Annotated in this window: 90 protein-coding genes (2 of these 90 only partly in view); 17 read left to right on the forward strand and 73 right to left on the reverse strand. The window is 49.8% G+C overall.

Going from position 1 to position 115,343, the window contains the following annotated elements; all coding sequences use genetic code 11:
• On the reverse strand, window positions 1-90 hold the start of the coding sequence (locus ACR9FF_RS20510; protein ID WP_435164307.1) for a glycoside hydrolase family 88/105 protein. The gene continues 948 nt to the left of window position 1, outside the view; 90 of the gene's 1,038 nt are visible here — the first part of the coding sequence; it begins with the start codon at window positions 88-90; its stop codon lies off the left edge, out of view.
• A gap of 151 nt (window positions 91-241) precedes the next feature.
• Here ACR9FF_RS20510 and ACR9FF_RS20515 point away from each other — a divergent pair, with 151 nt between their 5' ends.
• Complete coding sequence (locus ACR9FF_RS20515; protein ID WP_435164309.1) at window positions 242-1,123, forward strand: helix-turn-helix domain-containing protein; 882 nt, start codon at window positions 242-244, stop codon at window positions 1,121-1,123.
• A 15-nt stretch (window positions 1,124-1,138) separates the two neighbouring features.
• Here ACR9FF_RS20515 and ACR9FF_RS20520 read toward each other — a convergent pair whose 3' ends face one another.
• The 10 genes from ACR9FF_RS20520 to ACR9FF_RS20565 all read right to left on the reverse strand — a co-directional run bounded on the left by ACR9FF_RS20520 (window position 1,139) and on the right by ACR9FF_RS20565 (window position 13,439).
• Window positions 1,139-1,918 carry an AraC family ligand binding domain-containing protein gene (locus ACR9FF_RS20520; RefSeq protein WP_435164311.1) on the reverse strand — a complete coding sequence of 260 codons (780 nt, stop codon included), beginning with the start codon at window positions 1,916-1,918 and terminating at the stop codon, window positions 1,139-1,141.
• An 18-nt stretch (window positions 1,919-1,936) separates the two neighbouring features.
• Window positions 1,937-2,512 carry a LysE family translocator gene (locus tag ACR9FF_RS20525; RefSeq protein WP_127490609.1) on the reverse strand — a complete coding sequence of 192 codons (576 nt, stop codon included), beginning with the start codon at window positions 2,510-2,512 and terminating at the stop codon, window positions 1,937-1,939.
• 74 nt (window positions 2,513-2,586) lie between these two features.
• On the reverse strand, window positions 2,587-3,468 hold the full coding sequence (locus ACR9FF_RS20530) for a nicotianamine synthase family protein (RefSeq protein ID WP_435164313.1): 882 nt from the start codon (window positions 3,466-3,468) through the stop codon (window positions 2,587-2,589).
• A 153-nt stretch (window positions 3,469-3,621) separates the two neighbouring features.
• Window positions 3,622-5,631: a discoidin domain-containing protein gene (locus tag ACR9FF_RS20535; protein WP_435164315.1), complete on the reverse strand. Its 2,010-nt coding sequence runs from the start codon at window positions 5,629-5,631 to the stop codon at window positions 3,622-3,624.
• A 26-nt stretch (window positions 5,632-5,657) separates the two neighbouring features.
• Entirely contained in the window at window positions 5,658-7,643 is a 1,986-nt protein-coding gene (locus ACR9FF_RS20540) for a galactose-binding domain-containing protein (protein ID WP_435164317.1), read from the reverse strand.
• Between the two features lie 150 nt (window positions 7,644-7,793).
• Window positions 7,794-8,561, reverse strand: coding sequence for a sugar phosphate isomerase/epimerase family protein (locus ACR9FF_RS20545; RefSeq protein ID WP_435164319.1), 768 nt, complete (start codon window positions 8,559-8,561; stop codon window positions 7,794-7,796).
• 35 nt (window positions 8,562-8,596) lie between these two features.
• Window positions 8,597-10,252 (reverse strand): extracellular solute-binding protein, encoded by a 1,656-nt coding sequence (locus ACR9FF_RS20550; protein WP_127490614.1) that lies wholly within the window; start codon window positions 10,250-10,252, stop codon window positions 8,597-8,599.
• Window positions 10,253-10,347: 95 nt separating this feature from the next.
• On the reverse strand, window positions 10,348-11,244 hold the full coding sequence (locus ACR9FF_RS20555) for a carbohydrate ABC transporter permease (protein WP_201002069.1): 897 nt from the start codon (window positions 11,242-11,244) through the stop codon (window positions 10,348-10,350).
• Between the two features lie 13 nt (window positions 11,245-11,257).
• Window positions 11,258-12,172, reverse strand: coding sequence for an ABC transporter permease (locus ACR9FF_RS20560; RefSeq protein ID WP_127490616.1), 915 nt, complete (start codon window positions 12,170-12,172; stop codon window positions 11,258-11,260).
• A gap of 397 nt (window positions 12,173-12,569) precedes the next feature.
• The gene (locus ACR9FF_RS20565) at window positions 12,570-13,439 is read right to left on the reverse strand and encodes a helix-turn-helix domain-containing protein (RefSeq protein WP_435164322.1); all 870 of its coding nucleotides are present in this window, start codon (window positions 13,437-13,439) and stop codon (window positions 12,570-12,572) included.
• A gap of 141 nt (window positions 13,440-13,580) precedes the next feature.
• Here ACR9FF_RS20565 and ACR9FF_RS20570 point away from each other — a divergent pair, with 141 nt between their 5' ends.
• Window positions 13,581-14,546, forward strand: coding sequence for an MTP-1 family protein (locus tag ACR9FF_RS20570; RefSeq protein WP_435164324.1), 966 nt, complete (start codon window positions 13,581-13,583; stop codon window positions 14,544-14,546).
• Between the two features lie 48 nt (window positions 14,547-14,594).
• Here ACR9FF_RS20570 and ACR9FF_RS20575 read toward each other — a convergent pair whose 3' ends face one another.
• From ACR9FF_RS20575 to ACR9FF_RS20590, 4 genes are read right to left on the reverse strand one after another with little or no spacing between them, the layout of a single operon-like run.
• Entirely contained in the window at window positions 14,595-15,257 is a 663-nt protein-coding gene (locus ACR9FF_RS20575) for an SGNH/GDSL hydrolase family protein (RefSeq protein WP_435164326.1), read from the reverse strand.
• A gap of 15 nt (window positions 15,258-15,272) precedes the next feature.
• Entirely contained in the window at window positions 15,273-18,311 is a 3,039-nt protein-coding gene (locus ACR9FF_RS20580; protein ID WP_435164328.1) for an alpha-mannosidase, read from the reverse strand.
• Entirely contained in the window at window positions 18,277-20,889 is a 2,613-nt protein-coding gene (locus tag ACR9FF_RS20585) for a hypothetical protein (RefSeq protein WP_435164330.1), read from the reverse strand. The genes ACR9FF_RS20580 and ACR9FF_RS20585 overlap by 35 nt, the downstream gene beginning before the upstream one ends.
• 19 nt (window positions 20,890-20,908) lie before the next feature.
• Window positions 20,909-21,826 (reverse strand): glycoside hydrolase family 43 protein, encoded by a 918-nt coding sequence (locus ACR9FF_RS20590; protein ID WP_435164332.1) that lies wholly within the window; start codon window positions 21,824-21,826, stop codon window positions 20,909-20,911.
• Window positions 21,827-22,261: 435 nt separating this feature from the next.
• Here ACR9FF_RS20590 and ACR9FF_RS20595 point away from each other — a divergent pair, with 435 nt between their 5' ends.
• Together ACR9FF_RS20595 and ACR9FF_RS20600 are read left to right on the forward strand one after the other, a co-directional pair.
• Window positions 22,262-23,338: a GntR family transcriptional regulator gene (locus tag ACR9FF_RS20595; RefSeq protein WP_435164334.1), complete on the forward strand. Its 1,077-nt coding sequence runs from the start codon at window positions 22,262-22,264 to the stop codon at window positions 23,336-23,338.
• A gap of 156 nt (window positions 23,339-23,494) precedes the next feature.
• Window positions 23,495-24,028, forward strand: coding sequence for a hypothetical protein (locus ACR9FF_RS20600; RefSeq protein WP_435164336.1), 534 nt, complete (start codon window positions 23,495-23,497; stop codon window positions 24,026-24,028).
• Here the strand turns inward: ACR9FF_RS20600 and ACR9FF_RS20605 are convergent.
• The 6 genes from ACR9FF_RS20605 to ACR9FF_RS20630 all read right to left on the reverse strand — a co-directional run bounded on the left by ACR9FF_RS20605 (window position 24,015) and on the right by ACR9FF_RS20630 (window position 31,750).
• Window positions 24,015-25,202: a Ger(x)C family spore germination protein gene (locus tag ACR9FF_RS20605; protein WP_435164338.1), complete on the reverse strand. Its 1,188-nt coding sequence runs from the start codon at window positions 25,200-25,202 to the stop codon at window positions 24,015-24,017. The two genes, ACR9FF_RS20600 and ACR9FF_RS20605, sit on opposite strands and share 14 nt — an antisense overlap.
• Window positions 25,189-26,313, reverse strand: coding sequence for a GerAB/ArcD/ProY family transporter (locus tag ACR9FF_RS20610; protein ID WP_435164340.1), 1,125 nt, complete (start codon window positions 26,311-26,313; stop codon window positions 25,189-25,191). Before ACR9FF_RS20610 ends, ACR9FF_RS20605 begins: the two co-directional genes overlap by 14 nt.
• Window positions 26,314-26,328: 15 nt before the next feature.
• Window positions 26,329-27,939, reverse strand: coding sequence for a spore germination protein (locus ACR9FF_RS20615; protein WP_435164342.1), 1,611 nt, complete (start codon window positions 27,937-27,939; stop codon window positions 26,329-26,331).
• A gap of 198 nt (window positions 27,940-28,137) precedes the next feature.
• Window positions 28,138-28,830: an L-ribulose-5-phosphate 4-epimerase gene (araD, locus tag ACR9FF_RS20620; RefSeq protein ID WP_127490761.1), complete on the reverse strand. Its 693-nt coding sequence runs from the start codon at window positions 28,828-28,830 to the stop codon at window positions 28,138-28,140.
• Window positions 28,831-28,927: 97 nt separating this feature from the next.
• Complete coding sequence (locus ACR9FF_RS20625; RefSeq protein WP_127490628.1) at window positions 28,928-30,025, reverse strand: GntR family transcriptional regulator; 1,098 nt, start codon at window positions 30,023-30,025, stop codon at window positions 28,928-28,930.
• 126 nt (window positions 30,026-30,151) lie between these two features.
• The gene (locus ACR9FF_RS20630) at window positions 30,152-31,750 is read right to left on the reverse strand and encodes a xylulokinase (RefSeq protein ID WP_435164344.1); all 1,599 of its coding nucleotides are present in this window, start codon (window positions 31,748-31,750) and stop codon (window positions 30,152-30,154) included.
• A gap of 264 nt (window positions 31,751-32,014) precedes the next feature.
• On the opposite strand from ACR9FF_RS20630, the gene ACR9FF_RS20635 reads away from it, so the two are divergent.
• The gene (locus tag ACR9FF_RS20635; protein WP_127490630.1) at window positions 32,015-32,947 is read left to right on the forward strand and encodes a cation diffusion facilitator family transporter; all 933 of its coding nucleotides are present in this window, start codon (window positions 32,015-32,017) and stop codon (window positions 32,945-32,947) included.
• Between the two features lie 109 nt (window positions 32,948-33,056).
• Window positions 33,057-33,773, forward strand: coding sequence for a DUF421 domain-containing protein (locus ACR9FF_RS20640; protein ID WP_127490631.1), 717 nt, complete (start codon window positions 33,057-33,059; stop codon window positions 33,771-33,773).
• Between the two features lie 47 nt (window positions 33,774-33,820).
• On the opposite strand, the gene ACR9FF_RS20645 is transcribed toward ACR9FF_RS20640, so the two are convergent.
• The 8 genes from ACR9FF_RS20645 to ACR9FF_RS20680 form a co-directional block, all read right to left on the reverse strand.
• Window positions 33,821-34,420, reverse strand: coding sequence for a hypothetical protein (locus ACR9FF_RS20645; RefSeq protein ID WP_435164347.1), 600 nt, complete (start codon window positions 34,418-34,420; stop codon window positions 33,821-33,823).
• 168 nt (window positions 34,421-34,588) lie between these two features.
• A complete protein-coding gene (locus tag ACR9FF_RS20650) occupies window positions 34,589-35,158 on the reverse strand; it encodes an SF0329 family protein (protein ID WP_201002103.1) in 570 nt (189 codons plus the stop codon).
• Between the two features lie 132 nt (window positions 35,159-35,290).
• The gene (locus ACR9FF_RS20655; RefSeq protein ID WP_127490634.1) at window positions 35,291-36,613 is read right to left on the reverse strand and encodes an ABC transporter substrate-binding protein; all 1,323 of its coding nucleotides are present in this window, start codon (window positions 36,611-36,613) and stop codon (window positions 35,291-35,293) included.
• 48 nt (window positions 36,614-36,661) lie between these two features.
• Complete coding sequence (locus ACR9FF_RS20660; protein ID WP_201002108.1) at window positions 36,662-37,498, reverse strand: carbohydrate ABC transporter permease; 837 nt, start codon at window positions 37,496-37,498, stop codon at window positions 36,662-36,664.
• A complete protein-coding gene (locus tag ACR9FF_RS20665) occupies window positions 37,495-38,451 on the reverse strand; it encodes a carbohydrate ABC transporter permease (protein ID WP_127490636.1) in 957 nt (318 codons plus the stop codon). Before ACR9FF_RS20665 ends, ACR9FF_RS20660 begins: the two co-directional genes overlap by 4 nt.
• 186 nt (window positions 38,452-38,637) lie before the next feature.
• On the reverse strand, window positions 38,638-39,630 hold the full coding sequence (locus ACR9FF_RS20670) for a mannonate dehydratase (protein ID WP_127490637.1): 993 nt from the start codon (window positions 39,628-39,630) through the stop codon (window positions 38,638-38,640).
• Between the two features lie 59 nt (window positions 39,631-39,689).
• Window positions 39,690-40,838 carry a helix-turn-helix domain-containing protein gene (locus ACR9FF_RS20675; protein WP_435164351.1) on the reverse strand — a complete coding sequence of 383 codons (1,149 nt, stop codon included), beginning with the start codon at window positions 40,836-40,838 and terminating at the stop codon, window positions 39,690-39,692.
• A gap of 52 nt (window positions 40,839-40,890) precedes the next feature.
• The gene (locus ACR9FF_RS20680) at window positions 40,891-41,544 is read right to left on the reverse strand and encodes a GntR family transcriptional regulator (RefSeq protein ID WP_317980150.1); all 654 of its coding nucleotides are present in this window, start codon (window positions 41,542-41,544) and stop codon (window positions 40,891-40,893) included.
• 244 nt (window positions 41,545-41,788) lie between these two features.
• On the opposite strand from ACR9FF_RS20680, the gene ACR9FF_RS20685 reads away from it, so the two are divergent.
• Genes ACR9FF_RS20685 through ACR9FF_RS20705 form a run of 5 tightly spaced genes read left to right on the forward strand, consistent with a single transcriptional unit; the run spans window position 41,789 to window position 46,631 of the window.
• Complete coding sequence (locus ACR9FF_RS20685; RefSeq protein ID WP_317980151.1) at window positions 41,789-42,586, forward strand: SDR family NAD(P)-dependent oxidoreductase; 798 nt, start codon at window positions 41,789-41,791, stop codon at window positions 42,584-42,586.
• Window positions 42,583-43,326: an SDR family NAD(P)-dependent oxidoreductase gene (locus ACR9FF_RS20690; RefSeq protein ID WP_127490641.1), complete on the forward strand. Its 744-nt coding sequence runs from the start codon at window positions 42,583-42,585 to the stop codon at window positions 43,324-43,326. Before ACR9FF_RS20685 ends, ACR9FF_RS20690 begins: the two co-directional genes overlap by 4 nt.
• Window positions 43,327-43,365: 39 nt before the next feature.
• Window positions 43,366-44,751: a mandelate racemase/muconate lactonizing enzyme family protein gene (locus ACR9FF_RS20695; protein WP_127490642.1), complete on the forward strand. Its 1,386-nt coding sequence runs from the start codon at window positions 43,366-43,368 to the stop codon at window positions 44,749-44,751.
• Window positions 44,752-44,785: 34 nt separating this feature from the next.
• Window positions 44,786-45,691 (forward strand): RraA family protein, encoded by a 906-nt coding sequence (locus ACR9FF_RS20700; RefSeq protein WP_127490643.1) that lies wholly within the window; start codon window positions 44,786-44,788, stop codon window positions 45,689-45,691.
• A 31-nt stretch (window positions 45,692-45,722) separates the two neighbouring features.
• Window positions 45,723-46,631 carry an aldo/keto reductase gene (locus ACR9FF_RS20705; RefSeq protein ID WP_435164355.1) on the forward strand — a complete coding sequence of 303 codons (909 nt, stop codon included), beginning with the start codon at window positions 45,723-45,725 and terminating at the stop codon, window positions 46,629-46,631.
• Window positions 46,632-46,687: 56 nt separating this feature from the next.
• Here ACR9FF_RS20705 and ACR9FF_RS20710 read toward each other — a convergent pair whose 3' ends face one another.
• From ACR9FF_RS20710 to ACR9FF_RS20720, 3 genes are all read right to left on the reverse strand, one after another.
• On the reverse strand, window positions 46,688-47,506 hold the full coding sequence (locus ACR9FF_RS20710) for a carbohydrate ABC transporter permease (RefSeq protein ID WP_127490645.1): 819 nt from the start codon (window positions 47,504-47,506) through the stop codon (window positions 46,688-46,690).
• Window positions 47,507-48,418 (reverse strand): carbohydrate ABC transporter permease, encoded by a 912-nt coding sequence (locus ACR9FF_RS20715; RefSeq protein WP_127490646.1) that lies wholly within the window; start codon window positions 48,416-48,418, stop codon window positions 47,507-47,509.
• A 90-nt stretch (window positions 48,419-48,508) separates the two neighbouring features.
• The gene (locus ACR9FF_RS20720; protein ID WP_435164357.1) at window positions 48,509-49,876 is read right to left on the reverse strand and encodes an ABC transporter substrate-binding protein; all 1,368 of its coding nucleotides are present in this window, start codon (window positions 49,874-49,876) and stop codon (window positions 48,509-48,511) included.
• A gap of 168 nt (window positions 49,877-50,044) precedes the next feature.
• On the opposite strand from ACR9FF_RS20720, the gene ACR9FF_RS20725 reads away from it, so the two are divergent.
• The gene (locus tag ACR9FF_RS20725; RefSeq protein ID WP_435164359.1) at window positions 50,045-51,595 is read left to right on the forward strand and encodes a response regulator transcription factor; all 1,551 of its coding nucleotides are present in this window, start codon (window positions 50,045-50,047) and stop codon (window positions 51,593-51,595) included.
• Entirely contained in the window at window positions 51,592-53,337 is a 1,746-nt protein-coding gene (locus ACR9FF_RS20730; protein ID WP_435164361.1) for a sensor histidine kinase, read from the forward strand. Before ACR9FF_RS20725 ends, ACR9FF_RS20730 begins: the two co-directional genes overlap by 4 nt.
• 96 nt (window positions 53,338-53,433) lie before the next feature.
• Here the strand turns inward: ACR9FF_RS20730 and ACR9FF_RS20735 are convergent, their stop codons facing one another.
• The 20 genes from ACR9FF_RS20735 to ACR9FF_RS20830 form a co-directional block, all read right to left on the reverse strand.
• Window positions 53,434-54,912 carry an Lsa family ABC-F type ribosomal protection protein gene (locus tag ACR9FF_RS20735; protein ID WP_435164363.1) on the reverse strand — a complete coding sequence of 493 codons (1,479 nt, stop codon included), beginning with the start codon at window positions 54,910-54,912 and terminating at the stop codon, window positions 53,434-53,436.
• Between the two features lie 283 nt (window positions 54,913-55,195).
• Complete coding sequence (locus tag ACR9FF_RS20740) at window positions 55,196-56,854, reverse strand: GTP-binding protein (RefSeq protein ID WP_435164365.1); 1,659 nt, start codon at window positions 56,852-56,854, stop codon at window positions 55,196-55,198.
• A 1-nt stretch (window position 56,855) separates the two neighbouring features.
• The gene (cysD, locus tag ACR9FF_RS20745; protein WP_201002135.1) at window positions 56,856-57,779 is read right to left on the reverse strand and encodes a sulfate adenylyltransferase subunit CysD; all 924 of its coding nucleotides are present in this window, start codon (window positions 57,777-57,779) and stop codon (window positions 56,856-56,858) included.
• A gap of 259 nt (window positions 57,780-58,038) precedes the next feature.
• Entirely contained in the window at window positions 58,039-58,791 is a 753-nt protein-coding gene (locus ACR9FF_RS20750; protein ID WP_435164367.1) for a methyltransferase domain-containing protein, read from the reverse strand.
• 49 nt (window positions 58,792-58,840) lie between these two features.
• On the reverse strand, window positions 58,841-59,584 hold the full coding sequence (locus tag ACR9FF_RS20755) for an alpha/beta hydrolase (protein ID WP_435164369.1): 744 nt from the start codon (window positions 59,582-59,584) through the stop codon (window positions 58,841-58,843).
• Complete coding sequence (gene bioF, locus ACR9FF_RS20760; protein WP_317980160.1) at window positions 59,584-60,759, reverse strand: 8-amino-7-oxononanoate synthase; 1,176 nt, start codon at window positions 60,757-60,759, stop codon at window positions 59,584-59,586. Before bioF ends, ACR9FF_RS20755 begins: the two co-directional genes overlap by 1 nt.
• Window positions 60,760-60,771: 12 nt before the next feature.
• Complete coding sequence (bioB, locus tag ACR9FF_RS20765; RefSeq protein WP_435164372.1) at window positions 60,772-61,761, reverse strand: biotin synthase BioB; 990 nt, start codon at window positions 61,759-61,761, stop codon at window positions 60,772-60,774.
• Complete coding sequence (bioD, locus tag ACR9FF_RS20770) at window positions 61,751-62,506, reverse strand: dethiobiotin synthase (RefSeq protein ID WP_435164374.1); 756 nt, start codon at window positions 62,504-62,506, stop codon at window positions 61,751-61,753. Before bioD ends, bioB begins: the two co-directional genes overlap by 11 nt.
• Window positions 62,503-63,864, reverse strand: a complete 1,362-nt coding sequence (bioA, locus tag ACR9FF_RS20775) for an adenosylmethionine--8-amino-7-oxononanoate transaminase (protein WP_201002146.1) — start codon at window positions 63,862-63,864, stop codon at window positions 62,503-62,505. The genes bioD and bioA overlap by 4 nt, the downstream gene beginning before the upstream one ends.
• Before the next feature lie 208 nt (window positions 63,865-64,072).
• Window positions 64,073-65,281, reverse strand: coding sequence for an SGNH/GDSL hydrolase family protein (locus tag ACR9FF_RS20780; protein ID WP_435164376.1), 1,209 nt, complete (start codon window positions 65,279-65,281; stop codon window positions 64,073-64,075).
• Between the two features lie 43 nt (window positions 65,282-65,324).
• The gene (locus tag ACR9FF_RS20785) at window positions 65,325-66,578 is read right to left on the reverse strand and encodes an endo-1,4-beta-xylanase (RefSeq protein WP_435164378.1); all 1,254 of its coding nucleotides are present in this window, start codon (window positions 66,576-66,578) and stop codon (window positions 65,325-65,327) included.
• 127 nt (window positions 66,579-66,705) lie between these two features.
• Window positions 66,706-67,644, reverse strand: coding sequence for a carbohydrate ABC transporter permease (locus tag ACR9FF_RS20790; RefSeq protein WP_435164380.1), 939 nt, complete (start codon window positions 67,642-67,644; stop codon window positions 66,706-66,708).
• Window positions 67,645-67,666: 22 nt separating this feature from the next.
• Complete coding sequence (locus tag ACR9FF_RS20795) at window positions 67,667-68,581, reverse strand: carbohydrate ABC transporter permease (protein ID WP_201002155.1); 915 nt, start codon at window positions 68,579-68,581, stop codon at window positions 67,667-67,669.
• On the reverse strand, window positions 68,578-71,130 hold the full coding sequence (locus ACR9FF_RS20800; RefSeq protein ID WP_435164383.1) for a DUF5696 domain-containing protein: 2,553 nt from the start codon (window positions 71,128-71,130) through the stop codon (window positions 68,578-68,580). The genes ACR9FF_RS20795 and ACR9FF_RS20800 overlap by 4 nt, the downstream gene beginning before the upstream one ends.
• A 16-nt stretch (window positions 71,131-71,146) precedes the next feature.
• The gene (locus tag ACR9FF_RS20805) at window positions 71,147-71,782 is read right to left on the reverse strand and encodes a YIP1 family protein (RefSeq protein WP_041613544.1); all 636 of its coding nucleotides are present in this window, start codon (window positions 71,780-71,782) and stop codon (window positions 71,147-71,149) included.
• Complete coding sequence (locus ACR9FF_RS20810) at window positions 71,754-73,220, reverse strand: hypothetical protein (protein WP_435164385.1); 1,467 nt, start codon at window positions 73,218-73,220, stop codon at window positions 71,754-71,756. The genes ACR9FF_RS20805 and ACR9FF_RS20810 overlap by 29 nt, the downstream gene beginning before the upstream one ends.
• A gap of 14 nt (window positions 73,221-73,234) precedes the next feature.
• Window positions 73,235-74,080, reverse strand: coding sequence for a carbohydrate ABC transporter permease (locus tag ACR9FF_RS20815; protein WP_127490658.1), 846 nt, complete (start codon window positions 74,078-74,080; stop codon window positions 73,235-73,237).
• Window positions 74,081-74,109: 29 nt separating this feature from the next.
• Complete coding sequence (locus ACR9FF_RS20820) at window positions 74,110-75,075, reverse strand: carbohydrate ABC transporter permease (RefSeq protein WP_435164387.1); 966 nt, start codon at window positions 75,073-75,075, stop codon at window positions 74,110-74,112.
• A 16-nt stretch (window positions 75,076-75,091) separates the two neighbouring features.
• Window positions 75,092-77,983: an extracellular solute-binding protein gene (locus ACR9FF_RS20825; protein ID WP_435164389.1), complete on the reverse strand. Its 2,892-nt coding sequence runs from the start codon at window positions 77,981-77,983 to the stop codon at window positions 75,092-75,094.
• A 92-nt stretch (window positions 77,984-78,075) separates the two neighbouring features.
• Window positions 78,076-79,482, reverse strand: a complete 1,407-nt coding sequence (locus tag ACR9FF_RS20830; protein ID WP_435164391.1) for an extracellular solute-binding protein — start codon at window positions 79,480-79,482, stop codon at window positions 78,076-78,078.
• A 260-nt stretch (window positions 79,483-79,742) separates the two neighbouring features.
• Between ACR9FF_RS20830 and ACR9FF_RS20835 the strand changes: the two genes are divergently transcribed.
• Window positions 79,743-80,498, forward strand: coding sequence for a response regulator transcription factor (locus ACR9FF_RS20835; RefSeq protein ID WP_127490660.1), 756 nt, complete (start codon window positions 79,743-79,745; stop codon window positions 80,496-80,498).
• A 174-nt stretch (window positions 80,499-80,672) separates the two neighbouring features.
• On the opposite strand, the gene ACR9FF_RS20840 is transcribed toward ACR9FF_RS20835, so the two are convergent.
• The 9 genes from ACR9FF_RS20840 to ACR9FF_RS20880 form a co-directional block, all read right to left on the reverse strand.
• A complete protein-coding gene (locus tag ACR9FF_RS20840; RefSeq protein WP_435164394.1) occupies window positions 80,673-83,351 on the reverse strand; it encodes an endo-1,4-beta-xylanase in 2,679 nt (892 codons plus the stop codon).
• A 58-nt stretch (window positions 83,352-83,409) separates the two neighbouring features.
• On the reverse strand, window positions 83,410-84,297 hold the full coding sequence (locus tag ACR9FF_RS20845; RefSeq protein ID WP_127490662.1) for an ABC transporter ATP-binding protein: 888 nt from the start codon (window positions 84,295-84,297) through the stop codon (window positions 83,410-83,412).
• A 3-nt stretch (window positions 84,298-84,300) separates the two neighbouring features.
• Window positions 84,301-87,171: an FtsX-like permease family protein gene (locus tag ACR9FF_RS20850; RefSeq protein ID WP_435164396.1), complete on the reverse strand. Its 2,871-nt coding sequence runs from the start codon at window positions 87,169-87,171 to the stop codon at window positions 84,301-84,303.
• 47 nt (window positions 87,172-87,218) lie between these two features.
• Entirely contained in the window at window positions 87,219-88,271 is a 1,053-nt protein-coding gene (locus tag ACR9FF_RS20855) for an efflux RND transporter periplasmic adaptor subunit (protein ID WP_317980174.1), read from the reverse strand.
• The gene (locus tag ACR9FF_RS20860) at window positions 88,234-88,971 is read right to left on the reverse strand and encodes an ABC transporter ATP-binding protein (protein WP_127490665.1); all 738 of its coding nucleotides are present in this window, start codon (window positions 88,969-88,971) and stop codon (window positions 88,234-88,236) included. Before ACR9FF_RS20860 ends, ACR9FF_RS20855 begins: the two co-directional genes overlap by 38 nt.
• Window positions 88,972-89,159: 188 nt before the next feature.
• Window positions 89,160-90,170 carry an endo-1,4-beta-xylanase gene (locus ACR9FF_RS20865; protein WP_435164399.1) on the reverse strand — a complete coding sequence of 337 codons (1,011 nt, stop codon included), beginning with the start codon at window positions 90,168-90,170 and terminating at the stop codon, window positions 89,160-89,162.
• A gap of 48 nt (window positions 90,171-90,218) precedes the next feature.
• A complete protein-coding gene (locus ACR9FF_RS20870) occupies window positions 90,219-91,730 on the reverse strand; it encodes a glycoside hydrolase family 43 protein (RefSeq protein WP_435164401.1) in 1,512 nt (503 codons plus the stop codon).
• Between the two features lie 33 nt (window positions 91,731-91,763).
• On the reverse strand, window positions 91,764-92,261 hold the full coding sequence (locus tag ACR9FF_RS20875) for a DUF1854 domain-containing protein (RefSeq protein WP_435164403.1): 498 nt from the start codon (window positions 92,259-92,261) through the stop codon (window positions 91,764-91,766).
• Window positions 92,261-94,444 carry an ABC transporter ATP-binding protein gene (locus tag ACR9FF_RS20880; RefSeq protein ID WP_435164405.1) on the reverse strand — a complete coding sequence of 728 codons (2,184 nt, stop codon included), beginning with the start codon at window positions 94,442-94,444 and terminating at the stop codon, window positions 92,261-92,263. The genes ACR9FF_RS20875 and ACR9FF_RS20880 overlap by 1 nt, the downstream gene beginning before the upstream one ends.
• Window positions 94,445-94,755: 311 nt before the next feature.
• Between ACR9FF_RS20880 and ACR9FF_RS20885 the strand changes: the two genes are divergently transcribed.
• Complete coding sequence (locus ACR9FF_RS20885) at window positions 94,756-95,916, forward strand: glycoside hydrolase family 27 protein (RefSeq protein ID WP_435164407.1); 1,161 nt, start codon at window positions 94,756-94,758, stop codon at window positions 95,914-95,916.
• 196 nt (window positions 95,917-96,112) lie between these two features.
• Here ACR9FF_RS20885 and ACR9FF_RS20890 read toward each other — a convergent pair whose 3' ends face one another.
• From ACR9FF_RS20890 to ACR9FF_RS20910, 5 genes are all read right to left on the reverse strand, one after another.
• A complete protein-coding gene (locus ACR9FF_RS20890) occupies window positions 96,113-96,916 on the reverse strand; it encodes an AraC family transcriptional regulator (protein WP_435164409.1) in 804 nt (267 codons plus the stop codon).
• A 55-nt stretch (window positions 96,917-96,971) separates the two neighbouring features.
• Entirely contained in the window at window positions 96,972-98,402 is a 1,431-nt protein-coding gene (locus ACR9FF_RS20895) for a glycoside hydrolase family 43 protein (protein ID WP_435164411.1), read from the reverse strand.
• A 121-nt stretch (window positions 98,403-98,523) separates the two neighbouring features.
• Window positions 98,524-100,167, reverse strand: coding sequence for a response regulator transcription factor (locus ACR9FF_RS20900; protein WP_435164413.1), 1,644 nt, complete (start codon window positions 100,165-100,167; stop codon window positions 98,524-98,526).
• Window positions 100,160-101,908: a sensor histidine kinase gene (locus tag ACR9FF_RS20905; protein WP_435164415.1), complete on the reverse strand. Its 1,749-nt coding sequence runs from the start codon at window positions 101,906-101,908 to the stop codon at window positions 100,160-100,162. Before ACR9FF_RS20905 ends, ACR9FF_RS20900 begins: the two co-directional genes overlap by 8 nt.
• Entirely contained in the window at window positions 101,889-103,562 is a 1,674-nt protein-coding gene (locus tag ACR9FF_RS20910) for an extracellular solute-binding protein (RefSeq protein ID WP_435164417.1), read from the reverse strand. The genes ACR9FF_RS20905 and ACR9FF_RS20910 overlap by 20 nt, the downstream gene beginning before the upstream one ends.
• Before the next feature lie 340 nt (window positions 103,563-103,902).
• Between ACR9FF_RS20910 and ACR9FF_RS20915 the strand changes: the two genes are divergently transcribed.
• Complete coding sequence (locus ACR9FF_RS20915; RefSeq protein ID WP_435164419.1) at window positions 103,903-105,609, forward strand: RICIN domain-containing protein; 1,707 nt, start codon at window positions 103,903-103,905, stop codon at window positions 105,607-105,609.
• A gap of 219 nt (window positions 105,610-105,828) precedes the next feature.
• On the forward strand, window positions 105,829-106,620 hold the full coding sequence (locus ACR9FF_RS20920; RefSeq protein WP_201002196.1) for a helix-turn-helix transcriptional regulator: 792 nt from the start codon (window positions 105,829-105,831) through the stop codon (window positions 106,618-106,620).
• On the opposite strand, the gene ACR9FF_RS20925 is transcribed toward ACR9FF_RS20920, so the two are convergent.
• The 7 genes from ACR9FF_RS20925 to ACR9FF_RS20955 form a co-directional block, all read right to left on the reverse strand.
• Window positions 106,613-108,151, reverse strand: coding sequence for a carboxylesterase/lipase family protein (locus ACR9FF_RS20925; RefSeq protein WP_435164422.1), 1,539 nt, complete (start codon window positions 108,149-108,151; stop codon window positions 106,613-106,615). The two genes, ACR9FF_RS20920 and ACR9FF_RS20925, sit on opposite strands and share 8 nt — an antisense overlap.
• Window positions 108,152-108,179: 28 nt before the next feature.
• Entirely contained in the window at window positions 108,180-109,961 is a 1,782-nt protein-coding gene (locus ACR9FF_RS20930; protein ID WP_435164424.1) for a hypothetical protein, read from the reverse strand.
• 42 nt (window positions 109,962-110,003) lie between these two features.
• The gene (locus tag ACR9FF_RS20935; RefSeq protein ID WP_435164426.1) at window positions 110,004-110,915 is read right to left on the reverse strand and encodes a carbohydrate ABC transporter permease; all 912 of its coding nucleotides are present in this window, start codon (window positions 110,913-110,915) and stop codon (window positions 110,004-110,006) included.
• Window positions 110,912-111,865, reverse strand: a complete 954-nt coding sequence (locus ACR9FF_RS20940) for an ABC transporter permease subunit (RefSeq protein WP_435164428.1) — start codon at window positions 111,863-111,865, stop codon at window positions 110,912-110,914. The genes ACR9FF_RS20935 and ACR9FF_RS20940 overlap by 4 nt, the downstream gene beginning before the upstream one ends.
• A gap of 197 nt (window positions 111,866-112,062) precedes the next feature.
• Window positions 112,063-114,366: a glycoside hydrolase family 95 protein gene (locus ACR9FF_RS20945; RefSeq protein WP_435164430.1), complete on the reverse strand. Its 2,304-nt coding sequence runs from the start codon at window positions 114,364-114,366 to the stop codon at window positions 112,063-112,065.
• Between the two features lie 6 nt (window positions 114,367-114,372).
• A complete protein-coding gene (locus ACR9FF_RS20950; RefSeq protein ID WP_317980188.1) occupies window positions 114,373-115,119 on the reverse strand; it encodes a response regulator transcription factor in 747 nt (248 codons plus the stop codon).
• On the reverse strand, window positions 115,067-115,343 hold the end of the coding sequence (locus tag ACR9FF_RS20955) for a cache domain-containing sensor histidine kinase (RefSeq protein ID WP_317980218.1). It continues 1,496 nt past the right edge of the window; the window shows 277 of its 1,773 coding nt (coding positions 1,497-1,773); its start codon lies off the right edge, out of view; the stop codon is at window positions 115,067-115,069. The genes ACR9FF_RS20950 and ACR9FF_RS20955 overlap by 53 nt, the downstream gene beginning before the upstream one ends.

A 115,343-nucleotide genomic window follows, 5' to 3' on the forward strand; every position in this document is an offset into this window, starting at 1 on the left:
GTTCCACGTAAAATCCATATTCATCGTTCGGCGTACGACAAGGTCGATCAGCTCTAATACTTCCTCTTGGTTCACTTCAAATTTTTTCATCGTCCAAACCTCCGTCTGAAATCGCTCTCATACCCCAAGAGTAGCATGAATTTTGCATGGATTTCTCCGCATTTATACATAATTACTGCTTAAACCCCGCAAATATTGATATAATGAGATGCGAATGTCCTTGAAAGGAGTTCATCTCAATATGACGATAACGTCGCTTCCCAATATCCTCCGGTTCGGTTCAATCAGCGAGCCTTTATGGATTGAATTCGACCGGAGAATCGGCTACCATTCCATGGACACTACCCATTATCATCGTTCGTACGAATTCTTTTATTTGTACAGCGGTGAAAGAAAGTTTTTTATACGCGATTCCGTTTATCCTATTCAGTCGGGTGATCTTATCCTCGTCAACACCAATGACGTCCATCGGACTTCCGAGCTAAGCCAGCCCAATCACGAGCGGATTGTCCTGCATTACGACCTGCCGTTCTTTGACGGTTTATCGCAGGAGGAGACCGAACTGCTGCTGTCCCCTTTTGCTTCCGCGCATCCCATCATCAAGCTTAACCTGCAGGAACGCATGCAATTGGAGGCTTTGTTCGAATCCTTGCTTCGCGAGCTGCATGAATGTCCGCTTGGCTACCAGCTGCATGTCCGGAACACGGCCGTCGAATTGCTGCTGTTTACAGCCCGTCACGTTCAGAGACGCAAGGTGCAGCCTGGCATCGAGCTTGAGCTTACCCCGGTTCAGCAGAAAATAACGGATATTGTCCGCTATATCAACCAGCATTTCAGAGAGCCATTGCTTCTAGATGACCTCGCCAAGCGGTTCTTCATCAGCAAGGGACATCTTAGCCGCGTCTTTAAGGAGGTTACCGGCTTTGGCTTTAGCCAATACATCAACATTACCCGGATCAAGGAAGCCGAGCTGCTGCTGAAGGAAACCGACTGGAGCATCACTCAAATATCCGAGCATTGCGGCTTCGAGAACTTTTCCCACTTCGGCAAGATGTTCAAGGAGCTGTCCGGACTTCCCCCCCGCGCTTACCGGAAGCTGGAGCAGCATAAAAATAACGGTTAAGCAGCTGCTTAACCGTTAATGGAAATGCGAGATATAATCAAACGCCGTTGTGCCGTAAACGCTCTTGAAATGTTTATTCAGATGAGTCAAATCCACGAACCCGCATGCGGCTACCGCAGAATAAATATCCTTGCTGCTCTCGATCAGCTGCTTAGCCCTTTCGATCTTGCTGTTAAGGAAATATTGATACGGCGATATTCCGGTATGCGCCTTAAATAATCGGATAAGCTGATATTTCGATAATCCAAGCTCCATGCAAATCTCATCCAGCTTCAGAACATGATCCAGGTTATCGTGAATCCTGTCCTTCGCTCTTCGGATCAAGGCATGATCCGTTCTGCTTCCGTATTGCGAAAGACCGGAATCGGCAAGGCGATCCGTCAGCGCAAGCAATAATTCGCTGCATAACGCTTCATCCTTTTCGCCTAAGATGGCATTCGTCAAATTAAGCACCCTATGCTCCAGCTCCCGGTCATACACGATAGGATTCGAGAAACGCAAAATCTCCTTCTTCTCCATAACCTCCAGCAGCAGCTGCGGTTCAATATACAGCATGACGTAATCAAGACCCGTCTCGTCATGCGCCATTCCGTCATGCGTCTGCTCCGGATGAAACAGCATGATGCCGTTCTTATGGGATAATTGCAGGCTGCCGTCCAGGTTATAACGCTGAATGCCGCGCAAGGTAACGCCGATGGCATACTCCTGATGGGCATGCTTCTTATATTTAAACTCCGTCATTGTAGCCGATAATGCGGTAATGCCGGCCGACTTTTTATAAATAAACCTCTCCATCTTACTCACCTCGCAAAGCTATACCCAAATCATAACGGCAGCGTAAGCTAAAAATAAAGCCATAATCAGATTAGCAGCCGTATGATGCTTCTGCAAAAACGTTTTAAAGACCGTCCCGAAAAGAACCCATGTAAAAAAGGCCGCAAATCCGATTAAGGTGATCGCCGCAATACCAACGGACAATCCCGTAAACCCTCTGTAAGTGGGCAAAATAAACGCCGGAATGACGGTTAAGGCAAACAGCACGGTCTTGGGATTCAAGAACTGCAGCAGGACGCCAAATCGAAAGGTAGCCTTTTGGTTTACATCGGACTCCGAATGCCGGCTTCGGACCATCCGGTACGCGAGGTAAACCATATAGGCGCTTCCGATCACCTGCAGGACCGTAATAAACTTAGGCATTACCGACAGGAGCACCGAGCTTAACGCGGCCGAACAGACAAGCAGCAAACCAAAGCCAATCGTCGACCCGTAAGAAAAGATCATCGCCTTTTTGGTACCCGCGTTTGTGACGGTAGACAAAATCAGAATATTCGTTGGCCCGGGTGTAAACGTTGCAATCAAACAATAAACAAAAAAAGATGTAGTATCCATGAGAAGCCGCTCCTTTCACGCTCTTCTCCTATCCTACATCCGAATGGAAATTGCCTATAGTATATTATTGCAGCTTATTCTAAGCCTTTGTGCTTCAAAAATAAAGTGGAATTGATGACCAGCCCCTCGTCAGGCTGCGTCCGCCCCAGAATATGCCACCCTTCGTTTTCAAGAACCTCCTCATCAATCGCTTCATACATAATTTGTTTCATTCCCTCGGCCGTACGCATGGCGACCAGGGGGTCCGAGGCGGTGCGGCTTATCTGTTCCAGTACGGCCTGCTTGTTTCTCACAAGGCTTGCGACGAAAATCCGCTTGTATGGGCCGTAATCGTAGTTGGCGCCATTTTCCAACACGACCTTCACTTTGGATCCGAGGCCAATATGCTCGAGCAGCAAGCAGGACGCCTCGTAAGCCACCGCATCCTTCTCCAGGCAGACAACCTCCACATCGCCCAGCAGATAAAAAATAATCGGGCTTAACGGCATCGGCCCGCTGCCGACAAACACAACGGGAGCTTGCTCCAGCCGGCTATCCGGATCAGTGAAGCCGCGAAGGGTGTCCAGCTCCTTCCTCACCAACGCTATGTAAACCGACCAATTCGGGAGATTTCTAACGGCATCCAATCCGGAATCTTGAGCTTCGCGGGCTTGCCTGGAATCGGTGAGCTCCGTCAGAAACTCGGCTTCCGAGAGCTTATCCTGCAGCTGCCGCTTATGCGTCTGAATATATTCGTTGCTCAGAACGGCTTGTACCTCCTCCGGCAAATAACGGGAACGCAGCTGGGCGAAAATACGGCTAATGACGCTCGTTACCAATTGATTAGCCGGAGACAAATCTATTTCCTTCTGAAGAAGCTCGTTGGCTTCGCGGATAAAAGCAATAAAGTCGTCAACGACCTGCCATCTTGGCAGGCTGCCCGCAGATGCGGCCGTCCCCGTAGAATAACCCTCCATTTTACGCAACTCTCCTTCATCCCGCATATAATCGAAATATATTCATATCGCACGGGATGTAGAAGGGAATGGGGACAAATCGGTTTATTCCGACAAGAGAACAAGGCATCCTAATTCCCGATAAACGGTAACAGGATGCCTTGCTATTAGCCGCTAGTTACGTCCGAACACCTTGAACTCCCATAACGAGTAGCCGTACATCGTCCCCCTTTGCGTTCCGTACATCCGCACGTAACGGGCTGTCGTCTCGTCAAAGTTAACGATGTCGGTGCCTCCGTCACCGGAGGTTGTACTGTAGACATCGGTCCAACTCTGGCCGTCATCCGATACTTGAATCTTGTAGGCTTTACCGTAAGCGACCTCCCAATCCAGCTTGACTCGGCTGATCGGGCTTGGAGTTCCAAGATCGACCTGAATCCACTGCGGATCGGATGAGTCGGAAGCCCAGCGGGTCTGCCCGTTTCCGTCATTGGCATCCGCTGCCGGATGCGAGCTCTCCGAAGAGGAAGCGGTGATTGCTTTGCCTTGGGCCAGCTCGGTCAGCTCCGGTCCCTCCGGCGGCGCAAGGTTCAGCTCCGGATTGGCAAGGTCCAGCTTATACATCATCTGATTATAGTTGTAACGCGGCATGGCAGGCGCATTCGTAAACGTATTGGTGAAGGTCGCTTCGAAATAGAGATAACGTCCGCCGTCCTTAATGAAATACTCATGCTGGGAAGGGTTATAGAAGGAGTATTCGTCATGGGTAATAATCTTCTTGGCCGATTTCCATGGCCCGTTAGGCGCGGGCGCTTCCGCGAACCAAATTTCGCCCAGCAGCGACGTTTTGCCGAATTTCTCCTGACCGATCATGACGTAGCTATGGCGATACTCATTCCATTCGACGGAGCTTTGGGCAATTTGAACCTCATCGCCCGAATCGACATCCTTCAATTGGAAATAACGTTCATCATCCGCCTTGATCAAGCCTAATCCAATCAGCTCTTTCTCCTTTTCCTGCGTAAGCATTTGCGTGTTTTTCTTCCAACCCCAGACCAGCTTGCCTTCAGCGTCGCGCTCAAGCTGCGTGTTCGCCCCGGCATATGTCGTTCCTGGCGCAAGCGGAGTAAAATACTCGAATTGGGTATAATCCACGATCGCATCCATCTTCGCCTCTACCCGAATATTCGGATACTCGTATTGCGTGAAAATATAATAGCCTTTGCCGCCATCCTCGTAATACGTTCCTTGACCGCCCATTCCCGCGTAACGCCAGTCGCTGGTACCCGGAAATTGGACCAGCTGCTCGAACTCTTGCTTTTCGTCATTAAAGATCAGAATGCCGAAAGAACGAGGGTTAGGATCATGCGTACTATAAGCGGCAAGCAGCCGTTCCTCCCCACTATTGTCCTTGACGGTCATCAGGCCGAATATCCAAGCGATATTCGCACCGTCCGGAAGCGGCGGTACAAGACTTTTGGCGAAGCCGTCCTCGCGCGTAATATAGTCGAGGTCGACGCCAACGTCGAGATCCAGCCCTTGCTCCGGCAGCTTTGACGTAGCTCCGGTCACGCGGAAGTTCCCGAGCGGATAGGAGGGCCGATCCGTATCGCCCCAGAACCAATAAAGCTTATTCTTGTATTTAATGGTCTGCACGGAGTCCTGGCCCATCACTTTCCCGTTCAGGAGAGGTTCTTCAATCGGCGGCGTTTCGCCAAGCATGACGGTATCCCTGTAAATGCCTTGACCGGTTACCCGGTAAAGCCGCTCCGCGAGATTGATCCGGTTCATCTGAATGGTCACGTTTCCGCCAGGCGTTACATCCACCGCTTGACCGCGGTAACCAAACATATCCGCCGGAACCTCGTAGCCATGACTGGCTATATGAAAAAATACCGTTTGATTCATAAGCCCCGGCTCGTCAAAAGCCACATTGCCGGCGCTGTCCGTATAGTAACGAATGTTGTTCGTCGTTTTCAGCTCTACGGCCGGAATTCCTCTTCCGGTTTCCGCGTCAACGACGTGAATTTTGAACAGCTCCTGATTATAAACCTGGCTTTGTGCCGGCTTACCGGCACTGCTTGCCCCTGCCGCACCGGCCGCTGCGAAGGTTCCAGGGAAAAGTGCCGCAGCCAGCATTACGCCCGCCACAATTCGGGATGCTTTGCTTAATCTCATTCCCATGCCGCAATCTCCTCCGTTCCAGTTGATTATTTTGAGCTCTGCTCGGTTCCGTACACCTCGAAATCGCGTACGGATAGTGTAACGCCTCTTGGTATTGCGTACATTCGGACATATCTGGCCTTGGTATCCGCAATTGTAATGTCGTCTACATCGCCGTCGCCGGTTTTGGTGTTGTATACGTCCTTCCATTTCACCCCGTCGTTTGAAATCTGAATTTGATACGCTTTCCCGTAGGCGGTTCCCCAGTTCAACACAATGCGGTTTATGCTGCTTGGCACGCCAAGATCAACCTTCAGCCATTGCGGGCTTTTGGCAGCCGATGTCCAGAACGTCTCCGTGCTGCCGTCATTAGCCAGCTTCGCCGGCTGATTCTTTTCATTTGAAGCGGAGGCAATCGGCTTGCCTTTGGCCAAATCCGTTGCCGGAGGCGTCAGCCCAAGATCCGGATTGGCAAGATCCAGCTTATACATCATCTGATTGTAGTTGTAGCGCGGTGTTGGCTCGTGGTCCGTAAACGTGTTGGTGTAAGTCGCTTCGAGGTAAATATAACGGCCGCCGTCTTTATCGAAAAACTCATCGTGAGCCGGGTTATAGAACGTGTAGTTGTTATGCGTAATGATTTTTTTGGCCGTTGTCCACGGCCCTTGCGGCGCAGGCGCCTCCGCATACCACATCTCGCCGAGTCCCGATGTTGTTCCGCCCATTTGCTGGCCGAACAGTACATACTTCTGGCGGTAGTCATTCCATTCAACGGAGCTGCCGGCAATCGTAACGTCAGCGCCGGTATCCGCGTCCTTCAGCTGGTAATAACGGGCATCCGCGCCCTTTATTACTCCTAGATTAATAAGCTCTTTCTCCTGGTCCTGCTTCAGCGGCGGCGTATTTTGCTTCCAGCTCCAGACCAGCTTGCCCGAAGCGTCCCGTTCAAGCTGCGTATCGGCCCCGTTGTACGTTGTCCCCGGCTTCAGAGGCGTAAAGGCTTCGTATTTCGTGTAGTCTTTAATCGCATCATAGGTCGCCGGTACGCGAAGATTCGGCATCCGGTGCTCGGTAAATACCCAATAGCCCTTTCCGTTTTCCTCGTAGTAACTGGCTTGGCCTCCCGGATGGCGCCAGTCATTCTTGTCCGGGAATTGGACCAGCTGCTCGAATTGCTCCGTTTGATCATTAAATTGAAGAATGCCAAAGGCCGACAGATCCGGATTATGCGTGCTGTAGCCAGCCAGCAGACGCTCTTGTCCGCTTGCATCCTTGGCAGTCATCAGTCCAAATACCCACGCGATATTCGCGCCGTCAGGCAGCACCGGCACCAGACTTTTGACAAAGCCGTCGTCCTGCTTGAAGTAACTCAGGTCAACGCCTACATCCGGGTCGAGACCGCCTTGTCCCGGAAGCTTCGAGGTTGCGCCCGTTACCCGAAAGTTCCCTAGCGGATAAGCTACGCGGTCCGTGTCTCCCCAGAACCAGTACAATTTATTTTTGTATTTAATCGTCTGGACGGAATCCTGTCCCATTACTTTCCCGTTCAAGAGCGGTTCATTAATCGGCGGCGTCTTGCCAAGCAATAATCTGTCCCGGTAAATGCCCTCACCCGTCAGACGGTACAGCCGCTCTGCGATATTTACTCTATCCATCGTCAGCGTAACGCTTCCTCCCGGCGTTACTTCAACGGCCTGCCCAAAATAACCGAACATATCCTGCGGAACTTTGTAGCCGTCGCTGGACAAATGGAAAAATACGGTTTCGTTCATAAGGCCAACCTCTTTAAAAGCGATGTAACCGGCGCTGTCCGTATAGAAGGTCATATTGTTGGTAGTCCTCAGTTCAACGGCCGGAATTCCCCGTCCGGTCTTCGAGTCGACCACCCGAATCCCAAAAGGCTGCTGGCTTTGGATTTGAATGGCCCCGCTGTTACTCGCCGTGCTGCCCGCCAACATCGTCCCCGGGAATAAAGCCAGACTAAGCAGAATTGAGGCTGCTATTCCGGTCGTTCTACGCAGCTTTGCATGCATACATGATCATCCTCCCATTGATTTCATTTCCTTGCGCAGCATCATGTTCTCGACTGCAAACTACGGCATCGCATCACCTCCCGAAAAAAAAAGAAGCAGCATGCTGAACGCAAACTGCTCCTATACGATCTAAGATGAAATCATGCAAGTTTAAAGGCCGTTCTTTCGGAAAAATGCAAGACTGATCTTTGCACTCTCCAGCGAGGAGGAAGGGAAAACTTCCTGTTCGACGAAGATGTACTGAATTCCGGCTTCCTCGGCAATCGGCAATACGCTCTTCAGATCAACGGAGCCTTTGCCTACCTCGGTATCCGTATGCCCCTCCACGAAATCCTTGAAGTGAACGAGCGGTACGCGTCCGCTGTATTTTTGCACGTAATCAACGGGCTTATAGCCTGCCACATGAACCCAGCCGAGGTCAAATTCCGCTACGAGATACCGCGCCGGAACAAGCTCCAGCAGATGATCCATAACCGGTTTGTTATGGACCAATTGAAACTCGAAAGCATGATTATGGTAGCCAAAGATCATTCCCGCCTCGGTTACTTTTCTTCCCGCTTCTTCAAGAATGCCGGCCAGCTTTCGGACATCGTCCCATTCGGGATTCTCGGGCAGAGGAGCCCACGGCGCAACCATATACTGAAGGCCGAGTTCCTGCGCGTATTCGATTTGTTTATCGAGCTCCGCGGAGCGGACAGCGGCATCCTCGGAAAAATTCAAACCGATATGAGCCGATGGCGCCTGCAAATCAAGCTCGGCAAGAAGCGCCTTGACCTCCTTGGCCGGGGTGTTGAAAAATCCCGCAAACTCTACCGCTTTGTAGCCTAGCTGCGCCGCTTGGCGGATGGTACCGAGAAAATCCCGCTCCGTCAAATCGCGCAAGGTATATAATTGAAGCCCCACAACCGGTTTAGCCACAATCGATCACTCCATTCCGTGCTTAATAACATTCCTTACTTCGTTGCGCGTTGCGCGGCATCGTTGTAAATTTGCAGCACTTTATCGATATCGCCCATTTTCTTCAGCTTGTCGATGAATTTGGACCAATCGTCGAATTTGTTTTTGCCGGAAACGAATTTTGCTTGTTCTTCGGTAACAAAGGTTTTAACCGGGTTCATGATTTCGGAAATTTTCTGGCTTTCGTCTTGCGTAAATTGAATGCTAGGCTCGCTGTACGACGATGGCACATAGTCATTCTGAGGCATTGGCAGACTTCTTAAGTACGGCGATTTCTCGATCGGAACCTCTTCGTATTTGCCGTTGAAGTAGGTGTAATCCGTGGCGGCAAAGTCTACGAATGCTTTGGAATCGTTAACCATTTGCAAGCCGGGGTTATAGTTCTTGCTCGCCCGGATTCCGTATTTGTCGCCAACCAGCCATGGATCCGGCGCATTTTTAAATTCATCCGTAAAGGTCTGCACGCCGTCCGCCCCAACCGTATACGTGGTTCCTTCGATTCCCCAGGTAATTAAGTTCATCATTTTGTCCGTGTATTGATAATCAATGAATTTGATCAGATCTTCCGCCACTTTTGTTTTGGCATTAATACAGAACTGAGCCCACCCCAAATCAGGCGTATTGCCGTTTGCGACCTCTTGCCACGCAGTTCCGTAATCCGGGTTATTCGGATAAAGGGTAACCGCGAATATTTTCCCGTCATTAAGCGTTCTGGTATATTCGGCCGGAGTCGTGAACCATTGCGTCAGCCAGATGAAATTGTCTCCGTTCAAAGCTTTGCGTTTAAGCGTATCGTCCGTATCGATGGTATACTCCGGATCCAGCAGCTTCTCGGCATACAGCTTGTTCGCGAACTGGAGAGCATCCCTGTATCCGTCCTCGAGAACGCCGTACACGTATTTGCTGCCGTTCCAATAGATATCGTCCTTCACATGGTCGGCGGCGAACAAGGATCGCAAGCTGTTCCATCTAGTGGCAATCGGATATTTATCCGGGTACAGCTCCTTCAGCTTCTTGGCTGCCTGATACACGTCATCCCAGGTCTCCGGTATCTTGATGTTGTTCTGCTGGAAAATATCATAACGATACGAGGACGTATTCTGGATCAGCATGCCTTTATCGGCGGGGAACCTTGGCGTTGACGTTTCTTTGAAGGTATACATCTTGCCTTCGGCGTTGGTTACCCGGGTCAAACCGTTCTTCACCTTGCTCAAATAATTCATATAGTTAGGCATCAGGTCTTTATATTGGCTTAGCTCCAGAATCTGGCCCTGCTCCGCCATTTCGGTTGTGTCGTAGAACAATGGAGTAACGAAGAAATCCGGCAAATCATTGCTCGCAATCATTAATTTCAGCTTCTCGTCATACTCGGAAGAAGGAATGTAATTGAAATCAATGTTGACCTTTCTGCCCATGTAGGCTTCCATTTCCTTCTGCCATTCTTTCCCCATCATGCTATTCGGGTTATCAACGCCATTGGATGGCAGCGCTACCGAGAAGCTTAATGGCTTGCTGTCCGTCTTATCCGTCCCCGTATTCGTACTGGAAGTCTCGTTAGGCGCTTGGTTTGTATTGTTGTTTGTACAGCCTGTTACTGCCAGTGCCAACGCGGAAGCCAAAAGCAAAGACATCGTTTTTGTCTTTCTTTTCATAGAAACCCCTCCTGATAAATAATTGGTTTACAGCATGTCATTAGGCTTGCGGATTGCTTGCCGCCTCTTCACCTCCCAAGCAGGATTCCCGCTCTCTACCCTTTTATGGAACCTACAAGGACCCCTTTTGTGAAATGCTTTTGGAAAAAAGGATAGATGCACATAATCGGGAACATCGTGATAATGATGACGCTCATGCGTACCGCCTGCGGATCGAGCGAATCTCCCGGCTGATTGATCGCGACGTTGCCGGCGCCGACTCTTCCCGCAATGGCATTGGTATCCAGTGTAAACAGATAGTTTCTTAACACCATCTGCAGCGGATATTTATCCTGGTCCTGCAAGTAGACCAATGCTTCAAACCAGCTGTTCCAGCTCCCCACTAGCCCAAACAAAGCGAAGGTTGCGAGCAATGCCTTGGATAAAGGCAATACAATTTTGAACAAAACGACAAGATCGTTGGCCCCGTCTATTAAGGCAGACTCTTTTAACTCCGCCGGTATATTATGAAAGAAGGTTCGAAACAGAAAGACGTTATAGGCACCGATAGCCCCCGGAAGAATCATGACCCACAGCGTATCCAGCATGTGCATGCTGCGCATTAGCAAATAGGTGGGAATCAAGCCGCCGCCGAAAAACATCGTAATCATCAGAAAGATGGTAAGAAACTTCTTCCCCACAAAGGTCTGTACGGTAAGGGGATACGCCATCAATGAGGTAAACAGCAGCATCAGCCCCGTAGAACCTACCGCATAAATAATAGAGTTCAGATAACCTTTGAAGATAAATGGATCTTTAAAAACGGTCGTATAAGCTTCGACGTTGAAGCCCTTCGGCCAGACCGACACGCTTCCCGACGAGATATAACGGGCACTGCTCACGGAAGTCGCGATAATGTTCAGAATCGGATACAGGATGGCGACCATAATCAACAGCATGACAAAAATGTTGACCGCGTCAAACGTTCTGGAACCCAAGCTCACCTTTTTCATTGCTTACCCTCTCCTAGAACAAACTTGTATCCGACACTTTGCGGCTGATCCAGTTGGTCAGATACAGAATAACGAAGGATATGACGGACATGAACAAGCCGATTGCCGTTGTATACTCGTATTGCGCTCCCAGTATCCCTTGACGATACACGTAGGAGCCGATAACGTCCGCCACGCTGTAGGTTTCGGGCGAATAGAGCAATATAATTTTCTGGAAGTCCGATCCGAGTATTCCGCCAACGGCGAATATGAGCAATATAACCGTTGTGGATCTTAATGACGGCCAGGTAATATGTACGATTTTTTTCCACCGGTTGGCCCCGTCCACTTCCGCTACGTCATACAAGGTAGGATCTATGGCGCTTAATGCGGCCAGATAGATGATGGTCCCGAAGCCTACCCCTTGCCAGATCCCCGAGGAGATAAAGATGGTTCTGAAATACCCCGGCTCCAGGAGAAACATCACCGGCGATCCGCCGAAGAAGGAAATGATATCGTTGAAAAGTCCGTCCCTAGCCGTAAATTCCTTGATCATGCCGGCGACAATGACAACCGAGATGAAGTGGGGAAAATACGAAACGGTTTGCACGATTTTTTTGAACCTCTTGTTTCGAAGCTCGTTAAACAGCAAGGCGAGAATGATAGGCGCGGGAAAGGACCAGAACAACGTGTATACGCCTAGCAGCAATGTATTTTTTAATACCCGGAACGCAAGCGGATCATGGAAGAACGTATTAAAGTATTTAAAGCCCACCCAAGGGCTGTCCATAATTCCTTTGACCACGCTGTATTTTTTGAAAGCAATCAGAATGCCGTACATCGGAAAGTAGTTAAAGACGAGAACCGTTAGAAAGCCCGGCAAAACCATCAAATACAAATAACGATGTCTATTAATCCGCGACCACAAGCTTTTATTGGTTGTTTCCAAAAAAACACCCCTTCAACAGCCATTATCAAATTAGTATACCAACTAACTCCTGCCGCTACCTAACATCTGGAAAAGGCAGGTAAATACCTTTATTGGAAGCGCATTCATTTTTGAGCCTATTCAAGAACGCTTCCTTTCCCATCTTCAAGGGATAGCGAACTAACCGCATAGCTTTCCTAGAAAGGAGCAGTGCCACAAAGGAAACGGAATCATAGGGAACGGCTTACCTCCCCCCTTCAACCTTGTTATACTATGTTAAAATTAACACATACTTTTTGGAACGTCAATACAGTTTTACTCCTACATTTTTCTATTTTTTTAGAGGAACTTCGTATAAGTTAGTATGCAAACTCTGTCAAATAGGCGTAAAGCCCGATTCGTTTAACGAATAAGACTCTTAGCCCTCGCAGGTTACGCGCACGGCGGCCGGACTGTCGAATTGACGAAACCGGTAAGGCGTCATCCCATGCTTCCTCTTAAACAGTTCATAGAAATAGCTGACATTCTCGAGGCCGGTCTCCAGACTGATATCCAAGATGTCCATGTCCGTATTAAGCAGCAAAGTTTCCGCGTAAGACAGTCTCAAATCGTTAATAAACCGGGTTGGCGAAATCTTCAGCTGCTGCTTGAATACCCTGCATAAATAAGCATGGGATTTACCCGACAATTGAACCAGCGCCGAGGTCCCCTTCGTAAAATGCTCCTTTTTCCGCATCTCCTGGCAAAGCTTCCGGAACCAGTCCGGCTGGCCGTACGGATCAGCCTTATCCGCCGTAATCCGGATGTAACGGGAAAAGAGATCCGTCAGCAGCGCTCTCACCTCCGCTTTGACAGCAAGCTTCCGGTTAATCGGAGTTAAGTTAATCTGATCCAGCCGGTAGCGCACGTATTCCTTTTCCGTCCTGGACAGCATGAGCGTAGGAGGCAATTCCGGCTCGAACAGCTTCCCGCTCGGAAATCCCGCCCCCAGAAAAGCAAACAGTTCGTCAATAACTTCTTTATAGAACGAGAGATTAATAAACTGGCAGTCCCCCTCGCATGTCTGCTCATAGCAATGAACATCCCGGTCGCGGATAAAGACAAGCGTATTTTCCCGCAGTAGCTGCCGGGTGCCGTTAACCTTATGCACAACGCTTCCCTTCAGGATAAGAAACAGCTCAAAGAAATCATGCGTATGCAAGCCGATCGTATCGTGAACGGATGCGATCAGCCGGTAGTGCGCCTGGATATCCGGATCGATACCGTCGGCCGCGAGAAGCTTTAACATGGCGGTCAGCCCCTATTCTTTTTTTGCATCCTAAAAAAGCAGGTCAAAATACCATAATCCATACGAAGTATAGGCAAGATTTATAGTCTCCTATCCTTTACGATTAGGCTGTCAGCAACCATTGAGAGGAGAACGCGAGTCATGAATTTACTTGAACAGCGCCGTCTATTCGAAGACAACAAACAAATTTACGAGAGTGCCAAGCTTATCTTCCGGGGCATTGACGGCTTCGACGTGTATAACCCCTCCATTCCGTTTGAATGGCAGGGCAAGCGCTATATCTACGGTCGCGTGGAAAAACGGCAGGAATGGGCGCGTTCCTGGGTCAGACTGTTCGAACAGAGCGGTCCGGATGAATGGACGCTAGTACCGGATACCATGATCTATCAGCTGGAAGACCCTTATGTCAGCATCGTAAATGAGCAGCTTGTTCTGGGTGGAACTCATGTCCGTTACAACCAGGGGCGGCTGGATACCTTCTACGGTTATTTCTACAAAGGGACGGATGTTCACGATCTTCTCTACTTCACGACAGGGCCCGACTATATGAAGGATATCCGTCTCGTACAGCTCCCAGGCAGCAAAATTGGCGTATTTTCCAGACCGCGAAGCGAGGAGGTACGTCAAAAATACGGGAGTGAATCCCTCATTGGCTTTACGGTAATCAACAGCCTGGATGAGTTGTCGTCTTCGGCTATAGAGAATGCGCCTCATATCCCCGGATTATTCCAAAAGGACGAGTGGGGCGGCTGCAATCAAGCTTATCTGCTGGAGAGCGGCAGGATCGGCGTTATCGGGCATATTTGCTATAAAGCCGCCGATAGCCGCAATCAGGAAATTTGGACGTATATGAATATGTCCTTTGTGCTTGACCCGCAGACTAATCAGTTTACCAATCTGAAAATTATCGGCACCCGCCCATGCTACCCGGAAGGGCCAGCCAAGAAGCCTAATCTGACCGATTGCGCCTTTACGGCCGGCATCGAAATGCGCCCTGACGGCAAGGTCAATCTGTACAGCGGAATCGGCGATACGGAATCCGGCCGCATTGCCATCGATTACCCGTTCGAAGGCGAGGGTGCGATTGTAAGCTTCCGAATCAAATAAGAACAACTAAAGGCGCCTTGGGGAGTTCTCCCCGAGGCGCCATTTTTGTCAGCCCTTCATCCGTTCCCATTCAAAGCCAAGCTCTTGAAGCAAAGCCCGCGCAATGATCATATGGCCGGACAAGCCCGGATGCACCCGGTCGGAAGCGATGGCGGTAGGATGCACGTATTCGAACTGCGGGGCAAACGCCGCTTGGATATCGATGAAGCCGGCGCCCGTTCTCTCTGCCACTCTTCTTGCAGCCTGGCCGTATTCATCCATCCGCTTGCGCATCCGGTCCTCCGGATTAGGCTCCAGATAGAAGGGCGTCATGATGACGAGCCCCCGCACCTCCGGCTGCGCAGACTTCGCCAATTCCTCCAGCGTCTGCTCGTATTCCTCCAGCAGCACATGCGATTCGGGAATATTCGGCTGGTCGAAATACCGCCATACGTCATTGATGCCGATCATAACCGTCATCCAATCCGGCTTCAGATCAAGCACGTCCGTTTGCCATCTGCTCTTCAAATCCCTTACGGTATTGCCGCCAATGCCCATATTGGTTACGCGGACCGACAGCTCCGGATAGGCGGTCTGCAGCAAGGCGTCCACAAGCGCGACATAGCCTTTGCCGACGCCTTGGAACAACCCTTCCCCATGCGGGAATTTACGCTCGCAATCGGTAATCGAGTCACCGATCATAACCAGTCTTTGCCCTTGCTCAAGCTTCATAAATACGCTACCTCCTTATTTTTGCGCAAGACGGATGGTCTTGACTTCAAATGGCCGGAAATGCAGGTTAATAAGCTCATCGGCAACCGGCAGCTCCGCTTGGTTAACTTCCAGCATATCGGTCTCAAACGCGGCGGAATAGGACAACCCGGCGCGGATACCGCAGGAAACGGCGGAACCCGTGCTCTCGTACAGGCGCACAATCCAATCTCCGGACCCGTCTTCGGCCAGCTTAACCGTCTCCGCGAGAACACCCGGCTGATCGATCCGCAAAAGGGATTGCTGATCATGGCGGTCTGCACCGCTCAAGGCGCTAACCGGATAATTAAGCTCGTAAGCCTCCTGGATTACCCGGCTTTCCCTAAAGGCTCCTTCCCAGAACAAGAAAGCATAAGTAAATTCATGCGTTCCTTGATCGGAGGTTTCGTCCGGATAAGACGGCGAGCGAAGAAGCGTCATGCTTAACGTATTTCCCTTGACGGCTATTCCGTATTTGCAGTCGTTCAGCAGCGCAAACCCGCGTCCCGTCTCGGCTAGCGCCGTCCATTTATGCTGGCTTACCTCGAACCGGTCCGCATCATGCGGCCTGGAGGCGTGATTAGGTCTGCGTACGTAACCGAACTGGATTTCCTGCATCGACTCATTGGCGTGCAGCCGGACCGGAAAATCAACGCGCAGCATTTTGTTCTTCTCCTGCCATTCAACCGTCGTTCGGAATTCAACCCTTCGGCTGCCCGCTTCGATTCGGATATCCTGCACTACCGTCGACCGGTTGAGCTTACGCCGGACGCGAACGTTGGCAAAAAGCGGGCCGCTTGCGGTAACCGTTATTTCCGCCTGCTCCTCCAGTTCAACCTTGGAAGCCTGATAGCGGCGGTCAATCTCCCATGCGTCAAAGGCAGACGGCTGGTCGCGGTACATCGCAAGCGTATTGCAGGAACCGGCTGCCCACTCAACGCCTGTCTGCTTATCAACGATACTGGTGATTTCTCCCGTACCGTTTATCGCTATTGTCATAAATTCATTTTCCAGCCGCGAAGCTGTGGCCGACACCTTGGATTGAGAAACCACAAGCTCCGGTTGGCTATTCTCGATAGCTACGTAAGCCGCCCATCCCAAGGATGGCGTCTCAAGCCGGGCATAACCAACCCCGTCCTGCCATTGCACGGGTACCGGTTGACCGGAACGGTCCGCAACCGCAGCAACCCCTGCGGGCAACGCAACCAGCTCGGTTCGATTCCAGGACAGAGGGTTAAATACGGTAACACCTTCACGATCAGACTCAACAAGCGTAGCTTTAGCCTCGTCGGCCATTTCGTAAATCGTTTCGTGCAGCTTAAGCAGCTCCGCCTGCGCTTCTTCGTGAACCCGGTGAATGGAGGTTCCCGGCAGAATATCATGGAAGTGATGCAGCAGAAGCTGCTTCCACAAGCCATCCATCTTCTCATAGGGATACGGCTTCGTCCGGAGGCGTTGTGCGGCAGCGGCCCAAAGCTCGTATTCGCGGAATCCGATCTCCGTCTTCCGGTTTAACCGCTTCAGCTTCGCTTGCGTCGTATAGGTTCCGCGATGCGCCGGATAATACAGCTCGCCTACATATCTCGCATCCGGAACGCCTCTTGCTTGCTGGTCTTCAAAATAATCGATCGGCGAGCTTTGTCTTGTCCGCGGAACGCCTTCCAGATTATCGAGCCTGCGCAGAAACTCGAGATCATCCCGGTTCGCGCCGCCCCCGCCGTCCCCATGCCCGTATTGGACAAGCCGGGTTGCAATGCCGTCCTTTTGCACGCGATCGTTCCACTGCCCGATCAGGAATGACGGATTCACCCGGATCGGGAAATCGCCATAATCAAGAAGATGAGTCAGAATCTCCGACCCGTCGATCCCCTCCCATATAAACGTGTTGTAAGGGAACGGATCTACGGCATTCTCGTAAGTCTGGAACATTTTGACGGAAGCAAAATAATTTATCCCGCAGCCCTTCATAATCTGCGGCATATTGCCGGAATAACCGAACACATCGGGCAGCCACAGCATCTCGTTGCCCTTGCCGAACTCCTCCATGAAGAACCGCTTGCCGTGAAGGAACTGGCGGATCAAGCTCTCCCCGCCTGCCAGATTCGTATCCGATTCGACCCACATGCCGCCTTCCGGGATGATTCGCCCTTCCGCCACTCTCTGCTTGATGCGGGAATAGAGCTCCGGATAAAGCTCCTTCACGATCCGGAATAAATACGGCTGGCTTTGGGTGTACGTATATTCCGGATATTCGTCCATTAACGCAAGCTGATTGGACATCGTTCGGGCAATTTTACGCTTCGTCTCCTCAATTGGCCACAGCCAGGCAATATCAAGATGGGACTGGCCCATCAAATACAGCAGCGGAGAAGTGGATCCGTTTACGCAAGCGAGAAGCGGCTCCATCCTTTTGCGGCAGCCGTTAACGTTCTCTATCAGCTCCAGGTCCCGAAGCCCGAGATCAAGGACGGCAATGACATCCGTTAGACAACGGTTAATTTCGGCTGCCCGAAGGGAGTTCGCATCCGTATTCTGAAGGACCTGCCACAAGCATTCCAGATCGATGAAGAATTGATAAACCTCCTCTTCGAACCGGCACAAATACGATTCGCCGAATACCGGCTGATGACCGGAGTGGCCGGCATAAGCTTCGGCGGCAAGCTCGAAGCGCTCGCCTTCGCGAGCAAGACGGGTTATGGTCACATCATGATGCTGCAAATCGAGCGCACCGCTTACAATCCCGTTCACGTACAAAGTTGCTTCGGAGCCAAAGTCCGCGAGCACAACCAACCGCTTGCCTTCCGTCCCAACAGGCGCAACAAAGCTGCTGCGAAGCCAAGCATACATCCAGCTGCTCCCCCATCGGTCCCCGGCGTTTATCGGCTCGAAAGACTGGGAACTGATATCGGAATAAGAAAGACGTTCTCCGGTAACAAAGTGCGTAAATTCAACGATTGATAATTTCTTATAAATAAAGTCCCGCTTAACCCTCAGAAGCTTCTCAATCTGATATTGAATTTCTTTTCTCGTATTCAATTCCAGTTTCACATCCCATGGTTTCGTCTTTGTTGTAACGAATATCGGAAATCCGAAGCGTAGCTAGACCATGACGGGGCAATGTCATTCCGACTTCGGAACCGCCGTTAGGCAATTGGCCATGCTGCAATCTTTCCTTGTGCTTGCCGTCAAGCTCAACGGCCGAAATGCCGCTCGATTCCGCCTTGATAACAAACGAGAAAGCAGAGTCTTCCGTTCCCGAATTGTACAGCCTGACAAGCAAGTCTTCTCCGTCGCGCTGCAAGGAAATAATTTCAATAGAGGGCACCGACACTTGCAGCAAGGACAGCGATTTCGGCGTACGATTGGACCAACGTATAAGCATCGGCTGCAGAGGCTGCGTCCAACGTTCGGACTCTTGCGCAATTCCGGCACGATCCCAACGATCTTCATGAGGCAGAATCGCATACCGCATCTCCTGCGCATCCCGAAGCGGACGTTTCCCCCACCAGAAGCCGCCTTCCGCGCCCCAGCCCAGCGTTAACGCGAGCGGGTCATGATCGCCATGCGAATAATCCGTCGTATGATCGGAGAATATGGCTAGTCCGCGATTGCTCTGCTCATCGTAAATATCCACCCAGTTCAGGATGATATTGTGTTTAATCTCATCCCAACGTTCATACCGCGTATCCGAATGGCGGCTTTCGGTTACGTCAAAGGCGGAATTCTTATACAGCTTTCCCTCGCCAAAAGCAGCCGGAAAACGCGCCTGCAGCTTATAGCGGGTATTATGATGGGACTTCCGCCGCTCGGTACTGCGGTTCTCCGGCGCCATTTCCCAAGGGTCGCCAATCCATGTGTCTCTCTCGTAGAGGAAACGCGCATGGAAATCGATCCTGCGCAGGCCTTTGGCTGCCGATAAAGTCATAACAAAGCCGGTACCCGCAAATTGGCCGTTCATCTCGACGGAGACCCGAAGCGGACCGTTCTCTACGACTTTCAACGCAACCGGCGATTCCATGCTGCTGCCCCAACGCCCTTCCTCGATCAGATAGCCGGTTAACTCATTAAACGGGCGGCCAGGAGCGATCAACGGCCGGTTATTCGTTAAGTCGTATAGCTCCGTGATTACTCCGCCGTGCTTGGCATCGATTCCGATCCTGTACAAATCGGTCGTCAGAATGGCATAATCGCCATGGATTTGAACAGACGCAGCATTATCCTCCGGCTGTTTGCCCGCAGCTTCCGCGTCCTCCCGCTTCACGTATTCAAGCTTATAATCCCGATAACCCATGGCAGGCGTCTCCGCCTCAAAAAGCAGCTTGCCGGCAAAAACGCTGCCGTCCTCCTGAGATACTCTCGTCGGAACCAACTGGCTGGGAACGCCCCTTCCATCGGCGTCCAAGACCCGAATCAGAGCGGATCCTCCAGCTCCCGGAACCTCGATCTCGGTTAGTTCTTTGCGGGCAATGCCCGAAGTATTAAATACACGGACGCCATACGTCTGAGGCTCAATTTCGTCTTGCGGTTCCTGAACCATGCCGCTCATCGCCAGGAAGCGGATATCGCCCGCAATCTCCTCCGCCAGCCAGCTTTGCGTTCCGGCCTGCCATGCCCACTTCTCCCGTCCGGTTCTTGTTGTGGCACAGATCCAGGCATCATGATGCTGGGACAGCAGGAGCTGATCCCAAGCCTCACGCAGCTTCTCCTTCGGATAAGCGAAATCCCCCGTCACGCTTGAGAGGGAAGCCAGCTTCTCCGCCAATACAACCGCCTGCTCCGCAGCCCGGACCTCACGTGACATCCGCTGAAGCGTCCCTTCTCCCCATGGCAGCGTGCAGCGGATATCCTCTTGGGTGAAATACCAGGCTTCCGCCGGTTTGGCGGCAATCTCCTCTATGTATTCGCGCCAGGTCGTAAATTGAATGTAATCCTCATTCAGCCACGGCCTGGCCATCCAGCCCAGATCCTGAAGGAAGCTGCCTGCCGGATGCGCAATCCCGTATGCCTTGCATTTCTCCACGAATTCAGGCTTCATGTAACCCGCTTCCGACTCCCAGCAGTTTAGAAGCTCCTCGCATTCGTATCTTGGCACGCAAGGGATGGACGTCCCGTCCGGGCCAACCCATAGCACCGTTTCGTGATTGATGCCGGAAGCATAGCCGCCCCAGCCCGTTCCCGGATTCTTAAGCACGGCGCGCTTATAGCCAAGCGAACGGAGAATTTGAGGGTAACTGCTGCTCCAGCAAGGCTCTTGAGAAGCATAGGTATCGACAACAGTCTCGGGAAAATGCTCCCGGATGATTTCTCTGCCGCGTATGAGCTGGCGAATATTGCTTTCGCCGCCAATGACCCAGCCGTAGGGCTGGGCGTAGCTGCCCGCCACCATTTCAACGCGCCCGGCATGGCTTTGCAGATGCTGTTTGATTGCGTCATAGGAATGCGGATCCGTACGTCGCAGCGCTTCCCAGGAGATCGGTTCGATATCCAGGGAAAGCTTCCAATCCGGATTCTGCTCCAGCCGGCGGATTACATCCGCCCATGACCCTAATGGCATATGGCCTTTGATTCCGCCATGATAGCCGTCTACGAAATAAGCCTTTTTCGATGGATCCATTTGATCACCTGTCCGCAGATTAAAGTTTACGGGCCGCAACACCTTCAAAGCTGATTTTCACGGGACGAATCGTATTATCTTCATTAAAGGTAAGCTTATCGATGCACACCACGCGGTGGTTCGCAGCCGTTTCGGTCAACGGGCGTCTATGGTAAACGATATAATATTCGTCCGTATCCGGGATTTGAAGATATCCGTGATGTCCTGCCCCGGTTGCCACTTCCGGATCCTGCTGCAAGATGGTATCGATTCTCTCGAATGGACCAAGCGGCGATTCCGCAAGCGCGTAAGCTACCCGATAATGAGGGCCGCCCCATCCGCCTTCCGCCCACATGAAGACATACTGGCCGTTCCGCTTGATCATGCACGGGCCTTCCACATAGTCTTTCGGCGTCACTTCCCGATAGACGGTTCCGTCCTCGAAAGGAAGCAGGCTGATCATATCCTCGCCGAGACGAACGACGTTGCAATGTCCCCAGCCTCCGTAGTACAGGTATACCTGACCGTCTTCATCCCGAAAAACATGCGGATCGATAGGCTGCGCGCCATGGTGGAACCGGTCAATTAGAGGCTTGCCGATCGCATCGAGGAACGGTCCCTCCGGCCGGTCAGCAACTCCGACGCCAATGCCTCCAAGCTCATCATTGCTTTGAATATCGTTCGCGGAGAAATAGATATAATATTTTCCGTTGCTCTCAATTGGCGAAGGCGCCCATACCGCTTTATGCGCCCACTGGAAATCCTTCTCGTCCAATACCCGTTCAACCTTGGTCCAGTTGACCAGATCGCCGGAATGGAAGGCATCCAGATAAAGCTGTTCTTCGTAAAGAGCCGAATAAGTCGGATAAATCCAATACCGCCCTTCGAAGATTCTTGCTTCAGGATCGGCATACCAGCCGGGAAATACGGGATTGCCGGATGTTAGGTTATTATTCATGAAAATATTCCTCCTAGTAGATATCCATGTAGTAGGTAAGTATACGAAGAAGCGAGAAACACAGTAGAAGTGTCCTGTATTTCCAGACTTCCTGTCGTTAATTTATAGTACTTTCATTTACCAATCTTTTGATTAAGCGCTTACATAAACCGAATATTAGCTTCTTTATCCTAACCTCCCAACGATTCTTGTCGTTTTCTCATTTAACTTATTATGCTAAGCACGACAAGTTCACACACTATCTTTGAACCTATAGTAATACGAACTCCTAAATTTTTCAAACCTTTTTTGTGTAAATAGGAGCATCTTCCTACTCCGCAAATCAATTCCTGGCCAGTATGCTCGTCATATTTTTTATGCCGCGAAAAGTTAGTATACCAATATAACCTAAGTTAGGTTATAATCAAAGAAATGTTGTTATGAGGTGACTCAATAATGAGTGAAAAAGAGCCAGGACTACCGAAGTACCAAATCGTGAAGGATTACGTGTTGGCGCAAATCGAGAATCAGGAAATTTCCAAGGATGACCGCATCCCAAGCGAATCGGAATTTTCCAAGATGTTAAATGTAAGCTCCATTACGGTTAGAAAGGCGCTATCCGAGCTCGTGAACGAAGGAGTGATTTACCGCGTTCGGGGAAAAGGAAGCTTTGTGGCCGCCGGCCAAACCGCCGTAGCCGAGAAGGCTTCCAATCTCGTTGCCTTTGTTATCTCCGGCGTTGAAATGTACGACAGCTCCTATATGCAGATTATGAAGGGCATTCAATCCTTCCTCGGCAAGCATGACTGCAAATTGATCATTGAATTCGTGGAAAACGATTTCGAACAGGAACGCGAGCTTATTTTACGGTTAATCCTATCCGATATCAGGGGGCTTCTTATTTACTCCTCGGATCCGGTTGCGGCGAAAAGCTATCTGAATGACATTCGGAAGAAATCGATTCCATTCGTTATGCTTGACCGCTCCCCGGCAGGTTATCCGGTTAACGTCGTGACTTGCAACAATCACGACGGCGCCTATGAAGCCGTTGAATATTTAATCCGGAACGGTCATAAGCAGATCGGATTTGCCGCTTACGATTTCCACCTCAGTCCGGAGGTAGACCGTTACAACGGCTATAATAACGCAATGACTAACGCTTCCCTGCCCATTAACAAGAAGCTTCTCTATCTGGAGAAGGAACTGGATTACGATACGCTCGCGAGGCAAATTCACGAGGGAGAGATAACCGCCCTCTTTTGCACGAATGACAAACGCGCCCTTGAAGTACTCGAGCAGCTGACCAGCCGGGGAATCCGGATTCCGGATCAAATTTCGCTAATGGGCTTTGACGATTTCGAAAGCTCCAAGTTCGCCAAGGTCGCTCTAAGTACGGTGAAGCAGTATTTTGACGTGCTGGGTTACGAAAGCGCCAAGCTGCTGCTTGAAATCAGCGAAGGAAATTCCTATGGGAACAAAAAGGTCATGCTGCCTACCAGTCTGATTATCCGGGATACCGTTAGACCGGTCTAACAAAGCAAAAAAAGACTGTTCTCCGATTTGGGAGCAGTCTTTTTTATCGGCAATCAAGCAGACGTGATAAGGTTTAAAAAAAGAACGATCGGTAAATGCTGATCGAATACCTTTAGAATCCCCTTACCCCGTACTATATTCATAGGAGATGCACGCATGGATTTAAGCAATAATCTGCTGGTCAAAAAAGCTTATGCGAGTCCCCAATTAAGACAATACCTCTTAAATAAGGGAACCATGTTCCTTTATTGCGATTACGCGGGCTTCGCCGCGCATAACGCTTACGGCGCTGCTTGCTGTACCGTTTTTAACCGGAGGATCCGTTTATCCGCCAAGAAGCTGCCGATTTCCAAGGATTACGGTTCGAACTATGGCGAGGTATTGGCGATTATTTTCAGCCTGGATACCCTGACTGCCGCTTATGCAGAGCTGGAGCATCCACCTAAAATCGCCGTCGTTTACACCGACTGTATCCGCATCTCTCATTTGCTTGCACAGCCAACCCGCCCGCAATCCCGAAACGCATCCGCAAGAAACGAGCTGACAGCCGCCTTGGACAGGTTTAATCGCAAATTTCCGGACATTAACCTTCAGATTAAATACATAAGCAAGCATAAGAAAAACAATCACCTGCATCGGCTAGCCCACAACGCCGCGCGGGAGGCGGCGCTGTCGTCTATTTTGTCGTAGAACCAAAATCCGTTATTTGCAGGTCGATATCCAAATTGATTTTCGAAGCGCTAAACGCTTCATCCCAGTTGGACTTGACCTCTTTCCATAATCCCGGCTTCTGAATCCTCACAGCTTGGCAGAACTTGGCTACATCTACCTTATAACGGTTCTGCATGGCGCTCAGCAGATGTTCGATCATGCTCGTCAGCTTGCTCTTGAACAACTTCTCTATCTCTTTCTGGTAGGACCTCAAGGCTGGGTTCCCCTGCATATCCCAATCCTCGCTGATTCTGCCCTTGGTTTCAACATGGACTTGGAAGGTAAGCTGATTGTCTTGATCCGACTCTACCCGGATGCGGGTTTTCATGGCTTTCATCTCGTAAGTGATGGGATTACCTTGCTCGTCGTAGGTTTTGATTGTTCCGCTATCCCCTTGGTTGGTCAGCCAGTCGATGCATTCCACGTCTTCCTGCGTCAAATTCCCGATCCAGCGTCCGGTATCCCCTTTGATAATGCCGGCTCCGGAGAATTCGATATGTTTTTTGGCCTGAATAATATTCTGAAGGATAAAGCTTTGCTTGGAATGCATCATGGCATCCAGATCCGTCAGCAGCACGGCGTCCATAATCTTGCTAGTCCGGAACTGGTTCTGTACCACATCATTAATATAGAAGGAAGGCACCTCATCGGGCGTTTTTATGGTTAAAGCCTCCAATGCTTTACCCGAGCTCAGAAAGATTTTTACGCTGGGCCGAATATCGTTATCCCGTAGCATAAAGTTGGTCACCTGCTTAATATTTCTTTGTTGCAGCAGCTGCGAGGATATTACGATTATTTTCAAGTGATGGCCAATAATCGGCTTATTCAACCGCAAGGAGAACTGGCGAAAAATCTCGAGAATGGAATCGCCCGTTCCCGTAATATTCGTATAGGGCGAAGTCTTGCCCTTCACTTCATCCTTGGACCCCGTCTTGAGCGGGACAATTTGAACGGTCGCTGTTATTTTATTTTGCTTGGAATAGCTCCCGCCCTCTTGCTCAAATGTCTTTTCTTCCGGGCTTTCCTCGCCCGTATCCAACGCCATGCCCGCGTAAACCGCAAGATCTTCAATCTCATTGCTGCTCCAGCAGCCGGATTGTGTAATCAGGATGGCAGCGGCAAGCAGCTGTGCCAGAAACTTAAGACTTCTCATGCTGAGGACCGCCTTTGGATCTTATAAGAGCAACAAGCGTAAGAGTGACGGGAAACAATATAAACAGTAAGATGCTAAAGTATCCGATGTCGTCTCCAAGTATGAACACCTCGTTAATATTTTTCGGAACCATGGTCGCAAGAAAGATAACGGGTACAAGCGCAAAAATAACCGACTTGTAAGGAAGGTTAAACAATTGCGACACTCCCAGGGAAGAATGATAAAAGAAGCTGCTGTAGTTGCAGAACATCTGCATCAGCCATATGACCATTAGCGGGAACTCGAAACGTTCGAACAGAAATCCCGTAACCTCGAAGCTCCGGATCAGATCTATCGTTGGCCATGTACTCGTTACCGCCGAATCTACGGACAAACCGCCGATAACCATGATGATGGTAATAAAATAAATGCCGGCAGGAATCGAGATGCCGACCAGCATAGCTTTCAGAGCCTGTTTTGGTTGTTCCAATTTAGCCACAAGCGTCATAACAACCTCGCAGCCCGAATAAACCAGAACGGTTGATTTCAGCCCCTGGATGACCGGAAAGATCCCATTACCCAGAACCGGTCTCAGATTATCGAGATGAAACAGTCTTAAACTTAGCAAATACGAGACAATCAAGATAAACAAGCTGATGGGAAAGATAATCTGACCAACCCGCGCAATCGCATTAATGCCTCCGCGAACCAAATAAGCTCCCACCCAAATAAACGGAATCGTGATCGCCCATATCGGCGTGCCTTCCAGAAGGTAGAACATCGTCACCTCCGACATCGCGCGGATCTCGAAGCCTGCAATTGCGATGTAATACAGGACTAATAACAGGCACCATAAAATGCCGGGATAACGGCCAATCACGATTTGCGTGTATTGATAGACGGTCTTGCCCGGAAAGCGCAGGCTTAATTTGACCATCAGTACGACAACGAGCATAACGACCAGACCGCCCAAAAGCACGGAGAGCCAGCTGTCCGGCGTTTTCACCGTCTCGCTTACGCTTCTTGGCAGGGTCAGGATGCCCGCTCCCAGCATCGTATTATTTAATACCAGCGCCGCTTGCGAGGATGTGATTTTGTCGTCCTGGGCAAGAAATGATTTTGAAGCAGACATCGTTTTCCCTCGATTCTATCTGCGTTTGTTTTGCATCGTTTTCATGAGCTTTGGTCTTCTTTTCATCATGAAGATTGGCACGCGCACAAAGAAATCCTTCCAGTCACTCCAGCGGAATGGCGTTAGCGGGGTAAGATAAGGGACGCCAAAGCTTTTTAATTTGGACAGATGGCAACAGATCAGCAAGAAGAACAAGATGGTTCCGAACATGCCCAAAATCGAAGCAAACAGCATAGCCACGAACCGGAGAAGCCGAAGCGTAATCCCGGCGCTGTACATGGGGATCGAAAAGGATGAAATCGCCGTGACCGCAACTACGATAACAAGAAAAGGACTAACGATGCCCGCCTTCACAGCCGCCTCTCCAATAACAAGACCGCCAACGATGCCCATTGCGGGCCCAATCGGCTTAGGCAGCCGAATCCCCGCCTCTCTCAATATTTCAATGGCAATTTCCAGAATCAGAACCTCGATCAAGGCCGGAAACGGAACGCCCTGCCGCGTCTCAATAATCGTTAAAGCAAGCTCCGTCGGGATTAAACCCGGATGAAACGAAATAAAGGAAATATACAAGGATGGCGCCATTAGTGCGATAAAGGCCGCCAGAAAGCGGAGAATACGCAATAAGGAACCGGGCATCCAGCGTTCGAAATAATCCTCCGGAGACTGCAGGAGCATGCTGAAGGTGACAGGCACGATAAGCGCAAACGGCGTTCCGTCCAGCAAAATCGCGATTCTGCCTTCGAGAAGCGCCGCGATCACCCGGTCGGGACGCTCCGTGTTTTGCGTTTGCTGGAAAGGGCTTAAATAATTATCCTCGATCATTTGTTCGATATAACCGGACTCAGCGGCGAAATCGAGCTTTATTTTCTCAATCCGGCCGGTAACCTCCCGGAGTAAATCCGGGTTAACGATTTGGTCCAAATAAAGGATAGCCAGTTCCTTCTGAATCGTGTGGCCAACCATAAAGCTTCGGACTTGCAGGTTTTCCGTGACTCCCTGCTTCCTCAGCATGGCGGTATTGACGTTTATATCTTCCGTAAAGCCAATACGCGATCCGCGCAGCAGAGATTCGGATACCGGCTCCGTTATATCGCGGGCAGGTCCGCTAGGCGGATTAATCAGGAAGCCTTCATCGCGACCGTCAATCATGAGCGCCAAATAGCCGAATAAAACGGCTTTCGTAAGCTCCTCCATCGTGGAGATCGTATGCGCCGCATTCGTCGGCAATCGCTCAATAATCGGGAGAGGATGATCGGGCTCCGTATCCCGCAGCATCCTCATAATCTCCATCTTTAGCAATTGATCCTCCTGCATGCCCTTAACAAATATAAGAGCTGCACGGACCTTGGCGTCTCCCATCGTCAATTCGCGGATCACAACGTCGCTGTTTATCCCAATCGCGTTCCTGATTTCGTCTATATTGGCATCGTAACTTGCGGAAATGGGATGAGTCGGCTTTTCGTCCGAAGAAGAGCCAGCCTCGCCTGAAGAGACCAGCTTATCATCCGCTAAAGAGGTCAGCGCCTTATAAATCCGGTATATCAATAGGGGAACGACAAGAGTAATTAGCGCCTGGAAAAACACACTCCATCCCGGAATATGGGATTTAATAGAGGATAACATCCTTAATCATTCCTTTGATTACTCTAACTCATTCTTTCGGGAACGCAGACTAGGGCCAATGGCAATGTAAGAATAATATTCCTAATTTGGCTTCAAATATACAAGGCTAGGCTTGGTGTGGCCTCATGAACGATGGATGCAAAAAAAGACAATTCCCTTCTGTAACCAGAAGAAAATTGTCTTGGGCTCTCATCTTCGTTATTTGGTCTGGCCGTAATAAGCATTAGCCCCGTGCTTCCGGAGAAAATGCTTGTCGAGCAAAGCCTGATCCATCGGCTGAATGTCTGGATTAAGATTATAAGTATGAAGGGCCATCTTCGCGACTTCTTCCACCACTACCGCATTATGAACGGCTTCATGCGGATCTTTGCCCCAGTTAAACGGCGCATGGCTGTTCACAAGCACGCTTGGAATCATCATGGGATCTTTATCCTTAAACGTTTCGACAATCACATTCCCGGTCTCGAGCTCATAAGCGCTTTCGATCTCCTCGCGCGTCATGGCGCGGGTAACCGGAATTTCGCCGTAGAAGTAATCGGCATGCGTGGTTCCCAGCGCGGGAATCCCCCTGCCGGCCTGCGCCCAGCTTGTTGCCCAAGGAGAATGCGTATGCACGATTCCGCCAACCTGCGGAAATGCTTTATATAAGACGAGATGGGTTGGAGTATCCGAGGATGGCTTAAGCTCGCCCTCCACCTTATTCCCCTCAAGATCAACAACAACGAGATCCTCGAGCTTCAGCTTATCGTAAGGCACGCCGCTAGGCTTGATGACCACAAGGCCGCTTTCCCGATCGATACCGCTCACATTCCCCCAGGTAAATGTAACAAGACCATACTTGGGCAAATCCAAGTTGGCTTCCAATACCTCTTGCTTTAACCGCTCCAGCATGCTGCTCATCCTTTCGTCGATCCTCATTTTCATTGTCATTATACACTTGTACGTACATGTTTTCTACATTTATTTTAGCTTAACGTACGACTTGTCATTACATCCTGCGGGTAGATTCTCTAATAATCAGACTTGGCTTGTAGGTTTTGGATTCCGGAATCATGGCGCCGCCGCTCTCGATCAGCTCGAACAACAGCCTTGCCGCATCCTCACCCATTTCCGCCTTCGGATGAACAAGCGTTGTCAGCTTCACTTCGGATGCCGTCGCAAGCGGGGAGTCGTCAAATCCAACAATGGATACATCCTGCGGTACGGATAACCCGGCTTGGCGGATAACCTCAAGCAGCTGCAGAGCCAGCTCGTCATTGTAGCAGACAAATGCCGTTGGCCGTTCCTCTTCGGGAAGGTCCAGAAGTCTTGCCGCTTCCGCAATCGGCTTCTCCGCTTTCTCCTCCGTCCGGTAAGCCACCACAAATTCCGGCTGAAGCAGGCAGCCTTCCTGCTGATGCGCGCGCATGAAGCCTTTCAGGCGCAGCACGCCCTGCTGGTCATCCGTCTTGAAAAATCCGACAATCCGGCGATGCCCCAGCTCGAGCAAATGCTGCGCAGCCGTACTGCCGCCTTCTTCATCGTCAATAACAAGAGAAGGACAGCTGATTTCCGGATATCTGGCGTTTATCATCACGTAAGGAATTCTCCGGTTATTAAGCGCGAGAAAATAAGCGAGATTCGGGTTCCCTTCCGCGCTTTTGGTTGGTTCGATGATCAAGCCGCTAAGCGGCTGGCTGGTTAACATCGACAGGCTTTCCCGCTCCCTGCCCTTATCGTTGTCCGTGCTGGAGAGCAGCAGCCGGTAGCCTTTGGCGCGAATCGCCGCTTCCGTCCCCCGGACGATATGCGGGAAAATATAATCCGAAATATAAGTCGTTATGAGACCTATCGTCTGAGTTTCCACGCGGCTCTCGCTTTCCCGCGCATCCGCTACGAAGGTCCCCTTTCCCTGCAGGCGGTACAGCCTGCCTTCCTTCTCAAGCTCCCCAAGCGTTTGGCGGACCGTTTGCCTGCTTAGTCCGAACTGTTCGGATATTTCGTTCTCCGACGGCATCTGCTCATTGGGCTGCAGCTTCCCCGTATCCAGCCATACCAATATTTCTTTCTTGAGCTGAATGTATTTCGGCAATGATTTTTCTTTCATGAACTTGCCCCTTTGCTAGCTTGTCTGTACGATTCTGCGATATGAGTATAGATTAACAAATCGGAGCCAGGAAATACTACTCCCGGCTCCAATCGTTCTTTCTATCCGCATGCTCCAGATAACGGCTTATTTCAAATTTTCAACCGCGGCTCTTTCAATGGAAAGTCCCGTCTTATACCGTTTCATAAAGACTTCAAAGCCTTCCACATCCCTCGGATCAGGGGAAACCTGCGAGCCGGCTTTGCCTGCGAATACGTTCTTATTCAAGAAGTCTTCCAGCGTCTCGTTCTCTGCTTTGTTCATCATATATGAAGCAAGCAGGGCAATCCCCCATGCTCCGCCTTCGCCGGCCGTCTCCATGACGGAGACCGGCACGTTCAGGGCGCCTGCCATAATTTTCTGCCCTACGCCTTCGGTCTTGAACAAGCCGCCATGACCAAGGATCTGGTCAAGCTTGACTTCTTCTTGCTTGAGAAGAATATCCATGCCGATCTTAAGCGCTCCAAGTGCCGTAAACAGATGAACGCGCATGAAATTCGCCAGATTGAAGTTGCTCTCCGAGGAACGGACAAACAATGGACGGCCTTCTTCGAAATGCGTCATGTGCTCGCCCGAGAGGTAACCGTAAGCCAGCAGTCCGCCGCCGTCCGGATCGCCTTGCAGTGCCAGATTGTAAAGCGTACCGTACAGCTTGTTGGCGTCAACATTCAGGCCCATAACCTTGGCAAATTCGTCAAACAAGCCCACCCATGCATTCAGATCGGACGAACAGTTATTGGAGTGAGCCATGGCAACCAGATTGCCGGTAGGCGTCGTAACGAGGTCGATTTCATCATAGGCCTTGGACAGCTCCTTCTCCAGAACGACCATCGCAAATACCGAAGTTCCCGCGGACACGTTGCCCGTGCGCTTCGCGATACTGTTCGTTGCAACCATGCCGGTTCCGGCGTCCCCTTCTGCCGGACAGAACGGAATTCCAGCCTGAAGCTCTCCTGTCGCGTCCAGAAGCTTCGCGCCTTCTTCAGTCAGCACCCCTGCGTGCTCGCCCGCAACCAATACTTGAGGCAATATATCCTCAAGCTTCCAAGGAAGCTCTTTTGCCGCAATCCGCTCATTAAACTGATTAATCATAACCTCGCTAAAGCTTCCCGTATGAATATCAATCGGGAATACGCCGGAAGCTTCGCCTACGCCGAGATTTTTCTGTCCGGTCAATTTCCAATGAATGTAACCCGCCAGCGTCGTCAGGAAATGAATATCGGAAATATGCGCTTCCTGATTCAGAATGGCTTGATACAGATGGGCAATGCTCCAGCGCTGGGGAATATGGAAATCAAACAATTCGCTCAGCTCAGCCGAAGCCTGCTCCGTTATATTGTTTCTCCATGTACGGAAAGGAACAAGCTGATTGCCGGCCTGATCAAACACCATGTAGCCATGCATCATCCCGCTAAAGCCGATAGCGCCAATGGTCTGCAAAGCCGTGCCATACCGCTCCTTCACATCGTCCGCCATCTTCCGATAGCTGTCTTGAACGCCCTTCCAAATATCCTCCAGGCTGTACGTCCAAATATTATGGAGGTAGCTGTTCTCCCAGTCATGGCTGCCCGATGCAATCGGCGTATTGTCTTCTCCAATGAGAACTGCTTTAATCCGGGTTGAACCCAGCTCGATTCCAAGTACCGTTTTGCCGTTCTTAATAGCCTCTCTCACATCAAGACTCATGTTTGTTCCTCCGTTATGATTAATGAATTTGTATGAATTCCAGTACAACTAACTTGTCTGTAGACAGTATAACATCATTGCAACTTGTATGTACATGTGAAAGTTGAGAAGGTTTTTGTGAAAATAGAGAAGGAATTTGTGAGAATGAGAATTCCTTCCGTTATCCATATAATGTTCATTTGAACGTTTGGCTATGGAGGGCATATACTTAAGCTACATTACTTATTTATAATAATTCTAATCTAGGGCGAAGGAGTGAATGAGATGAACAAAGGGGATTATCATCATCTTCCGCATGTAAAAGAGCAGTCCACATCCAAAAAGACGCTGTGGCTCACCTTGACGTTAACCTCAATCTTTACCGCAATTGAAATAATCGGCGGCTTATTGTCCGGCTCGCTTGCTTTGCTCTCCGATTCGGCGCATATGGTATCCGATGTGCTCGCGCTTAGCTTAAGCATGTTCGCCATCTATATGGCATCACGGCAGCCTACCAGCAAATACACCTTCGGGTTCGTGCGTTTCGAGATTATGGCCTCCTTCTTGAATGGCCTTGCGCTAGTGGCTATAGCCGTGTTCATCTGGTACGAAGGCGTTCAGCGGCTAATCCATCCTGAGCCGGTAAATATGGGGCTCATGCTTGGCATTGCGGTGATCGGATTAGTCGTGAATGTCGTACTCACCTTGCTGCTTCACCGAAGCACGAAAGAAGAAGAAAACCTGAATGTCAAAAGCGCGTTATGGCATTTCATAGGCGATACGCTCAGCTCGGCGGGAGTAATCGTATCCGCCATTCTGATGAAAGCCACTGGCATTCTTATATTCGATCCTCTTATAAGCATGGTGATCGGCGGCATTATCGCGATCGGCGGCGCAAAAATTATCCGGGAGTCTTACGTTATTCTAATGGAGGCTGTGCCGGAGCAATTTGATCTGGAGGCGATACGCCGGGATTTGAGCAGCATAGCAGGAGTATTGGACGTGCATGATATGCATCTGTGGGCAATATCGACGGACCATTATTCCTTAACCGCCCATGTCCTTGCGCATTCGGATACCCAGCCGTATTGCATTACGCTTGCCTTGAACGAATTATTGAAGGAGAAATACGGCATCGTCCACTCGACCATCCAGATCGAGCATGCCGCCATTCATCATCATGGCGAATACGGACGACAGTTTTTGACTTTAACCTAACGAAACTACAAACCTTGAGATCAGCATATAGGCTGGTCTTTTTTTGTGTCTGAATAAATAAAAGCGCTTGAAGAAAAATTAATTTAAATACAATTTTTGGAGGAGCTAAATGTCTGAATACTATGTCATTTTTATAAGGAGTATCTCTTCCTTTATCCTCCTTTTAATCATCACAAGATTGATTGGCAAACAAACATTATCAAACATGAATAGCCATGATTTCGTAACCGCGATTATCCTAGGCGCCATAGCGGCGAACATTGCGTTTAACGAGAAAATCGTTCTATCCCATCTTGTCATTTCACTAGGTGTGTTTACTGTCACTTCGTGGCTGCTTAGTCTTTTATCTTTAAAAGGAAGAAATGTGGAGAGATGGTTATTTGGAAAACCATCCGTCGTCGTAGATGGAGGAGTATTACTTCAGGAAAACATGAAGAAAAACAAATTAACACTGGATTCCTTAAACGAGATGCTCCGGGAGAAGGAGATTTTCGACATTGCCGAAGTTGAGTATGCCTTACTTGAAAACAGCGGCAAACTCTCCGTTCTGAGAAAGAAAGAATATCGGCATCTTAATTTACATTTACTAAATGTTGAAAAAGCATATCCGCCAAAACCAATAAACGTTCCTGTGGAACTCATAAAAGAAGGCAAGTTTATTTACGAACATTTGCATGAAGCAAATATTAAGACTGAAATGATCGAAAAGGCTGTGCAAAAGAAAGGACATGTTCTTACCGATGTGTTTTACGCTGTAAGAGGTACGGATGGGAAAATGTATTTTGATTTTTATCAAGACCAATTAGATCGTCCAAAAGATATGTAAATCCAGGAACTCACAGCGTAACTGCCCGCCGTGAGTTCACTGAAAGATTATGCCGCCCTATTCTCGGTCGACTGGGCCGCCCTTCGTTCAATCAACCAGACCAATCCCCAGAACACGATTGTGCTGAGTATCGCGATAATCGCCGAACCGCCTGCATGAATAATAGCCACAACGGCAAACGCGGTTGCCAGCAAGAAATGAATTTTTCGCAAATGCTTGTTCTTGACGCGTCGGATTAGAAAACCGTAGATCCCTAACGAAAGCAGCAGCGCAAATCCTGCGATACCTGTATAAGTGTCGTCTTTTATTCTCGATTGCGTCAAAAAATAGATGCCATGCGCAGCAATTAAGACGATTACGGCGTATCCGGCAAGTCGATGCGCTTGGTCAAATAGCTTGACCAGCTTCTTCACAAGAGGAGACGGCGATTTGCGCTTGCGCTTCAATCGCAGCCACGCGTAACTAATGGCGGCGCACCAGACAGCGATCGTTCCCATGGTCTTGAATAGGTCTTCGCTGCCTCTTTCTCCAGGGTTTATTCCGGGAGGGCCCTGATGGATCGTGCCAAAAAATGCGTAGAAGATCAAGGCAAGACTTGCCAGCGCTACAACTACGGCGGGTACAAATACGCTACGACCATGTTTCATGTGCATTCCCCTTCTCTCTTCAACTTTTGATTCAGTATAGAAGGCAGGTATTAAAAAGATCTTAAAAATTTATTATTCACTTATTATTTCTGATTCCATAAAAAAAACCGTTTACCGCAGGAGACGGTAATCGGTTACTGGTTAAACCATTGTTATGCCTTCATGTACTCACATCGCGCTAAGCCGTAATTCATAAAAATACTGAACGACGGGATGCTTTAACTTGATTGTGTCGCTCATGTTTTGAAGCCGTTTTTTCCCGACCCTTCTGTCAATCAACGCAAGGATATTCAATAAGATATCCTTGCTCTCCATGCTCTCTTCAATGGAAAGAGATAAAAATTTATTGGCTATAACCACAAAATTCGATTTGCTTAGGGATGTCTGCGCCGTCAAAAGCTCCTTTGCTAGCTCACCGATTTTCCTGCCTCTTGCCATAACCTTTAGACGATCCTCCGGAACAAGCCCTTTGGTATCCGCTCTGACGGCTTCAATCTCATCCTTGCTGATCGGAATTTGAAGCAACGGGTCATTCTTGATTTCCTGCTCGGTCTGATACCATCTGATCAATGTAGTTGCATCATTCATATTAAATACGTTCTTCTTATCTACGGCTATATAACAAAGCCCTGCTTTATCGGGTAAATAACGGTAGCTGGTTGACCGGTATTCGACCCTCCCCGATAACGCCGGACTAAGAAAGCTCTCCAGTTGCTGCTTCATTTTGCTCCAGGACATGTAAACCTCCAAAATTTCAATACTTCTTGTCTATCATACAGGAATATGCACCTCAATCCCACTAATGTTAACGAAAAGGCGGCAAACCCGGATAGGTTAGCCGCCCTTTCGTTAACTCGTATTCGAAAAAAATTATTTCGCGGCTTGCTTCTCTGCGATCGCGTTGCCCGACTTGGAAATCTCGTTATAGGCATCTTCAATCGATTTCTGGCCGTACATAACGGCATCCATCGTTTTCTTGTAGTTGTCTACCCATTCCGTCCACCCTGCGGCAGCCGGGGAGAACGGCATGGCTTTATCAATCGACGTATCGTATAATTTCTTGCCCAGCTTCTCCTTCGGTTGCAAGGTAGGCTCAAGCGCTGCATAGATTTCGTCGTAGATCGGAATGCCGAAGTTCGTGCCATACGTTTTGCCGGCTTCCTGATCCGTCACGAACCATTTGATGAAAGCCTTCGCCGCATCCTTATGCTTGGCGTCGGTGCTTACGCTTAGGAAGATAGTCGGCTGCGCCCATCCGCCGCCTTCCGGCCCTACCGGAAGATTGACGACGTCTATTTTTCCCGGCATTAACTGCTCAAGCGCTCCTACCGAACCAACCGTTGCGCCCCGCGTCATCACTTTGCCGCTTGCCATCGGGTCCGCTTGCGGATCGTTTTCCTTAAATGCGCTGACCATGTCCGCAGGAGGAACGATTTTCTTTTCGCGGAATTCCGCATGGATGCCATAGAATTTCATAAACAGGTCTTTGTCCAGATTAAACTTCTTGCCGTCCTCTTGAATAATCCGGCCTTTGCCGTATGACATTTGATAATACTGGTAGAAATCCCACGTATCCGTGTCGCTGATCGGATAGACGCCATCCGGAAGCTTGGCGCGGGCATTTCTCGCAAAGTCGAAATATTCGTCCCACGTCCAGTCTTTCTTCGGCAGTTCGATGCCGGCAGCCTCGAGCGCTTCCTTGTTAAACGCCATGCCTTGCGCATTGCGGCTGATCGGGATGCCGTAAAGCTTGCCGCCGATTTTCAAGTTTTCGAGCGTTTTATCGTCGATGACGCCTGTGAGATCGATATCCGATAAATCCTCCAGCGTGCCTCTAGTCGCGTATTCTTGAATGTATGCCCCGTCCATATGAAGGACATCCGGCAGCGAATGGGAAGCGGCCAATGTCGGAAGCTTTTTCCAATAATCGTCCCATGCCATGTATTCGGGCGAGAAGGTAACCGACGGATTTAATTTCGTATAGACCTCCTGCGTCTTCAACATCGCCTGATGCCTGATATCCGCGCCTTGCCACATGATTTTGAGCTTCACCGGAGCATTGGAGGCGCCATTGCCGCCAGCGTTCGAAGCATTCGCCTCCCCGTTGTTCGCGCCGCCGTTCCCGCAAGCCGACAAGCCCAGTGTGGCGGCAAGCATGAATAAAGTGAATCCTTTGTATACGCTTCGCTTCATCTTTTTTTCCCCTTTACCTTGTAATTTTAAGCGGGATCCGCCATGCCGTTATCCCTTTAAGCCCGTCGTTGCAATCCCCTCGACGAACTGCTTCTGCGCGAAGAAAAACAAAATGACGGACGGCATAACCGAAAGCAGCGACATCGCAAGCAGCCTGCCCCATTGGATCTCGAACTGATCCACGTACATGCGCAGCGCGAGACCAACCGTAAACTTGCCAACCGAATTCAAGTACAGCATTTGCGCGAAGAAATCGTCCCAGCTCCATATAAACGTAAAGATCGCCACGGTCACCAAGGCAGGCTTAATCAGCGGTAAAACAATCCGATAGAAAATACCGTAGACGGAAGCACCGTCGATCTTGGCGGCTTCGTCCAGCTCCCGCGGAATCCCTCGGATGAATTGCACGAGCAAAAAGATAAAGAAGGCGCCGCCGCCGAAGAAATGAGGAAGAACTAAAGGTATGTAACTGTCCATGAGCTGAAGTTTATTGTAGAGAATGTACTGCGGCACAATCGTCACTTGTCCCGGCAGCATCATCGTAAGCAATAGGATCGAGAATAACGCACCGCGAAACTTAAAGTTCAGACGGGCAAAGCCGTAAGCGACGATCGCGCTTGTAAGAACGCCTCCCAGCACGTTCCAGAACTCCATAAGCAGCGTATTTCCGAAGAAACGTCCAAACGTAAATTCAGGGGAGAATTGCCAGCCCTTGGTGTAATTTTCCCATATCGGCGCTCTGGGCCAGATAGATGGCGAGCTCATCTCGGCCGTGGTTTTGAGCGAAGCGCCCACCCACCAGATAACCGGGTAAAGCATCAGGAGAGAGAACGCAATCAGCAGCAGATGGCTGGCAACCTTATGATTCTTAAGCGCTTTGTTCACTTTTGCTTCCCTCCGTCCGTCTCATAAAATACCCAGTAGCGCGATACCAGGAAGTTAATGGCGGTCATCAGCGCCACGATTACGAGCAGAATCCAGGCAAGCGCCGAGGCATATCCCATTTGATAATGCTTAAACGCCTTCTCGTAGAGAAACAGCGCGTACATATACGTCGAATTGATCGGGCCGCCCTGCGTAACGATAAACGCGGAGGTGAACATTTGGAAGGAACCGATAATGCCAAGCACCAAGTTGAAAAACATGACCGGCGACAGCATCGGAAGCGTGATGTGGAAAAACTTTCTCAGCTTCGATGCGCCGTCAACCGACGCCGATTCGTAAAGCTCGCCCGGAATCTGCTTCAGCCCGGCCAGGAAGATAACCATCGTAGAGCCGAATTGCCATGTATTCAGCAGAATCAGAGTCCCAAGCGAGGTATGCGGATTCGTTATCCACCCGACGCCTTGAATGCCGAACCAGGAAAGCACATGATTGAAATAACCGTTCAGATTAAACATGTTGCGCCACAGCGCCGCTACGGCAATACTCCCGCCAATGAGAGAAGGGAAATAGATGGCCGTCCGGTACAGATTCATGCCCTTCACATTTTTATTCAGCATCATCGCGACCATTAAGGAAAAGAAAAGCTTCAGCGGGACGGAAAACAACACGAAGATAAAGGTGACTTTCAGCGATGTCTTGAAATCGTTATCGTTAGTGAAAATGTTGGCGTAGTTATCCGTACCGGTCCAGGTCGGAGCCTCGAGCAGCGAATACTCCGTAAAGGACAAATAAAAAGACTGGATGATTGGCCATGCGGTAAGCAATAAAAAGCCTATTAACCAAGGTGAAATGAAAATGTAGCCTGCCAGATTGTTATCGTTGGTTCCTTTGAGCTTCTTCGTCAAGCGCAGCTTTGTTGCCGTTGCCGGCTTATTCATAGCTTCAGCCTTCATTTCATGTTCATCCCCCCTCACAGCATCTATAAGGCTCATTCTATTGAAATCGCTTACATGTGTACATGCGATAGATTTATGAATTGGTTTGTTTTTTTACACTCTTAAGCGACCTTAAAAAGCTCTTTCGAACACAAAAAAGCTATGCAGCCGCAGCTTGCATAGCTTCTTCCCTATCAAACCTGCTTATCCGTTCAGGTTCCCCGCAAGCGCCCTTCGTTCCGCCGTGGCAGCCTCCATCAACCCTTTAATATACCCTACGCCATACAGTCGTCCAAGCGTTTCGTAGCCGGGGTTCGCATTGTCCTCCCCTTCCATTGTCGGAACATGGTCCGGTCTTGCCGGTCCGTCGAATCCAACCTCGTAATACACTTTCATCGCTTCGTACATATCGGTCTTGCCGTCATCGTGGAACGTCTCCTGGAATTTGTCCGGCGTGCCCACGACGTCGCGGAAATGCACAAAAAATAACTTGTTCCGATTCGCAAAATGGCGGATGACATCCGGGATATGCTCGCCAGCGGTCGCAAGCGTGCCTTGGCATAACGTAATTCCGCTGTATTCGCTTGGTACGAGATCAATGGCGCGCTGCAAAGCCTCGCTATTCCGGAGAATGCGCGATACGCCGCGAATCGGGCTTATAGGCGGATCGTCGGGATGCAAAGCCAGCTTGACCTTCGCCTTCTCGGCAATCGGCACAATTCTCTCCAAGTAATATCGCAGGTTGTTCCATAATTGATCCTCCGTTACGATCCCCGCTTCCGTAAGCGGGGCGCTTTGCATCAAGGAATGATCGTAGCTCGACACAAGCGCTCCGCCGCGCGTACGCGTCGTTGTCGACGTGCGGAACCAATTGAACTGTGCCATGAAATTGTAGCATAAGACCGGGATGCCAAGAGCGCCCATATTCGATATGAGCTGGCCCATCCATTCAATTTCTTCGTCTCGTCCCGGCAAGCCAAGCTTAATCTTATTGGTTGGCGGTGCCGATTCAATAACAAGCAGCTGGATTCCGTGATTCTCGTAACGCTGCTTCATGTGCAGCAGGTTCATATAATCCCAAGGCTTCATGCCGTTATCTTCCTTCGGCAGCGGGCCAACGGCGTAATCGACGCCCATCTGCTTCGCCAGATGCCATAGCTGGTTCGGATGGGAAGTGAAAAACTCGGCTAGTTTCATAACCTTGTACACTCCTTCATTTTCGTAAATAACCCCCAATGAAATGATGGATAGGCTGGTTAATTTGCATCTCGGAATTCGCTTGGCGACAAACCTACCTTCTTTTTGAAAATTTGACTGAAATAACGAGAGTCCTGGTAGCCGACACGCTCGGCGACTTCATAGTTTCGCAGATGAGTCTGCTTGAGCAGTTTTTTGGCATGGGTTATTCGGATGCGGGTCAGATGCTCGATAAACGTGACTCCCATTTTCGATTTGAATAGAAAGCTTAAATAGGCGGGAGTAATAAATACTTTATCGGCGACGTAATGCAGGGATGCCTTATCATATTCCTCCTCCATCAATGTAACCGCTTTCTTAATTAGGTTGCGATTTAGGCTGTCGGCGCTGCAAGGCGTTCCTCCCATTCCTTTTATCGCCTGGCAAACGGCATCCGTCATTTCTTCCAGCGTATTCAGCTGCATAAGCGCCGTCATGTCGGGCGTGTTGCATAAATGGGACTGTCCAAGCTCGTATTTGACCCGAAGCTGCAGGCTGACCAGCAGCTGAAGCGTCGCGTCAACGACTTTCTTGACCGGCAGAGGACCGGTGCGAGTGAGCTGCCGGTAGAAGTTCTCTACCGCTTGCCGGGTTAATGATTGTTCGGTAATGGAATCGTTAGTCAAGAGACGCAGAAGCTCGTCTTCCTTATCCCGGGGATATTCAGCGTCCGTTGCATACTCGGGAATACTGCTGTAGTAAATGGGCTGCGAATGGTTTTGATAGAATCGGTGTTTCATGGCGAAGAGGGCTTGTTCGTATCCATGATGCAGACTTGATAATTGCGAAGTAGGATTGCTGATGCCTAGCGAGATCAATTGAGGGTTAAAGCTATGCTCTTGCTTGCAGATGCTGCCGTATAACTTCATGATGGATTCGCGGTCGTCCCAGGAGAATAGAACTCCGACATTTCCCTTGTCATCTGGCAAAATTGCGGTGTTGTCCGGTCCATGGCGCTTGATGACCGCGTAGAGTTCATCCACGGCGTATCTTCGGGACCATAAATCCGCCTCCGGGAGGCTAACGCCAAACAGGGCTAGAGCCGGATAAGAGTAATAAGCATGAAGCCCGCACTCTTCCAGCCTCCTCTTCATTTCTCCGGCTTCAAAGCTGCCGCCGGGAAGCAGGTCGTTTAGCGTCACAGCTCGATCCATAACCCCTTGCTTCATAATCGGCACTCCTCTCTTGAGAAAGGATGAATAAAAGAATGCGGCTGAAGGGCTACTCTCCGATATAGTTTTTATAGAAATCGAGTCCCCTTATCAGCTTCGTTTCCGTCTGATCAACGTCGCCCGATTTAATGAGATCCAGAATTTCGGTATGGGAGTCAGAAAGCGTATGGCCGGGATGATCCTTGTTCGTTACCGTAATGAAACGCATAACTTTCGTTTTGATGCTGTTCCAAATGTCGTAGAGAAGAGCATTGCCACTCCTCAAATAAAAATAACCGTGAAAGAGCATATCCAGCTCGACCAGCCGGTAAGGATCTTCCTTGTCGATCGCATCCCGCATGCCGGCAATAACGCTTTCCAGGTAAGCGATATCCTTCTCATCCAGCACCTTCATCGCTCTGCGAAGCGCCTCGCCCTCAACCATTTGCCGGAGCTCGTAAATGTCCCGTATCTCCTGGGCCGTAATTTCGGAAACGGCCGAGCCTTTATTCATTTTGCCGACAATGAGACCTTCCTGCTTCAGCCTCTCGAGCGCCTCCCTGACAGGAGCTTGGCTGACGTTGAATTGTTTGGCGATATCCAAAACGATCATGCGGTGTCCGGGCAGCAGTTCACCTTTCATAATTTTTTTCTTTAAGGCGATATAGACATGCTCGCTAAGAGAGATTGGACTTTGCTCTGAACTGGCTGTTTCGATGGACACGGGCTCTCACCACCTTGGGATTTGGTACGGATTATCGATAATCGATAATTCGATGCTAGTCGCTTCGGACGGGAAAGTCAAGATGAAAGTTTCCCACTTTTTTCAAGCTGAATCAACCGTAAAAAAACAAACAAAATCATAATTTTGCGGCATGGCTTTTCGCTTCAATCGGTCGGTAAGATGGTCATGTAAAGCAAATCGCCTGCCGAAAAGAGTCCAGTATTCATGAGGGGGTGTACATGATTTGAAGAGGAAAGTGGTCTTTATCGCGGATGCCGACAGCTGGTCCGCCGAGGCACTTATCGCACGGTTTAGTCAAGATGGCGCGAATCTCATTCTGAATAGTTCACGTGAGGATAAAGAATGGGACAACATGATCGTTAGCTGCACCGCCGCAGGCTCAAACCTGCTTGTTACGCATGCCGATCTTAGCAGCAGCGGCGACATATCAACAATGCTGGATCAAGCCGAGAAGCTGCTTGGCCCAGTCGACGTCATGATTCACAATTGCTGTGCGATAAGTCCCGCCTCTGTCGAAAGCTGCGAAGAAACGGAATTTGTCGAAATCATGCGGAAAAATGCCAAATCGGCCTTCTTCTGTACCCAAGCGCTAGGCAAACGGATGGCGGCAAGAGGCTTCGGAAGCATGATCTTCGTCAGCTCCATTCATAACGAGAAGCCTACCGGATCGTCCTTCGCTTACAGCGCCTCACAAGGGTCGGTGAAGATGCTGGCACATGAAGCGGCCTTGTTTCTCGGCCGATCAGGCATCCGAGTCAATGTGATTGAGATGGGCCCTGTCGAGGGTTCGGACACGACGTTTCAAAGCCCGGTGTCCGGACTTTACGACGATTACCGTTACAAGGTGCCCGGCGGAAAGCTTGGGACGGCTAAAGATCTGGCCGAGCTTGCCTTCTTCCTGGCCGGAGAGGAAGCCGGCTATTTGAACGGCGCCGATATACGGCTGGACGGCGGTTTTCTCCTGCATTACATGGATCATCGCATGAACAAGCCGGCCGGGGAGGAGACGCGAACGCCATGAGCCACAGCTTGACAGGAAAATCGGCACTTGTCACCGGCGCGGGAACGGGCATCGGCAAGGGTATCGCCTTGGAGCTGGCAAGGCGCGGCGCAAAGGTGGCCATTCACTACAATTCCAGCGATGCCGGAGCCAAGGATACGCAGCACCAGATCGAGGAGTTTGGCGGCAATTGCATAACCGTGCAAGCCGACGTCGCGGAACGGGAGCAGATCGTGCGCATGGTTGATACGGCCGCGGCTGAGCTTGGCGGCATCGACATTCTGGTCAACAATGCCGCGCTGCAGCTTAATCTTAACTGGTTCGATTATACGGAGGAGCTATACGACCGCGTCATGAACATCAACCTTAAAGGATACTGGCAATGCATGCAGGCGGTTATCCCTTATATGAAGGAACGGCATTTCGGCCGCATTATTAATATTTCCTCCGTGCATGGCAAAAGACCTACCGACTTCGACGTGGTCTACTGCATGTCGAAAGGCGGCATCAAAATGCTCGGGAGGGAAAGCGCCATTGAACTGGCACGTTATGGCATAACGGTTAATACGATCGCTCCCGGCGCGGTCGACGTGGGTAAGTTCAAGGCGTCTCATAAGGAACCCAACCGCAAAAAGTTTCCGCTTGGACGCGTCGGACTGCCTGAGGATATCGCTTCGCTCGTCTGCTACGTGGCCTCAGACGAAAGTTCGTTTATGACCGGCTCGACCATCCGCATGGATGGTGCCGGCATGTTGATGTAATCTGCCCAATACCCATATTCCCGCAAAGGAGCATTGCCCATGACTCAACAGGAAACCTATGATAGCACGTTAGCTCACGTCAACACCTACTCCAAGCCTTCGGAGCTTCGCATTACCGACATTCGCTTTGCCGATATCGCAGGCGCTCCCATGCACTGCAGCCTGATCAAGGTGTTCACGAACCAAGGCATCGTTGGCTTCGGGGAAGTGCGCGACGGCGCCGACAAACAGTTTGCCCTTCAGCTCAAAAGCAGGCTGCTGGGCGAAAATCCGTGCAATATCGACAAGCTGTTCCGCAGAATCAAGCAATTCGGCGGACATTCCCGGCAAGGCGGCGGCGTAAGCGGCATCGAGATCGCCCTCTGGGATATTGCCGGCAAAGCTTACGGCATGCCCATCTATCAAATGCTGGGCGGCAAATTCCGCGACAAAATCCGCATGTATTGCGACACCGACGTTGACGGTAAAGATACGGGTAAGGCTATGGGCCTGGCGCTGCAAAAAAGAATGGAACAAGGCTACACCTTCCTTAAGATGGATCTGGGCATCAATCAGATTATTAACGAGCCCGGAACGTTAAGCGCCCCTCTCGGCTTCCTGGAGGATATGAAAGCGTTGTCCAAAGCCTGGTATTCCCGAAAGCATTCGAACCTCTCCGAGCACCAGCTGCGGGAAATTCGCAGCCGCCACTACGATATTTATAACATCGCACATCCGTTTACGGGCATCCATGTGACGGAGAAAGGTCTCGACATGCTGGAGCAATACGTAGCCGACGTTCGCATGGTCGTCGGCTACGAGGTACCTCTTGCCGTAGACCATTTCGGGCATATCGGCTTGCAGGATTGCATCAAGCTGGGCCGCCGCATCGAAAAGTACAACCTGGCCTGGATGGAAGACATGATTCCGTGGCAATACACGAATCAATATGCCCAGCTCGCAAGCGCGGTGACAACTCCGGTCTGCACCGGAGAGGACATCTATCTCAAGGAGAACTTCAAGCCGCTTCTGGAATCCGGCGGCGTATCCGTCATCCATCCCGACGTGCTGACGACGGGCGGTATTCTGGAAACGAAAAAAATCGGCGACATGGCCCAGGAATACGGCGTCGCGATGGCCATTCATATGGCGGAGAGCCCTATCGCCTGCCTCGCAGCCGTGCATGCCGCAGCCGCCACGGAAAACTTCCTGGCGCTCGAATACCATTCCGTCGATGTCGATTGGTGGGACGATCTAATCGTCAGCAAGCTGCCAAAGCCGCTGGTCCAGAACGGCTTCATTCATGTGCCCGATGCGCCTGGCCTTGGCATCGAAGCGCTTAACGACGAGGTTATCGCTCAGCATCTGCACCCTGAGATTCCAGGGCTCTGGCTCCCTACCGACGAATGGAACGGCTACTGGTCCAACGACCGGCTGTGGAGCTAAGCAGCAAGACAAAAAATAAAGCGAGGTGTCCGATATGAAATTTAATAATGCCGAAGATACCATTCAGTTATCGCCGCTATGGCAAGGCGAGCGCTTCCCGGACGGCCGTCCCAAAGTGCCGTCCAGTGTTCTTGCCCGACTAGGCAGGATTACGCTTGAGGAGGCTTGGGGCCCCCTCTGGTCGAGAGGATATCATTATCAATTCGAGGGCGATTTCAAAATCATTCACCCGAACAAGGTGATGGTTGGCCGCGCGGTTACGGCCGTTATGGTGCCGAAACGTCCGGATCTGCATGATACGCTGCTCAATTACGGCCATGAGCAAGAGGATCGCAGAGGCTTTTTTAACCAATGGGTAATCGATTCGCTGGAGGAAGAGGATGTCGCCGTCATCGATATGTTCGATAAAATCTATCAAGGCACCTACGTGGGAGGCAACCTGTCCACGGCTATCTCAACCCGCACGAAGACAGGAGGCGCCGTTATATGGGGCGGTATACGCGACAATCAGCAGGTTCAGCAAATCGAAAACATTAATGTTTTCTATCGGGGCAGCGACCCAACCGCAATAGCAGATGTCACGATGGTCGGCATGAACGTTCCCGCCCGCATTGGCCGGGCCGTCTGCCTCCCAGGCGACGTTGTGCTTGGCACGCCGGCAGGCGTCATCTTCATCCCTGCCCATTTGGCGGAGCTGACGGCTACCCATGCGGAAAAATCGCAGGTCCGCGACGTGTTTGGCTTTGCCCGCTTAAACAGCAGAACCTATACGACGGCGCAAATCGATGCAGCATGGACGACCGCCATGTGGCAGGACTTCATTCAGTGGTTCGACACTGACAAAGCTGCCGTGCCATACAGGCATTTGACATGGGAGCAGGAGCTCGAAGAAGCGCGCAAGAGTGAAAATAACGGCCCTTCCAGCGATGTCCGGTTATAAGGTAATATAGGAATAAAAAGGAGCTTAATTGATGGATAAAGCGATATTAGGCCGTACCGGTTTGCAGGTTACGAAATTAAGCTACGGCGCCATGGAAATACGCGGACCCCGCGTATGGAACGGAAGAACGGTCGAGGATGCCGATGCGGGCCTCATCTTGAATACCGTGCTCGATGCGGGTATCAATCTGATCGACACCTCTTACGATTACGGCCGCAGCGAAGAATTAATCGGCCGCTTCATCAGCCACCGCAGGAGCGAGTTTATTCTGGCGACAAAATGCGGCTGCTGCGTCACGAACCGCGGCGATCATGACGAGACGTCCCATATTTGGACGCGCGATAATCTGCTTCATAACATCGATACAAGCTTAAAGCGCATGAAAACCGACTATGTCGACGTCTTGCAGCTTCATGGACCTACGGTGCAGCAAGCCGAAGAAGGCGCGCTGGTCGATGTCCTGAAGGAAATTCAAGCTAGCGGCAAAGCCCGTTACATCGGCGTTTCCTCTTACCTTCCGAATCTTCCGGCCTTCGTGGACTGGGGAGCATTCGATACGTTCCAGCTGCCCTACTCCGCTCTGGAACGAGAACACGAGGATTGGGTAACAAAAGCCGCGGACACCGGAGCCGGCATCATTGTCCGCGGCGGCGTGGGACAAGGCGAACCGGGTATCGGGCGGGGTTCGGAGGAACGCTGGAGCGCCTGGGAGCAAGCGAAGCTGGACGACCTCTTGGAACATGGCGAGCAGAGGACCGGATTCCTGCTGCGCTTTACCCTATCCCATCCTTCCATGACGACAACGATCGTGGGCACCAAGAATCCCTCCCACTTGGCTGAAAATCTCCGTTATGCCGAGCTTGGCCCGCTACCAAGCGACGTCTACGAGGAAGCAAAGAAACGATTGGACGCCATCGGGCGGACGGCAATCGCGAAATAAAACATAAACGAGCCAATGGAATTCAAATTCCATTGGCTCGTTTTTATATTCAGCGTTTATCCTTTTACCGATCCGGCGGTCAGCCCCCGAATGAAGCTTTTCGAACCAATTGCGAATAAGACGAGCACCGGCAGCGTTCCGATCGACAGTCCAAGGATTTGCGCCGCAAGATCGGTTCTGTACGCGGAGCCTAGCGTCGTGATGCCTAGCGGGATCGTGTACATCTCCGGCTTGTTTATGACGATTAACGGCAGCAGGTAATTATTCCACGACCAGAGGAAGACCAGCAGGGAAAGCGTTGTTAATGCCGGATAAATAAAGGACAGCACGATCCTGAAAAAGATTCCGAGATCCGAGCAGCCGTCGATGCGCGCGCTCTCGATCACCTCGACCGGTACGGCGCCGCGAATGAACTGCGTCATCCAGTACACGCCAAACGCGTTTGCCACCCAAGGCAGGATAAGCGGCATCAGCGTATCGGAAAGGTTGAGATAACGCATTTCGATCACGTACGCGACCAGGCCTAGCTGGCCAGGGATCATCATCGTAAGCAGAACAGCTCCGAAAATTTTCGATTTGAACTTAAAATCGTATTTCGCGAACGCAAACCCGGCAAGCGCGCTGACGAACACCGACAGGAGCGTGCTGGCAGCCGAGACGACAAAACTATTCCAGTAGGCCAGATCGAACCGGCTCGCCGCAACCGTCTTGAAGTTTTCCGCAAGGTAGTTGCCCGGATAAAGGACGATCTTCGTAAAAAGGTCTTCGTTCTTGTAAGTGCCCATAACAATCATAATGTAAAACGGCAGCAAGGCGACGATCGACAGCAGCGCGATACCGACCGTCGCAGTAACCGTACGCGATCGTGTACTCATTTAGGATTCCTCCCTGTAAAACTTGGTGCCAACAAACGAGAACACGGCAATAATGACGCAAAGTCCGTAAGCGATCGCCGCGCCTAGTCCGTAACGAGTTGTGCTGCCGAATGCCGTGTCATACATATTCCAGACGGTCGTCAGGCAGCATCGTTCCGGTCCGCCGATGACGGCAGACGCCGAGCCCATTCCCGCGCCGCCAAGCAGCAGCATCGGCTCCTCGAGCAATTGAAAGCCGCCGATAATTCCCGTAATGGCCACGAAGGTTGTGACCGGGCGAAGTAAGGGCAGCGTTATGGTCCAGAACGATTTCATGCCGGTTGCGCCGTCGACGGCAGCCGCCTCGTGCAAATCCTTCGATATGTTGGCGAGTCCTGCCAGATAAAAAATCATCGTGTAGCCGAAGCCCTTCCAAAACAGCATCAGAATAATGACGATACGGGCATACATCGGTTCGCCAAGCCAATAGATCCCTTCGTCGATGAGACCGAATTCGAGCAGCAGCTTGTTGACGAAGCCGGCCTGCCAATCGAACAGCAGGTTGAACATGAGGCCGACCGCAACCGGCGTGACGATGTACGGCAGGAAGTTGACGAGCTGAAAAAAGGCTTTCCACTTGACGAATTTGCTGTAGAGCAGGGAAGCAATCGCAAGGCCAAAGGCCATTTGAAGCGGCAGCGATACGGCCACGAACAGCAGCGTATTCCCGACCGAGGTGAAAAAATAGGAGTCTGGATTAAACAGAAAAGCATAGTTGTCCAGCCCAACGAACGTTTTTTTCCCGATCCCGTTCCAGCTCGTCAGACTCACGTAGAACGAAAACAGGATTGGAATCAGGCCAAAGGCCGCGTAAAACAGCATATACGGTGACAGAAAAAGATACGGCGCCCATTTTCGCTTCACCACATCCATTATTCCCACTCCGATCGTTATAAGGTCAAGGAAAGCGCAAAGAGCGGCCGCCCGGCCGCTCCCAGCGTCTCTTCGTCATCGGGCTCGCCGTTAACCGAACGTAACGTCCGGCACTTTCGCCTTCAGCTCTTTTTGAATCCGGTCCATCGCCTGCTCCACGCCGAAGCTTTTATCCTTCGAGAGAGTCTGCAGCACGATACTCATCGCTTCGTCAAGCACCTGGTCGTTCACATTCTCGGCAACGTCGGTCGTTACCCCGGAGATGTCCACGAAGAACTTCTCCCCAATATCCTGGGTGCCGAAATTCTCCCACGTCCAATTCGAGAATTGTTTATTCTGGTAAGCTTCTTTGTAATGGGTAAATACGCCGTCCTTCTTCTGCGCTTCCGCGCCTGCCTGCGACATCGAAGTAAACTCGATCCATTTCCAAGCCAGCTCGGCGTTCTTGGCGCCTTTCGGAATGCCGTGCGACGAACCGCCGCGGATATAACCGCCATCCGGAGCTACCATCAGCGCCCACCGGTCAGGCTTCTTGTCGTTTGGTCCGATGACGTATTGCGGCATCCAGACCGGGCTTGGCGTAAACATGTATTTATCGCCGCCAAACGAGGCGTTCCAGGCCGGCGTCCATTGGTCGAGCTTGTCTACAATACCCGCATCGCGGAACTGGACAAGCCGCGTTACGATGCTTTGAAGCAGCTGAACGTTTAACTTGTTGCCCTCGAAGTACGGCTGATCCCGCTGACCCTTCAGAATATCGTAGACACCGCCAAGGCTTGGGAACATCATGACCTTACCGCCGCTCTTGTCGAGCACCTCTGCGCCTTTGGCGATAAATGCATCCCAGTCCGGCAGCATCGCTTCCATCTCTTCGGGATTGTCCGTACCCAGATACTCCTTGGCGAGCGACTTGATGTAGGCAACGCCGGCAACGCTCATATCATCCGGAATAGCGACCAGATGGTCATTCATGGAGAATGCCGGAGCGTCATACTCGAATAACACGTTGCGGTCCGCATTATAAGGGTCGGCCTCTAAATCTTGCAAAATATCCATGCTGAAGATCTTTGCCTTCTGCCCGCGCTCGATCCGGATAACGTCCGGCAGCTCGCCGCCCGAGGCGATCGTCGTCTGCAGCTTCTTCGGAACATCGGCCGCTTCGACCTGCACTCTCTTCACCTTGATCCCCGGATATTTCTCGTTAAAAGCCGCCAGCGCCGTCGGATGCTCCGGCTCCCAAGTCCAGAGCACGAACTCCCCTTTAAGCTCCTTATTGCCTCCGTCCTCTGCAGCACCGTTTTTCTCTGTTTCTGCCGCCGGTGTGCTCGTTTTGACGTTTCCGCCGCTGTTGCCTCCGCTATTGCCGCCGCTTCCGCCTGAACATGCGGCTAGCAAACTAACAAGAGTCAAAGCGGTCATTGCCTGCGCGATTCCTCTTCCCCATTTCGAACGACGCATCCCAAATCCTCCCTTAGGTTTTTGGTTACGCTCTCATCATATACAAGTGCCTATGAAAGCGTAAACATAACAAAACTGCATTTTTGGTCGGGATTCTGCACTTTGCTTCACCGCCCTTATTACGTAGAGTATAATGGATTCAAATATGGACATGGGAGGCTCCCTTCGATGAAGGTCATATTGGTGGATGATGAACGCATTGCCCTGGAGCATATACGAACGCTAATACCATGGGAAGAGAATGGATATGAGATCGCAGCCGCGGCAACAAACGGCCGAAGCGCGCTGCGTCTCTGCGAAGAGCATCGTCCCCAAATCATGATCGTGGATATCCGCATGCCGGTTATGGATGGACTTGAGCTCATTCGGGCGGTAGCCGAACGCGGCTGGGGCGTCAACTTCATCGTAATGAGCGCATACGAGGATTTTAATTATGCCCGTCAGGCGATATCGCTCGGCTGCGTGTCGAGCTACCTTGTTAAGCACGAGGTTAATCGAGACAAGCTTATGCAGGAACTTGCGAAAGCAAAGCTAGCTTGGGAAATGAATGAGCGGCAGCGCAAGCTCTCCCGATCCGAACAACTGAAGGAAGCGTTTTTCGCCAGCAGTCAGCCTGCCAAGCATGGCGCTCATATCGCGCGTCCGCCGTTATGCGCGCTGCTCCTGCAAGCAGATGTGCCGTTCACGACAATTCCATCCGTCGCAGCGTCGCCCGATGCCAGGGGGACAATCGGATGGACGGAAGGCTTTAAGCATGCGGAGACAACCGCCGCCTGGGAATTAGTCGGGGAATTCGCGCATGGACCCGGCAGGCTGGTTGCATTGTTTGAGCAGCGCGATAAAAGCGTCTCCCTGCAGCGTGAAGCTTTTCATAGAATCGCCTCGACTGCGCAGCGGGAGTTCGAAGGCCGGCTTGGTTATACCGTCTCTTTTTATTTCGCGTTCGAATACGCCGATGCGGCGCATTTGCCCGCCTTGATACGCAAGCTGGAAGAAGCCGCGCGACACACCGTGTTTTCCGGACGCAATACTCTGGCATGCGCGCATGATCTTCCCCTGCCAATCCGTACGGCATCTGCGGATGGCAGCCGCCGGTGGCTTGAGGCGTTGGCGGCCTGTATCGCACAAGAGGATTACGGCAGTTTTGAAAGCGTTATCAAGGAATGGTTCGACAGTCTCGCGCAGCCGGAATGGAACTTGAACGGTTTGTACGAAGCCATCCGCGCGCTGACAACCCTGTATCGCGAACGGCTTGCGGCAGCGGGACTTCCCGAGGCGGATCCACTGGATCCAATAACGTTCGGTCCCCTGTATCACGTAACCGATATACGCAACCGGTTCCTCCATGCTTTCGGAGAGCTGAACGAGCAGGGATCAACTGCCCGTAAACGTCTGTCCCCGAAGCTCCTGCAGGCCATACGTTACCTTCATGCTCACTTCCAGGATGAGATCGGGGTCGAGGATGCCGCTGCCGCAACCGGCATTAGCGTTAGGTATTTGCATGAGCTATTTAAGCGGGAGCTCAACCGCACCTTTCTTGACTACTTGACCGAATACCGAATTAAGCAGGCTAAAATCATTCTTATGCACGAGGACGCCAAAATGGCCGAAGTGTCCGCTCGGGTCGGCTATCGTTCCCCCCAGCATTTCAGTCAGGTGTTCAAGCGGCTGACCGGCGTTCTCCCCCACCAGTTCCGTGCTAAGGAGCAGGCCCGATGACCAGGCTTCGCACCGTCATTTTCTGGAGAATCGTTATCGTCGCCGCCGTCAGTTTTCTGCTGTCCATAGCCTTTACCTACTATTACTATAATCATATCCTGATCGGCCAAATGATGCAGGAGGACAAAGCGAAGCTGAGCCAGACGGTTCGGCAGCTCGACTACATGTCCGATGATATTTCGAAATTTACGTTAACGCTTATCATTGCCGAACAGCTGCAGGAGTTCTACAAAACGTACGATCAGCTCGATACGTTTGATCAGTTCAAGGCTTTGCAGAGTACGTTCAAGTTCGTCGACGGCTACAAGGGCCTCCGCAAGGAGGTGGCGAGCTATGCGCTTGTGCTGCCGGACGGACGAGTGTTCTGGAACGCAGCCGGCAACGACAGCTATTTCAGCGAACGCTTGAAGGAGCCGTGGTACTTAAATTTCGTCCAATCCGGAACCGAGTACGGCTTCACCGAGCCCCACCGTATGCTTGCCGACCAGAAACCGTCATCCGAGACGACCATCATTAGCTATGTCGTGACGGTGCGGGATATCGAGAAGCCCGGACAGACGATTGGTAAATTCATTGTTAATCTCGACTACAGCCATTTTCAGTCGCTGCTCGACTTCAGTCCTTTCGGCAACTTAACCTGGCTTAGCGAATCGGGGGACGTGCTCTATGTGAAGCCGAATGACGGCGAACAGGCAATAGCCCGTCTCGTTCAAGATCTAGATGACGGTACGGGCACGGAAGGCGCATACCGCGTGAACAACGGCTACCTGCTTGTCGACCGGTTCGAAACATCCGGATGGCGGCTGGCCTCCTTCATCTCGCAGGCATCGTTGTTCGACCGCGCCAAGATCGTCTTGTACCTGCTCGGCTTCTTCACGCTTGTCAGCACCTCGCTTATCCTTGCCCTGATGATTCCGGCCATCCTCCGCATTACCCGTCCGGTCATGCGGCTGTATAATGCGATGAATGCGGTATCGAGCGGTAATTTGCAGGTGTCCGTGCAGATCGATACCGGAGACGAGATGGAAAAGCTAGGGAACGGGTTCAACCGGATGACAAGCCAGCTCAAAACTCATATCGAGGAGTCCATCCAGCACGAGAAAGACAAGCGCGAGCTTCAAATGGAGCTGCTGATGTCGCAGCTTAATCCTCATTTTGTTTACAATACGCTGAATGCCGTTATTTACATGGCCCAAAAACAAGGGAATGAGGACATCGTCCGTATGGTCTCCGCTTTTATTCGCGTGCTTCAGGACGCGGTGAAAACGGGCGGAGACGATTCGCTCGTCCCGCTCCGTAACGAAGTCGCGCTGTTAAGAGATTACATAGATATTCAATCGTACCGGTACGCCGATATGTTCAAGGTGGAGTGGGCGCTGGAAGATGAGCAGCTTCACTATCTTGTACCGCGCATACTGATTCAGCCGTTTGTCGAAAACGCCATTTTCCACGGTATATGCCCAAAGGACGAGCCCGGCACCATTCGTATTGCCGCTTGTGAATCCGAAAATCAACTAATGATCACCATCGAGGACGATGGAATCGGCATCGAGCCGGAGCGGCTGCAGAGGATTTGGGAATCGCATGAGAAAAAGAGCAGCCCCGGGCTGAGACACATCGGCCTTAGCAATACGAAGAGGCGGCTGGAGCATCTGTTCGGAAGCCTTGCATCCTTACGGATTGAGAGCGAAGTCGGCCAGGGGACTCGCGTCTTCATTCGGCTGCCTAAGGTAAGCAAGTAATATACCCGGCTCTATCCCGTTAAACGAAAGACAGCTGCCGATAAATGGTCGGCAGCTGTCTTGTGGTTTAAGGCAACCGTTAAGTTAAAGGCATAACTATAGGACTACCGTTTTCGTTGCAATTTCCTCTTGGAAGATCCGGTCATGCTCAACAAAAATCATGGTTGGATTAAAGCTTTTAATAAGCTCTTCTATTTGCATGCGTGAATAAACATCGATAAAGTTTAGCGGCTCATCCCAAATATACAAATGGGCTCTCTCGCATAAGCTTTTAGCGATAAGCAGCTTTTTCTTCTGGCCGCCGGAATAGTGGGATATATCTTTTTCGAACTGGATCCGGTCAAAGTCCATCTTACGCAGAACGGATTTAAAGATCGGTTCGTCAATCTGATGCTCTTCAATAAAGTCGGACAGCTTTCCCTTTAAATGAGAGGTATCCTGCTGTACATACGAAATGACGAGGCTGGAGCTAACGTTCACTGTGCCCGTATGCCGCAGTGGCTCCCCTAGAATTAATTTTAGAATACTACTCTTTCCACTGCCGTTTTTGCCATCAAGCACGATCCGGTCTCCCGCTTCCACCTTAAAACTTAATGGCTTATTCACGAGTTCACCATCATACATGACGGACACGTCCGATAACTGCATCAGTTCTTTTGATTTGTATTCCAGAGGTTCTAATTGCAAAGACTCCGTTTTTTCCACGTTTTTAAGCAGCGTAGACTTCTCTTCGATTGCTTTATTTTGCCTTGCTTCCAGGCTCTTTGCGCGTTTCATCATTTTTGCGGCTTTATGTCCTACAAAGCCCTTGTCCAACTTAGACCCCGAATTCGTTGTGCCATTTTTGGAGGCTTCCACTTGATTGGACCAATTAGCGGAACGCTTGGAAGATTGCTGCAGCCTTCCAATGTCTTTCTGTAAACGCTCATTCGTTTTTCCCTCATGTTCCTGCTGTCTATCGAAATTCAGCTTCCAAGAGGAATAATTACCGCTTTGAACCTCTATATCGGCTCTGTTTATGGACAAGATATGGTCTACGCAGCCATCCAAAAACTTTCTATCATGCGAAATTAAAATGAAACCTTTTTTCCTTTTTAAATATTTGGCAACCATCTTCCTTGCATGGGTATCCAAATGATTGGTCGGTTCGTCGATCAATAGAAATTGCCCTTCGTTCAAGAAAAGCGCAGCCAGCAAAACCTTCGTTTGTTCCCCATTCGATAACGTTTCGAACGGTCTGTACATCACTTCAGCATCGACTTCCAAATAAGATATTTCCCGAAGAAATTGCCAATCCTCCGCTTGAGGACAAATCTCTTCCAATATTTCGCAGGTGAGTCTGCTTTTGTCCGAGACCGGATACGGAAAATAATTAAATTCTACCGACGAAACAATATTACCGCTGTATTCGTATTTCCCTAATAACAGATTAAAAAAAGTTGTCTTGCCTCGACCGTTGCGGCCAATAAAACCAAGCTTCCAATCCGTGTCGATTTGAAAACTAACGTCATCAAAAATAGGATCAAAGCTGCTGGGATATGAAAATGTCAGGTTTTGTACATGAATCATTGACATGGTAAGTTCCTCCTTTTTATAAACAACTTGCTTCATTATAAAAAGTCGGCACATATCCATCGACCTTCATTTACTCCGTATAAGTGGAATGGATACTTACCGACTTATACGGAGTAAATCATGCGTAACCACCGTGTCTGTACTCATGTTCCCCCTCCTTTTCTTTTCCGCTAATCGCGCATAAAAAATTATAATTTTAGCATACCAAATTTCAAAGTTCAACAAGGTTATAGCTAATTACAAATAAAAAGGAGCACTGCTTTAACAGCGCTCCTTTTTATTTTTATATGGAATAACTGTCTTGAATGAGAGCCTTCACAACACGCTTCACGGTATCTTTGGCCGCTTCCTCGATGGAAGAATTTGCAGCAACCTCGATTGGCAGGAAAGCTTGACCAATGATATCTTGCGCAATGGCTTGGTCGTTGTCGTTCGTAAAACCTGCAGGTACTATCGCAAGAAGTCCCGCATCGTTCAGCAAAGTGGCATAGGCTACGATTTGCCGCAAAGATTCTCCTGAACGGTTATCAATCAGCATCGTATGATAACCTCTTGCCACGAGCCGTTTCTCGATTTCCTTGGCGAGTACCGAATGGTCCAGGCCGGAACCTTTAAGCCAGATCGTTAAAGGCTGCTGTCCTTTTTGCTGGGCGCGAACCTCTCTGGTAATTTCGGTATCGATCCGGTTGACACTGTCAGAGCTTTGAAGAGCTTCGTCAATAACGCCGCAAGCGGAAGTCATATTCGTTACGCGATCGATGAGTATAAAGCCACCGATGCTTTTATTTTTTTCAAACTTGTCAAAAACAATACTATCCGATAATGAGAATTCGCATCTAGCCAATTCATTCTTCACTACATGATCGGCTGTAACCGTATTGCCTGTATTAATATCAATTTTGTGTTTAATTCCCGTCACAGTGCCGGGAAGAATCTTCGTGCCTACCTTCACCAGAACATCTTTGCCCGGCGTCAGGACAGAATCGTCCATCCAAAGAATGGTGGAGCTAAAGCTGTCTGCCTCTTGGAGCTCATTGTCCTTCGTAAACACGCAACCCCGCGATACGTCGACTTCCCGGTCTAATTGAATCGTAACAGGTTGCCCCGCATGGGCCGAATTTCGGTCTTGGTCTGTTACTAGGATTCGTTTAACCTTCGCCTTCTCATGGCTAGGCAAAGTAATCAATTCGTCGCCAACTGCGATGCTGCCGGCTTCAATCTGGCCTTGGAATCCGCGGAAGGTGTGGTCCGGACGGCATACCCGCTGAATAGGCATCATGAATGGCTTCACGTCATCACTTGCATGAACTTCAACACTCTCCAAATACGGCAGCAGAGCAAGACCTTTGTACCAAGGCGTATTTGGCGATTTCGTCGTAATATTATCCCCTTCCGTTGCGGAAACAGGGATCACCTGAATGCTCTCGAACCGGAATTCAGTGGTGATGCGCGCAAATTCTTCTTTGATTGCGTCAAATTTATCCGTATCGAAATCCACCAGATCCATTTTGTTTACCGCCAATACCAGGTGCTTAATCCCCATAAGGGCGCAAATCCGGGTATGGCGCTTGGTTTGAGTAATAATCCCTTTGGTTGCGTCCACCAGAATAACGGCAAGATCGGCAAAAGAGGCGCCTACGGCCATGTTGCGCGTGTATTCCTCATGCCCCGGCGTGTCCGCTACAATGAACGAACGGTGATCCGTCGTGAAATACCGATAAGCCACATCAATCGTAATCCCCTGCTCGCGTTCCGCAAGCAGCCCGTCGAGAAGCAAGGAGTAGTCAATTTTGCCGCCTCGGCTTCCCAGCCTGCTGTCTAACTCGAGCGCTCTCTCCTGGTCGGCGAACAAGAGCTTAGCCTCGTAAAGCATATGTCCAATCAAGGTGGATTTACCGTCATCCACGCTTCCGCAAGTAATAAATTTAAGCAGACTCTTCATCTTAGAAATAGCCCTCCCGTTTACGTCTTTCCATGCTTCCCGCTTCTTCCTGGTCGATCACCCTTGTTGTCCGTTCGGAGGATACCGCACCAAGCGTTTCTTCAATGATTGCATCCAGCGTGTCTGCTTCTGACGGTGCACCGCCAGTAAGGGGATAGCAGCCTAACGTGCGGAACCGCATCTTTGCCATTTCAATCTTCTCGCCCGGCTGGAGCTTCATCCGCTCATCATCCACCATAATCATCTGCCCGTCACGGTTGACGACAGGCCGTTCTTTCGCGAAATAGAGGGGAACAATATCAATGTTCTCTCTGCGAATGTATTGCCAGATATCCTTTTCCGTCCAGTTGGAAATCGGGAATACGCGAATGCTCTCGCCCTTATTGATTCTGGTGTTGAACAGCTTCCACATTTCCGGCCGCTGATTTTTCGGATCCCAGGCGTGATTCTTGTTACGGAATGAGAAAATCCGCTCCTTGGCGCGCGATTTTTCCTCATCGCGTCTTCCGCCGCCGAAAGCAGCCGTAAATCCGTATTTGTCCAAGCCTTGCTTCAGTGCTTGGGTTTTCATAATATCCGTATAGGCGGAACCGTGGTCGAACGGGTTGATCCCTTGCTCGATCCCTTCCTGATTGGAGTGAACAAGCATTTTGATTCCGAATTCTTTCGCCTTGCGGTCGCGGAATTCAATCATTTCTTTGAACTTCCACGTTGTATCGATATGAAGGAATGGAAACGGCGGCTTCTCCGGATAAAATGCTTTCAACGCCAAATGCAGCATCACGGAGCTATCCTTACCGATCGAGTACAGCATCACGGGATTTTCACATTCCGCCGCTACTTCTCTAATAATATAAATCGCTTCAGCTTCGAGTTGATCCAGATGTGTTGTTGCATCTATGGAATCAAGCGTCAATTTGTCCATGAAAAAGTGCCTCCCTTTAATCCTTACTAAATCTATAGGCTATATTTTATATCGTATCAGATTTTCACTTTGTTGCAAAGTGGAATAAAGTATTTTCTTTTATTTTTTTGAGACGCTTGTTTTCCTAAAAAAGGAGGACGCAGCCGCATGCAACCAAGATTGTATGATTCCATTTTAGGAAAAAGCGAGTGTTCGAAAAAATAGGGAGCTGTCCCAAAAGTCACGATGACGATGGGACACTCCCCTTTGAAGTTACAGCCTATCCCTTGCTTGCCTTCACAAAAAGAACATCGTACGTCGCCTTTACTCCTCCTGGCACGCTAAATCTATTTTCATAGGCTTTGTACATTGCGGAAAACAGATGACGCGACACGTTGCGCCCGTATTGTGCCGCTTCTCTGGCGCTGGCTCCTTGCGCTTTGACAGAATACAGGAAATCCCTGACCGAAGGATATTTCTCGCTCCAAGCAATCGGTTCTTGCCGAATCGCAGAAAAGCCTGCTTCAATTAAATATTCTCTCCACTGATCCGCGGATAAAAAGGATAGACCATGACGTTGAGGCTCCGTTCCGAGTGCCTGGTACGCTTCATCAAAAGACGTATGAAGTTCATGAAACGTATTTGGTCCAAACGTAGCGAATGCCAATAAACCATCGGCTCGAAGCAGACGCTCAAGGTGTTCCAAAGTTCGTTTAGGGTCGCTAAACCATTGAAAACAAGCATTGGAAATAACCAGATCAAACGATGACGCAGGTGCATTCGCTGCCCATAGCTCAGCATCTCCTAGCAAGAAGTGAATACGAGAATTTGTTGAGCCAAGGCCAATTCGTTCCTCGGCAGCTTTAATCATTGCGGGAGCCATATCAATTGCGATAATCGATGCATTCGGCCATTCTCTCTTGAGAAGCTCGGTTAATTTGCCGGTGCCGCATCCAATTTCAAGGATACTAAGCTCGTCTCTATCTCCTTTTTTTGTCCATTGCTTAAGGGATGAAGCAAGCAGCTTGGCCATATTACGCTGTACGCGGGCGTGTACATCGTATGAACCGTTCGCGCTGCGGCTAAATTGACGCCCTATCCCTGTTTTTCTCTCGCACATGCCACCAACTCCTAATTGATTCAGCCAACCAGATCTCATTCTTAAGAAAAGCAGCGTGTCCTCGGTCCGGAATACTCACCAAGGTTGCTAATGGCAGTTGTGCGAGCATTTCTTCCGCAGCCTTGTAAGGACACACCTTATCCTCGGTACCATGCACCAAAAGAGCAGGTTGATTTATGTTCGGCAGTTGAGTCGAGCAATCAACTAATCTTAATACTTCCAGTCCGGCGCTTAATGCGGTGGTTGTCCAAGTCCCCGCCGGGTGTAAAAGAGTCGATTCGAGCTCGGTAAACGCTAGCTGTCTAAACTTTCCTTCCGTAAGCTGCCTGTCCTTCCCTATTCCCCTGATCATCCGTCTCACATAACTGTCTGCCCAACCATAATCCGTTTGCTCTGTTGGCCGCGTAAATTTAGCTGTTGCCGAGAAAAGAATAAGTCCGTCCGCTAGCCCTTGAATCGACAACTTAAGGGCCAATATCCCCCCTAGCGACCAACCCGCGATGAGCAGTTTACCGGAGTTTGCGGACAAGAGATTTTTTGCAGCGTTCTCCGTGATTTGGAAAAATTCTTCAACCGAGGCGGCTTTGCTGTAATCGGCGGCATGATGTTCAAACTCTGGCAGCAAATCGCTAAGGCGATCAAAAGCGGTGTTAGGCATTCCCCATCCCGTCAGCCACATAATAGTGTTCTTTGCCTCTTGTTGCATTACTTTAAAACCCCCAGTTGATGCCCAACTTTCGAGATCTTTAAGACAGCGTCCCTAACCTCGATGGGTGTTAGCGCGGCCGATAACGAAAATCGAATTCTTGCTGTACCCTTTGGAACCGTTGGGGGACGTATGGCAACTGCTGCAATCCCCTCTTCTTCAAGCGCATGGCTGAATCGAAGCGCTGTATCATTTTCTCCTAGAATCAGAGGGATGATTGGAGAGTCGCCGTCTCCAACTTTAAAACCTGCCTCGCATAAAGAGGAACGAAAAGAGCTGCTTAATTCGAAAAGACGTTCTCGGCGCCAAGATTCGCGCACAACATAATCCAATGCTTTCCTGATGCCAGTTACGACAGCGGGTGGTAATGCCGTCGAGTAAATGAAAGATCTTGCTTTATTCACTAAAAGATTAACGAGCGTGTCGCTCGCGCAAACGTAAGCGCCATACATGCCGAACGCTTTGCTGAATGTCCCCACATGAATATCCACCATATGCTTCAGCCCTAATACATGGCTTAATCCTTCGCCGTAAAGCCCGTAAATCCCACCGCTGTGTGCTTCATCCACCATCAATATGGCATTGTATTCCTGTTTGAGTTTAGCGAGTTCATGCAAAGGCGCCTGATCACCATCCATGGAGAAAACGGAATCCGTAACGATTAGCTTGCGTCGTTTATTCCGATGTTTATTTAATAAATAACGTAAATGCTCCATGTCATTATGACGATATCTTGCATGCTCTGCCCGGCTGAGTATGATGCCGTCAACAATGCTGGCATGATTGAGCTGGTCGCTAAATACCGCATCATATCGGTTAACGATTGCACTAATGACACCGATATTGGCCATGTATCCGTTCGCGAAAACAAGTGCCTTGCCGGACCTCTGCCATTCGGCAATCGCTTCCTCGAGCAAGGCGTACGGCTTCCGATTGCCGGTTACCAAGCGGGATGCCCCTGCCCCCGCACCTTCTATGAGAAGTGAATCTCGCATCGCCTCGACAATCCCAGGATGCTGGGCGAGTCCCAAATAATCATTAGAGGATAAATTCAGTAAAGTTCTTCCCCCACGAGCTATAAATCCCGGCTTATCAACAATTGGAACCGTCTCCCGCAAACGGCGCTTTAAAGATGTTTTCTCTATTTCATGAAGTTCTTCCTCAATCCATTTCATAATAATCACGCCTTATAAAGCATCTAACTCAATTTCAAAACCCAAATCTTCAATCATTCGATGATCAGCCGTCACCTCTTGACCGGCAGTGGTCAAATAATCGCCAACAAAGATCGAATTAGCCGCATACAAAGACAAGGGCTGCAATGTCCTTAGGTTAACTTCGCGCCCACCGGCCACTCGTATTTCTTTAGACGGACAGATAAACCGGAACAAAGCCAGTACCTTTAGAGCTTTCATAGCCGGCGTTCGGCCGGCCTTCTCAAGCGGAGTTCCCGGAATCGCATTCAAGAAATTGATTGGAATGGAATCCGCATCCAGTTCATTTAGCGCAAAAGCCATTTCAACGATTTCCCGATCCGTCTCCCCCATACCGATTATGACGCCGGAACAAGGGGACATGCCGCTTAATTTCACTTGTTCTACCGTTTCTACACGTTGATCGTATGTATGGGTTGACGTAATCGATGGATAATTGGCTTTGCTCGTATTCAAGTTATGGTTATACCTGTGGACGCCGGCTTCAGCAAGCCTTTCTGCTTGATCATCCCTTAATATCCCTAGGCATGCGCAAATTTTTAGCGGCATAGTATCGCGAATTTCTTTAACCGCGGATACGACTTGTTCCAGTTCCTTTTCGGTAGGTCCTTTTCCGGAAGCAACAATACAATACGTCCCTGCTTTTCGAACAATCGCTTCGCGTGCACCGTCTACTAGCGTGTCTTTATCCAGCATCGCGTATTTCTTCACGGGTGCTGTGGATACAATGGATTGGGAGCAGTAACCGCAATCTTCGGGACATAGTCCACTTTTTGCATTAATGATCATATTCAGCTTTACTTTCTTGCCATAAAAATGCTTTCTCACTTGAAATGCAGCATGCATCAAGGAGAGTGTCTGATCATCATGGGCCTCAAGTACGGATAGCCCTTCTTCACGCGTCAGCATTTCCCCATGCATGGCTTTGTCCGCGAACAGCTTCCAATTCGAGTCATTTTCCATCGTCCCCAATGCCCCCATTCTCGAAGTTTCCAGATAAGATAGCCTTTCTAATCGGAGTCAACTGAATTTTTGTTAACACCGTACGGATCAATGCTTCAGTATCTATTTTCCCGCTCATTGCCGGAAAATGGCCAAGTATCTCTAATCCCCCATAACGCGCTATAAGATCAGCATTCGCCGCTAAGCTTGGATCTTCATGTAAATTCCGAAGATTACCATCGTTCATAATAACTCCAATTATCGGGATCTTTCGTTGGCGTAAAAATGAGGCCGTTAACAGCGTGTGATTAATCGTGCCAAGACCTGAACGAGCTACAATAATAACCGGGATTCGCAACTCGGATATAAGATCAATCATAAGCGCATCTTCTGTCAGCGGCACAGCAACCCCGCCGGCTCCTTCGACGAATAAGGCTTTATAACGCTCCGCAAGCGGCTCCGCGGACTCGCAAATCTCCTTCAAAGCAAGGTTTATACCCTCGTGCTTCGCGGCCAAAAATGGAGTAAGCGGCTCATTAAACGAATAAGGGGCTACAGCCTCCGGCATTTCGATTACTCCAGATGCTTCAATAAGACGCTCTGCATCCGTTTCTCCCGAGCCTATTTGTCCGCCAGATTGCACGGGTTTCCAAACTCCGATATTCAACCCTTCAGCTCGAAACGCTGCCGCTAGCGCAGCCATCACGAATGTTTTACCGACACCCGTATCCGTACCGGTAAAGAATACTCCGGGAAATACACTCATGCCGCATCTCCCTCGGTAACGTCAATAATGGATTCCGCCAAAATATCGAGCATGGCATCCAATTCATCAGACGTGCTTGCTAACGGGGGGATGAACACAACAACATTGCCAAGCGGCCTTGTAAGCAGACCTAATTCTCTGGCACGCATGGTTACTCGAACCCCGATCCGGTCAGCCCAATCGTATGGCTCGCGCGATGCCTTGTCGCGTACGAGTTCAATCCCAATCATCAGACCTTTTTGCCGTATTTCACCCACATGAGGGCGCTCCGTAAGCATATGAAGCTTCCTCTCCACAAATGAGGCGTTCGTTCGTACGGTGGTTAGAAGATTACGTTCTTCGAATAGCTTGAGGCTCGCTATCGCCACTGCACAGCCCAGCGGATTCCCCGTAAAGGAGTGACCATGGAAAAATGTTTTCTGTTCCTCATAATCGGCATAGAACGCATCGTATATCTCATCAGTCGCAAGGGTTGCCGCAACAGGCAGATATCCCCCCGTCAATCCTTTGCCGATAACCATAAGATCCGGCGACACGCCTTCTAGATCACAGGCAAACATAGCTCCGGTACGGCCGAATCCGGTAGCTACTTCATCGGCTATAAACAACACGTCATATTGTCTGCAGAGCAAAGCCATTTCGCGTAAACAGCCTGGCGGCATAACGATGATCCCGCTGGCTCCTTGAACGATTGGCTCTACGATAAGGGCAGCAACCTCTTCGCTTCTCGTTTCAAGCAATGTGCGTAAAGCCGTTAATGTAGCTTCCTTAGCGCCCGCAGCTCCGTCTTTATGGCGATAAGCGTAAGGATAAGGAATAGTATGCGATGGAAAAAGCATAGGTCGGAACACATCGTGATATAAAGGAATTGCGCCAACGCTTACCGCCCCAATCGTATCTCCGTGGTAAGCTTGGTTCATCGTAATAAAAGACTTTTTCTGGTGGCATCCCTGGTTATGCCAATATTGAAAGGCCATTTTGATCGCGATTTCAACACCGGTTGCGCCTGAGTCCGAATAAAATACCTTGTTTAAACCACTCGGCGCCAGCTGGATGAGTTTCTCCGCAAGCTCGATCGCAGGAACATTCGCCATTCCCAGCAGTGTAGAATGGGCTAGTTGTCCCAGCTGATCCGTAATGGCCTTATTTAGTTCCGGTATGTTATGCCCGTGAACATTAAGCCAGACTGACGAAAAACCGTCGAAATACGCATTCCCTTGAACGTCAAACAACCGAACACCTTCCCCACGCTCGATAATAAGCGGATCTGAACGATTGTAGTCTTTCATCTGGGTAAAAGGATGCCATAAGTACGCCTTATTCTTATTGGACAGACGTTCATAATACTGCAACGACATTTAAAATCACCTGCCTGTTGAAATTTAATTGTTAACCTAGTATCATCAAATTAGGTTAACAATTGATCGAAGAGTAGTTTAACAGACTGTCAAGCTGCAGTAAAGGGGTGGAGGTAACGCCTGTAACTTTGGCGTAATTTATGAAAAAGAGACAATCTACTCCAAAGAGTAAATTGTCTCGATTCGCCAAACCTAGCTCCGGCTATGATTATATAAATCCAAAACCCAGAATCGTAAATCGCTTGCCCTCATGTCCAGCGGCCATTCTAATCTCCACCGTATGCTCGCTGGATTCAGATTCCCGGTACAGAATCAAGGCGTGGCAGCGCGTCCACTCGACTGTATGGGATTCGGCCACTCTCGCAAGCTTTCCATCAACCCAGATTTCGGCGTTTCCGAAATCATCGCTTCCGGAATTTTTATAAATAAGAAGAAGGCTTTTGCTATGAATCGTCATAAAAAAGCTCTCGCTTCCGCTTGCAGGCGTGTGCATCCAATTGTAAGGGAATTGCGGAGTGCCGGTTGGATGATCATCCATTTCCGCATACTGCAATTCGGAATCAGATGCATTAAAACCGCCTTCCGAGAAGCTAGCTATTTCCTGGTAATTGCTCCGGTCCAGCAATTGAATATGCGCAAAATCTTTGCCGTAAACGGGCGGCTTATTCATAACGATATCCTCTTCATTTGGAGCATGACGGTCGGTTTCATAAAAAAGCCAGCTTAAACAATCGGCCATGATGCGGTGCCCCGCGTTGGTAGGATGATAAATGTCGCTGAAAAATTGCTTCTTGGAGGTAACATGGCCCTCTTCTCTTGATTGGTAAAACTGTTCCGTCACCGCATCCTTTATGCTTACCATGGGCAGCCCGTAATGCTTGCCGACAAGGGAAAGGCGGTCCTGCAGATTCCAATCGTTCTCGAATACGCTGAACAGAAGAATAACGGCTGGTCCATTGTCGGCGGCAAGAGCTTTCAGTACGAGACTTTCGTAACAAACCCCATTTGTTTCATCGTCGGCGTCGTTGACCGCAAACTCGACGATAACAATATCCGGCTGAACCGCGCCATCTCTCCGAACATCGCGATCATAACGAATCATTCCCAGTTCGGAAGGCGTTCCTCCCAATCCCGCTTTGATGAAGTGGATGTGATCGCCGCCGTCTTTGCCAAACCTTTCTTTAAAAGCGGTATAGGTCAGGTAAGCATAGCAGGCGGTATGGAGGGGCTCCGCTCCTGCCCCATGCGTGATGGATCCGCCAATAAAAGCTAGGGTAACGTCATCGCCTCGCTTCGCCTTTGCGATTGCGGCTTTCAGCCTCTTATTATTGCCTTTGTCAAGCAATGATCTGGCAATCATTTGGCGATAATTCTCCGTGCTAAAATCATTCGTTGCAGCATTTGCGGATTCTATCATCGTGATTCACCTCTCATCGGTTCGATTGTACTGCGTCAGCGCTTTAGGACGGATTCACTTTATAGCTTGGATCCACGATGGCCCAGAATGCAGGCTTCGCATGCAGCTGCTTGTCAAACAGAAGCGGCGCTTCGGTCCGCGTGACCGGAAACGTGCTTAGCCAGGTATGATCATCAGCGATCCCCCAGAACACGACAGCGCTGACCAGTCCGGCATTGGACTTCAATGCTTCGAATAACTCCCTGTAGCGCTGTGCCTGCTTTTGCAGGATATCTTCCGGCACGGCAGCTCCGTAGTCGGTCCGGTCGTTCCAGTTATAGACGCTCATATCAAGCTCGGTAATCTGGTTATCGAGCCCCAGCTCCCTGAATTTTTTCATGGAATCAACAATGTTCGTAACCGACGGGTTATAAACGCTGATGTGTGTCTGATGACCAACACCGTCAATCGGAACACCTTTCCCGAGCATCTCTTTCACGATATCGTACAATCGATCCCGCTTCTTCGGATCATCCGTTCCATAATCGTTAATATACAGCTTAATCCCGGGACCGCCAGCCTCTCTTGCAGCACGGAAGGCAGTCGCAATATAGTCGGTGCCCGTGATTTTGTACCAATTGCTGCTTCGCATGCCGTCCGGATCCGCTGGCTCAATCACTTCATTCACGACATCCCAATATGTAATGTCATCCTTGTAACGGCCAACAATAGCCCGGACATGAGCATCCAGCCGGTCCAGCAGCAGCCTCTTATTAGCTTCCCGCTTCTTGGGATCGGTCTCATCCGTCATCGGTTTGCCGTCAACGTCTTTGAAGAACCAGTCCGGCACCTGACTGTGCCATACAAGCGTATGGAAACGGACCGCCATGTTATTGGCCTTGGCGAAAGCGACAATCCGATCCGCTTGATCCCAATTGAATTGGCCCTCTGCAGGCTGGATCGAAGCTGGCTTCATCACATTCTCGGCAACGAGCATATTTATTTGATTTTTCATTAGATCAGCCGATAATCCATTCAATTGGTTTGGCTCAATGGCAGCTCCGATAGCGAAATCATTTTTGAAGGTATCCGCCAGCGACGGTATATCCATCTGTACGGAAGGCACAACGTCTTCAGCCGGCTGCTTCGACGGCTCTGCGCTGCTCTCCGGCTCTTCCGGAGCAGCAGCTGCTGCCTGATCCGTTGATTGAACGTTGGCTACGGTAGTCTGACCAGGTTCTCCGGACTTGTTCAACACCAGTATCAGAACAATGACGATAAGGATAGCCGCCGGCACAATTTTGCGTATACGAAACATTGGCAACCCGCTTTCTTGTGAAATGAGAAAACCTCTACCCTCGGCCTCTCGGTAGATGAGCGACCGCGTATAGAGGTAGGTTCTATCTCTAAATAAAACTCCCGTTCTCGACTGACATCGAAACCTTTTATCCGACGAGTCCGGTTCTTTCGATACTTTCAACAAAATATCGCTGTACGAACAGATATAAAACAATAAGAGGCAGTATCGCCAGCAATATCCCCGTGTCCTGTACCATACTCAAGTAGAACGGATCCTTGGCAGAAGCGTCATTGCCAAGAATAATAGAAAGGTTATAAGGCAAGGACGACAGCTGCGTCGACATCACGTTGCTCGAGGTGAGATAGGTGGTCGTGAAAAAGCTGTCGTTCCACTGCCAGACGAACGAGAAAAGCAGTACCGTAATAATAGAAGGAATCGCGTTAGGCAGCATGATGCGCAGGAACGTTTGACCAACGCTCGCTCCATCCATATAGGCAGCTTCTTCGACCTCCCGCGGAATGCCCCGGAAAAACTGCCGGAAGATAAAGATATATAATCCGGCTTTCAAGGAATTCGCCGTAATGGAGGTTAAGATAAACGGCCAGTAGGAGTTCAGTAAATTCACGGATTTTCCCGTAATGAGAGGAATAAGCCCCATCAGGCTGAAGTCCTTCAAATTCAGGTACATCGGAATAAGTATCGTTGTCGGCGGGACCATGATCGTCAGAATGACGCCCCCGAACAGCAGATTGCTGCCTTTGAATTTCAATCTCGCGAAGGCGTAGCCCGCCAGAGCGCAGGATATCGCAGTCAGAATTGTGGTTGTTGCCGAGAGCGTGAACGTATTCAGCAGCGTCTTCCAGTAATCCATAATGGAGATGGCATTCTTGAAGTTCTCGAGCGAATAATGCTCCGGAATCCATACCACAATCGGCGAGTAGAGATCCGTTTTTGCTTTTATCGCTGTCGATATTTTTTGAATAATCGGGTACAGGATAACAAAGGATAGTCCGGCAATCAGCACGAGTCTGACAAATGACCAAATCCAGCGCTTCCAGCTTTCAAACGATAACAATCGGGCCATAATCAATGAGCTCACCTTCTTTCTATTCTTGATAGAAGACCTTCTTCGAAACGATATAGGAGCTGACGAGCAGGATCAGCATAATAGACGCAAAATATAACCACGCCATGGCCGAGCTGAGCCCGAAATCGAAGTTGGTAAAACCCGTCTCTTTAATCAAATCCGTCATCCCGTTTCTTGAGAAGGAGTCAATAATGGTATAAATCATATTGACAAGAATAAGAGGGCTGACCATCGGAAAAGTAATCTTCCAGAACGCCTCGTAGCCGGTTGCCCCTTCCATCTTGGATGCCTCGTATAGCTGAGGGGAGATGGTCTGAATGCCGGCAAGGAAGATCAGAATCTGCACGCCGGATTGACTGACGATCTGGTAGATTCGCTCCACGGCGCCGGTCAAATAATCAACGACGCTCTCGCTGACGCCTGCGTCCATCATAAGCCCTGCCAGCTCGTAAGCGCCTAAAGCGTGAATGGCGCCGCCCGAACCCTGGTTCTGGTCATTAACGGCTTGCACGAGACTGGACGTCTCCAGAGTCATGATCACCCCCGATGCCAAAATGACGGGCAGGAAGAAAATCGAGCGGGCAATCGAGCGACCGATAAACTTCTGATTAAGGAGAACGGCCAGGAACAAGCTGAAAATGACGATCAGCGGCACGTTTACCACCATGTTAAGGATGGCCTCGGTTAATGTCCGGTTAAAGCTGGTATTCACGGTCAAGGCGTTGATATAGTTCTCGAATCCAATATAGCTGATCTTTATTCCGGATGAATTGGCCTCAATCTTGCTGAGACTGTAACGGAAAGAGTTGACCAGCGGAATGATAAAGAACAAGATAAACCCCAGCAGCCAAGGCAATACAAATAGGAAGCCTAACAGCGCTTTTTGCTCCGCATAGGTTCGATGCTTCATGCCAAGCTTTACTATCCGTTTCAAGATTGGTCACCACCCGTCAAGTAGCTCTCGGCTTCAATGCTTTTGCCTTCTACCGTCACTTGTGAGCGGTTATAGTTGACAATGACATACAAGCCGTTTCCGTATACCGTTTTATACACGCCTTGCTGCAGCTTCTCATGTCCGGTAATCGGCTCATTCCTCACATTTTTCAGTACCTTGTTTACTTCCTGGTACATGCCTGCGGCTTTATCCATCCACAGCTTATAGTTCACGGCGTATAGCTCGTTATGATCCGTATCCTTAACGGAATAGTTCGGTTCGTAAATCCATTCGAAATACACGTTAGAGCCAAATTCCAGGCACTTCAGAATATATTGCTTGTCGTTCGTATAGTTCGAAAGGTTATACGGCGCGCCCGTATATTCCACACTCCCGCGGATCACCATCTGATAGAACGGAATCTGTTCATCCTCCAGCTTGAATCCGCTATTGCCCATTGGAGCATTCGTGAGATCGGACAGGTACAGAAGCGCATAGGCGTTGCCGCCGTTACCCATCACTTGCAGCTTCTGATCCTTCAGCTTCGCCATCGCTGCTTTGGAAATCTCCTCGGATTCCGTCCTGTCGATCTGGTTATGCTTCCGGTAATCACTGTTTAGTTGATCGGCAAGATCCCTGACCGAGATACCGTTCGCATTAAACTTATTCATGCCTTTCAAGGTCGAATCTACGAAACTATCCACAAGCCGAGGCGAAACAATATAAGACGGAGACTTGGAAATATCTCGCCGGTTCAATGCCAAATCTGCCGGATATAGCGCTGCCGGATCCCCTCTTAGCGTTCGTGATGCCGATTTGGATTCATTAAAATCGTTGCCGGTATTGGCTGTAAGAAACGCTACGTCCGGATAAAGGGTAACGCCGTTGCCTGACGCAAACGATGCCAGATCCTTCAGCCCTTGGCTTCCGCCAATTTCCCCGTCTACCGAAATCGATTTGGGCACTTTATGATCAAGTCCCCCGTTAAACCATCCGGCATATTTCAACTTAATATTATGAATATCCAGTTCCTTCATTTGATTGATAATAGACTTGGCTTCCTTGAAGGTCGTCAGTGTCTCTAGCGCACGGTAAGGAATGCCCATAAAATGCTTCTTATCCGAAATGCTTCCGTCCAGCTGGAGATAGAACGGAATATTCTCTCCATCTGCCGCTTTCTCCTGAACGGGCAGAGCCTTATTATTAACCAAGTACTCTTTATAGTAGCTGGCCATTCCTTGATAGCTGGCATCCTCTCCGCTCAGGAAAGCATACCGGACAACAAAGTCTGACTTCATCGGATTTTCCTGAAACTTCGGAAGCGAGCGCTGCTGGCCGTTCGCATCCAGCGTTACTTGGCCTTTGTTGATGACATTAAAGCTCGGGTAAACATAGTTATAGCTGTTCAGCCTGCCGCTTATATCCGCATTAATCGTTGCAACAGACTCCCCTTGCTCAATAATGCCTAGGAAAGCGCCGTTCTCGCGGATGATACCGAATACCGGAAGTCTTACCGCTTCTTCTCTTGACGTATCTTCGGTTCTTGCCATCGTGTTGTCCTGGCCGTAGACAAGTTGCTGATAGGACGGATAGCGGGTTTTCCCGCTGTTAAAGCGAATAAGCGCGCCAGAGCCATCCGGAACAAGCATCGTACCCTTGTCCCCCGTTCCGCCTGCCCCAAAGAAATTTAGAAAAGAAACGCTGTTTACCGGATACTCTTCAGGATAATGGATGTCAGCCACCGGTACGGCAGCGACAAGACTGTTGCCATCCAAGGTGTATTTGATTGTCGCCTCGAATATTCTCGGGGCTGTTTTCACCTGGGTGAAATGCAGCTCCTCCATATCCTTCTTCAGATCTTCCTCCGTATATCCTGCGGCTTCCAGGGCTTTCAGCGCCCGGTCCAGCTGCAGCCCGTTTAACGCACTGTCATTCCGTTCATAGGCCGTCTGTTCCTTATTTTCTTTATAGGCGATTTTTAACGCGCGCTGCCCGGTTTTATCCAACTTCTTGTTGGCGGCATCAAAGCGTTCTTTGCTCATCATCTTCGGCATATCTTCCAGCGTTTTCTCCACCTTGCCGAATTGATAGGTAACGCTGAGCCCATTGGGGAGCTTCTCCATGCTAATCTGTTTATTAACAACGCTGTCCGTATAGGAATTAATCGAATTAAGCTGCCCGAAATCATTGTAGAAATCCAGCTTGATCTGGGACGATAATAAATCCTTGTTCACGCCGGCGGCAATGGCGTCTTCGCTGCTCCCAGGGGGGTTGCTGCGCCAAACCTCTCCGCTTTGCTTATTAAGAATAGCAATAGCGCCAGTCTGATCATCCGCGAATAATCGAAGCTGATCATTCTCGGCAACCCCTTTCATGTCAGTAAAAAGGGGATCCGTGAAGGAAGCGCTCAGAGCCTTTCCCTGCGTAAATGTCATTGCGGCCTGGTCAGCTTCTCCCGCCTGCTTGCCCGAAGCTGAATCCGAGCATCCGGCAAGCAGGATCCCAACCAGACAGCATGCGGTTAGCAGGGCCATTCTGGCCTTATTCATCTTCTTGCCTCCTTTACTAACGCCTGAGCACGATTTCTTGGTGTATAACCTGCACAAACGCAACCATCTGCTGAATCAAACTAAAAAACAATAAACATAAGAAAGCCATAAATGCCATTGCCGCAATGGTGAGAATGATTGTTCCGATTGTCTTGGACGGCGAATATTGCTGCACGGTCATATTGCCGACAAACAGAAGATAGGCACACCAAAGCACGGACACATTACTGAAGAAATGGTAAAAGGATACTTCTTCGAGCGAAATAAGGTTGCTCAGGCCTATCCAGGGAAATTGAATAACCAGAAGCGGAACCAGGGCAAAGCAAGTCGAGGTGAAAATATCGACAAATTTGCCTTCTCCGTCCATCAAGGTGGTCAGCGACCAATTGGCGATACACCAGAACAAGACGGGTACGATCACGTACAAGCTCTCCATCAGGCTGTTTATACTGTCCGGATAAACAATGTTGACAAGAAATCCGCTGTACTGCGTCTGCATAATCTTCATGACAATCAGCAGGAACAATATGGCAAAGGAAATGATCAGGTTCAGCTTCCGGCTGCGTTCGTATTTCAATTCCCAGAAGCCGTTGAAGGGATGCAAAATCAGATATAACGGATATTTATACAGCTCTCTGCTTAATAAAGGCAACCTTTTTCCCTCCTTTCCATTTCCGGTATTTGCTTATTCCAAACCAGCAGACAAGAAGCAAGAGAATACCTGTCATAATGCCCGGGAAGTATTCGCGAAGCACTTCTTTCCGATAGAGCAGGAATGCCTTGGAATACCCTTTTTGGTCCATGCTCTTCTTGAAATATTTCATGGCTTCATGATAATCGCCTTGACGAAGCAGTGCTTTGCCGATCCCCGCATAAGCAAATTCCAGATTGGCGTTCATACTGATTGTCTTTTGATACAACGTAAAGGCTTTGTCCTCGTCGCCATTGTAATAAGCTCTGACAGCCTCATTCAGCGTGCGGCCGTATTCGGTTGTCTGGAAGACGGTTATCTCGCCAAGTGCTTTATCAAGTACGAGGAATTCATCGCCAAGCCGCTCAATGGCTACCGGCGTATTGAATTGTCCCATTTGATTGCCAAGCCCGCCAAAAACATACAGCAAATGGCCATCTCCGTCATAAGTGAAAATTCTGCCCCTTTTGCCGTCAAGGATGGAATAAATCTCGCTGTCGCCAACATCTATATCGATCAGTCGGGACGGTCCGGTTGCGCTCATGTAGCGGATATCGCCCTCGGGAGCAAAGTAGCCTTCTCGCCGCAATATATCATTGCCTTGGGCATTCAGCTTTTTGACATTCCCGCTGTCCTGCCCGTTCGTTGCATAAATAAAACCTTCCCTGTCAATGTCCAGATTTGTGAACTCCGTCGGCGTAAACATAACCATTTGGCTTCGCTGCGCTTTGGTCGACAGCATCTTCCATAAGTAATCCGTTGGATTAAAGGAGACCCTGTTCGCGCCGACAAACGAGGTAAACGTGCCGTCCGGACTAAATTCCATAAAGCCGTCATAAACGCCGGTGGACATGACGTATATCCGCTGCGCCTTGTCGACAACAACCCGTACCGGCTGAAAATCGAATTTCTCGGACAGCATATCCGATTTGGGAGCCTCAATAACTTTTACCAGATTGTTGTTCTGATCCAGTTGAATGATCCGTTTATTGCCGGTGTCCGCTATAACAAGCTCTTTGCCTTCGGTAACGAACAACCCTTGAGGGTTATTGAAGGTCTCCTCTTTCCCGTCGCGGACAAACGAGCTGATCGTCCTTACGAGATGAAACTTGTCATCCAGCACAACGACCCGGTTATTGCCTGAATCCAAAACATAGATTTGTTTATCCGCGGTCACCTGAAAATCGCTTGGATCTTTGAAAGCACCTGCCCCCATGCTTTCCCCGTTCCACAATACGTTAGCCTGATAAGCTGCCGGAGCCGCGGTCGTTAATCCCCAGTAAGAATAGTTATAGGATTCTGCGCCATCCGCAGCCCGCACCTTAGTGCCTCCCGTGCCTATGCCTAATAACAAGGTTAAGGCAAGGAGGAGGTACAATTTGTTCTGTATTCGCATCATGCTTCGCCCCCCTTCTACTCTTTCATCCCTGAAGTTGCCATCGTCTGGATGACACTGCTCTGGGATAGGATGAAGAGCGTAATTGGAACGACCATCAAAATAAGCGCAACTGCCGCGCCAACGCCTGCCCTGGCAATACCTCCAAGCGCGATTTGGCCTAATGCATAATGAAGGGTCTTCAGGTTCTCACTGTATATGAAGTTGCCTCCGTCAGAGCCCCACAGCATAGGAAATTGCAGAATCATAAGGGTAAGCCAGGCCGGCTTTACATTCGGCATAACGATTTGCCAATAGATCCGGTACTCGCTGGCTCCGTCAATCTTGGCGGCTTCCACGAGCGCGTCCGGGATCTGTTCCATAAACTGCTTCATCAGGAATAGTCCGAGCGGGAACGCAAGGGATGGAATAATGATCGATAAATGAGTATTAATCCAGCCTAGCCATGACATCATCATATAGTTCGGGATGGCCGTAACCGTACCGGAAAACATCAAGGACAGAACGACCGTCGAGAAAATAATCTGGGAACCCGGGAATTTGTGCTTGGCAAGCGGATAGGCTGCCGCCGACGCGAGCAGGATATGCCCAAACGTTCCTACAAGCGTAATAACGAGCGTATTCGCAATATAGCGCGACAGCGGAACCCAGGAATTGCCCATTAACGCAAACAAGTCGAAAAAGTTATCCAGCGTAGGATTATTAACCATAATCCTCGGCGGGAATATAAACAGCTCATCTAGCGGTTTGAATGCGTTGTTAATCGCATATACAAGCGGTATGGCCATAAACAGGCCAAATACGGCAAGGAGCAGAAATAATAAAAAGCTGACGGTAAAGGAGCGGTTAAGCTTTCTTTGCATTCGGAAAACCGCTGTCCAACTGTTCAACGTTACTCACCGACCTTTCTAAGCAGCTTCTGGGTCAGCTTGTTGGCACCCACCATGATCAGGAAGAGAACGGTTGCAATGGCCGATGCATAGCCCATTTCAAAACGGATCGTGCCATAATCCATCAAATGCGTGACGATCGTATGCGCTGCGTAGTTAACGCTCGGAAAGCCCGCCAAGGCAATGGAAACATCCGCAACGGCGAACGAAGCCGTAATTTGAAGAACTGCGCCGAATAACAGCTGCGGTCTCATGGATGGAAGCGTAATGAACCATAGCTCCTGCCACCGGTTACGGATTCCATCTACCGTACCAGCTTCTATCAGAGACCGGTCAATGGTCTGAAGCCCCGCGATAAAAGCAAGGAAGCTGGTACCAAGGCTTAGCCATAACTGAACGATAATGACGATGGTCAGAATATATTTCTCATTCGTAAGCCATTGAATCGGTTCCAGAATAAATCCGAATTTGATCAGGAAACCGTTCAAATAACCATACCGGTCTCCAGAAAATACGATCAGCCATATGAAATAGACATTTCCCGAGATGGATGGCGCGTAAAAAATCAAGGTCATAACAGCCCGGATCTTCGGAGACAGCTCATTGATTATCCACGCAAACAGAAAGCAGGCGAAATAGCTGATTGGTCCTGTAATAACGGCGAACATGAATGTATTGCGCAAGGCAACCATAAAGACATCGTCATTCAAGAACAGCCTGGAATAATTATCCCAACCAACGAACCTTGGAAATTCGAGCATATTGAAATAGAAGAAGCTAAGACAGATCGAGAATAAAACAGGAATGATCGTAAACAGGGTGAAAATAATCATGTACGGGCTCATCAGGATATAATAGTGCTTGTTTCTCTTAATCTCTTTGAACAATTGCGTCCATCTGGATACCTTAACCGGCTGCTGGACGAGATTGGGCGCAGGCACAGGAACGGATACGGATTGATCAGGCATTGATTTCACCCCCAAGCTAGTTCGGTAATTTAAATTCTTTTCTCTTAATCGCGATTTCGTCATTGATATACAAGAGATAATCCGATAATGCCTCGCGTGGATTCTCATTGCCGTTGACGACTTTGCGGAAGGCATTGTCCAGATGGCGTCCTGTGAAATATCCGCCCGGAACCTGAGGAATCCCCTCTACCCATTGCCACTGGCTTTCAAGATTCTGATAATCCTTCACCGGCCAAGGCAGCTCCTCAAGCGCTTCTATATTGGCAGTCGGATAACGAGCTGCCTCCCCGAGCAATCCTTCCATCTCGCGGCCATAAGCAATTTGCGTTTCCTTGCTGGTCCACCATTTCATGAACTCCCAAGACGCATCCTTATCCTTGGCATTCTCCAGCATCATCACTGCGGTTGTATGGCTGGCCACTTCATGATTTACCGTGCCGTCAGGCATTTCCGTCCCCGGTACCATCGTGAAATCCCAGAGCCCCTTAATCTCGGGCGCCATTACCGCCAAATTGTTGTAAGTCGTATAATCCGCGATCCCAATCGGCATCTCGCCGGTACGGAACCGGTTCGGGAAATCCGCGATCAGCGGAAACTTATAGTTGGTATAGAACTGCGTCCATTTCTTAAAAACTTCCATGGAAATGTCCGAATCGAGCGCACTCTTCTTGTCATCATCCCTATAGAACTTGCCGTTATTCTGATAGAGCATCATCGAAAAGGTTGCGTTCGGTGTCAGATTCGCATTATTCTTTACGTCATCGATTGGAAGCCAGAATTCCATATTATGCTTCTGCAGCACGGAGATCATATTGTATACTTCCTGCCAGGTTTTAGGCGGTGTTAAGCCTAGCTCTGCAAGCACGTCTTTCCGGTAGAACAGCATCGGGAAGGTCTGCTGCTCCGGCAAGGCATAGGTACCTTTGCTGAATTCATAAGGAACCAAAGCGCTTTCATTGAATCTGGAAGCAACTTCCTTGAAGTCGGGGAATACGGACAAATCCGCCGCCGCTTTCCTCATCGCATAGTTGACCGGTACATCTTCCCCAATCTGCATGGCCACATCCGGTCCCTCATCGGCCAGCGTTGCGGGAAGCAGAATATTGGCCGGAACAAGCCTCAGCTTCACGGATATATTCGACTCCGGCGTGAAGCTCTCATCGATCATGCTCTTTAATACTTGGGCCTGGTCCCGGCCGGTCGTAATCCATACCGTGATCGACTTGCCGCTTTGCTTGGTATTGCCAATGCTGTCGTAATCCTCCGTGTAAGAAGCAACCAGTCCTCCGAGCTCATGCTTAACCTTTTGGAAGAAGGTCGCGCTTGCCCGCGGAAGCTTGGCTTCCGGAGATGATACAACTAAATAGTCCAGCGTAAGCGGCTGTACTCTTACGTTTAATATCCAAGTACCAAGCCCGCCGACGTTAATCTTGAAAGCGGCCAGCCGTTTAGCAACCGTTTCAGGTTTGGCAGCCATCTCTTCAAGCTGATTGACCATCGTATGGAGAACCGCTACTTTATCGCTTTGCTCGCCTGTCGATTGTTCGAGATAATCGGCTACGCTTTTGATGGTAGCTGCCTGTGTCTTGAACACCTCCGTCATCTCCGGAATCCGCTTCTCCAGCTGATAATCGCGGTAAGGATCTGGCGAGTTGGAGGTAATGATCAGAATCTTTCTGTATATCTCATTAAGCTGCAGGACGCTTGATTCAATCGTCTGGAGCAGCGGAGCGATCTCGCCCAGGGATACGGACAGACGGAGCTTATGCTTGCCTTTGGTCAAATGGAACAAATAGGGCTCATCGCCGCCCATGACATCCATCTTCCAGTCCATATCGAAATTAAACGGAATCTGCTTCATTTCTTTAAACGGATATTCCCCGTCAATCATCAGACTGCGTGTGCTGTATACACCGCGAAGCTGATCCTGCTTTCTTTTTAATGCGATCTGATACAATCCATCCTCTTGTACATCCACATCCCACTCCAGCCACTGCCCCGGCAGCTTCCAGTTCACGCCGCCGATTGCGTTAACTCTGATTTTCGACACATCATACGGAATAACGGAAGGACTTGATTTGTCTGACAAGGGATATAGCGTCGGAGACGATTTTAGCACCGCGTCCTCTGCCTGAATCATCATATATTGATCCTTCGCGGGCTTTAAGCCCTCCGCTTCATAATCCTTTTTTATATCCGCGTAGGACTTGACGGCCTGATCCTGATACAGCTCGATATAGTCGATGGCCATCGGCTCCCGGGAAGCCGTCAGCGTAAGCTTCTGCACACCTTTGTCGAAGTGGAACAAATAGGGTTCCGCATAATAGCCTTCGCTGTCCATAAATGATTTGAGCTGCCAAGCCGGCTGCTCGATTTGCCTTGGACGGAGATCATTTCCCCGGTCGTCTCTCTGAATCCCGGCATCACGGTTACCCCAAAGCCGGTCAAACAACAGATCTTCAGCTCCTGAAAACGGCTGCTCGTCATTAATCGTGAGCTTGCGTTCAATGGCGGAGCTTTTCCCCTCCATCGGGTAGTAATGAATCCGGATATTGTAGAGCCCGGCTTGCTCGACAGGAACGTTCCAGCTTATCGAGCCGGCATCCGGCGTCATAACGGCTTTCCCGCTCAGACCCTCGGGTTGATCAGCCACCTCAAAGCCTTCTCCAACGGTAGCGGCAAAGCTTTCGCCTTCTACGCGGATTACTTGAGACGGTCTGTCATCGGCAGAATAGCTTTTCAAATACTCGTTATAGCCGCCTTTATCGGAATCCGTAACCGCCTGAAATCCGCCCATTGCCTGAGCGCGTCCGTTATGCGGCTGACCCGAAGGGTAGAACGCCCATATGGACAAAAAAAATACAAGTAGAACCAGTATGGCAATTCCGTAGCGCTTTTTGTTGCTCAACTTTTCTCCCCTCCTGCGGCAAGAGATTACGCTTTAGCAACAGTCCCCATTGTGAGGATTCTAATGGGGACTGTTGGCATTAGCTTTTAACGTTACTTTTTGTAAACCTCATCAATGGCAGCTTGAGCCTGCGCTTTATACTTGTCGATCACGGTTGACACCGAGTTTCCTGAAGTCAGTTCGCCGATCATTTCATAGTAAGGGAATTTCGGGAACGTTGCGCTGTCAAGCACCAGCATGCCTGCGCCTGCGTCGCGCGCGTTCTGGATATCCTTCTCATCCGTGAAGTTGCTCTCAAGCGACGCTTGATCCGCGTAATCGTAGATGGAATCGATATCGTTGATTTTCTCCCAGATGTATACCAGCTGATCCGGATTCTCGACGCTCTTCGGAATGGTCAAAGCCTGGAATGCTCCCTCGGCCGAGTGGTACGCGGTAGCGCTTGGCCCTTTCGGGAATGGTACAAAACCGATATCGTAGTCTTTCATATCCGTTTTCAAGCCGCCGATCTCATACATAGCTCCGGCATACATAAGCGTATTGCCTTGACGGAAAAATTGCCCCGGTTCCGTCCAGTCCCCGCCTTCGGTTGGGCGAGCCACTTTCTCGGTTGCCAGCTTGGACAGGAAGTTAAAGACTTCAACGGTTTTTGGATCATCCAAATTTTGCTTATCGCCACTCGTCAGGCTTGTTTCATTGGAGACGAGAGCAGGATCCATAAATCCGGCAGAAGCAAGTCCCCATGTATCCAGCTTGCCGTCATTATTCGTATCCTTGTTCGCGTCTTTCGCTACTTGAGTAAAGGTATCCCAGTTCCAATTGTCCTCGTTCACGTAATCCTGAGGAGACTTAATACCAAGCTTGTTAAGGAGGGTACGGTTATAGAAAATGCCGGTAATCAGATTGCCTTGCCCCTCGGAGAAGGCGTAGCCTCGGCCGTTGTACGACATGAATTCGGTAGCCTTTGGATTAAACACCTTTGTGTTTTTCGTGTATTCGTCAACCGGCCATAACAGATCTTGCTGAACCAGGGAAGGAATGGTGTAGTTTTTGCCCAGTCTCACAATATCGCCTAGCGGTTCACCGGCAAGGAGCGATGCGACAACTTTTTGCTGGTATTCGCCGTAATCAACCGCTACGAATTCCATCTTGAAGTTATGCTTTTTCTCAAGCTCCTCCAGGTTCTTCTTGCGCTGGATATTGTCCGGATTGTCCTCTCCGATGGTCATATCCCACCAGGAGACGACCTTGATCGTTCTGCCCCCCATGTCGAAATCCATCTCCGGAGACGAAGTATCCTCTTCCACGCTGCCGGTATTATTCGACGCTGAGGCATTATTGGAGGCTGTGGCATTATTGCTTGCTGTCGCATCGGCATTATTGCCGTTTCCGCTTGCATTGCCTTTGCCGCCATTGCCGCCGCTTCCCCCGCTGCATGCCGTTAATGAAGCCGCTAACATCAAAGTCGAAAGCATCATAATCGTCTTTCTTACTCTCACATTGGTCCCCCCTAAATTGGTTTACAGGAAAAAGTGTAGCGCTTACATTTCCGGTCAACAACCCGCCAGCAGATAGGTCAATGACCTGTCAATTTATAGGTTTCGAGGAATAATGCGGGCTCCCGGGATGCTTTGTTGCGAAGAGGTAAACAAATGGATGATGGATAAAGAAATGCACATTGTCACCTGCTGGGGTCATGAACAATAATAAAAACCATAATCCGTCAGAGACAATCCTACGGAAAGCGAGGTTCAGCTTTATGTATAAAGCATTACTTGTTCAGCCCGACAAGATTTCGAGAGAGGAAACCAGACTGCTGCTTCCATGGGAGCAGCATGGCTTCCAGCTTCATGCCTATGCGGATTCTCTCTCTGACGCTCAAGCTCTTCTTGGCACTCGGATGTTCGACCTCATTCTTATAGATCTTAAACCTTCACAGGCTGCGGGAATGCAGCTCTGCGAACAAATCCGCGAGCTTAGCCGTGTCTCTATTATTCTTTTGGGAGGCAGTCATGATTTCCAGCTGCTAAGAAAAGCAATGGCCTTTCAAGTAAGCGATTACATAGCGGATCCCGTACAGCCGGAAGATCTGGCTGCCAGCCTGTGCAAGGTAAAGAAAGAGCTTGACCTTCAATCCGTTCACTCCAAACGGTTAACCTTAAGTTACGAGAATAAAAGAAGCCGGAATCCATCCATCATTGATCTCGTCAAGCAATACGTCCAGGAGCATATGCATGAGAATATTACTTTGAAAAAAATCTCGAACATGCTGCATTTCAACTGTGCCTATCTTGGCCAGAAATTCAAAGACCAGGAAAACATGTCGTTTAACGAATATCTTCTTCAGCAGCGAATGGAGAAGTCAAAGCTCCTTCTGGAGAAAACGGATATGAGAATCTACGAGATTGCCAATGAAGTAGGCTACACGGAAATTGACTGGTTCTATAAGAAATTCAAGGAATACACGGGAGCAAGCGCTAATGAGTACCGCAAACAAAGCACGATCTATGCCTAATGAGTTTATAGGAATCTTTATTTCGGTAAGCGCTTGCAAACGATAAGAAACCGGTCATGTCTTTGGACTTATCCTTAAGTCCCGGACTTTGACCGGTTTTTCCCATAGGTCTCATTGAAGCCAGAACAAAAAGCTTTCCGGGTTAACGGAAAGCTTTTTTGGTGCTGCGCTCGTTTACTTTGTTTCCGACAACTTCAATAGGCCAAAGCCGGAAGTGTTCGTGTAGGACAGCCCTGTACGGTCATTCCAAATCGCCACGCTGTCACGATCCCCATCGCCGTCTTCATCGTTGTTCACCTGAACATCATAGCCAATGATGTCCCCGGCTGCCGGAGGCGTGCCATTCCATTTAATGGAGGCTTCTACCAGATAACCATCAGCGGTGCGTTTTACCGCAGATACCAGATTTCCGCTTAAAGAGCCGGGATTCACGCTTTGCTCGTTGTCGAAGTTAATCCGGTATTGCCCATCATCCGCTTGATAGCTCGCAGTTGCAGCTTGGTTCTGATCAACGAATATTTCTACCGAGTCCTGCTCCCACACATTAGGACTTTTCTTGGATAACAATGCATCCGTCACTTCCGCAAGTACATATAAATGCCCTTCATCCCAGAGCGTTCTAACCTTTGCTGTAGCCCCGTTTGTTCCCTGCACCCAGCGGTCTGTCGTAATGACGTTTGCCTTGCTCCAGAGGGAATCTATATTGCCGTCAACAACGGTCGATCCCATTGGAGCTTCCGTATATTGCGGACCTTCTATTAAGGTTAAAACCCCATATTTGGACGTATCGGCATCTTGCGACCCCGTTCTGTCGTTCCAGGAGGTTTTTGTTACTGTACTGCCCGCCTTATCGACAATGCGTACATCAAATCCTAGCTTGTTATTCAGCGACAGGCCATTAACCGGAATAGCCGCTTCAATCCGGTAACCGTCGGCTAGCTTAACGGCTTTGTAATCAGCAGGCTTACCCGGATTTGCTCCGCTCCGGCGGAACGTATATTTCTTGTCATCCACTTCGTAAGAGGTTGTTTTACCGTTATTGCCGTCGATGAATACTTCTACCGCATCATTTCCGTTCGTGCTTGGATCCGTCACGTCAACCGTAAGATAAAGGTAGCGTGAATCCCACAGCGACTTGAACTTGGCGACAGCCGTTCCTTCGCTCTTAACGGAGACGTAAGGCGACCTGTTCCAGGCATCCTCCAGCTTGCCGTCAATTTCCGCAACGGCATTTGCCGCCGATGCATTCTGAATGTCTACCGGAAGCCTGCTTGGATCTACCAGTGCCCAATAGGCATATTTCGCTTGAAGCCGTTCGTCGAACAGCAGCGGCCAGTTATTGCGGTCGACCGGGAAGGTGCGCAGCCACGTATTTAAATCGTCCTTGCCCCAGAAAATAACGGCGGTCAGCTGATCTGCGTGCTTCCTGAATACATCGAAAATTTCCTTATACCGCTTCGCTTGTTTTACTTGAAGCTCCAATGGGAATGTCTCGTAAGCATCATTGTCATTGGTATAGACGCTCATATCCAGTTCTGTTATCTGCTGCTCAATATTCAAATCCGTGAACGCCTGTATCATGTCATCAAGCTCTTGAACCTGCGGATACTCAATGCCGATATGCGTCTGATGGCCAACGCCGTCAACCGGAATGCCTTTATCCTTCAGACGTTTGATTAAGTCATGCAAATCCTGCCGCTTCTCCGGCATATTCGTATTATAGTCATTGATAAACAGCTTCGCATTTGGGTCCGCTTCATGCGCGTATTCGAATGCCTTCTCGATAAATTCTTCTCCCGCGATCTTATACCATAAGCTGTTGCGGAGACCGCCCGGCTGTTTATCGCCCGGCTCAAGCACTTCGTTCACAACATCCCATGCGTAGATCTTGCCCTTGTAACGGCCAACGACAGCGTCGATATGACGCTTCATCCTGGCAAACAGCAGCTCTTTGCTTGCCAGGTTTCCATTCTCATCGTAGAACACCCAGCTTGGTGTCTGAGAATGCCAGATCAGCGTGTGACCGCGCATGGCAATACCGTTCTCCACCGCAAAATCAACAATTTTGTCCGAGCGCGTGAAGTTGAACTGCCCCTCCTGCGGCTCCGTAGCATCCCACTTCAGCTCATTGCCGGCAGTTAAGCTGTTGAAATGCTTTTTAACCAATTGAGCATCCGGACTGTTCGGATCTTCGATTTCATTAACCAATACGGCCGTTCCCAGCTTGAAATCATCGGCAAATACATCCTTCAAGGAGGGAATATCCTGCTGGATAACGATAGGTTCCGGTTCTGGAAGCTGTTCGATCGAAAAATCGTCTACATAAAAATCCAGTGTCGGGTTAGAGGATGCTTCAAAATAAACGGAGAGGCTTTGTATCGGCTGCTTCAATTGATATTGGCCGCTAAACTTTACCCAACCGTCTCCTGTAACATTCCCGGAGGTAACCCCTTCATAATTCGTAGTTCCGTCCGTCGTACGCTGAACCGTCATCGATACCGATGAGGCAGCTGTTCCTGCCGGAAGCTTGACCCACGCGGCAAGTGCATAGGTTTTCCCTTCCGTCATCATGGAGGTTACATCGAGCTGCGGGCCATTCCAGCCTTGCGATCTGCCCGTTACCTGAAGACTGTAGGACCCGGTGTGAGCAGCGACTCCCGAGGCAGACAGCACTTCATTGCCTCCGCGTCCATGCCAGCCTTGGACCGTGCCGTCTTCAAAATCCGTTGTCAATTTCACCGTACTTGCTGCCGCTTCCGCCTGCTTCGGCAGCATGCTCAAGGACAAGGAAGCCAGCATCACAGCAATGGCAAGCACGCCTGAAAGAGAGCGTTTCAAACCTTGTTTCTTCATTAATACACCTCACCTTTCGCTTTTCTTGTATATTCCATTAACCGCCCTTACGAGCGGATCATGGCATCATTTCCTGCGGATAAAGGATGATGCGCCCTTCCTCCATCTCAACTCGCACCTTGTTGCTGTCCTTGAAGCCCTCGGCATCCAAATAGCCTGCGGGAATCTGGAGACGTCCTGCCTTATCGAGAACCGCATATTCGATATGGCTTTTCTGCTCGGCCTGCAAATGCTCGGCATCCAGCCGTGCCAGCTCATCGGCATACGATTCTCTGCGGATCATCTCCGCAGAGGTTTTGCCGTCCCGGATCTGCACGACCCTGTCGACCTTGCGGGCCAGCAGCGGGTCATGCGTGACGATCACGACGGTAATGCCAAGCGTCTGATTGAGGTTCCGGAACAGATCCAGCACCTGCTCAGAGGTCTTTGTGTCGAGCGAGCCGGTTGGTTCGTCCGCGAGAAGCAGCCTGGGCTCATTGGCTAAGGCGATGGCAATCGCCACCCGCTGCTGCTCGCCCCCGGATAGCTCGCTGAGCTTGTTTTTCAAGCGATGGCCAAGTCCAACCGCTTCCAACAGCTCGATTGCACGGGCTCTGCGCCGCCTCCCCTTCAGGAGAATGGGCAGCTCTACGTTTTCAAGAGCCGTCAGATAAGGAATGAGGTTGCGGGCATTGTTCTGCCATACAAAACCAACTGTCTCTCGTTTATACTTCACAAGCTCCTTTTCGCCGAACGCCAGCAAATCCTTGCCGTCTACGAACAGCCTGCCTGCAGAAGGCTTATCCAGACCGCCCAGCATATTCAGCAGGGTCGACTTCCCGCTCCCGGAATTGCCGATGATTGCCATCAGCTCACCGTCTTCGACCTGCATATCCAATCCTTGCAAAGCAACCACCTCGAGATCGGCGGTTTTGTAGATTTTGACGAGCTCCTCGCATCTGATCATGGTTTATTCCTCCCCCAGCTTCAGCGCCTGAGCAATCCGCGTCCGGGACAGCCGGTAGCCAAGTATAAGCAGTCCGATCGTGAGAGTAAGGCCTACGATACTGTAAAGCTGCAAATAATCGCTGAGCTTATAGACGATTTCGAATGGCGGAACCTGCTCGGCCGTTGCAAATGACATTTCGAAAAGAGGGACGAACAGCTCGCTGGTCATATTGCCGATTAACACGCCGATAATGACGGCCGCGCCGGAGGTAAGGAGCTGTTCGCTGAGCAGCATGCCGATAATTTGCGGGAATGGAATCCCCATTGCCCGCAAAACCCCGTATTGCAGTGTTCGGCCGGATAAGGCGAGCACCCAGAACAACAGGAAGCCAAAAAAGCTGATCAGCATGGATATGACAAAGCCCAGCGTCATGACTCCATTGATGGCCAGGCGGAACGGATCATTCTTGGAAGTAATCAGCTCCTGCTTCGCGTCATGCAGACCGGTCACATTGATTTTGGCTGCGGTCAATTGATCATAGACGGACTGGCTGGAAACGCCGTCCTTCAGCTTCAGCCACACTTCATAAGGCTCAACAGCCAGCCGGTTCTGAATCGTGCTTAAATGGCCGACGATCAGATTTGGCTTCGTTGGTTTTTCTTCACCATCGGCAGCAGCAGGCAGCGGATTCCAGCCCGGCCAATAATCAATAATGCCGTAGACGGTGAACAAAGCCTCATCCAGTCCGTCCCAATAAATGGTTATCGGATCTCCTGGCTTTACCTTTGCAGCGTCAGCAAGCGACCGCGAGATGAGAACGGCCTTCGGATTGGTCGCCATAAGATTCAGATAGCTGTTGATCGGATAATCGAGAAGACCGTCCTTCATCCAGGCGGTTTGACCGAAATCCTTCGTATCGATACCAACCAGCGTGGCTGCGCCGTTTGTTTTTTTCGCGCTGCCTGCGCTGAATCTGGCCCCTTCCTTCCGGAACACCTTGGCTGATGCTTCAACACCGCTGAGCTCTTGAAAAGGCTGGAATGGCGGTTCCGTATATTGCACCCGCTTCTCGCCGGAATTGTCTCCCATCTGATTCTGAAGCTCGGCCCCCTGCAGGCTTGGCGGAGGAGCGTCGCTTTCCCATCGCGTGGTCAAGGTCATATCTGCGCCAATGTTATATTGGATTTTGCTTTCCATGTTATCGTTGATGGTCCGGGCCGCATTGGCACTGAACAAACCGGTAGATACCGTCAAAATCAGAAATACTTTGATCGTCAAATACTGGCCTGAAGAACGGCTGATTTGTATAAGCGTGTTGTACAGCGCCGGCGGCCACCACTTGCGCCCGACCCAATAAACAAGCCGAATAAACCATGGATAAATTCTTAGCACCAGCAGTCCGGCTCCCAGCGCAAATAGCGCGGGCATTAAAAACAGCAGCGGATCCACCTGCAGGTCATCCGAATTCAGGGCCAGACGCTTCAAATCCTCCTGCCGGTTATTGAAATTGTAGAGCAGATACAGAGCCAGGCCGGCAAGCAAAACATCGATGCCTGTCTTGTGCCAGAAGGAGATCCTGGTCAGTCTTGCCGCCTGCTGCTTATGGCTGACGATCGATACCCGCGTTGCGAGAAACGCCGGGATCAGGATAAGTACGATCGCTCCGCCTACAGCCGCGGCCGCAATCTTGTACGCATTGCTTGTCAAGCTGACCTCAAGAGCAGAGCGCTGCACAAATTCAAGAAATCCGCTCGCGGCCCCCAATACTTTCGTGAAGGTAACGCCAAGAAAAGGACCCACGGCGAGTGCGCTAATTCCAAGCACCAAGCTTTCCAGCGTATAAGCCGTCATAATCTGGAGCCGGCTGGCTCCTCGGCTTCGAAGAACTGATATTTCCGTTTTTTGCCTTTCAATGACGAGATTTGCCGCCATATACAGATAGAAACCAAGCATGAGCATCACCGGAGAATACAAAGACAGCATCATCACATCAAGTTTATCTTGCTTGCCTTGATAGGAGGCTATCGTCTCATTCGCGGGAATATTAATCTCTGCGGAACCAAGCCGTCCGCGGAAATAACTTCGAATCGCCCGATTGGCTTCGGTAAATGCCTCGATCTTATCAATGCTCATCTGCTTGTAGTCCAGTGCATAACGCCATTCCAGGTCGGATACTCTTACCTTGCCGTCCTTCGCAATAAATTCGCGCTCGAATTGCTGGAAGGGAATGATAAATCCGTCAGGCTCATCCGTCGCCAGAAAAGGCAAATATGGATCTGCTGCAGGATCGGTATCGATAATCCCCACCGGAATGACCCGGAACAAATGCTTATCCGCCGTCTCCGCCAGAAGTTCCTCCCCTAAATCGCGTTTAACGGAATTCAGAAACTTTTGCGTAACCACCGCTTCAAACAAGCCGTCCGTGCGGTCAACCGGCATTCGGCCGTCAATCAGACGCACTCTCTTTTCCATATCGGACAACGATTTGAAGCCTCCCGTTGTCTTTTGCGTCTTCTTCTCCTGCTCTGATGCATCCGCCCCGTACACCTTCATCTTTTGGGTGAAGCGCTGCTGATAAAAGGACAGCGCCTCCAATCCCATCCGCTCTGGAATCGATTGAATGTACCGGTCCGCGCGTCCAATTGCCTGAGCCGTTTTCTGATCCATCTTGGTCGAAGAAACCGATGTGCTGACCCTCACGTAACCGGGATATACGGAATTCTTGCTTTGGACCAGCTGAAGCTCCTTCTGCAGAGTCCTCTCTAGAATGGCATTCGAATAAAGCGGCATTGAGCTGAAAAGAGCCACGCATACGGTCAGACCAAACCATAAATTCAGCTGAAGCCATTTGTTGTTTGCCATCTTGCGGAGAATCATTGTCCATAATGCCATGCGTACACCTCATTCTTGCGCCCTGTCATCAAGGCTTCGTTATACCGTCAATTGTTCAGAATGACCTGCTGTCCTTCCTCAAGCCCCTTAACGATCTCCACCTCGGTTGGGGTTGTTAGACCCACCTCGACATCCACTTCTTTTTTCCGCTCGCCGTCTGCAACCTGTACATAGGATCGGCCCATGTAAGACCGGATCGCCTTACGGGGCAGCACGATGGCATTTTCGCGTTTTTGAAGTTCAATGGTCATATCGGCGCTATGTCCGATTTGAATGCCGTCTGGCGCATGATCGATCCCCATAACAATGGTTACGGCATTGCCGTTCGGCTTTGCCTGATCCGTGCTGACCGGAGCGCTCGATGGAGACTGCAGCACTTTACCCGTATAGTCCTTTCCCTTGTACTTCAGGCTGACGGGCATTCCTGCCTCCACGCCAAGCACATCCTTGGCATCCGATGCCACATAAGTCAATTGCATGCTGGAGGGGTCGGCCACCGTAACGATGGTTTGATAGGCATTTACGCGGTCCCCCGTTTTAATGGAATCGACGTAGATCACCGTTCCCGAGATTGGGGAGTACAGCTGCGACTTGTTAAGCCTGCTTTGCATGGCCTGCAGCGATATTTGTTCCCGTTCAAGGTCGATTTCCTTGAGCCGTTTGTCTGTTCCGGAAGCTCCATCCCTCACGGCTTCGCTATACAGAAGCTGCACCCGCTCTACGCTCAGCTTTTGCAGCCTTACCTGCAGCGCCAGATCCTCTGTCTCCAGCTCAGCCAGCAGGTCGCCGGCCTTCACCTCTTGCCCAAGCTTGACATTAACGGATTTAAGCTGTCCGCCCGATTCGGTAAATGACAGCGTCTTCACATTCGAGGAAACAAAGGTTGCCGTACCCTTCAGCGAGGTTTGAATACTGCCGCGAGTTGCCTCCACCAGATCAAGCTTTTCCTGAACCGGCTGAATAAGCGGTGGCTGCAGTACCGCTTCTTCGCGGGGAAGAAGAGAACAGCCCGACAGTGTTAATGCAATGATTGCAAAGACAGCAGCCCGCTTTGTTCCCCTGCTAGATAAGAGGCGCATGATTCGTTGTTTCGGATACAATTTTTCCATCCTCCAATGCAATAACATGATCGACGAGCTCCATAATACCCGGGTCATGCGTAGTAAGCAGAATCGTCATTCCGGAACGGTTAACCAGATCCCTGAATACCCGCATCACCTGCAGTCCCATTCGGCTGTCTAATTCCGCAGTGGGCTCGTCTGCGATCAGAAGCGCAGGTTCATGCGCAATGGCACGCGCAATGGCCACTCGCTGCTGCTCTCCACCGGACAACTCCATCGGACGATGCTTCATCCGCTCCCGCATGCCCACCCGTTCGAGAGCCCGTTCGGCTGCTTCCTTGTTCCCTTTCACCTGCGTGCCTGCTATCCGAAGCCCAAACTCCACATTCTCGTAAGCGGACATAAGCGGAATCAGCCCGAACGACTGAAAGACCAATCCGATCTCCTTGCGGCGCAAGGCATTCCTCTCTTTGGCCGATAAGCCGGTCATTTCTATCCCTTGAAAAAAAACCTGCCCTTCAGTGGGCTCATCAAGCGCGCTTAAAATATTAAGCAATGTTGTTTTGCCGGAGCCTGAACGTCCTTTCAACGCGACCATGGAACCGGCCGGAATATCAAGTTGGATATCTGACAGAGCCGTAACTCCGGCATTCCCTTTCCCGAATACCCGCTTTATGCCTGTTGCCTTAAGCAGTGTTTCTCCGATTGTTACTGCCTGTTCTGCCTGCTTGGCCAGCATGATTCTTCCCCCCTTTCCCTTTTAACGCCCCTATTTCTGCCTTCTTTAAAAAGTGTAGTGCTAACAGAAAGAGGCAACAACCTGTCGGCTTTTGGTATAACACCTGCCAAGGTATAGAAAGTGCCGCAAGCTTACGAAGCCAAAAAAAGCACGTTCCATTTGGAACGTGCTTTACTCTAAGCTTCCTTCTATTGTCCAATAATCTCCTTAACCACTTCTTTTGGACGCTGCTCCGTATCGAAGAGAAGAGGCCAGTTTTTCCTTCCTCTGACCGGAAAGTGATCCAGCCAGGTATAATCATCCGCCGCTCCCCAGAAGGTTACGCTGGTCAGTACGTCCTTATATTCGCGGAACAGTTCGAAAAATTGCTTGTATCTTTCTTCCTGCAGCCGAATCATATCAGCCGTAGGGGCCGTAAGATCGGTTCGTCTATCGTCAAAAGCAAACATGGACACATCCATCTCGGTAATTTGCAGCTTTAAGCCAAGCGAAGCATAACGTTCGATAGCTTCCCGGATCAGATCCAAAGACGGATCAAACAGATTCCAATGCGCCTGGAGACCGATGCCGTGAATAGGAGCTCCGTTTTCAAGCAGCGCTTTCACGAGGGAGTAAATCTTTTCTCTTTTGCCAGGGTTGCATTCATTGTAATCATTGTAAAACAGAAGAGCATTTGGATCGGCTTCATGGGCAAAGCGGAATGCCTGCTCAATGTAATCCTGTCCGATGCCATGCAGCCATTTGGAAGGACGCAAGCTTTCTTCGCCGTCATCCGTCACGGCTTCGTTTACGACATCCCAGCAGTAGATCGTATCCTTGTACCGATTCACGACCGTCTCAATGTGTGACTTCATCCGGGCAAGCAGCAGCTCGCGGCCGGCTATTCCTCCATGACCGTCCTCAAACACCCAGTCTGGCGTCTGATTATGCCAAACCAGCGTATGGCCTCTAAGCTTCATGCCATTCTCACGGGCGAAGCCCGCAATCTTATCTGCTCGCTCGAAGGTGTACAGCTGTTCCATAGGATGAAGGCTCTCAAACTTCATTTCATTCTCAGCGGTTATGCTGTTGTAGTGCTCATTCAACAGCTCGCTCTGGCTGACGATCGTGCGATGATTAACCGCCGCACCAATCAAAAAATCATTTTGAAATGCATCGGCTAACGATTGCTTATCCCGCTTATTAACTGTACTCTCCATGCTTAATCGCACCTCTTCTTCCTTTGAAATTTTACTACCCGAGCCTTGTTAAACCATTCTTGTATAACGGAAGTAGTCAAAATCAACATAGCCCCCGGATTGCTTGGTTGCATAATTGAACAAGCCAATCCGGTAGCCCATGAAATGGTCCAGCGTGTACTTCATCTGCAATGGGCGTCCGATCGCTTTCCACTCTGCCCCGTCCTCCGAATAATAAAAATAGGCAAGATCAATGCTTTCGCGGAAATCAAAATCAATTCTCACATAAATCCGGCTGCCGTTATATTCAAGCTTTTCCACGGCTTCCATTCCGCCGTCGCCTCGGTTTATCCCCATTACGACATAACGCTCACCATTGTCCTCCGCTTGTATGCCCACTGTGCCATACCCGCTTTGCAGTGCGACAAGACCGGCATAATCACCGTCTTTCATAGCGGACAAATCAAGCACCGTTGTTCCGCTGCACGCCGGCCCTTCCGTCCGCTGGGTCAGCGTGTTGCGAGCCAATACGACACGATCAACGATATCGCCGGTTTCCAATCGTAAATAACCCGGCCGGGCAGTGACCGACCAGCGCGAATTGTCCGCATTATGATTCCATTGCCAGTTCAATGCCAGCTTGTTCTCTTCATAATCAAACTCATCGCTGATCACGAGCGGCATAGACACCGACTCCGGTAAATTCGTCTTAAATGTTACAGGCGCTTTGCCGCCGTCGCCAATCACCGGCCAGCCATCCTGCCAAGTCAAAGGCAGGATGCAAGGAATCCGTCCGACCGCATCATGATCCTGGAATAAGAAGGCATACCATTCACCGGCCGGTGTGTCGATGATTCCGCCTTGCGCAACTCCCTTGTTGTGATAGCCGAGATCATCATCCAAGATGACTTTATATTCATAAGGCCCAAGCAGCTCCTTGGAGCGATAGCACAGCTCTCTGCGTCGGCCATGTCCGGTTCTTGGCCAGTCGATAAAGAACAAATAGTAATAACCATTCATTTTATAAGCATGACAGCCTTCAATACGCAGTCCAATGCCATCCCGCTCCCCTTCAAGCAGCAGTTGACGAATTCCGTCAGGCTTAATGGAAGCTGCATCCGCTGTTAGTTCGGTAATATAAATATCTCCATTGCCGCTGAACACAAAGACGCGGTCTTCGTCGAAGAGGAGTGCCGGATCATGCAGCAGCCCCTTGATCACCGAGCGTTCCCATTTTCCATTCTCAACATCTTCGGTCCGGTAAATATAAAATTGCTGCATATCGTTACTGGAGAAGCAGACATAGAAGGTTCCGTTATGATAGCGCAGGCTGGATGCCCAGGAGCCTTTTCCGTAAATACCTTTGCCGTCCGCTAGATTGTGGGCAGCATGATCTTCGATCCTGTCAAATACGTAATTGACAATCTCCCAATCCTTCAGATTGCGAGATTTCATAATCGGACAGCCGGGCATGGAGTGCATGCTGGTGCTAACCATGTAAAAAGTGTCTCCTACGCGAATCATATCAATATCCGGTACATCCGCCCACATAATCGGGTTCGTTATAATAGTACTGCTCATTGGAAGTTCCCCTCTCTTTTTTGATTAATAGATTTAAAGGACATCTTCCAGCTGCCGCCTGCTGTGGGCATCAAGAATTTGCCAATCGGCAATCTCGCAGCGTTTGCCATTCATATCCGTCAGAACGATCCGGTTGCCTCCCGGGAATTGAAGATGCTCGTGCAGATTTCTCATCGTCAGCCGCGTTTCGCCGAGATGGGTCTCGATTTCCCATATCCACAAATCCGACTTAAACTTCACGCTGGTTAAATGTTGTACTTTAGGCAGAAAATATCGGAATTGAAGTTCCTTCTCCAGTTCAGCGGCGCATTCAGCCGACAATTCCGCAATATTGCGGATAATGCCTAGCTCTTTCCCCTCAGTCGTTCTTACCGAAATATATTCGGAAGCAAACCGGAAAGGAAAGGTCCGGTAGATAACTAGTTCTTCGTACGGTTTACCGTCCACCACGCCTTGCAGAACGCCGCCCTTGCCGCGGCTGAAGTAGATCTCTTCCGGCTTAAACATCCGGATATCGTATAGGTCTGCCATCAGCCTTCTACCCCCTTAATCTGAGACAGCTCTTTCTGCGCATCCACAAGCTTGCGGTAAAACCCTTTTTCCTTGCCCAGAAGCTCTTCATGGGTGCCGACCTCAACAATTTTGCCATGGTCCAATACGACCAGCCGGTCTGCATTGCGGAGTGTAGACAGCCGGTGGGCGATGGCGAATGTCGTCCGGCCTTGGATAAGCCGGGAGATCGCCTCCTGAATCTGCTGTTCTGTTTCCGTATCAACGGATGCTGTCGCTTCATCCAGAATCAGAATGCGCGGATCATGGATAATGGCCCTTGCAATTGCCACGCGCTGCTTCTCGCCGCCGGAAAGTTTATGCCCTCGTTCCCCTACGCGCGTGTCGTAGCCGTCCGGCAGACGGACAATAAACTCATGCGCATTTGCAATTTTGGCTGCCCGCATAATCTCCTCGGGCGAAGCATCCGGCTTCGAATATGCGATATTATCCGCTATGGAACCGTCGAACAGGAACGTCTCCTGAAGCACAACGCCGATCTGCTTCCGCAAATCGGATTGGCTGATTTCCCGGATAGAGATACCGTCGATATAGATATCTCCTTCATCCGTATCATAGAACCGACAGATCAGATTAATAAAGGTCGACTTGCCTGCTCCGGAATGCCCCACTAGGCCAATCATCTCGCCCTGCCTCACCAGGAGATTGATGTCTTTCAGTACAGGATGATGCTTCTCATAGCCATAGGTGACGTTATCGAATCGAACCAGACCTTGAATGGTGCCAAGAGCTGCTGGCTGATTAGCTTCCGGAACTTCCGACGGCGTATCCATTATTTCGAATACCCGGTGGGCGGCAGCCATGGCATTGCTTGCCCAGTTAATCATTTGGCTGACCCATTGCAAAGGTCCAAACAACATGCCGAGATAAGCAACAAGAGCCATTAGAACCCCAAGCTGCATATTCTCATGAAGCACCTTGTTACCGCCGTTAAACCAGATGAGCAGCGTCCCTATTCCCGCAATAAAATTAAAAGCCGGGAACATGAACTGCCATAGTCCCTCCATCCGGATATTGTTCCGAACCACTTCGACATTGGCACTTGCATAACGGCTCATCTCCTCCCGTTCCCTGCCAAATGCTTTAACGACACGGATACCCTGCAACGAATCGCCAACAAGCGTATTCAAGCGGAAGATGGAGCGCCATTGCTGGTACCAGCGGCGCCCAATCTTCGGCCAGATCGTCATCGACACTGCGATCATGACCGGTACGGGCAACAGCGCAAATAGCGACAGCTTCCAGTCCAGGCTCAGCATAATAACGAATATCGCGACGATTCGCAAAGATTCTCCGCACACAAAGACGACCCCGTCTGTCATGAACTGCCGCATCGCTTCCGAATCGCTGTTCACGCGCCCGATAAACTGCGAGGTTTGCCGGCGGTCGAAGAACGAGATGGAAAGACGCATTAAAGAACCGTATATATCCTTGCGAAGATCCCCCATTAGCTTAGAGCCGACCCATACGCCGATGTATCCTCGCACAGTCTGCATGACGGACAGCATCAAGGTTGTAACGCCTAATCCTAGAATAAGAAATAATAATATAGAGCCCTTATTCTGGGCCTGAAGCACATCGTCGATAATGACTTTTGTCAAATAAGGCGGAACCAACTCAACCAATGTGGTCAATATAAGCATGCAGGCCGCTGCTGCCAAATGTCCTTTATAGGGCTTGGCGTAGCGCAGCATCCGGGCAGCGGCTTTACCGCTGTTCATGCACAGCTGGCAAACCTTCGTGCCTTCATGAAGCGGATTGCCGCAGGTTGGGCAATGCTTAGGAACATCTCGCTCCGATAATACCGGCAGTTCTTCTCTCTTCGCAAGCGCACTGATCAGCTTTGCCGCGAAGTTGAATACCGGCGTCATTGCTGCCGTATAACGCGCTATAACAACGGGACAATCAACGGTATCCGCGAGCAGCATGCCACCTCCTACCGCTGCGACAGCACGTGCTTCTTTCAATTCGCTTACTGCAAACTGAATAGCCGGCGAACCATCTTTCTGCCACACCCTGATGTCTTGGTCCGTCACTGCCAGCCATTGTTCTCCGAAGCGGCCGTCGAACAGCAGGTCGGTTTTTACGCTAAACAGCAATTCTCCTGTTATCTGCTTCCGCAGCTGCTCAGGCAGTTGATCCATAATGGACATAGTCTCCTCCTGCTTAATTGGATATAGCCGTCACATCGTAACTGACACAACAAGGAAAGTTTAGCTCTACCCGTCAGCTCCAGCAACCTGCCGGATTTCGGCTCTATTACCCGTCAAGTTATAGATAACCGGCACAATTCATATAGGGACAAAACATAGCCTCAGCAGAAACAACAATTGTCCATATAGAAGCAACGTCAAGCTATAGGCTGCCGCAGGCAACCTATGTTTAAATACTTACGAATCATTCAAATTTCAAATCCAGCCCTTGTCTGCGGGCACAAGAAAGGAATGTGTAACTTTTGGATAAGCCTCTTGGCATAACTCCCGCTATGGGATGGAATTCATGGAACACTTTTACCTGGGACATCAATGAGCAGTTGATCCGGGATGTTGCCGACCGATTCGAATCGGATGGATACAAAGCGGCAGGTTATGAATATATCGTCATTGATGATTGCTGGAGCCTGAAGCAGCGTGATCAGCAGGGAAATCTTGTTGCTGATCCAGCCAAATTCCCAAGCGGGATGAAAGCACTCGCCGATTATATCCACTCGAAAGGCTTGAAATTCGGGATGTATTCATGCGTTGGCACCCATACCTGCGCAGGCTTTCCCGGCAGCTTTGAGCATGAATTTCAAGATGCCCAATTATTCGCTGAGTGGGGCGTCGATTATTTGAAGTACGATTATTGCTTCAAGCCCCGGCATATCTCGGGAGAGCTGCTGTACAAGCGAATGAGCCTTGCCCTTAAAAACAGCGGAAGGGACATTCTTTTCTCTGCCTGCAACTGGGGCGAAGATAATGTCTACCAGTGGATACGTGAGTCAGGTGCCCATATGTACCGGTCAACAGGCGATATTCAGGATCACTGGGATTCGATCAAAAATCTGGCCCTATCACAGCTGGACAAGGAATGTTATACCGGATCCTTCTGCCATAATGATCTGGATATGCTGGTTGTCGGCATGTACGGGGGCAGCAATAACTCGTTTATCGGCAGTAAAATAGGCGGCTGCAGCGACCATGAATACAAGACTCATTTCTCATTATGGAGCTTAATGGGTTCACCGCTCATGATTGGCTGCGATATCCGTACGGCTAATCAGGAAACCAAAAATATTTTGCTCAACCCGGATCTGATCGCTATCAATCAGGATATCGAAAGCCGCGGAGCCTATCGTATTAAGCCGGAGCCCCAATGGTTCCATGCGGATGATGTCTTTATGCTGGTAAAAGTACTGACGGACGGCGACGTGGCTATCGGCTTCTTCAATCTAAGCGATAATCAGCGGGAGCTGTCGCTGCAATTTTGGGATATTGGTCTTCCTTATGCTTCCGGCTTCTCCTTATCTCTGTATGATTGCTGGGAGCATAAGGAGCTTGGCGTGTTCAAAGAGAGATTCGCTCCCGTAGTGCCTGCGCATGACTGCCTGATTGTCCGTGCCAAGCTGGTTAAATAATGAGCAGCAAAACTTGCATGAACTGCCAGGCCTCTCTTCAGGCGGATGATAGAGCGATATACATGAAGCTTGTCTCCAGAACGGCTCAGCAATTCTTGTGTATCGATTGTCTCGGAGCAAAGCTGAACTGCGGACGTGAGCCCATTGAGAAGCTGATACGCTATTTCCGGGAATCCGGACACTGCGTCCTCTTCCGTTAATGCTTCTCGTCCCGACCATGCAGCGTCATATACTCGGAAGGTGTATATGACGTTGCTTTCTTAAATACCTTTGAGAAATAAAGCTGGTCTTTGTATCCTACCGAACAGGCGACCGACTTGATAGACAAACCGGACGACATCAGCAGCTCACGGGCTCTCTCCATCCGGTATGCGGTCAGATAGCCGGAAACAGACATTCCGGAAGCCTCCTTAAACAAACGAAACAGATAGCTCCGCTCCAAGCTGACCGCATTCACAATATCCGATACCGTCAAGGTTGTCCGCCAATAATTAATCATGATATATTCCTTCGCCAGCTGGACATAATCAATCGGTTGAGCTTCTCTTGGATAGAACTCCACATAATAAGAAAGAAGCAGACGTAATTGAGCTTCCGTTCTCATTTTTTCAAAGTGCCTCGTATCAGCGCCTACGACCTGAGGGAAGTAGGGTTTTAAATCAGCCGGGCATGCGGCAACTACAGGATTATCCGGCTCAAGCCCGGTCATCGCTATCAGCCTCTCCGCCTCATCTCCTTTAAACTCGATCCATACATATTCCCAAGGATCCTCGGGATCAGGGTAGTAGTAGATCTCCGTTTTCGGAAAAATCATAAAGCTGTCGCCTGTCGATAACGGATACTGCCGATTATTCGTCTCCAGCGTTCCCTTCCCGCTGATTATAAAATGCAGTGCATAAATATCACGTACGCCAGGTCCCCACTTATGCCTGTTGGCGGGCTTATAGCCGCTATAGGTACAAATTAACTGACTGCTGTTAAATGCATCCAACAACCTCATAAAATTTCCTTTCCAAAAAAAGACCGCGGCTTTGAGTCGCCGCGATCCTCTCCTATTATTGGCCGAACTGCCAGCTGTGCAGCTTAAACAGCTTGCTGTCAGGCTGTCCCTTGAACACGAGGTATAAGTCATGTACGCCTTCTGCACCGCTTACCTCCGTTTGGTATTCCGTCGCTTGGTCACCCGTTGCCCGAACCGGCAAGGTTCCGATCAGCTTGCCATCCGCCGCATCCAGCCGCAGCTCAACGATTGCAGCTGCGGATACTTCCGATACCGAAGCCGCAAAACTGGAAGCGCCATTGCTTCCGAAATCAACCTTGGATAACGCTATCCAATCGCCGCTGTCAATATCGGTTACCGTCAAGCTGCCATCCGAGGAAGCTTCCGTGGCAATTCCCGCATTCCATCCTATCGTTGCCGCCTCTACGGACTCATAAGGATTAAATAATTGCACTTGAGCCGCGCCTTCGTAATTCGCCGTAATCTCCTGAATCGACCGATCGGCATCCTGGAACTTAAGCTCATTCAGATGCGTAGAACGGTAACCCTTCGGAACTCCCATCGCTTTCGACAAGGTTTGAGCATGGTAAGCAATATACCAGGCATTCTTAAACTCGAAGATGACGTGATGATTGTTGCCGCCTACTCCGAAGAAATGTCCGGGATTTTTCAGAATCGTTCCCCGGTACGTCCACGGTCCCATCGGACTGTCGCTGGTCATATAAGCGATCTCTCCTGCAGGAGGGCTGCCCTCCGGACGGTCGCCGTTATAGAAGTTCGAGCAGTACGTAAAGTAATAAGTCCCGTTATATTTGTTAATGCCGGCATCCTCAAACATAAACGGGGCCGGGATAACCTGTGCTTCGCCTACTACGCTGATCATATCGTCTCCAAGCTGCATCACCCGTGCCGTATCCGGACTTTCGTCCTTGCCCTCCGGCACACCGCCGCCGAAGTAAATATACGCCTTGCCGTCATCGTCCACGAGCACGGCCGGATCGAATAACCAGGTAACCTTCTCAACGCCTGAAGTTGATCTTAAGATCAGCGCTTTTCCGATGGGATCCTTCCACGGGCCGATTGGGCTGTCACCTTCCAGCACGCCAATTCCGCTCGCATTATTCGCAAAATAAAGGAAAAACTTGTCTTGTCCATTAATGACCTTATGGGCAATAGCAGGGGCCCAAGATTGCGTGGCCCATTTGGCAGCGCCTTCAGAACCTGCAACGTTGATGATCCCGTGATCCGTCCAGTTCACCAGATCCGCAGAGGAAATAATGCCAATCTTGTTAATGTTGCCGTACGTATTATCCTTCACGCTTCCGTCCTCGCCGTATTCGAGCACGTCATTCGTCGTATAAAGATAGACGCGGCCATCAAACACGAGAGCGTAAGGATCCGCCCCGAATTTATGCGAAACTAGCGGATTTCCTTGCGGCGGTACTTTACCTACTGCGCTAGCCAGTTTTACCTGTAAATCTTCCATTGTTAATTCCTCCTGATTCGTTATCGAATGATGGGATGTGATCAATAGTATGAGAACGGCTGTAAGGCAGCCTAGTCCTGCAACAATGTTCAATTTTATTCGTTTTTTCATGGTTAGCTCCTCAAGTCTGGGTGAGAGCGTCCCGATATTCCTGCGGCGTCATGCCGGTAGCTTTCTTGAAAAACCTCGTAAAGGAATGTGCCGCTTCGTAGCCTACCTCAACTGCGACCTCGCGCACCTTGAGCTCATCCTCCTTAAGCAGCTCCTTGGCTCTCCTAACCCGGCAATTATCGATGTATTCGGATAAATTGACGCCGCATTCCAGCTTGAAAAATCGAGATAGGTAAGAAGGATTGAAATAATTGATCTCGGCCAGCCGGACAAGCGACAAATCCTCGTTTAAATGCTCATTGATATACTGACAAATTTTATCAATGACGGTGGCCGCATTTTCTTTATTTTCCGGACTTTTCACCTTAAACAGTTGATCCGTTACCTGCCTTAAGTATCGAACGGCTTCTTGCATGGAGGAATGCTCATCCAGACGCATCAGCTTGCAATAATCGCTAAACTCGCCGCAAAGCCCCGCGCGGTTAATATGCGCATACAGAATAAGAGCAATCGAATAGTAGATTTCAATCTTTCTTTTAACAGAACTATTCGCGTGGAGCATCGCCAAGCTTAATTCCTCGAAGATTTCGTCGAATTTCTCGGGTTTGCCCGCATCCAGGAACGCTGCCAGCATTTCGGCTTTCGGGGCTACCAGTCCATCTTCTTTCCTGTGCAGCTCGTGCGGCTCTTCAAGCTGTTCGCCACGGTCAGTCACAATAATCGTCATGCCTTCTCCGCCGATTCTCATGAGCTGCAGCTGGCGAAGCCGATCATATTGCCGGTTTATGGCTTCCCATCCGCAGGAGCTACCGCTTATCGTGAAAGCTATGGGCAAACGCAGGGATTGCAGGCAGGTCTCCTGAATTAATTCCAATGTACCTTCCAGGTAGCGAACCAAATGGTTATAAAACTTCTCTTCCTCATGCTCGGAGGGCTGCAGCAGCCATAAGAGATCCCCTTGCTTGTCTACAATCCCGATTTGTCTCGTTTTCTCGGACAAATAAGAATTGCACACCATTCGCGCCTTTGTAAGAAGTCCGCTTCTTTCAATATAAGAGGCACCCTCCGGATACGATAAGTGCCCCATGACAAGGAGTACGGGAGAAGCCGGATTTAGGCCAATGTTCATTTTATGAAACTCATCGGTCAGCCTGTCCTTGTCCAGACTATGCCCATGGCTTTCCTGGAGCAGATGCCGAATGTAATCCCCTTGTGCCATCTGCTCCAGCGTATAAAGCAGCTCGCGGGATTGCTCAAGCATTTGGCTCATCTGATTCTCGTGCTCGATCTCCTGCATCACTTCCTGAACGGTTGCCGTAACCTTGTCATAACCTTCTGTCTTCAGCAAATAACGGACCTTCGGCATCTGTATGGCTTTATACGCGTAATCAAATTCACTAAAACCCGTCAGGAAGATGACCTTGCATCTTGGCCAAAAGGCTTGAATCTCCTCCGACAGCTCGAGACCGTTCATGCCCGGCATGCTGATATCGGTCAATACGATATCAATCCTCGTCCGCGACATCCAATGCAAGGCCTCCTTCGCAGAGTAGGCCTTGCAGACATCGAGCTTCTCCGGCATAAGCCGATGGAACACCTCGTATAGCGAGTCTGTAATAATGTCTTCATCATCAACAATCAGCAATCTATACAATAACACCAGCCCCCTCAAGCTTGATTCTGATCTCTACTTTGAGGCCATTCAACTCGCTTTTGGACAGAAACAAGCCACTGCCCTCTCCGTAAGTCAGAACGATGCGCCGGTGGATGTTAATCATGCCGGTCATTTCGCCGGATTCCCCTTTGCTGTCCAATCTTGCTTGCAGGGCTTCAATCTGTTCGTCTGTGATCGGATGGTCGCCGTTATTTTCCACAATAATTCTCGCTTCTTCCTCATTCATGCCGAAGGAAACGCGGAGCAAGCCTTCATTGGTCATTTTCTCCAGGCTATGCTCGTAGGCATTCTCGATAATCGGCTGAATGATCAGCCTCGGCACCCGGATTCGCTCCATGCTCTCCGGCAGCTCATCGAACTCTACCTTAATTCTTCTGGAGAACCGGAGCTTCTGAATTTCGGTATACATGCCTGAATGCCGGCTTTCTTCAGCCAAGAGAACGTTATCCTCTCCGTTGCGGGTGATGAAGCGGTAATACTCGCCAAGCATGTTCGTGAAGAGCTGAACGCGCTCCAAATCCCCCGTTTTCGCCAATGAGTTTAGAATAAAAAAGCTATTGTACAAAAAATGCGGTTTAATTTGGGATTGAAGCTGCTTAAGCTCTGCTTTCTGCATCATCATCGTTTGTTTGAAATCTTGATCGATCAGCGTCTGCAGCTTCTTAATCATCTGGTTGAACCGGTTATACAAATAGCCGAATTCATCCTTCTTCTCATGGTCAATATGAATGTTGAGTGCACCTCCTTCCATCTTTCTGAAGCTCTGTACTAACAACAGCAATGGCTTATGAACAAACTTATACGTCGATAAAGCATAAATAACAATGGCACAGCAGGATGTCAGGGCAAAGATCCATGCCCAGTTGTTGAATCCTTTCAAAGGCTTCTTCACTACCGATTCGGGCAAATAGGTAATGACGGACAATCCCAGCGGTTCGGAATAAGCCTTATCGAGATGATATTTTTTGTCGCCGATTTGCGTGATCAACGTATTTTCTTCGGCATGAAGAGCACCAATCACAGAGCTCTGCAAATCATCCGAGGTATCTCCGTTACTTGCCAATGTATATCCCATTTTATTGGAGACAAGGAATGAGCCGCTCTCTGGATAAACACTGATCTGCTGCAGCGATTCTCGGAGCTTATCCATATTGAGTTCAATCTGGACGATAAATACTGGATCCCCTTCCTTGCCTCCGTATTTAGCAGCGCTGAGGTGAAGGGAATGATCATAGAGGATGAGACGTGCTTCCTTCTTATCCACTTCATTGTGAAAATAATTGAAGCTGAGCTGATTGAAATCATCAACTCCATTGTTGGAGGAAATCGTCTTCTGAATAGTCCGCACATGAACGTAAATATCTTTTATATAAACACTGCTATTCTTAATAGAAGTAAACCGGTGAAGCAAATAATCGATGCTGGCTTTCTTGTCTGCGTTATCCATCAAATTCCAGGTAACCGCCAGTTTGTTCAGATCATTATCCTGCAAAATATCATACTGCTGAATTTCCAGCCATTCGATTTGATGATCCAAATCTTCCAGGTAATAAGAAAGCTGGGCAGTCGTATTTTTCGATATCTCATTACTGGCATTTGCATAACTCCAGTTGTACAGGTACACCCCCAGTAAAATGATTGGCAGGATAACAACTAAATTCGTAATAATAAGCCTGACAAATAAGGCATTTCGCCATGACTTAGCGGGCAGTCTTATCAAGTGAATACCTCCGTTGTTCATACCACTGATTAACCTCGGCTGTTATTTTGTCGCCGCCCAGCTTGTACCAGTCCTGTACGAATTGGTCGAAGTCATCAATAGGTCTGCCCAAAATAATGTTGATGTAGGTTTGATCCTGCAGATCGCTAAGGATCTGCTGCAGGTCAATCATGGTATCTGTAGGAGCGCCTACAAAACTCTCGTACAGCAGTTGATTGTTTTTCTCATATTGATCAATGATGGAAAACGCACCTGTTGGACCATACGTCTTAAACCAGCCCCAGCCTGATTCGCCAGCGTCTCCCGATAGATAATGATCCATTCTCTTCTTGATATAGATGGCCTCATCTTTCAGATTCGCCTGATTACCGCTCTTGCGGGCTTCTTCAATCTGCCTGTAAGCCTCCAGGTTTTTTCTTGTAGGAGACGGGGTAACCGGAGACAACTGCCATACCGCGTAAGTCGTGTTGTAATACTTCTCGTATTCTGCGGTCTGCCCCCAGTTCTTCTCCAGATGCAGATTAAAGAGCTTCACGATAGCTTCCGGATGCTCATAGCCTTTTCTGACTGCGAAAAAGGTGTTCGTATTGAATTTAAGGGGCACCTTTGGGGCATCGCCCGTTGCAGAAACAATGGGATAAGCCTGCCAATCCGCGTCCGGATCATTGTTTCGGCTCGTTTGCACCAGAAAAGAGGCCCACTGCTCCCCGTAGATCATTCCTATTTTCCCGGAAGTTATAAGCTTGCCGGCCTTATCCCCGTCCTTTAAAGCGAATTCTGGATCAAGCTGGCCCTGGTTGTACATATCCTGAATCACCTTCAAAGCCGTTTTTACCTCCGGCTGAATACCTCCGTACACCAGCTTTCCTTGCTGATTCTTGATCCAAATATTCGGGAAAGCGTTATAACCGGCCATAAGGTCAACAAGTCCCATAACCGGGTCACCCAAATATTTCGTTGCTGCAATGCCGAAGGTATCATCCTGGCCGTTATTATCCGGGTCTCTTTCTGTAAACGCTTTCGAAATCGCCAGTAAGTCATCCATCGTTTTCGGCGGCGACAGCCCCAGCCTCTTCAGCCAATCCGTTCTGATCCATAATACATCCGCGTCTTCAATCGAAGAGCTTGTCTGTGGAATACCCATCAGCTTGCCATCGATCGTTGCCGTTTCAAACGGGCCGTCTCCTTCTTCGCTAAGTACTTTCTTCGTAAGCGCGGAAGCATATTGTTCATACACATCCGTCAAATCCTCGATCAAGCCGGCGTTACTCAGTTCCCTAAGCTGCTGGGCACTTACCTGCACAACATCCGGAATATGTCCCGATGCAATCGATGCGCCAAGCTTCTGACGATATAGATCCCCTTTCGCCGTCCAATCATATTTGATCTTGATTCCCAGAGTTTCCTCGGTCAGTCTTGTCCACCGGTTATCTTCCAGCGTTTCTCCCGGCAAGTTGCTTATTAAGCCTTCTAATCCTTCACCGACTTCTCTTACAAAGGACAGCTCGATAGGCGGAGCATAACGGCTGAGCGAACGATCTGCATTCGATGCCGGTACTGGCTTATTCGAATTCTCCTGCTCTTCCGGCGGCTTGGCGTTGTTTTCATTCTTGCATGCAGATAAGGCTGATAGAAGCATCAGCGCAGCAAGCATAAGCTTTATCTTGTTTATCCTTGGCCTTGGTATCCGCAACAGGATTTCCCCTTTTCACTCGGGCGCAGCTGCGACGAGCTGTATGTAATTCATTATCTGGGCAGACACCCGATAATACAATACACATCTCTTTATGTCGTTACCCGTTGTTTACTTTTTAGCATAATCAAATGTACAGGAAAGCACGAGTATCGGCAAGGCCGATTGCTCCATTATCAAACAGGCTAACCCCCATAATTAGACAGGTGTTCAACGCTCGCATCCGAATAGTACACTCATTTCTGCAAGCGCATACAATTACAGTCCCCATGCAATCAAATTTCAAAGGAGTTGGGTATTAATGAAAAAGAGCAATTCAAGCTGGATTCTGAAGCTGTTCACCCTAGTGGCGCTTATGCTAACGCCATCCTTGGTGAACAGTCATCCGGCGAAAGCGTGGTCGGGAATGACCATGTCCAAGCTTCATGTGAGCGGCAATCAGCTGGTGAACAGCAGCGGCCAGCCCGTGCTGCTGAGCGGATGGCATCAACCCTCCGGCTCGTATTGGACGTATCAGGACAGCAAATATTATCTGGATCAATACGGCGGGAACAGACATGCGGCGGTTCTGGCGTATCTGAAGGACATTACGGATACTTTCACCAATACATCAAGTAAATACGGCAACAACCACGGCTGGTATATGAACCAGGTTCGCTTGTTTATCGATCGCGAGGACATGGGCGATGTCGCGGCCGGCACATACAATTTCGCGGGACTGCAATCCGTAACCCAGGACGTTATCATTCCGTACATCAACTATGCCAAGACCAAAGGGGTATACGTCACGCTTGGCCTTGACTTCACTATTCTTAATAACCAGGCGACAACGCAAGCCAATCTCGATAAATTTAATCAAATCTGGGGTTATTTGTCCTCCCAAACGGCTATCAAGAGTGCGGATAACGTCATGTTCGAGCTTATTAATGAGCCCGTTCAAGCCTTCGCCAACGGCTCCTGGGGAGGCAATCCTGCACAAAGCGACTTTGTTGCCTACTGGAATTCACTCAAGACCTTCCAAAATTCCATCATTTCCACGATCCGGAATAACGGTGCAGACAATGTGATCTGGGCGGCAGGGCTTGGCTGGGATCAATACTACCAACTGTGCGCTTCCTATCCGCTGACGGATCCGCTCAACAATTACGGGTATGCCGTTCATTGGTATCCGGGTTACGGCGCCCATGACGATTATGCCGCTCTTCAGCAGATCTGGGATGATACGATCAAGCCATGCGCCAACAATTACCCGATCAATATTACCGAAACGACATGGTTCAAGACGTTATCCGGCGACTCTTCTTATTGGGACCTGTTCAACGGCTCCAATGAGGGCTTCGGCAAAAATACGAAAGCTATCTTTACGGCGGCGGGCAATGTCAGCATAGCCGTTCATATGAACGGTTTCTTGCTCGAGCCCGGCACCAGAAGCTCCTTCGCCGATCCGACGGCCGGCTTGAAGTACGACGGCAATACCGCAAGGGACGGAATGGCCCGGTTTATTTTCGAATGGTATTATGAGCGGGCGCAGCTGTATCCATGGAACGGAATCTGGAATGGCATCCAGTCGGGATCGACCTACAAAATTATAAACCGGGCCTCGGGAAAAGCGCTTGAGGTACCGGGGGGCCAGAATACGAACACCTTGCAGCTTCAGCAATATACGGATAATGGCGCTACCGCCCAACAATGGGTCATTACGGATCAAGGTACCTATAACAATTACTATAAACTTCGAAGCGTCAGCTCTTCCGACAACAAAGTCATGGACGTACGCAACGGGACAACGAACAACGGGGAAGCCATTCAGCTTATGTCCGATTACAATAATACCGCTCAGCAGTTCCGGCTGATTAAGCTGAGCAACGGATATTGGAGCATCATTAACGTAAATAGCAACAAAGCAGTTGAGGTCGCCAATTCCTCGACAAACAACTCCGCTTTGATCCAACAGAATTTGTATCGGGGCAACCTTAATCAGCAGTGGCAACTGGTGAAAATCAACTAACAAAACAAATGGGGCAGTCCTTTTCCAAGGTGACTGCCCCATTCATTCTTACGACGTTTTATCGAAAGAGCAAGTTTTCTAATCCTCCTGATCTATAAACCTATTATTTTATTAGTAACTTCTAAAGAATGTATATTCCATTATTGGATGTTTGGAGATATCCTCTTTCATTATAGATCGTGCAGTAAGAATATGCCGTTTGAAGGGAGAGTCTATCGGATGAACCATATCCATTATGTCGGAAGCGATGCTGCGCATGACAGTAATTTTGTTTTTGATATTCCTCAAGGCCATCACTGCTGGCTTCTGGTCATTACCAAGACCCCCGCACAATTCTGGGTAAACGGAGAACTCCAAAAATACCCCTCTCAAAGCGCTGTCCTGTATCGGGCACATCAGAAAATCTATTACAAAGCTTGCGCCGATAAATATGTAAACGACTGGATCCGCTTTGAATCGGACGAACCGTACGTTTCAAACCTTCCATCTGGCATTCCATTCTCGCTGGATGATCCGGATTATTGCCACAAGTTAATCGAACTGCTTGTGATCGAGCATCATTTTAATAGAGATTACAAGAAGTCTTCCATTGATTGTTTGCTGCGAACCTTGTTCAACAAGCTATTGGAGTCCTATTGCCATGACGGCTTTACAACGCAATACTACGATCTATTACGCCTGCGTGCGGCTATTCAAAATAGCCCGGGCGATCATTGGACGGTTCCGAAAATGGCGGAATACGTCCGAATTAGCCCGGGTTATCTGCAAACCATTTACAAAAAGACTTTCGGTATATCTTGCATGGAGGATGTCATCAACTGCCGTATTCGTCTTGCCAAAGAATATTTGTTCCAAGGTTCCCGAACCATTCATGAAGTTGCCGACCGATGCGGATACCAAAACGTGGAACACTTCTGCCGGCAATTCAAACAAGTGACCGGCTTCTCGCCAAGAAATTTCCGGTTACAGGCCAGCCATTCCGAACAGGTTCGGGAACATCCGGTTATTTGACCTGAATCAACCTATTCGCTTTAAAATATTCCTCTACGAGGAACTTCATCACGTCATTCGGCTGCTCCCTGGCAAATTCGGCTGCATCCGCAAACTTCATTCCGAACGGAGCATCCGGCGTATAAGCATCCCACTGCGGCAGTTCCTCTCCCGTTGAATCTAAGCCGTTCGGATTTCCGGTACGGATGAAGTTCGCCCAGTAGTTGCACATTTGCCGGGCGAGATCGTAGTGTTTGCCAACGAACGGCCTCCAGCATTTGGCCAGGGTCTCGAAAAAGAACCAAAGATCGACCGAATGGAACGTTCCGGGATTATCCCAGCCCGGAATCTCGGCATCGAAATTGTAATAATAAAGAGGCGTATGGCCCCCCGTTTCGGCATTAGCTTGACCTGCAATCCGAATGGCATATTCGATGCCGTTAACCGAAGCCTTCTTAATGACTTCTTCAAGGCTGCCTGTCGAATATTCGCATAGCTCCAGGAACGCCTTGGCATCGTCGCCGAACAGATTGACGGCCAATTGTTGAAATTCCTCCAATGACCCCGCATTGGGAGCACTGATAAATTCGGACGATGTATGACCGAACATAACCGGCACCTGCAACCGTTTGTTTTGAAGGAATAGCTCAAACGAGTTCCCCACGTTAAACTTATGATCTACGACGGTCCCCCAGAAAGCTTTATATTCCACTATCTTATCCCGTAAATAAACGGCATCTAGATTTCGCGCTTCTTCAAGCGAGGTTACTCCGAGATAGTTAAAGAACTGGATGCCCTCCTGTTCGGCCTCCTCCAACGAGCGGAGAAACCTTGGCGTTCCGGCATTCGGGTATAGCGGGGCAAATAATCCGCTCTGAACAATCGCTCTCTGAAAAAGTTCGCTGTTCTGTGGTGAAGTCAGCTGGTTCATGACGCTGCCGCCGCCAGCCGATTGTCCGCCAATCGTTATATCGTCCGGATTACCGCCGAAAGCGGCAATATTGCGTTTGACCCATCTAGTTGCGGCTTGCTGGTCAAGATGGCCGAAGTTTGCCGGCGCATCCGGCGCTTCTGCCGTAATTTCAGGATGGCACAGAAATCCGAATGCATTCAGTCTATAGCTGATGGTGACTACAACGATCCCTCTTCGGGCGATGCGTTCTCCGTCAAATTCCATCTCGGAAGGATGACCAACCTGCAGGCCACCGCCGAAGTACCACACAAATACGGGAAGCTGTTCATCTGCTTTTTTTGCCGGGGTCCAAACGTTCAGGTAGAGACAATCCTCGTTCATCGCGATATCCGGTTCCACGGCCCATTCCCGCGTATATATATTGTTGTCATCAAGCTCCTGCCTAACCTGAAGAGGGATCGGCGCATATTCGTAAGCTTTCCGCACGCCTTCCCAATGGCTGGCGGGCTGAGGCGCACGCCAACGGTTCTCTCCTACCGGCGGAGCGGCAAAAGGTATCCCTTTAAAGCTTGTGATTCGAGGATCTGCTGCCGGTAGTCCTTGCACCGTCCCGTTTTCCACTTGTACAATTCTGAGCATGAATTCATTCTCCCTTCAACCAAATTAATTACTTGCCGGTTGTTGCATCATTACGCATTTTTATGATTTTTTGCGCTCTTTCCGTATCCACGGCAACAACGTCATTCCAGCCAAGCCCTACGGCATCGCTCTTCATTTTTGTCCATAACTGATCGAATTCTTCTTGATTCTTAGCGAATACCATCTTCCAGGATGTATTTTTTACGTAATCCGAAATCTGGCTGCGTTTGTTTTTAATATCCGACGAATCACTGCCAAGGCTCGTATTTATATTCGGCACGATGTCGATCATATTGTTTTTCGTGTAATACTCGGTGGCGTTTGTTGCGTTGTAGGTCTTCTGCCAGTCTGTGGTTAGTGCCGTCTTGTTAGCCTCGATCGTGGAGCTCCAATAGTTGTTGTTATAAAATTCGCCTGTTTCCGGATCCACGACAAAATCACTCATAATCATGCTGTTAATTTTGCTTTGTCCATCCTGGTACCCGCCGCCACCGTATTGATCCGGAACCGGTGTGTTTTTCTGGAAAGCGGTTTGTCCAACCTCGGTGAGCTTAAACTTGCCGTCTGCGGTTTTTTCATAATTGAAGCCTTCAAATCCGTTCGTATAATAACGCAATCCTTCTGGAGAGACCATCCAATCCAGAAACTCCATAATTCTTTCCGGTTCCTTGGCTTTCGAGCCAAGCGCAAATACCCGGCCGTTGCCGTAATAGGCATCGCTATTCTGGATGATGCGGGTATCGGCGATCGGAACAGCCACATTGCCGTCTCCGTTCTTGCCTCTTTCTATCGAGTTGTAGAAGCCTCTTTGCCAGGAGTACCACAAGAGAAGAACCTGTTTATTCGTCAGCTTTTCCGCGACTTTGTTCCAATCCTGCGATGCGGAATCGGGGTCCACGAGTCCCATTTGATTAGCGGTAAAATAGAATTGCAAAATCTTTTTGTACATGCTGTTATCGTCAATGAGAGGAACAATATCGCCTTTGGCATTCAGCTGAATGGTCGAAGTTCCGTCCGGCTGCTCGTATCCGTACCAGTTGCTGAGCCAGCGGACGTTTTCCATGCTTCCGCCATCCCAGTCCTTCCACAACGTGATGGGAACGATTTTTTTGCCGTCAGGCGTAGTTGGATATTTCTTTTGCATTTCCTTCAGCACATTCAGAAGATCGGTCAAATTATTCAGCTTGGGAGCCCCTACTCCTTTGTAATAATCCCAAGGCATTATCGGGCTGGAGTAAGGAATTTCTTCGGAAAACGTTGTTGGCGACGTATCTGCCTCAAAAGTCGGCATCGCGTATATTTTCCCGTCCGGATTGACCTTGTCGAAAGCCGCATTAAAAGGCTTAAAGTGATTGTCTACGTATTTGGACAGAAATTGCGTGTTTTTTAACTTGTCGGTGATATCCATAACGAGTCCTGCCGGAATTAATTCCTCCAGCTGACTGTTATCCACGATGAGAAGGTCGCCTAAATTCCCTGCCGCCGTTCTGGTCTTATACAGCTGATCGCCGGCGACCTGCGGGGCAAGAATGTTAAGAGTGATATTAAACTTATCTTTAATGAGCTTTCCATACCAGCCTGTCTGCTCACCTTGGTAATTGGCCGCATTATCGTAGACTGTGATGGTCAGAGGTTTGCTATGATCGATCCCTTTTCCCGATTCGGATGTGCCTTCCCCATTGCTTGGCTTTGCTGAAGCAGCTGACTCATTGGATGAACTCTGACACCCCGCTAATGCCGTCGACAACAACAAGGTACCGGTAACCGATAACAAAGTCCATTTTTTGAATGTTTTAGTGCTCCTGCTCAATTGATAACCCCCCATTGGATGAATGTATTATAATGGCGCAAGTTAACCTTTTACCGCGCCAATCATAATCCCCTTAACGAAGAACCTTTGAAATATCGGATACACCAGCAGAATTGGCGCAACCACAATGATGGTGACGGTCATGCGAATGGAAGTTGTCGTCTGCTTGGTGGCCAAGCTTGCCATGGCCGTTGAGCCGGCATTTTGCAGGTTGACCATGGTCGATAATGAACTTGCCTGATTAATATAGTTGTAGAGAATGAACTGCAGGCTGTACAGCTTGCTGTCCGTAACCAGCAGCAGCGTGTCTTGAAAGGAATTCCACTGGTCCACAGCCGAGAAGATGGCGACCGTAGCCAGAATGGGTTTGCTTATAGGCAGCATGATTCTGAAAAAAAGCGTCATAATTCCCGCGCCGTCTATGCTTGCGGCCTGCTGCAATTCCTTGGGCGTTGATTCCACGAAGGTCTTGACCAGAATGATGAAAAATGGGGCTACGATGGTGGGCAATACATAAGCAAGAAAATTATTGGTTAGATGCAGAGATTTCATAGTCAAATACCAAGGGATAACCCCGGCGTTAAAAAACATCGTTATAATCGTAAAGCGATACCAGAATTTTCTCCCCCACATATCCTCTTGAGTAAACATAAATCCCAGAAATGCGGAAGCGCCAACGGTCAATGACGTGCCTATAACCGTTCTCCCCAAAGATACCAGGGTTGCGTCCCACAAGCCCGGTATTTTGAACACGTCCAGGTAGTTTTGAAAATGAATATGTTTGGGAAGAAATACGATATCCCCTCTTGCGCTTATATCATTTGCGCTAATGGTATTGATAATGATGGAATAGAAAGGGTATACGCAGATCAGAGCAAATAGGGAAAACAAAGTATAAACCACCACAGAAATTATTCGGTCGGTTAGGCCGACTTTCATTTTTACTCTGCTCATACAATGCTCTCCCCTCTCAGCAGCTTGGACAATTTGTTCACGGAAAAGAGAAGCACAACGCTATTCAGACTCTTCAGCATACTAATCGCGACGGAAACCGAATAGCTGCCGCCTCCCATGGCCAGGTTGTATACATATAAATCCAAACCCTGTATGGAATCTTTGTTAAAGGCATTCTGAAATACGAAATATTGCTCCAGGCCGTTATTCAGGAAGCTCGCAATCTGCAGCATCAACAGGACAAAGTAGGTAGGCAGCATGCTTGGCAGTACGACATACCGGATGATCTGCATTCGTGTCGCACCGTCAACATGGGCAGCTTCATAAAGAGCGTCGTCTATCCCCATAATGGCGGCAATATACAAAATCGCGGACCAGCCTAATGCTTTCCAGGTTGTCCACATCCACATCGTGAACCATACATGGTCGGAGTTCTGAAGGAATAAAATCGGCGAATCGATAAATCCGAGCATCTTCAGGAGACCGTTTATGATGCCCTCACTTGAGAACATGGAGAACGCCAATGAATAAACCAATACCCAGCTGATAAAGTTTGGCAGGGTCGTTACGGTTTGAATAAACTTGCGGAAGCGCACCGCTTTTATTTCCGTCAGGAATATGGCAAAAATCATGGGGAGCCAAGAGAAGAGCAGGTTCAAGCCGCTCATCCCAAACGTGTTCTTGATAACCTGAAGCAGTTGATCAATCTTAACCTGATTTTCAACTAACGAATGGAACCACTTGAGCCCGACAAACGGGGATTTGGACAATGGGATCGGAGGCGTATAGTCAAAAAAAGCATATACCCACCCATATAAAGGGTAATAGGCAAAGATACCAAGCAAGATCATAAAGGGCAAAATGTAAAGAAACTTGATCTTTGAAATTCGCCTCTTGCTGTAAGACTGTAATCGCACCGTATCACGCCACCCTTTCCATATAATTTTCAAGAATATCCTCCCGGCTCTGAATGATTGCGCTTTCATAACTTGCGTCGAAGTCAGTATAAATTAACTAAATATTCTAAACAATGACGTTTCCGCATCGATTATTGATGTATCCTAAGATAACGTTGTTTTCGATAACCTTAATAGGATACAAAAAAAAACAATCCTCTTCCGCAGCAAGGAAGAGAATTGTTTCAAACTCATGCGTGGATTACGATAGTCATGCCTGCCTCCCCGGCAAACGATAGAAGATTCCTGTTCTTATCCGGATTTTCCGATTCGCAGGCCGCCCCATCCAACGATAATGCTACGGGGTGATCGCAGCGTACGCGGTACGTCCCTTTACGATCCGGCCTCAAAATCGCCTGTTGAATTAGCCCGTCTTTCCATGCGATATCCACCGTAACGCCGCCGCGCGCCCGGAGCCCGCGGACTTCGCCGGTCGGCCAAGCTTTCGGAAGGGCAGGCAGCAAATGAATAGTGTCCTCGTGGCTCTGCAGAAGCAATTCCGCAATGCCTGCCGTGCCGCCAAAGTTGCCGTCGATCTGAAACGGCGGATGATTGTCTAATAGATTAGGCAGCGTGGAGTGGGACAAAAGCGCGGTTATGTTAGCATGCGCCTCTTCCGCTTCCTGCAGTCTCGCCCAGAAATTGATGATCCAGGCCCGGCTCCAGCCGGTATGTCCTCCCCCGTTCGCCAGGCGGCGCTCCAGCGTTCGGCGAGCGGCAGCGCTTAGTTCCGGTGTTTTATCAGGAGTAATCTGGGTTCCCGGGTGCAAGGCGAACAGATGAGAGATATGTCGGTGCCCAGGCTCTACCTCTTCGTAATCCTCGTACCATTCCTGCAGTTGTCCGTAACGCCCGATGCGGGGTGGGGGAAGCTTGTCAATCGCCTGACGCAGCTCGCCCAGAAGCTCGTCATTCGACCCGAGCCGTTCTCCCGCGGCTGCGCAAGCCTGGAATAGCTCTCGCGCGATTTGGCTGTCCATGGACGGCCCGTAGCACAATACGCCCGTCTCTCCATTTGGCAGCCGGTACGTATTCTCGGGAGAGACGGACGGGCAGGTGACCCATTCGCCGCTTGGAAGCTCGACCAGATAATCCAGCAGGAAGACTGCAGCCTCCTTCATCATCGGGTAAACCCGCTCGAGGAACGCCATGTCTCCCCCATATAGATAATGCTCCCAAAGATGAAGCGACAGCCAGGCGAGACCAAGCGGCCAATACGTCGACGACGGCCACAAATCCTGTGGGGCCGTGTCTGCCCAAATGTCCGTGTTGTGATGGGCCGCGCTTCCGCGTAAGCCATACATGGTTCGGGCGGTATGCCTGCCGTTCGGAATCATGCGTTCGATCAGCTCGAAGAGAGGCAGGTGGCATTCCGGCAAATAGCAGCTCTCTGCCGGCCAATAATTCATCTGCGTATTAATATTGATGGTGAACTTGCTGTCCCAGGCGGGAAGCATATCCTTATTCCATATCCCTTGCAAATTCGCGGGCAGCGATCCGGGGCGGCTCGAGGCGATCAGAAGGTATCGGCCATAGTGAAAATACAAGGCCGTAAGCCCGGTATCTTCGCGGCCGGCCTTAACGTTAACGAGACGTTCCGAGGTTTCTGCCATCTCGGGCTTCAAGCCGGACTCCGCTCCGATCCATAGCCTTGTTCGATCGTATAGGCTTCGGTAATCCGAGATATGCGCAGCCTTCAATTCCGAATAGGCGGCTGCGGCAACGCGTCCGGCGTCGCCGAGCGCAGCAGCTTCGGGGTCGGCTTCGCGGAAATCCGTCGAAGCGGTCACGACCAGCAGAACGGCGTCGGCATTCGAGACGATGAGGTGTTCGCCAATCGTGCGCAGGCTTCCCCCCTCGGGCACGCATGCAAGGACGCCGCAATACCGGACGCCTCCGCCGCTATTGCCGCTCATCACGATCTTACCGTTCTCTGCCCGAATCTCGTCAACGTAACGGAACCTCTCGCGTCCCATTCGGGCCGTAAACGAGATTTGGCCGGGAGAATCCGCCGTTAGCCTTAGCACGATCGCTCTGTCCGGGTAGCTCGCGAAAATTTCGCGGGCAAACTTCGTTCCTCCCGCCGTATAGGAAACATGAACGATGCCCTCCGATAGGTCAAGCCGTCTCTCGTAGTTCCGAATCTCCCCCGCATGCTCGAACTGGAGAAACAAATCGCCAAGCGGTACATAATGACGCTGGGACTCGGGAATGGCCGTAAGAGCCATCGTTGCCAAGCGCTCGGCCTCTTGAAGCTTTCCTTCGAATATTAGCTTGCGAATTTCCGCCAAATTGGGCAGTGCATCCGGATTATGCCGATCCCTAGGCCCCCCATACCATAGGGAGTCCTCGTTTAATTGCACGCGTTCCGCGCGCGGATCGCCAAATATCATCGCACCCAACCGTCCATTGCCGATCGGCAAGGCTTCCTCCCATTGCTTGGCGGGAGAATAATAGAGCAGCGTGTCCTCGTGTTCTCTGTTGTTCTCGGGCATATGCGTTCAATCCTTTCCGTTAATGGCTTGAATAGATTCGTCCTCTTCTTTATGTTCACGATAAGCGCCGGGAGTCGTGCCCGCATACTTCTTGAATACCTTCGCAAAGTAGTGTTTGGTGTCGAAGCCAACCTGCTGGCTGATTGCGCAAACCGTCAGCTGCGGCTGCGTTTTCAATAGCTTCTGCGCCTCCCGGATTCGCAGCGAATTCAAGTAATTGACGAAGGTATCCCCCGTCTCCTTCTTAAACAAGCTGCTGATATAATTCGGATGCAGACTCATGTGTTCCGCGAGATGATCGAGGGACAAATCGTTCATGTAATTCAGCTGCAAATAAGCCAGAATCCGTTCGGCATGCCGGCTGTACTCCGAATCCGTTGCGGCCGGAAGCTCCTCCTTGACGCGGCTCAGCAGTCCCGCGATCTCCTTTTTATCCAAGGGCTTCAGCAAATAATCCACAACACCCGAGCGAAGAGCCTGGCGGACATATTCGAATTCGTCATAGCCGGTCAGGATAATAAATCGATCGCATAATCCCTCAAGCCTGGCATCATGAATCAGTTCAAAGCCGTTCTTCTCCGGCATGTTGATATCGGTTATCGTCACATCTGGCATAAATCGCTTCATCGTCTCTAAGGCTTCCCAGGCGTTGAAGGCCGAACAAATGTCGGAGCCGGCCGGCGCGACTTCCTCTACGATTTTAACTAACCCTTTCAGAATCAAAGGCTCGTCGTCTACGATCAGTATCTTCAACGTCCATCACCGTCCTTTTCACGATAACAATACGCAAGCTGGTTCCTTTCCCCGGAGCGCTAATGATTTCCAGCCGGGATTCGGCCCCGAAGTAACCCTTGACTCTTTCGTTAACGTTTTTTAAGCCTACGCCAACCGGTTCATCCTCTTTTTTGAACTCATCATGCCTGGACAACCGATCGCGCAGCTCGAGCAGCCTGTCCGGCGCAATCCCGTTTCCGTTG

The organism is Paenibacillus glycanilyticus, assembly GCF_051200795.1.
GTDB lineage: Bacteria > Bacillota > Bacilli > Paenibacillales > Paenibacillaceae > Pristimantibacillus > Pristimantibacillus glycanilyticus.

Excerpts from the sequence above, each read along its gene's own strand:
- ACR9FF_RS20585 (WP_435164330.1), bottom strand. The coding sequence starts at position 20,889 with ATGGATCCATCGAAAAAGGCTTATTTCGTAGACGGCTATCATGGCGGA.
- ACR9FF_RS20925 (WP_435164422.1), bottom strand. The coding sequence starts at position 108,151 with ATGCTCAGAATTGTACAAGTGGAAAACGGGACGGTGCAAGGACTACCG.
- ACR9FF_RS20735 (WP_435164363.1), bottom strand. The coding sequence starts at position 54,912 with ATGTCAATGATTCATGTACAAAACCTGACATTTTCATATCCCAGCAGC.
- ACR9FF_RS20635 (WP_127490630.1), top strand. The coding sequence starts at position 32,015 with ATGAACAAAGGGGATTATCATCATCTTCCGCATGTAAAAGAGCAGTCC.
- bioF (WP_317980160.1), bottom strand. The coding sequence starts at position 60,759 with ATGAAATGGATTGAGGAAGAACTTCATGAAATAGAGAAAACATCTTTA.
- ACR9FF_RS20610 (WP_435164340.1), bottom strand. The coding sequence starts at position 26,313 with ATGTCTGCTTCAAAATCATTTCTTGCCCAGGACGACAAAATCACATCC.
- ACR9FF_RS20890 (WP_435164409.1), bottom strand. The coding sequence starts at position 96,916 with ATGAGGTTGTTGGATGCATTTAACAGCAGTCAGTTAATTTGTACCTAT.
- ACR9FF_RS20835 (WP_127490660.1), top strand. The coding sequence starts at position 79,743 with ATGTATAAAGCATTACTTGTTCAGCCCGACAAGATTTCGAGAGAGGAA.
- ACR9FF_RS20785 (WP_435164378.1), bottom strand. The coding sequence starts at position 66,578 with ATGTTTCGTATACGCAAAATTGTGCCGGCGGCTATCCTTATCGTCATT.
- ACR9FF_RS20845 (WP_127490662.1), bottom strand. The coding sequence starts at position 84,297 with ATGATCAGATGCGAGGAGCTCGTCAAAATCTACAAAACCGCCGATCTC.
- ACR9FF_RS20530 (WP_435164313.1), bottom strand. The coding sequence starts at position 3,468 with ATGGAGGGTTATTCTACGGGGACGGCCGCATCTGCGGGCAGCCTGCCA.
- ACR9FF_RS20790 (WP_435164380.1), bottom strand. The coding sequence starts at position 67,644 with ATGGCCCGATTGTTATCGTTTGAAAGCTGGAAGCGCTGGATTTGGTCA.
- ACR9FF_RS20650 (WP_201002103.1), bottom strand. The coding sequence starts at position 35,158 with ATGTCCTGGAGCAAAATGAAGCAGCAACTGGAGAGCTTTCTTAGTCCG.
- ACR9FF_RS20895 (WP_435164411.1), bottom strand. The coding sequence starts at position 98,402 with ATGGAAGATTTACAGGTAAAACTGGCTAGCGCAGTAGGTAAAGTACCG.
- ACR9FF_RS20715 (WP_127490646.1), bottom strand. The coding sequence starts at position 48,418 with ATGGATGTGGTGAAGCGAAAATGGGCGCCGTATCTTTTTCTGTCACCG.
- ACR9FF_RS20875 (WP_435164403.1), bottom strand. The coding sequence starts at position 92,261 with ATGGCAGACCTATACGATATCCGGATGTTTAAGCCGGAAGAGATCTAC.
- ACR9FF_RS20690 (WP_127490641.1), top strand. The coding sequence starts at position 42,583 with ATGAGCCACAGCTTGACAGGAAAATCGGCACTTGTCACCGGCGCGGGA.
- ACR9FF_RS20870 (WP_435164401.1), bottom strand. The coding sequence starts at position 91,730 with ATGAGCAGTACTATTATAACGAACCCGATTATGTGGGCGGATGTACCG.
- ACR9FF_RS20705 (WP_435164355.1), top strand. The coding sequence starts at position 45,723 with ATGGATAAAGCGATATTAGGCCGTACCGGTTTGCAGGTTACGAAATTA.
- ACR9FF_RS20655 (WP_127490634.1), bottom strand. The coding sequence starts at position 36,613 with ATGAAGCGAAGCGTATACAAAGGATTCACTTTATTCATGCTTGCCGCC.
- bioB (WP_435164372.1), bottom strand. The coding sequence starts at position 61,761 with ATGGAAAATGACTCGAATTGGAAGCTGTTCGCGGACAAAGCCATGCAT.
- ACR9FF_RS20695 (WP_127490642.1), top strand. The coding sequence starts at position 43,366 with ATGACTCAACAGGAAACCTATGATAGCACGTTAGCTCACGTCAACACC.
- ACR9FF_RS20860 (WP_127490665.1), bottom strand. The coding sequence starts at position 88,971 with ATGCTGGCCAAGCAGGCAGAACAGGCAGTAACAATCGGAGAAACACTG.
- ACR9FF_RS20865 (WP_435164399.1), bottom strand. The coding sequence starts at position 90,170 with ATGGAGAGTACAGTTAATAAGCGGGATAAGCAATCGTTAGCCGATGCA.
- araD (WP_127490761.1), bottom strand. The coding sequence starts at position 28,830 with ATGCTGGAGCGGTTAAAGCAAGAGGTATTGGAAGCCAACTTGGATTTG.
- ACR9FF_RS20935 (WP_435164426.1), bottom strand. The coding sequence starts at position 110,915 with ATGAGCAGAGTAAAAATGAAAGTCGGCCTAACCGACCGAATAATTTCT.
- ACR9FF_RS20630 (WP_435164344.1), bottom strand. The coding sequence starts at position 31,750 with ATGAGTCTTGATGTGAGAGAGGCTATTAAGAACGGCAAAACGGTACTT.
- ACR9FF_RS20645 (WP_435164347.1), bottom strand. The coding sequence starts at position 34,420 with ATGAAACATGGTCGTAGCGTATTTGTACCCGCCGTAGTTGTAGCGCTG.
- ACR9FF_RS20815 (WP_127490658.1), bottom strand. The coding sequence starts at position 74,080 with ATGCAAAGAAAGCTTAACCGCTCCTTTACCGTCAGCTTTTTATTATTT.
- ACR9FF_RS20755 (WP_435164369.1), bottom strand. The coding sequence starts at position 59,584 with ATGCAACAAGAGGCAAAGAACACTATTATGTGGCTGACGGGATGGGGA.
- ACR9FF_RS20615 (WP_435164342.1), bottom strand. The coding sequence starts at position 27,939 with ATGTTATCCTCTATTAAATCCCATATTCCGGGATGGAGTGTGTTTTTC.
- ACR9FF_RS20605 (WP_435164338.1), bottom strand. The coding sequence starts at position 25,202 with ATGAGAAGTCTTAAGTTTCTGGCACAGCTGCTTGCCGCTGCCATCCTG.
- ACR9FF_RS20555 (WP_201002069.1), bottom strand. The coding sequence starts at position 11,244 with ATGAAAAAGGTGAGCTTGGGTTCCAGAACGTTTGACGCGGTCAACATT.
- ACR9FF_RS20810 (WP_435164385.1), bottom strand. The coding sequence starts at position 73,220 with ATGATGCGAATACAGAACAAATTGTACCTCCTCCTTGCCTTAACCTTG.
- ACR9FF_RS20520 (WP_435164311.1), bottom strand. The coding sequence starts at position 1,918 with ATGGAGAGGTTTATTTATAAAAAGTCGGCCGGCATTACCGCATTATCG.
- ACR9FF_RS20820 (WP_435164387.1), bottom strand. The coding sequence starts at position 75,075 with ATGCCTGATCAATCCGTATCCGTTCCTGTGCCTGCGCCCAATCTCGTC.
- ACR9FF_RS20730 (WP_435164361.1), top strand. The coding sequence starts at position 51,592 with ATGACCAGGCTTCGCACCGTCATTTTCTGGAGAATCGTTATCGTCGCC.
- ACR9FF_RS20550 (WP_127490614.1), bottom strand. The coding sequence starts at position 10,252 with ATGAAAAGAAAGACAAAAACGATGTCTTTGCTTTTGGCTTCCGCGTTG.
- ACR9FF_RS20740 (WP_435164365.1), bottom strand. The coding sequence starts at position 56,854 with ATGAAGAGTCTGCTTAAATTTATTACTTGCGGAAGCGTGGATGACGGT.
- ACR9FF_RS20525 (WP_127490609.1), bottom strand. The coding sequence starts at position 2,512 with ATGGATACTACATCTTTTTTTGTTTATTGTTTGATTGCAACGTTTACA.
- ACR9FF_RS20640 (WP_127490631.1), top strand. The coding sequence starts at position 33,057 with ATGTCTGAATACTATGTCATTTTTATAAGGAGTATCTCTTCCTTTATC.
- ACR9FF_RS20750 (WP_435164367.1), bottom strand. The coding sequence starts at position 58,791 with ATGGCCAAGCTGCTTGCTTCATCCCTTAAGCAATGGACAAAAAAAGGA.
- ACR9FF_RS20665 (WP_127490636.1), bottom strand. The coding sequence starts at position 38,451 with ATGAAGGCTGAAGCTATGAATAAGCCGGCAACGGCAACAAAGCTGCGC.
- ACR9FF_RS20710 (WP_127490645.1), bottom strand. The coding sequence starts at position 47,506 with ATGAGTACACGATCGCGTACGGTTACTGCGACGGTCGGTATCGCGCTG.
- ACR9FF_RS20600 (WP_435164336.1), top strand. The coding sequence starts at position 23,495 with ATGGATTTAAGCAATAATCTGCTGGTCAAAAAAGCTTATGCGAGTCCC.
- bioD (WP_435164374.1), bottom strand. The coding sequence starts at position 62,506 with ATGAGTGTATTTCCCGGAGTATTCTTTACCGGTACGGATACGGGTGTC.
- ACR9FF_RS20910 (WP_435164417.1), bottom strand. The coding sequence starts at position 103,562 with ATGCTTGCTGCGCTGATGCTTCTATCAGCCTTATCTGCATGCAAGAAT.
- ACR9FF_RS20920 (WP_201002196.1), top strand. The coding sequence starts at position 105,829 with ATGAACCATATCCATTATGTCGGAAGCGATGCTGCGCATGACAGTAAT.
- ACR9FF_RS20570 (WP_435164324.1), top strand. The coding sequence starts at position 13,581 with ATGAATTTACTTGAACAGCGCCGTCTATTCGAAGACAACAAACAAATT.
- ACR9FF_RS20880 (WP_435164405.1), bottom strand. The coding sequence starts at position 94,444 with ATGGATCAACTGCCTGAGCAGCTGCGGAAGCAGATAACAGGAGAATTG.
- ACR9FF_RS20670 (WP_127490637.1), bottom strand. The coding sequence starts at position 39,630 with ATGAAACTAGCCGAGTTTTTCACTTCCCATCCGAACCAGCTATGGCAT.
- ACR9FF_RS20595 (WP_435164334.1), top strand. The coding sequence starts at position 22,262 with ATGAGTGAAAAAGAGCCAGGACTACCGAAGTACCAAATCGTGAAGGAT.
- ACR9FF_RS20625 (WP_127490628.1), bottom strand. The coding sequence starts at position 30,025 with ATGAAAGAAAAATCATTGCCGAAATACATTCAGCTCAAGAAAGAAATA.
- cysD (WP_201002135.1), bottom strand. The coding sequence starts at position 57,779 with ATGGACAAATTGACGCTTGATTCCATAGATGCAACAACACATCTGGAT.
- ACR9FF_RS20540 (WP_435164317.1), bottom strand. The coding sequence starts at position 7,643 with ATGCATGCAAAGCTGCGTAGAACGACCGGAATAGCAGCCTCAATTCTG.
- bioA (WP_201002146.1), bottom strand. The coding sequence starts at position 63,864 with ATGTCGTTGCAGTATTATGAACGTCTGTCCAATAAGAATAAGGCGTAC.
- ACR9FF_RS20915 (WP_435164419.1), top strand. The coding sequence starts at position 103,903 with ATGAAAAAGAGCAATTCAAGCTGGATTCTGAAGCTGTTCACCCTAGTG.
- ACR9FF_RS20575 (WP_435164326.1), bottom strand. The coding sequence starts at position 15,257 with ATGAAGCTTGAGCAAGGGCAAAGACTGGTTATGATCGGTGACTCGATT.
- ACR9FF_RS20535 (WP_435164315.1), bottom strand. The coding sequence starts at position 5,631 with ATGGGAATGAGATTAAGCAAAGCATCCCGAATTGTGGCGGGCGTAATG.
- ACR9FF_RS20565 (WP_435164322.1), bottom strand. The coding sequence starts at position 13,439 with ATGTTAAAGCTTCTCGCGGCCGACGGTATCGATCCGGATATCCAGGCG.
- ACR9FF_RS20850 (WP_435164396.1), bottom strand. The coding sequence starts at position 87,171 with ATGGCATTATGGACAATGATTCTCCGCAAGATGGCAAACAACAAATGG.
- ACR9FF_RS20840 (WP_435164394.1), bottom strand. The coding sequence starts at position 83,351 with ATGAAGAAACAAGGTTTGAAACGCTCTCTTTCAGGCGTGCTTGCCATT.
- ACR9FF_RS20700 (WP_127490643.1), top strand. The coding sequence starts at position 44,786 with ATGAAATTTAATAATGCCGAAGATACCATTCAGTTATCGCCGCTATGG.
- ACR9FF_RS20675 (WP_435164351.1), bottom strand. The coding sequence starts at position 40,838 with ATGAAGCAAGGGGTTATGGATCGAGCTGTGACGCTAAACGACCTGCTT.
- ACR9FF_RS20945 (WP_435164430.1), bottom strand. The coding sequence starts at position 114,366 with ATGCCCGAGAACAACAGAGAACACGAGGACACGCTGCTCTATTATTCT.
- ACR9FF_RS20800 (WP_435164383.1), bottom strand. The coding sequence starts at position 71,130 with ATGAATAAGGCCAGAATGGCCCTGCTAACCGCATGCTGTCTGGTTGGG.
- ACR9FF_RS20590 (WP_435164332.1), bottom strand. The coding sequence starts at position 21,826 with ATGAATAATAACCTAACATCCGGCAATCCCGTATTTCCCGGCTGGTAT.
- ACR9FF_RS20780 (WP_435164376.1), bottom strand. The coding sequence starts at position 65,281 with ATGATAGAATCCGCAAATGCTGCAACGAATGATTTTAGCACGGAGAAT.
- ACR9FF_RS20515 (WP_435164309.1), top strand. The coding sequence starts at position 242 with ATGACGATAACGTCGCTTCCCAATATCCTCCGGTTCGGTTCAATCAGC.
- ACR9FF_RS20725 (WP_435164359.1), top strand. The coding sequence starts at position 50,045 with ATGAAGGTCATATTGGTGGATGATGAACGCATTGCCCTGGAGCATATA.
- ACR9FF_RS20720 (WP_435164357.1), bottom strand. The coding sequence starts at position 49,876 with ATGCGTCGTTCGAAATGGGGAAGAGGAATCGCGCAGGCAATGACCGCT.